At 57.2% G+C, this 115,343-nt stretch carries 105 protein-coding genes, 5 tRNA genes, 1 other RNA gene, 2 pseudogenes and 1 other annotated feature (2 of these 114 running past the window's edge); of the genes and pseudogenes, 58 read left to right on the forward strand and 55 right to left on the reverse strand.

Translation table 11 applies throughout. The annotated features are described in order from the left end of the window. A protein-coding gene (gene hycI / locus PI91_RS04890) for a hydrogenase maturation peptidase HycI (RefSeq protein WP_039265550.1) crosses the window boundary here: on the forward strand, positions 1-337 show its 3' portion. Its footprint begins 119 nt before the window's first position; only the last 337 of its 456 coding nucleotides appear in the window; its start codon lies beyond the left edge, outside the window; the stop codon is at positions 335-337. Between the two features lie 81 nt (positions 338-418). Here the strand turns inward: hycI and PI91_RS04895 are convergent, their stop codons facing one another. Together PI91_RS04895 and ascF are read right to left on the reverse strand one after the other, a co-directional pair. Next, a complete protein-coding gene (locus tag PI91_RS04895) occupies positions 419-1,843 on the reverse strand; it encodes a 6-phospho-beta-glucosidase (protein WP_023325962.1) in 1,425 nt (474 codons plus the stop codon). An 18-nt stretch (positions 1,844-1,861) separates the two neighbouring features. Further along, positions 1,862-3,313 (reverse strand): PTS cellobiose/arbutin/salicin transporter subunit IIBC, encoded by a 1,452-nt coding sequence (gene ascF / locus PI91_RS04900; protein ID WP_008499568.1) that lies wholly within the window; start codon positions 3,311-3,313, stop codon positions 1,862-1,864. A 213-nt stretch (positions 3,314-3,526) separates the two neighbouring features. Between ascF and PI91_RS04905 the strand changes: the two genes are divergently transcribed. The 4 genes from PI91_RS04905 to PI91_RS04920 all read left to right on the forward strand — a co-directional run bounded on the left by PI91_RS04905 (position 3,527) and on the right by PI91_RS04920 (position 8,466). Next, entirely contained in the window at positions 3,527-4,540 is a 1,014-nt protein-coding gene (locus PI91_RS04905) for a LacI family DNA-binding transcriptional regulator (RefSeq protein ID WP_032638031.1), read from the forward strand. 134 nt (positions 4,541-4,674) lie between these two features. Next, complete coding sequence (gene hydN / locus PI91_RS04910) at positions 4,675-5,220, forward strand: electron transport protein HydN (RefSeq protein ID WP_008499565.1); 546 nt, start codon at positions 4,675-4,677, stop codon at positions 5,218-5,220. A gap of 5 nt (positions 5,221-5,225) precedes the next feature. Then, the gene (hypF, locus tag PI91_RS04915) at positions 5,226-7,442 is read left to right on the forward strand and encodes a carbamoyltransferase HypF (RefSeq protein ID WP_023344791.1); all 2,217 of its coding nucleotides are present in this window, start codon (positions 5,226-5,228) and stop codon (positions 7,440-7,442) included. Between the two features lies 1 nt (position 7,443). Continuing rightward, positions 7,444-8,466, forward strand: coding sequence for a HoxN/HupN/NixA family nickel/cobalt transporter (locus PI91_RS04920; RefSeq protein WP_023325958.1), 1,023 nt, complete (start codon positions 7,444-7,446; stop codon positions 8,464-8,466). An 81-nt stretch (positions 8,467-8,547) separates the two neighbouring features. Here PI91_RS04920 and norW read toward each other — a convergent pair whose 3' ends face one another. Further along, positions 8,548-9,681, reverse strand: coding sequence for an NADH:flavorubredoxin reductase NorW (norW, locus tag PI91_RS04925; protein ID WP_039265551.1), 1,134 nt, complete (start codon positions 9,679-9,681; stop codon positions 8,548-8,550). Further along, positions 9,678-11,120 (reverse strand): anaerobic nitric oxide reductase flavorubredoxin, encoded by a 1,443-nt coding sequence (gene norV / locus PI91_RS04930; RefSeq protein ID WP_021241946.1) that lies wholly within the window; start codon positions 11,118-11,120, stop codon positions 9,678-9,680. The genes norW and norV overlap by 4 nt, the downstream gene beginning before the upstream one ends. A 188-nt stretch (positions 11,121-11,308) precedes the next feature. On the opposite strand from norV, the gene norR reads away from it, so the two are divergent. Next, entirely contained in the window at positions 11,309-12,820 is a 1,512-nt protein-coding gene (norR, locus tag PI91_RS04935; RefSeq protein WP_023344789.1) for a nitric oxide reductase transcriptional regulator NorR, read from the forward strand. Here the strand turns inward: norR and gutQ are convergent. The 7 genes from gutQ to srlA all read right to left on the reverse strand — a co-directional run bounded on the left by gutQ (position 12,817) and on the right by srlA (position 17,752). Beyond that, a complete protein-coding gene (gutQ, locus tag PI91_RS04940) occupies positions 12,817-13,782 on the reverse strand; it encodes an arabinose-5-phosphate isomerase GutQ (protein ID WP_021241948.1) in 966 nt (321 codons plus the stop codon). The two genes, norR and gutQ, sit on opposite strands and share 4 nt — an antisense overlap. Next, positions 13,775-14,548, reverse strand: a complete 774-nt coding sequence (locus tag PI91_RS04945) for a DNA-binding transcriptional repressor (protein WP_008499558.1) — start codon at positions 14,546-14,548, stop codon at positions 13,775-13,777. Before PI91_RS04945 ends, gutQ begins: the two co-directional genes overlap by 8 nt. Before the next feature lie 63 nt (positions 14,549-14,611). After that, on the reverse strand, positions 14,612-14,971 hold the full coding sequence (gene gutM / locus PI91_RS04950) for a transcriptional regulator GutM (protein ID WP_008499556.1): 360 nt from the start codon (positions 14,969-14,971) through the stop codon (positions 14,612-14,614). 92 nt (positions 14,972-15,063) lie between these two features. Continuing rightward, positions 15,064-15,843, reverse strand: a complete 780-nt coding sequence (srlD, locus tag PI91_RS04955; RefSeq protein WP_008499555.1) for a sorbitol-6-phosphate dehydrogenase — start codon at positions 15,841-15,843, stop codon at positions 15,064-15,066. Positions 15,844-15,857: 14 nt separating this feature from the next. Beyond that, positions 15,858-16,220 (reverse strand): PTS glucitol/sorbitol transporter subunit IIA, encoded by a 363-nt coding sequence (srlB, locus tag PI91_RS04960; protein ID WP_008499554.1) that lies wholly within the window; start codon positions 16,218-16,220, stop codon positions 15,858-15,860. Between the two features lie 12 nt (positions 16,221-16,232). Beyond that, on the reverse strand, positions 16,233-17,192 hold the full coding sequence (locus PI91_RS04965; protein ID WP_023344788.1) for a PTS glucitol/sorbitol transporter subunit IIB: 960 nt from the start codon (positions 17,190-17,192) through the stop codon (positions 16,233-16,235). Beyond that, complete coding sequence (srlA, locus tag PI91_RS04970; protein ID WP_003862164.1) at positions 17,189-17,752, reverse strand: PTS glucitol/sorbitol transporter subunit IIC; 564 nt, start codon at positions 17,750-17,752, stop codon at positions 17,189-17,191. Before srlA ends, PI91_RS04965 begins: the two co-directional genes overlap by 4 nt. Before the next feature lie 251 nt (positions 17,753-18,003). Between srlA and mltB the strand changes: the two genes are divergently transcribed. The 19 genes from mltB (at position 18,004) to PI91_RS05065 (ending at position 32,484) form a co-directional block, all read left to right on the forward strand. Then, positions 18,004-19,104 (forward strand): lytic murein transglycosylase B, encoded by a 1,101-nt coding sequence (gene mltB, locus PI91_RS04975; protein WP_008499552.1) that lies wholly within the window; start codon positions 18,004-18,006, stop codon positions 19,102-19,104. A 300-nt stretch (positions 19,105-19,404) separates the two neighbouring features. Further along, entirely contained in the window at positions 19,405-20,058 is a 654-nt protein-coding gene (locus PI91_RS04980) for a metal ABC transporter ATP-binding protein (protein ID WP_023344785.1), read from the forward strand. Continuing rightward, positions 20,055-20,915, forward strand: coding sequence for a metal ABC transporter permease (locus PI91_RS04985; protein ID WP_008499549.1), 861 nt, complete (start codon positions 20,055-20,057; stop codon positions 20,913-20,915). Before PI91_RS04980 ends, PI91_RS04985 begins: the two co-directional genes overlap by 4 nt. A 14-nt stretch (positions 20,916-20,929) precedes the next feature. Further along, positions 20,930-21,814 carry a metal ABC transporter substrate-binding protein gene (locus tag PI91_RS04990; RefSeq protein ID WP_032637844.1) on the forward strand — a complete coding sequence of 295 codons (885 nt, stop codon included), beginning with the start codon at positions 20,930-20,932 and terminating at the stop codon, positions 21,812-21,814. 130 nt (positions 21,815-21,944) lie between these two features. Beyond that, positions 21,945-22,442, forward strand: a complete 498-nt coding sequence (gene pncC, locus PI91_RS04995; protein WP_008499547.1) for a nicotinamide-nucleotide amidase — start codon at positions 21,945-21,947, stop codon at positions 22,440-22,442. An 89-nt stretch (positions 22,443-22,531) separates the two neighbouring features. Further along, entirely contained in the window at positions 22,532-23,590 is a 1,059-nt protein-coding gene (recA, locus tag PI91_RS05000; protein WP_008499546.1) for a recombinase RecA, read from the forward strand. Positions 23,591-23,658: 68 nt separating this feature from the next. Next, on the forward strand, positions 23,659-24,159 hold the full coding sequence (gene recX, locus PI91_RS05005; protein ID WP_008499544.1) for a recombination regulator RecX: 501 nt from the start codon (positions 23,659-23,661) through the stop codon (positions 24,157-24,159). A 131-nt stretch (positions 24,160-24,290) separates the two neighbouring features. Beyond that, positions 24,291-26,918 (forward strand): alanine--tRNA ligase, encoded by a 2,628-nt coding sequence (gene alaS / locus PI91_RS05010; RefSeq protein WP_025912372.1) that lies wholly within the window; start codon positions 24,291-24,293, stop codon positions 26,916-26,918. 241 nt (positions 26,919-27,159) lie between these two features. Further along, entirely contained in the window at positions 27,160-27,345 is a 186-nt protein-coding gene (gene csrA / locus PI91_RS05015; protein WP_000906486.1) for a carbon storage regulator CsrA, read from the forward strand. Positions 27,346-27,687: 342 nt separating this feature from the next. Then, positions 27,688-27,780, forward strand: a tRNA-Ser gene (locus tag PI91_RS05020). A gap of 4 nt (positions 27,781-27,784) precedes the next feature. Further along, a tRNA-Arg gene (locus tag PI91_RS05025) sits at positions 27,785-27,861 on the forward strand. A 64-nt stretch (positions 27,862-27,925) separates the two neighbouring features. Further along, positions 27,926-28,002, forward strand: a tRNA-Arg gene (locus tag PI91_RS05030). A 29-nt stretch (positions 28,003-28,031) separates the two neighbouring features. Continuing rightward, positions 28,032-28,108, forward strand: a tRNA-Arg gene (locus PI91_RS05035). A 64-nt stretch (positions 28,109-28,172) separates the two neighbouring features. Continuing rightward, positions 28,173-28,249, forward strand: a tRNA-Arg gene (locus PI91_RS05040). A 117-nt stretch (positions 28,250-28,366) separates the two neighbouring features. Beyond that, positions 28,367-28,933, forward strand: coding sequence for a fructose-1-phosphate/6-phosphogluconate phosphatase (gene yqaB, locus PI91_RS05045; RefSeq protein ID WP_008499542.1), 567 nt, complete (start codon positions 28,367-28,369; stop codon positions 28,931-28,933). After that, positions 28,930-29,358 (forward strand): YqaA family protein, encoded by a 429-nt coding sequence (locus tag PI91_RS05050; protein WP_021241956.1) that lies wholly within the window; start codon positions 28,930-28,932, stop codon positions 29,356-29,358. Before yqaB ends, PI91_RS05050 begins: the two co-directional genes overlap by 4 nt. An 83-nt stretch (positions 29,359-29,441) precedes the next feature. Then, on the forward strand, positions 29,442-30,986 hold the full coding sequence (gene gshA / locus PI91_RS05055; RefSeq protein WP_039265552.1) for a glutamate--cysteine ligase: 1,545 nt from the start codon (positions 29,442-29,444) through the stop codon (positions 30,984-30,986). A 153-nt stretch (positions 30,987-31,139) separates the two neighbouring features. Beyond that, complete coding sequence (gene luxS / locus PI91_RS05060) at positions 31,140-31,655, forward strand: S-ribosylhomocysteine lyase (RefSeq protein WP_014833019.1); 516 nt, start codon at positions 31,140-31,142, stop codon at positions 31,653-31,655. A 64-nt stretch (positions 31,656-31,719) separates the two neighbouring features. After that, complete coding sequence (locus tag PI91_RS05065) at positions 31,720-32,484, forward strand: helix-turn-helix domain-containing protein (RefSeq protein WP_039265553.1); 765 nt, start codon at positions 31,720-31,722, stop codon at positions 32,482-32,484. On the opposite strand, the gene leuA is transcribed toward PI91_RS05065, so the two are convergent. The 13 genes from leuA to PI91_RS05130 all read right to left on the reverse strand — a co-directional run bounded on the left by leuA (position 32,471) and on the right by PI91_RS05130 (position 47,294). Beyond that, positions 32,471-34,126, reverse strand: a complete 1,656-nt coding sequence (gene leuA, locus PI91_RS05070; RefSeq protein WP_039265555.1) for a 2-isopropylmalate synthase — start codon at positions 34,124-34,126, stop codon at positions 32,471-32,473. The two genes, PI91_RS05065 and leuA, sit on opposite strands and share 14 nt — an antisense overlap. 193 nt (positions 34,127-34,319) lie before the next feature. Continuing rightward, on the reverse strand, positions 34,320-35,867 hold the full coding sequence (emrB, locus tag PI91_RS05075) for a multidrug efflux MFS transporter permease subunit EmrB (protein ID WP_008502580.1): 1,548 nt from the start codon (positions 35,865-35,867) through the stop codon (positions 34,320-34,322). Positions 35,868-35,883: 16 nt separating this feature from the next. Next, positions 35,884-37,056 (reverse strand): multidrug efflux MFS transporter periplasmic adaptor subunit EmrA, encoded by a 1,173-nt coding sequence (gene emrA, locus PI91_RS05080; protein WP_039265556.1) that lies wholly within the window; start codon positions 37,054-37,056, stop codon positions 35,884-35,886. Between the two features lie 126 nt (positions 37,057-37,182). Further along, positions 37,183-37,713 (reverse strand): transcriptional repressor MprA, encoded by a 531-nt coding sequence (gene mprA / locus PI91_RS05085; protein WP_008502578.1) that lies wholly within the window; start codon positions 37,711-37,713, stop codon positions 37,183-37,185. Between the two features lie 314 nt (positions 37,714-38,027). Continuing rightward, positions 38,028-39,212, reverse strand: a complete 1,185-nt coding sequence (locus tag PI91_RS05090) for an MFS transporter (protein WP_008502577.1) — start codon at positions 39,210-39,212, stop codon at positions 38,028-38,030. A 184-nt stretch (positions 39,213-39,396) separates the two neighbouring features. Next, positions 39,397-40,392 (reverse strand): glycine betaine/L-proline ABC transporter substrate-binding protein ProX, encoded by a 996-nt coding sequence (proX, locus tag PI91_RS05095; protein ID WP_039265557.1) that lies wholly within the window; start codon positions 40,390-40,392, stop codon positions 39,397-39,399. Positions 40,393-40,401: 9 nt separating this feature from the next. Next, the gene (gene proW, locus PI91_RS05100; protein WP_008502575.1) at positions 40,402-41,466 is read right to left on the reverse strand and encodes a glycine betaine/L-proline ABC transporter permease ProW; all 1,065 of its coding nucleotides are present in this window, start codon (positions 41,464-41,466) and stop codon (positions 40,402-40,404) included. Next, positions 41,459-42,661 (reverse strand): glycine betaine/L-proline ABC transporter ATP-binding protein ProV, encoded by a 1,203-nt coding sequence (proV, locus tag PI91_RS05105; protein ID WP_039265558.1) that lies wholly within the window; start codon positions 42,659-42,661, stop codon positions 41,459-41,461. The genes proW and proV overlap by 8 nt, the downstream gene beginning before the upstream one ends. A 330-nt stretch (positions 42,662-42,991) precedes the next feature. After that, entirely contained in the window at positions 42,992-43,951 is a 960-nt protein-coding gene (gene nrdF / locus PI91_RS05110; RefSeq protein WP_039265560.1) for a class 1b ribonucleoside-diphosphate reductase subunit beta, read from the reverse strand. A gap of 9 nt (positions 43,952-43,960) precedes the next feature. Next, positions 43,961-46,105: a class 1b ribonucleoside-diphosphate reductase subunit alpha gene (nrdE, locus tag PI91_RS05115; RefSeq protein ID WP_039265561.1), complete on the reverse strand. Its 2,145-nt coding sequence runs from the start codon at positions 46,103-46,105 to the stop codon at positions 43,961-43,963. Continuing rightward, positions 46,078-46,488, reverse strand: a complete 411-nt coding sequence (nrdI, locus tag PI91_RS05120; RefSeq protein ID WP_023617657.1) for a class Ib ribonucleoside-diphosphate reductase assembly flavoprotein NrdI — start codon at positions 46,486-46,488, stop codon at positions 46,078-46,080. The genes nrdE and nrdI overlap by 28 nt, the downstream gene beginning before the upstream one ends. Continuing rightward, positions 46,485-46,724: a glutaredoxin-like protein NrdH gene (nrdH, locus tag PI91_RS05125; RefSeq protein WP_008502570.1), complete on the reverse strand. Its 240-nt coding sequence runs from the start codon at positions 46,722-46,724 to the stop codon at positions 46,485-46,487. The genes nrdI and nrdH overlap by 4 nt, the downstream gene beginning before the upstream one ends. A 243-nt stretch (positions 46,725-46,967) precedes the next feature. Beyond that, on the reverse strand, positions 46,968-47,294 hold the full coding sequence (locus PI91_RS05130) for a DUF883 domain-containing protein (protein ID WP_039265564.1): 327 nt from the start codon (positions 47,292-47,294) through the stop codon (positions 46,968-46,970). 160 nt (positions 47,295-47,454) lie between these two features. Here PI91_RS05130 and PI91_RS05135 point away from each other — a divergent pair, with 160 nt between their 5' ends. Beyond that, on the forward strand, positions 47,455-47,799 hold the full coding sequence (locus tag PI91_RS05135; protein WP_008502568.1) for a DUF2002 family protein: 345 nt from the start codon (positions 47,455-47,457) through the stop codon (positions 47,797-47,799). 32 nt (positions 47,800-47,831) lie between these two features. Here PI91_RS05135 and alaE read toward each other — a convergent pair whose 3' ends face one another. Continuing rightward, complete coding sequence (gene alaE, locus PI91_RS05140) at positions 47,832-48,281, reverse strand: L-alanine exporter AlaE (RefSeq protein WP_008502567.1); 450 nt, start codon at positions 48,279-48,281, stop codon at positions 47,832-47,834. Positions 48,282-48,774: 493 nt separating this feature from the next. On the opposite strand from alaE, the gene stpA reads away from it, so the two are divergent. Next, entirely contained in the window at positions 48,775-49,179 is a 405-nt protein-coding gene (gene stpA / locus PI91_RS05145; protein ID WP_008502566.1) for a DNA-binding protein StpA, read from the forward strand. Positions 49,180-49,217: 38 nt separating this feature from the next. On the opposite strand, the gene PI91_RS05150 is transcribed toward stpA, so the two are convergent. From PI91_RS05150 to PI91_RS05160, 3 genes are all read right to left on the reverse strand, one after another. Next, positions 49,218-49,397 (reverse strand): hypothetical protein, encoded by a 180-nt coding sequence (locus PI91_RS05150; RefSeq protein WP_008502565.1) that lies wholly within the window; start codon positions 49,395-49,397, stop codon positions 49,218-49,220. Positions 49,398-49,476: 79 nt separating this feature from the next. After that, positions 49,477-49,998 carry a rhodanese family protein gene (locus tag PI91_RS05155; RefSeq protein WP_023325942.1) on the reverse strand — a complete coding sequence of 174 codons (522 nt, stop codon included), beginning with the start codon at positions 49,996-49,998 and terminating at the stop codon, positions 49,477-49,479. Between the two features lie 9 nt (positions 49,999-50,007). Beyond that, positions 50,008-50,307 (reverse strand): helix-turn-helix transcriptional regulator, encoded by a 300-nt coding sequence (locus tag PI91_RS05160; RefSeq protein ID WP_039265565.1) that lies wholly within the window; start codon positions 50,305-50,307, stop codon positions 50,008-50,010. A 181-nt stretch (positions 50,308-50,488) separates the two neighbouring features. On the opposite strand from PI91_RS05160, the gene PI91_RS05165 reads away from it, so the two are divergent. After that, positions 50,489-50,647 carry a YqaE/Pmp3 family membrane protein gene (locus PI91_RS05165; protein ID WP_008502562.1) on the forward strand — a complete coding sequence of 53 codons (159 nt, stop codon included), beginning with the start codon at positions 50,489-50,491 and terminating at the stop codon, positions 50,645-50,647. Here PI91_RS05165 and PI91_RS05170 read toward each other — a convergent pair. Further along, complete coding sequence (locus PI91_RS05170; protein ID WP_008502561.1) at positions 50,644-51,573, reverse strand: LysR substrate-binding domain-containing protein; 930 nt, start codon at positions 51,571-51,573, stop codon at positions 50,644-50,646. The two genes, PI91_RS05165 and PI91_RS05170, sit on opposite strands and share 4 nt — an antisense overlap. A gap of 319 nt (positions 51,574-51,892) precedes the next feature. On the opposite strand from PI91_RS05170, the gene PI91_RS05175 reads away from it, so the two are divergent. The 7 genes from PI91_RS05175 to PI91_RS05205 all read left to right on the forward strand — a co-directional run bounded on the left by PI91_RS05175 (position 51,893) and on the right by PI91_RS05205 (position 60,323). Next, positions 51,893-52,498: an ankyrin repeat domain-containing protein gene (locus PI91_RS05175; RefSeq protein ID WP_008502560.1), complete on the forward strand. Its 606-nt coding sequence runs from the start codon at positions 51,893-51,895 to the stop codon at positions 52,496-52,498. A 108-nt stretch (positions 52,499-52,606) separates the two neighbouring features. Further along, entirely contained in the window at positions 52,607-54,148 is a 1,542-nt protein-coding gene (fdrA, locus tag PI91_RS05180; protein WP_039265566.1) for an acyl-CoA synthetase FdrA, read from the forward strand. Then, the gene (locus PI91_RS05185) at positions 54,148-55,563 is read left to right on the forward strand and encodes a DUF1116 domain-containing protein (RefSeq protein ID WP_039265567.1); all 1,416 of its coding nucleotides are present in this window, start codon (positions 54,148-54,150) and stop codon (positions 55,561-55,563) included. The genes fdrA and PI91_RS05185 overlap by 1 nt, the downstream gene beginning before the upstream one ends. 11 nt (positions 55,564-55,574) lie before the next feature. Continuing rightward, positions 55,575-57,128, forward strand: coding sequence for a hypothetical protein (locus tag PI91_RS05190; RefSeq protein ID WP_039265568.1), 1,554 nt, complete (start codon positions 55,575-55,577; stop codon positions 57,126-57,128). Beyond that, positions 57,125-58,081, forward strand: coding sequence for a carbamate kinase family protein (locus tag PI91_RS05195; RefSeq protein ID WP_039265569.1), 957 nt, complete (start codon positions 57,125-57,127; stop codon positions 58,079-58,081). The genes PI91_RS05190 and PI91_RS05195 overlap by 4 nt, the downstream gene beginning before the upstream one ends. A gap of 1 nt (position 58,082) precedes the next feature. Continuing rightward, positions 58,083-59,462 (forward strand): amidohydrolase family protein, encoded by a 1,380-nt coding sequence (locus PI91_RS05200; RefSeq protein ID WP_039265570.1) that lies wholly within the window; start codon positions 58,083-58,085, stop codon positions 59,460-59,462. Between the two features lie 126 nt (positions 59,463-59,588). Next, positions 59,589-60,323, forward strand: coding sequence for a bifunctional 2-polyprenyl-6-hydroxyphenol methylase/3-demethylubiquinol 3-O-methyltransferase UbiG (locus PI91_RS05205; RefSeq protein ID WP_039265571.1), 735 nt, complete (start codon positions 59,589-59,591; stop codon positions 60,321-60,323). Here the strand turns inward: PI91_RS05205 and PI91_RS05210 are convergent. Further along, a complete protein-coding gene (locus tag PI91_RS05210; protein WP_039265573.1) occupies positions 60,317-60,919 on the reverse strand; it encodes a short chain dehydrogenase in 603 nt (200 codons plus the stop codon). The two genes, PI91_RS05205 and PI91_RS05210, sit on opposite strands and share 7 nt — an antisense overlap. 97 nt (positions 60,920-61,016) lie before the next feature. Here PI91_RS05210 and PI91_RS05215 point away from each other — a divergent pair, with 97 nt between their 5' ends. The 3 genes from PI91_RS05215 (at position 61,017) to PI91_RS05225 (ending at position 63,701) form a co-directional block, all read left to right on the forward strand. Next, complete coding sequence (locus PI91_RS05215) at positions 61,017-61,904, forward strand: LysR family transcriptional regulator (protein ID WP_039265574.1); 888 nt, start codon at positions 61,017-61,019, stop codon at positions 61,902-61,904. 20 nt (positions 61,905-61,924) lie between these two features. Then, positions 61,925-63,106: a PLP-dependent aminotransferase family protein gene (locus tag PI91_RS05220; RefSeq protein ID WP_039265575.1), complete on the forward strand. Its 1,182-nt coding sequence runs from the start codon at positions 61,925-61,927 to the stop codon at positions 63,104-63,106. A gap of 85 nt (positions 63,107-63,191) precedes the next feature. Then, a complete protein-coding gene (locus PI91_RS05225; RefSeq protein ID WP_039265576.1) occupies positions 63,192-63,701 on the forward strand; it encodes a DUF6622 family protein in 510 nt (169 codons plus the stop codon). Between the two features lie 83 nt (positions 63,702-63,784). Here the strand turns inward: PI91_RS05225 and PI91_RS05230 are convergent, their stop codons facing one another. From PI91_RS05230 to PI91_RS05245, 4 genes and pseudogenes are all read right to left on the reverse strand, one after another. Then, positions 63,785-64,954, reverse strand: coding sequence for an HlyD family efflux transporter periplasmic adaptor subunit (locus PI91_RS05230; protein WP_086374946.1), 1,170 nt, complete (start codon positions 64,952-64,954; stop codon positions 63,785-63,787). A gap of 10 nt (positions 64,955-64,964) precedes the next feature. Beyond that, positions 64,965-67,163, reverse strand: coding sequence for a type I secretion system permease/ATPase (locus PI91_RS05235; protein WP_039265577.1), 2,199 nt, complete (start codon positions 67,161-67,163; stop codon positions 64,965-64,967). Further along, positions 67,160-68,563, reverse strand: a complete 1,404-nt coding sequence (locus tag PI91_RS05240; protein WP_039265578.1) for a TolC family outer membrane protein — start codon at positions 68,561-68,563, stop codon at positions 67,160-67,162. Before PI91_RS05240 ends, PI91_RS05235 begins: the two co-directional genes overlap by 4 nt. Before the next feature lie 80 nt (positions 68,564-68,643). Beyond that, positions 68,644-78,707 (reverse strand): annotated as a pseudogene (locus tag PI91_RS05245) (BapA/Bap/LapF family large adhesin). Between the two features lie 762 nt (positions 78,708-79,469). On the opposite strand from PI91_RS05245, the gene PI91_RS05250 reads away from it, so the two are divergent. Genes PI91_RS05250 through PI91_RS05260 form a run of 3 tightly spaced genes read left to right on the forward strand, consistent with a single transcriptional unit; the run spans position 79,470 to position 81,323 of the window. Further along, complete coding sequence (locus PI91_RS05250) at positions 79,470-79,997, forward strand: tetratricopeptide repeat protein (RefSeq protein ID WP_023294382.1); 528 nt, start codon at positions 79,470-79,472, stop codon at positions 79,995-79,997. Continuing rightward, on the forward strand, positions 79,978-80,535 hold the full coding sequence (locus PI91_RS05255) for an RNA polymerase sigma factor (protein WP_039265580.1): 558 nt from the start codon (positions 79,978-79,980) through the stop codon (positions 80,533-80,535). The genes PI91_RS05250 and PI91_RS05255 overlap by 20 nt, the downstream gene beginning before the upstream one ends. Beyond that, positions 80,532-81,323 carry an anti-sigma factor gene (locus tag PI91_RS05260; protein WP_039265581.1) on the forward strand — a complete coding sequence of 264 codons (792 nt, stop codon included), beginning with the start codon at positions 80,532-80,534 and terminating at the stop codon, positions 81,321-81,323. Before PI91_RS05255 ends, PI91_RS05260 begins: the two co-directional genes overlap by 4 nt. Here the strand turns inward: PI91_RS05260 and PI91_RS05265 are convergent. The 4 genes from PI91_RS05265 to PI91_RS05280 all read right to left on the reverse strand — a co-directional run bounded on the left by PI91_RS05265 (position 81,315) and on the right by PI91_RS05280 (position 84,032). Further along, positions 81,315-81,875: a YceI family protein gene (locus tag PI91_RS05265; protein ID WP_021241981.1), complete on the reverse strand. Its 561-nt coding sequence runs from the start codon at positions 81,873-81,875 to the stop codon at positions 81,315-81,317. The two genes, PI91_RS05260 and PI91_RS05265, sit on opposite strands and share 9 nt — an antisense overlap. A gap of 105 nt (positions 81,876-81,980) precedes the next feature. Continuing rightward, the gene (locus PI91_RS05270; protein WP_008502540.1) at positions 81,981-82,337 is read right to left on the reverse strand and encodes a hypothetical protein; all 357 of its coding nucleotides are present in this window, start codon (positions 82,335-82,337) and stop codon (positions 81,981-81,983) included. 502 nt (positions 82,338-82,839) lie between these two features. Continuing rightward, positions 82,840-83,307, reverse strand: a complete 468-nt coding sequence (locus tag PI91_RS05275) for a hypothetical protein (protein ID WP_039265582.1) — start codon at positions 83,305-83,307, stop codon at positions 82,840-82,842. 2 nt (positions 83,308-83,309) lie between these two features. After that, positions 83,310-84,032 carry a hypothetical protein gene (locus tag PI91_RS05280; protein ID WP_052232708.1) on the reverse strand — a complete coding sequence of 241 codons (723 nt, stop codon included), beginning with the start codon at positions 84,030-84,032 and terminating at the stop codon, positions 83,310-83,312. 537 nt (positions 84,033-84,569) lie between these two features. Here PI91_RS05280 and PI91_RS05290 point away from each other — a divergent pair. Next, positions 84,570-85,115 (forward strand): annotated as a pseudogene (locus PI91_RS05290) (phage polarity suppression protein); the annotation flags it as partial. Between the two features lie 232 nt (positions 85,116-85,347). Here the strand turns inward: PI91_RS05290 and PI91_RS05295 are convergent. From PI91_RS05295 to smpB, 4 genes are all read right to left on the reverse strand, one after another. Continuing rightward, positions 85,348-87,306 (reverse strand): NACHT domain-containing NTPase, encoded by a 1,959-nt coding sequence (locus PI91_RS05295; RefSeq protein ID WP_039265583.1) that lies wholly within the window; start codon positions 87,304-87,306, stop codon positions 85,348-85,350. Positions 87,307-87,316: 10 nt separating this feature from the next. After that, positions 87,317-88,519 (reverse strand): integrase domain-containing protein, encoded by a 1,203-nt coding sequence (locus PI91_RS05300; RefSeq protein WP_039265584.1) that lies wholly within the window; start codon positions 88,517-88,519, stop codon positions 87,317-87,319. Positions 88,520-88,703: 184 nt separating this feature from the next. Further along, positions 88,704-89,067: a transfer-messenger RNA gene (ssrA, locus tag PI91_RS24520) on the reverse strand. Positions 89,068-89,156: 89 nt separating this feature from the next. After that, positions 89,157-89,639 carry an SsrA-binding protein SmpB gene (gene smpB / locus PI91_RS05305; RefSeq protein ID WP_024908331.1) on the reverse strand — a complete coding sequence of 161 codons (483 nt, stop codon included), beginning with the start codon at positions 89,637-89,639 and terminating at the stop codon, positions 89,157-89,159. A gap of 156 nt (positions 89,640-89,795) precedes the next feature. On the opposite strand from smpB, the gene PI91_RS05310 reads away from it, so the two are divergent. Both PI91_RS05310 and PI91_RS05315 read left to right on the forward strand, forming a co-directional pair. Then, on the forward strand, positions 89,796-90,233 hold the full coding sequence (locus PI91_RS05310) for a type II toxin-antitoxin system RatA family toxin (protein ID WP_014832955.1): 438 nt from the start codon (positions 89,796-89,798) through the stop codon (positions 90,231-90,233). After that, positions 90,223-90,510 (forward strand): RnfH family protein, encoded by a 288-nt coding sequence (locus tag PI91_RS05315; protein ID WP_008502503.1) that lies wholly within the window; start codon positions 90,223-90,225, stop codon positions 90,508-90,510. The genes PI91_RS05310 and PI91_RS05315 overlap by 11 nt, the downstream gene beginning before the upstream one ends. Before the next feature lie 108 nt (positions 90,511-90,618). On the opposite strand, the gene bamE is transcribed toward PI91_RS05315, so the two are convergent. The 3 genes from bamE to nadK form a co-directional block, all read right to left on the reverse strand. Beyond that, positions 90,619-90,957: an outer membrane protein assembly factor BamE gene (gene bamE, locus PI91_RS05320; protein WP_008502502.1), complete on the reverse strand. Its 339-nt coding sequence runs from the start codon at positions 90,955-90,957 to the stop codon at positions 90,619-90,621. A gap of 138 nt (positions 90,958-91,095) precedes the next feature. Beyond that, positions 91,096-92,757: a DNA repair protein RecN gene (gene recN / locus PI91_RS05325; protein WP_039265585.1), complete on the reverse strand. Its 1,662-nt coding sequence runs from the start codon at positions 92,755-92,757 to the stop codon at positions 91,096-91,098. Positions 92,758-92,842: 85 nt separating this feature from the next. Continuing rightward, positions 92,843-93,721: an NAD(+) kinase gene (nadK, locus tag PI91_RS05330; RefSeq protein ID WP_008502500.1), complete on the reverse strand. Its 879-nt coding sequence runs from the start codon at positions 93,719-93,721 to the stop codon at positions 92,843-92,845. A gap of 122 nt (positions 93,722-93,843) precedes the next feature. Between nadK and grpE the strand changes: the two genes are divergently transcribed. After that, complete coding sequence (gene grpE, locus PI91_RS05340; RefSeq protein ID WP_008502499.1) at positions 93,844-94,437, forward strand: nucleotide exchange factor GrpE; 594 nt, start codon at positions 93,844-93,846, stop codon at positions 94,435-94,437. A 52-nt stretch (positions 94,438-94,489) separates the two neighbouring features. Here grpE and PI91_RS05345 read toward each other — a convergent pair whose 3' ends face one another. Together PI91_RS05345 and PI91_RS05350 are read right to left on the reverse strand one after the other, a co-directional pair. Continuing rightward, positions 94,490-95,776: an HlyC/CorC family transporter gene (locus tag PI91_RS05345; protein WP_039265586.1), complete on the reverse strand. Its 1,287-nt coding sequence runs from the start codon at positions 95,774-95,776 to the stop codon at positions 94,490-94,492. An 18-nt stretch (positions 95,777-95,794) separates the two neighbouring features. Beyond that, positions 95,795-96,586: an inner membrane protein YpjD gene (locus PI91_RS05350; protein WP_032623031.1), complete on the reverse strand. Its 792-nt coding sequence runs from the start codon at positions 96,584-96,586 to the stop codon at positions 95,795-95,797. Positions 96,587-96,752: 166 nt separating this feature from the next. On the opposite strand from PI91_RS05350, the gene ffh reads away from it, so the two are divergent. From ffh to PI91_RS05385, 7 genes are all read left to right on the forward strand, one after another. Then, positions 96,753-98,114 carry a signal recognition particle protein gene (gene ffh / locus PI91_RS05355; RefSeq protein WP_039265587.1) on the forward strand — a complete coding sequence of 454 codons (1,362 nt, stop codon included), beginning with the start codon at positions 96,753-96,755 and terminating at the stop codon, positions 98,112-98,114. Positions 98,115-98,230: 116 nt separating this feature from the next. After that, positions 98,231-98,479 (forward strand): 30S ribosomal protein S16, encoded by a 249-nt coding sequence (gene rpsP / locus PI91_RS05360; protein WP_022649067.1) that lies wholly within the window; start codon positions 98,231-98,233, stop codon positions 98,477-98,479. 15 nt (positions 98,480-98,494) lie between these two features. Next, positions 98,495-99,034, forward strand: coding sequence for a ribosome maturation factor RimM (gene rimM, locus PI91_RS05365; protein WP_003863136.1), 540 nt, complete (start codon positions 98,495-98,497; stop codon positions 99,032-99,034). A 31-nt stretch (positions 99,035-99,065) separates the two neighbouring features. Continuing rightward, positions 99,066-99,833 (forward strand): tRNA (guanosine(37)-N1)-methyltransferase TrmD, encoded by a 768-nt coding sequence (gene trmD / locus PI91_RS05370; RefSeq protein WP_008502493.1) that lies wholly within the window; start codon positions 99,066-99,068, stop codon positions 99,831-99,833. Between the two features lie 43 nt (positions 99,834-99,876). Continuing rightward, positions 99,877-100,224: a 50S ribosomal protein L19 gene (gene rplS / locus PI91_RS05375; RefSeq protein ID WP_002914145.1), complete on the forward strand. Its 348-nt coding sequence runs from the start codon at positions 99,877-99,879 to the stop codon at positions 100,222-100,224. A gap of 132 nt (positions 100,225-100,356) precedes the next feature. After that, a complete protein-coding gene (locus PI91_RS05380; RefSeq protein ID WP_039265588.1) occupies positions 100,357-100,761 on the forward strand; it encodes a DUF2946 domain-containing protein in 405 nt (134 codons plus the stop codon). Between the two features lie 36 nt (positions 100,762-100,797). Next, on the forward strand, positions 100,798-102,168 hold the full coding sequence (locus PI91_RS05385; protein WP_039265589.1) for a PepSY domain-containing protein: 1,371 nt from the start codon (positions 100,798-100,800) through the stop codon (positions 102,166-102,168). Between the two features lie 2 nt (positions 102,169-102,170). Here the strand turns inward: PI91_RS05385 and PI91_RS05390 are convergent, their stop codons facing one another. The 4 genes from PI91_RS05390 to PI91_RS05405 form a co-directional block, all read right to left on the reverse strand. Then, a complete protein-coding gene (locus PI91_RS05390) occupies positions 102,171-102,656 on the reverse strand; it encodes an OmpA family protein (protein ID WP_039265590.1) in 486 nt (161 codons plus the stop codon). Positions 102,657-102,668: 12 nt separating this feature from the next. Continuing rightward, the gene (gene dgcN, locus PI91_RS05395; protein WP_039265591.1) at positions 102,669-103,889 is read right to left on the reverse strand and encodes a diguanylate cyclase DgcN; all 1,221 of its coding nucleotides are present in this window, start codon (positions 103,887-103,889) and stop codon (positions 102,669-102,671) included. After that, a complete protein-coding gene (locus PI91_RS05400; protein ID WP_021241999.1) occupies positions 103,882-104,433 on the reverse strand; it encodes a YfiR family protein in 552 nt (183 codons plus the stop codon). The genes dgcN and PI91_RS05400 overlap by 8 nt, the downstream gene beginning before the upstream one ends. Positions 104,434-104,571: 138 nt before the next feature. Next, positions 104,572-104,946, reverse strand: a complete 375-nt coding sequence (locus tag PI91_RS05405; RefSeq protein ID WP_008502475.1) for a DUF2799 domain-containing protein — start codon at positions 104,944-104,946, stop codon at positions 104,572-104,574. Positions 104,947-105,160: 214 nt separating this feature from the next. Here PI91_RS05405 and aroF point away from each other — a divergent pair, with 214 nt between their 5' ends. The 3 genes from aroF to PI91_RS05420 are packed head-to-tail and all read left to right on the forward strand — an operon-like array spanning position 105,161 to position 108,296. Beyond that, positions 105,161-106,231, forward strand: coding sequence for a 3-deoxy-7-phosphoheptulonate synthase AroF (gene aroF / locus PI91_RS05410; protein WP_039265592.1), 1,071 nt, complete (start codon positions 105,161-105,163; stop codon positions 106,229-106,231). Positions 106,232-106,241: 10 nt separating this feature from the next. Beyond that, positions 106,242-107,363: a bifunctional chorismate mutase/prephenate dehydrogenase gene (gene tyrA / locus PI91_RS05415; protein WP_008502473.1), complete on the forward strand. Its 1,122-nt coding sequence runs from the start codon at positions 106,242-106,244 to the stop codon at positions 107,361-107,363. A gap of 60 nt (positions 107,364-107,423) precedes the next feature. Continuing rightward, the gene (locus PI91_RS05420; protein WP_039265593.1) at positions 107,424-108,296 is read left to right on the forward strand and encodes an SMP-30/gluconolactonase/LRE family protein; all 873 of its coding nucleotides are present in this window, start codon (positions 107,424-107,426) and stop codon (positions 108,294-108,296) included. Here PI91_RS05420 and pheA read toward each other — a convergent pair. The 4 genes from pheA to bamD form a co-directional block, all read right to left on the reverse strand. Next, positions 108,293-109,453: a bifunctional chorismate mutase/prephenate dehydratase gene (pheA, locus tag PI91_RS05425; RefSeq protein WP_021242003.1), complete on the reverse strand. Its 1,161-nt coding sequence runs from the start codon at positions 109,451-109,453 to the stop codon at positions 108,293-108,295. The two genes, PI91_RS05420 and pheA, sit on opposite strands and share 4 nt — an antisense overlap. Before the next feature lie 30 nt (positions 109,454-109,483). Continuing rightward, positions 109,484-109,609: a sequence feature (Phe leader region), on the reverse strand. After that, on the reverse strand, positions 109,561-109,608 hold the full coding sequence (gene pheL / locus PI91_RS25580) for a pheA operon leader peptide PheL (protein WP_100249759.1): 48 nt from the start codon (positions 109,606-109,608) through the stop codon (positions 109,561-109,563). (Overlaps the previous feature by 48 nt.) 110 nt (positions 109,610-109,719) lie before the next feature. Continuing rightward, the gene (raiA, locus tag PI91_RS05430) at positions 109,720-110,061 is read right to left on the reverse strand and encodes a ribosome-associated translation inhibitor RaiA (protein ID WP_008502470.1); all 342 of its coding nucleotides are present in this window, start codon (positions 110,059-110,061) and stop codon (positions 109,720-109,722) included. 268 nt (positions 110,062-110,329) lie between these two features. Beyond that, the gene (bamD, locus tag PI91_RS05435) at positions 110,330-111,067 is read right to left on the reverse strand and encodes an outer membrane protein assembly factor BamD (RefSeq protein WP_008502469.1); all 738 of its coding nucleotides are present in this window, start codon (positions 111,065-111,067) and stop codon (positions 110,330-110,332) included. A 131-nt stretch (positions 111,068-111,198) separates the two neighbouring features. On the opposite strand from bamD, the gene rluD reads away from it, so the two are divergent. From rluD to clpB, 3 genes are all read left to right on the forward strand, one after another. Further along, positions 111,199-112,179: a 23S rRNA pseudouridine(1911/1915/1917) synthase RluD gene (rluD, locus tag PI91_RS05440; protein WP_008502468.1), complete on the forward strand. Its 981-nt coding sequence runs from the start codon at positions 111,199-111,201 to the stop codon at positions 112,177-112,179. Continuing rightward, the gene (yfiH, locus tag PI91_RS05445) at positions 112,176-112,907 is read left to right on the forward strand and encodes a purine nucleoside phosphorylase YfiH (protein ID WP_039265594.1); all 732 of its coding nucleotides are present in this window, start codon (positions 112,176-112,178) and stop codon (positions 112,905-112,907) included. Before rluD ends, yfiH begins: the two co-directional genes overlap by 4 nt. A gap of 129 nt (positions 112,908-113,036) precedes the next feature. Next, positions 113,037-115,343, forward strand: partial view of an ATP-dependent chaperone ClpB gene (clpB, locus tag PI91_RS05450; RefSeq protein WP_008502466.1) — the 5' portion only. Its footprint extends 267 nt past the window's final position; the window shows 2,307 of its 2,574 coding nt (coding positions 1-2,307); its start codon is at positions 113,037-113,039; its stop codon lies off the right edge, out of view.

Here is a 115,343-nt window from a genome sequence, read left to right on the forward strand (position 1 = left end):
CAGTGCGCCGGAAAACGACGTGGTGGCCATCCGCGAGCTGCGCCCGGACAGGCTGTTAATCGTCGATGCCACCGATATGGGGCTCAACCCCGGCGAGATCCGCCTGATTGACCCGGACGATATCGCCGAGATGTTTATGATGACCACCCACAATATGCCGCTGAACTACCTCGTGGATCAGATCAAAGGTGACGTGGGCGAGGTGCTGTTTTTGGGCATTCAGCCGGACATTGTCGGGTTTTATTACCCGATGACGCCGCCGGTGAAAGAGGCGGTGGACGTGGTGTATTCACGGCTTGCCGGGTGGGTTGGGGATGGAGGTTTTTCTCAGCTCTGAGCAGCGCCCGGTGGCGCTACGCTTACCGGGCCTACGGTTTTGTAGGCCGGGTAAGGCGAAGCCGCCACCCGGCAAAACAGGCTACGCCAGATCCGCCCCGTTACTCGCAATCACCTTCTTATACCATCCGAACGATTTCTTGCGTTTCCGTTCCAGCGTGCCGTTCCCGGCGTCGTCGCGGTCGACGTACACAAACCCGTAGCGCTTGCTCATCTCCCCGGTTGAGGCCGAGACAAGGTCAATGCAGCCCCAGGTGGTGTAGCCCATCAGCGGCACGCCGTCCTCAATCGCGTCGCCCATTGCGCGGATATGCTCGCGCAGGTAGCTGATGCGGTAGTCGTCGTTAATCTCGCCGTTTTCATCAACGACGTCTTTCGCCCCCAGGCCGTTTTCCACCAGGAACAGCGGCTTCTGGTAGCGGTCGTACATCATGTTCATGGTGATGCGCAGCCCGAGCGGGTCGATGCCCCAGCCCCATTCGCTCACCTGAATGTGCGGGTTGCGCAGGGACTTCACGATGTTCGCCGCGCTGGTGTTGCCCGCGTTCATGTCCGCCGAGGCGCAGCGCGAGGCGTAGTAGCTAAACGACACAAAGTCGACGGTATTTTTCAGCAGTTCGTCATCGCCCGGGTCTTTAACAATCACCACGCCTTTCTCGCGGAACACGCGGGCAGAATAGGCCGGATAGCGGCCGCGCGCCTGCACGTCGATAAAGAACAGGTTCTCGCGGTCTTTCTCCAGCGCCATCCACACGTCTTCCGGCTTGCAGGAGTAGGGGTAGAAGTTACCGCCCGCCAGCATGCAGCCGACCTGGTTTTCCGGGTTTACCTCGTGGGCAATTTTGGTCGCCAGCGCGCTCGCCACCAGCTCGTGGTGCGCGGCCTGGTATTTCACCTGGTCTTCGTTTTCGCCTTCCTCAAACACCAGTCCCGCCCCAGAGAACGGGCTGTGCAGCATAATGTTGATTTCGTTGAAGGTCAGCCAGTATTTCACCAACCCGTTAAATTCTTCGAAGCAGGTGCGGGCGTAGCGGGCGAAGAAATCGACCATCTTGCGGTTGCGCCAGGAGCCGTACTCCGTCACCAGGTGCATCGGCACGTCAAAGTGGCAGAGGGTCACCAGCGGCTCGATGTTGTACTTTTTGCACTCCTCGAACACCGCGCGGTAGAAGGCAATGCCTTCTTTGTTCGGCAGCGGCTCGTCGCCGTTCGGATAGAGGCGGCTCCAGGCGATCGAGGTGCGGAACACCGTAAAGCCCATCTCCGCCATCAGGGCGATGTCCTCTTTATAGCGATGATAAAAATCAATCGCCTCGTGGCTCGGGTAGAACTCGTCGTCACGCAGCGAGAAACGCTTTTCCTTACCGAGCTTCACTGCCAGGCGATTCGCGCCGTGGGGGATCATATCGACCGTCGTCAGCCCTTTGCCGCCTTCACGGTAAGCCCCTTCGCTCTGGTTGGCGGCAAGCGCGCCGCCCCATAAAAATCCTTGTGGAAAAACAGACATTCTTACCTCGCTTTCAATTTATGCTTTTGCTGCGTTGTTCTGTACCGGTGCGGTCTGCAGGGCGCGCGCTTTTTCAGCCTCGTCTTCGACCGGAATATCCTCAAAGCCCAGTATCAGGGTCAGAATAAACGACAGCACCACTGCCAGACCCATCACGCCAAACACCCAGACGATGGTCATCGGGTTGGCCGGGTCGAAGAACTGCACGCTGGTAAACAGCCCCGGTGCCGCCATCGAGTGGCTGGCAAGACCCGCGATACCGGCCACCGCGCCGCAGATAAAGCCGCTGATCAGGCTGGCAATCAGCGGGCGTTTCAGACGGATCGCGACGCCGTACAGGGCTGGTTCAGAGATCCCCGCCATGATGGCGGAGGCCGCCGCCGCCAGCGCCGTCTGGCGCAGCTCCGGGTTTTTCGTTTTCCACGCCACCGCCAGCGACGAACCGCCGAGCGACAGGTTGGCGCCAATTTCCGACGGCATCACCATCCCTTCCTTGCCCGTTTCGGCAATGGTCTGAATGATGGTCGGCGTAAAGACGCGGTGCATCCCGGTCATCACCAGCAGCGGCCACAATGCGCCCATGATCGCCACGGAGAGCCAGCCCAGGTAGCCGTGAATGGTGTAGACCAGCGCGGAGATGGCGCTACCGATCCAGATCCCCAGCGGGCCAATCAGCACGATGGCGAGCGGGGCGGCAATCAGCACGATCAGCATCGGCTTGAGGAAGTTTTTCGTCACCGCCGGGGTAATGCGATCCACCCAGCGTTCGATGTACGACAGGCACCAGGTCATCACCAGCGCGGGGATGACGGTGTAGGTGTATTTCACCGCCGTCACCGGGATAAAGGCGAACTCAACGTGCTCGCCCTGCGCGGCTTTCGCCATCAGCTCGATAAAGCTCGGGTGCACCAGCACGCCCGCAATGGCTATCGCCAGCGACATGTTGGTTTTGAATTTTACCGCCGCCGAGGCCGCCACCATCAGCGGCAGGAAGAAGAACGCGCCGTCGCCGATGACGGTCAAAATGGTGAGCGTCGGTGCGCCTTTGGGCAGCACGCCGGTCATCTCGAGGATCATCGCCAGCAGCTTGACCATCGAGCCGCCGATGATCGCCGGGATCAGCGGGGACATGGTGCCGATCAGCGCGTCGAGGATCCCGGCGCCAATGCGGCGTAACGTCAGCTTTTGCGGGCCTTCCGGCACCGCGGGCTGCAGGTCAGCGGGCAGCAGGCTTACTACCTCGCGGTACGCCTGAGAGACGGTATTGCCAATAATCACCTGGCACTGGTTGTCGTTACGCACCACGCCGAGCACGCCGCTGATGCTTTTCAGGCGCGCGGCGTCGGTGAGGGTTTCGTCTTTCAGAACGAAACGCAGTCGCGTCATGCAGTGGGTGACGGCGACGATGTTCTCTTTGCCGCCCAGCGCGCTGATAACGTCGTTCGCCAGCGCAGCGTAATTTTTGGCCATCGGATGTGATCCTGTTATCGTTGTGTGAAATGTAGGAAACCGGTTCCACATAATCATCATGAGTTTTTATGAATGAAACAAGATCGCTTTTTGACCATTTTTTCGTTTCGTGATGAATGTCGCAATGAGGTGCCGAAAGCGTGATGTCGCCGCTGCGACAATTTTTCTGCAGTGCAGTACACTGCCCGCATGAGTTTCGGATGGAAAAAAAACATGACCACGATGCTGGAAGTGGCGAAGCGGGCAGGCGTTTCGAAAGCGACGGTGTCCCGGGTGCTGTCGGGTAATGGCTACGTCAGCCAGGAGACCAAAGACCGGGTGTTTCAGGCCATTGAAGAGAGCGGCTATCGGCCAAATTTGCTGGCGCGCAACCTGGCGACCAAACGCACCCAGACGCTGGGCCTGGTGGTGACGAACACCCTTTATCACGGCGTCTACTTTAGCGAACTGCTGTTTCACGCCGCGCGCATGACCGAAGAGAAAGGGCGACAGCTGATCCTCGCGGACGGCAAGCACAGCGCCGATGAGGAGCGCGAGGCGATCCAGTATCTGCTGGATATGCGCTGCGACGCGGTGATCATCTATCCGCGTTTTCTGAGCGTGGATGAGATGGATGCGATCGTCGAGAAGTGCGAGCAGCCCATTATGGTGCTCAACCGCCGCCTGCGGAAAAACAGCAGCCACAGCGTCTGGTCCGATCATAAAGCCTCCAGCCAGGACGCGGTGTCACAGCTGATTGCGAAAGGGCATCGGGAGATCGCCTTTATCACCGGCTCGATGGATTCCCCCACCGGGGTCGAGCGTCTCTCCGGCTACAAGGACGCGCTGGCGCAGCACGGTATACCGCTGCGCGAGGGGCTGATCGCGCAGGGGAAGTGGAACCCCGCCAGCGGCGCGGCGGCGGTGTCCGACCTGCTTGCTCGCGGCGAACGCTTTACGGCGCTGGTGGCGAGCAATGACGATATGGCCATCGGTGCCCTGAAGCAGCTGCGCGACAGCGGCGTGGCCACGCCGGACGCGGTGTCGGTGATCGGTTTCGACGATGTGGCCATCGCGCCCTACATCGTGCCGTCGCTCTCCAGCGTACGCATTCCGGTAACGGAGATGATTCAGGAGACCATCAGCCGCCTGATCTTCATGCTCGACGGCGGCGAGTTTAAATATCAGCAAACCTTCTCCGGCGAGCTTGTCCTGCGCGACTCGGTTATTGACGGCCCACACCGCTGATGTCGACAGCTGTCATCGTCATAAGTGACGATGACAGCGCCGCTGCGATTTTTAAAGTTCTATAAAATCAATGTGTTAATTGTTGGCACGGTTTATGAATATCTCCGCGCATAACTGTAATGCTGGAGAAGCAGATGAACCGTTTTATTATGGCCGATGCCAGTAAGTGTATTGGTTGCCGTACCTGTGAAGTGGCGTGCGTGGTTTCCCATCAGGCGGAGCAGGACTGCGCGTCGCTTACCCCTGACACCTTCCTGCCGCGCATCCACGTCATCAAAGGCGTGAATATCTCCACCGCCGCCATCTGTCGCCAGTGCGAAGACGCACCGTGCGCGAACGTCTGCCCGAACGGGGCGATTAAACGCGAGAAAGGCTTTGTGCACGTGATGCAGGAGCGCTGCATTGGCTGCAAAACCTGCGTGGTTGCCTGCCCGTATGGCGCGATGGAGGTGGTGGTCCGTCCGGTGGTGCGCAACAGCGGCATGGGGCTGAGCGTGCGGGCGGAGAAAGCCGAAGCCAACAAGTGCGACCTGTGCTACCACCGTGAGGCCGGCCCGGCCTGTATGGAAGCCTGCCCGACGCACGCGCTGGTCTGCGTGGATCGCGACAAGCTTGAGCAGATGAGCGCCGAAAAGCGCCGTCGCGCGGCGTTCGACACCTCGTCATCACTGCTGTTCTGAACCGTATGAGCAGCAACGGCGTTCAGCTGCGGGTGCGCGGCAAGGTGCAGGGCGTGGGATTTCGTCCCTTCGTCTGGCAGCTGGCGCAGGCGCTTCAGCTGACCGGTGACGTCTGCAATGACGGAGAGGGCGTGCTGGTGCGCCTCGCGGGTAATGGGGGGGCCTTTACCGCGAGGCTGCATCAGGACTGCCCGCCGCTGGCACGCATTGATCGCGTGGAAACGCAGCCGTTTACCTGGGCGCACGTGCCGGAGGACTTTACCATCCGCCACAGCGGGGCCGGGACGATGGACACCCAGATTGTCCCCGATGCCGCGACCTGCCCGGCGTGTCTGGCTGAGATGTGCGACCCACGCGAACGCCGCTATCGCTATCCGTTTATCAACTGCACCCACTGCGGGCCGCGGTTTACCATTATCCGCGCGATGCCCTATGACCGTCCGGCCACGGCAATGGCGCCGTTCCCGCTCTGCGAGCCGTGTGAAGCCGAGTACCGCAATCCTGCCGACCGCCGTTTTCACGCCCAGCCGGTCGCCTGCCCGGACTGCGGACCCGCGCTGGCGTGGCGTGCGGGCGACATGACCGCTGACAGCGAGGCTGCGCTGCGCGCGGCGGTAGCGATGCTGAAAAGCGGCGGTATTGTTGCGGTTAAAGGGCTGGGCAGCTTTCACCTCGTCTGCGATGCGCGTAACCCGCAGGCGGTCGCGACGCTTCGGTCACGCAAGCAGCGCCCGTCGAAGCCGCTGGCGGTAATGATCCCGCATGCGGATGACCTGCCGGAGACGGTTCAGGCACTGCTGCGCTCACCCGCCGCACCCATTGTGCTCACGCCAAAAGCCTGGCTGCCCGCGCTCCCGGAAGGTATCGCGCCCGGTCTGGATTCCGTGGGCATCATGCTTCCTGCGAACCCGCTGCAGCATCTTCTGATGATGGACTGTCAGCGCCCGCTGGTGATGACCTCCGGCAACCTCAGCGGCAGACCGCCTGCCGTCACCAACCGCCAGGCGCTGGATGAGCTCAGCGACATCGCGGACGGCTTCCTGCTGCATAACCGCGATATCCTGCAGCGGATGGACGATTCGGTGATGGATCGGGACGGTGCGATGCTGCGCCGCGCGCGCGGTTTTGTGCCGGATGCTGTCACGCTGCCTGCCGGGTTCGACAATATTCCCGCCATGCTGTGCACCGGGGCGGAGATGAAAAACACCTTCTGCCTGGTGCGTGGGAACCAGGCGGTGCTGAGCCAGCATTTTGGCGATCTCGGTGACGAGGGTGTGGAAGCGCAGTGGCGTTCCGCGCTGTCGGTGATGCAGGACATTTACGCCTTTCAGCCGACGCGCGTGGTGTGCGATGCCCATCCGGGGTATCGCGCTCGCCAGTGGGCGCAGGCGCAGGCGTTGCCCCTTGAAGAGGTACACCACCATCACGCTCACGCGGCGGCGTGCCTGGCCGAAAACGGCTGGCCGCGCGATGGCGGAGACGTTATCGCCCTGACGTTGGACGGGATCGGCATGGGGGAAAACGGCGCGCTGTGGGGTGGAGAGTGCCTGCGGGTCAGCTATCTCGACTATGCGCATCTGGGTGGCCTGCCTGCCGTTGCGCTGCCGGGTGGCGATCTGGCGGCGCGGCAGCCGTGGCGCAATCTGCTCGCCCACTGCCTGGCGTTTGTGCCCGACTGGCAGCAACATCCGGAAACCCATGCGGTTCAGCGCCAGAACTGGCCGCTGCTGGCGACGGCGATCCAGCGCGGCCTCAACGCGCCGCAGGCCTCGTCCTGCGGTCGCCTGTTTGATGCAGTCGCCTGCGCGCTGGGTATCGAAACCCAATCCTGGGAAGGTGAAGCCGCCTGCCGGCTGGAAGCCCTGGCATCGCAGTGCGCGGGTGTCGACCATCCGGTGACGCTGATAGTGGATAACCTCGCGCTTTTCTGGCAGCAGTGGCTGAGCTGGCAGGCGGAGCCCTGCGCGCGCGCCTGGGCGTTTCACGACGCGCTGGCAAAAGGGCTGGCGCAGCTCGCCGCGTTTCACGCCCGGCGCCTGTCGCTGTCGACAATCTGCCTCAGCGGCGGGGTATTGCACAACCGTCTGCTGTGCGCGCGTCTGCGTCATTATCTTTCTGACTTTACGCTTCTTTTTCCTTCGCGCCTGCCCGCAGGTGACGGAGCGATCTCCTTCGGGCAGGCGGTGGTCGCCGCAGCCCGGTCATGTTTACAAAGGACTTAAAATGTTACGACTGTTACGCAATGAACCTCGCGCCGCGCTCCTGCTGCTGGCTCTGGTAATGGCAAACCTGCTGGCCTGGGGATGGGCATGGCACACCTTTAGCGGCAGCACGGCGCTGATGGCGGCAAGCCTGCTGGCGTGGTGCTACGGACTGCGTCATGCGGTGGACGCTGACCACATTGCCGCCATTGATACCGTGACGCGTAAGATGATGCAGCAGGGCAAACGCCCGTCCGGCGTGGGGGCGTGGTTCTCGCTGGGCCACTCCACCATCGTGGTGCTGGCCTCCATTGCCATCGCCGCTACCGCCACGGCGTTTCAGAAGAACATGGCGTGGTTCCACGAAACCGGCAGCCTGATTGGTACCGCCGTTTCCGCGACCTTCCTGCTGGCGATGGCGCTGGTGAATATGGTGATCCTGCGCGGCGTCTGGCGCAATTTTCAGGCGCTAAAACGCGGCAGGCCCGTGCAGGACGACATCACGCTACCGGCTCAGGGCGGGGTGATGAACTGGCTGTTTGGCAAGACCTTCCGCCTCGTCAATAAAAGCTGGCAGATGTACCTGGTCGGTTTCCTGTTTGGTCTCGGCTTTGATACGGCCACCGAGATCGGCGTGCTGGGGATCTCTGCCGCCAGCGCGTCCAGCGGAATGTCGGTGTGGTCAATCATGATCTTCCCGGCACTCTTCGCCAGCGGCATGGCGCTGGTGGATACCCTCGACAACCTGCTGATGGTGGGTGCCTACGGCTGGGCGTTTAACAAACCGCAGCGCAAGCTTTACTACAACATGACCATCACCGGCACCTCCGTGGTGGTGGCGCTGTTTATCGGCGGGCTGGAAGCGCTGGGTCTGCTGATGGATAAATTTGCCCTCAGCGGCGGCCTCTGGGATCTGATTGGCGCGGTAAACGACAATCTGGGCAACGCCGGGTTTGTCGTCGTGGGTCTGTTTGTCGCCTGCTGGCTGATCTCCATGGCGAATTACCGCTGGCGCGGCTACGACGCGCTGGTGGTACGTTCCTGAACGACCCAGTCCGGTGGCGCTCCGCTTGCACGGGTCTGCATGTAGGCCGGGTAAGCGGAGCGCCACCCGGCAACAGGAGGGTTAAGCAGGGAGCGATTTCAGCAGGGCGAAGGCCTCCTTCATCCTGTCCTCACTGACGACAAAGGCGCGCATCTGACCGTCGGTATCGGTGCCGCGCGCCACCATGCCCTGCGGCGAAAGGGCAATCTGCCAGTCCAGATCCTGACGCTGCGTTTCACCTGCGAGATGCAGCGGCAATTCCGGCGTTTTCACTTTGACCAGCATGGCGGGTAATTTCACCGGGGCGTTGCCGCCGAGCAGGTTTTTCGCCAGGCACATGGCGCTTAACTGAATCGGTTGCAGGAACGGCAGCACCTGGCCGTTAATTTCCGCGCAGTCGCCCAGGGCATACATGTCCGGCTGGGTGGTTTGCAGATAGCAGTCTACCTTCACGCCGCGGTTGATTTCGGCGCCTGCGCGGTGCGCCAGCGCCGTTTCCGGGCGCAGCCCCGTCGCCGCAATCACCACATCCACCTCCACGCTGCGGCTGCGGTCGAGCGTCGCACGTATGCCGCTGCCGGTTTTGCTCAGGCTCTGCAGCTGCGATTTCAGCAGCAGATGCACGCCCATGTCGGTCAGACGATGCTGTAAGCGACTGCTCACTTCCGCGGGCATCAGCGCTGACAGAATGCTCGCCGCGTGGTCGACCAGGGTGACGGATTTACCCGCACGGCAGAAATCCATCGCCAGCTCGGTGCCGATCAGCCCGCCGCCGACAATCATCACCCGCGTGGCGTCGCGAAGCTCCGTTTCGCTGGCCTGATACGCCTGCTGGCCGTTGAGCGTGACCATCAGCTCGCGGCCCTCAACCGGCGGCACAAACGCGGAGGCACCCGTGGCCAGCACCAGCTTGTCGTACTGCCAGGTTTTATCTTTCGCTTTCACCAGATGGGCGTTGGCGTCGATATCGGTGACCCAGGTGTACGGAAACAGACGCAGGTTAAACTGTTCTGCGAACGCCCCCGCCGTCTGGCGGGTGAGATCGTCTGCGCGCTGGTTCTGGCTAATGACGTGGCTTAAATCAGGCTTGTTGTACTCGTCCATGCTGTCGGCGGCGATCAGCGTCAGCGGCACGTTAGCGTCCTGCTTGCGGATATTTTTCACCAGCTGGCGGGCGGCAAAGCCCGAGCCGATAATGACGATGCCGTGGCTCATTTTGCCTCCGTTGCCAGTTCATCAAAGACGTCTTTCCCGAGGGAACATTCCGGGCAGAGGAAGGTGTCCGGCACCTCGCTCCACGGCGTGCCCGGCGCGACATCCTGCAGCGGCTCGCCCCGTTCCGGGTCGTAAATCCACTGGCACACGCTGCACTGCATGCAAGGACCGAGGTCGGCAGCGGCGGCTTCAGCTACGGCTTCCGGCGCAACCGCCGCGGCGGGGGCGGTTTCCGGCAGCGGTGCGAGCGCCCACTGACGGGCGATGTCGCGGCCGTGCTGGCGGCAGATTTCCAGGGCGTCGATATCCGGCCGCCATTTCGCTTTCAGGCTCATCGACATCTCAAACCCTGCATCCTGTAAACGGGTGGAAAGGCGGTCGACCGCACCGCCGCTCCAGCCGTGGGAGCCAAAGGCGCTGGCGCGCTTGTTGCGAAAACGCAGGCCGGTCATCTCTTCGACCAGACCGGCAATCTTCGGCATCATCACGTTGTTCATGGTGGACGTACCCACCAGCACCCCTTTTGAGCGGAAAACGTTGGTGAGGATCTCGTTTTTATCGCTGCGCGCCACGTTGAAGATTTTCACCGCCACGTTCGGGTCCACTTCGTTGATGCCCTGGGCAATGGCGTCCGCCATCATGCGGGTGTTGTTGGACATGGTGTCGTAGAAGATCGTGATGCGATCTTCCTGATAATCCGCCGCCCACTTCAGGTACAGCTCCACGATCTGGGTGGGGTTTTCACGCCACACCACGCCGTGGGAGGTGGCAATCATCTCCACCGGCAGGTTAAAGCCGAGGATCTCGGTGATTTTAGGCGTCACCAGACGGCTGAACGGAGTCAGGATATTTGCGTAGTACCGCTGGCACTGTTCGAACAGCTCGGTCTGATCCACCTCGTCATTGAACAGGCGTTCGTCGCAGTAGTGCTGGCCGAAGGCGTCGTTGCTGAACAGCACCGCGTCGCCGGTCATGTAGGTCATCATGCTGTCCGGCCAGTGCAGCATGGGCGTTTCCACGAAGATCAGCTGCTTGCCGTTGCCGATATCCAGCGCGTCGCCCGTTTTCACGGTGTGGAAGTTCCACTCCGGATGGTGGTGGTGACCGTTGATCGAGTCGATGGCGTTGGTGGTACAGTAAATCGGGGTGTCCGGAATATACGACATCAGCTCGGTCAGGGCCCCGGCGTGATCCTCCTCCGCGTGGTTGACGATGATGTAGTCGATGGCGTTCAGATCGATTTCGCTGCGCAGGTTCTGCACGAACTCGCGGCTGAACTTGTGATCGACGGTATCGATCAGCACATTTTTACCTTCACGAATGAGATAGCTGTTGTAGCTGCTGCCGCGCAGCGTTTTATATTCCGTCCCGTGGAAATCGCGCACTTCCCAGTCACGTTGACCCACCCAATGAATGTTATTTTTAACCAGAATAGACATAGCAAACCTCAGCGTAATATCGCGTTTTTCAAATAGGATGGTTTGCTTATATCAAGCCGCGTGCCAACTTTTAATATATTGATTTTTATAGGTTAATACTTTGATAATCCGAAGTGGGTAGTCATTATGACTATTAAAAACAGTGTCACTATGACAACATGCATTGTCAAAATGACAGTGAGGCAGAGATGAGCTTTTCCGTAGACGTGCTGGCGAAAATCGCCATTGAACTGCAAACCGGTATTGGTCATCAGGACCGCTTCCAGCGGCTGATCTCCACGCTGCGCCACGTGCTGGCGTGCGACGCCTCGGCGCTGCTGCGCTACGAGGGGCGGCAGTTTATTCCCCTGGCCATCGACGGCCTGGCGAAGGACGTGCTCGGGCGGCGCTTTACCCTTGAAGGCCATCCGCGTCTGGAGACCATCGCCCGCGCGGGTGACGTGGTGCGTTTCCCGGCGGACAGCGATCTGCCCGACCCGTACGACGGGCTGATTCCAGGCCAGGAGAGCCTGAAGGTGCACGCCTGTATTGGCTTGCCGCTGTTTGCCGGGCAGAATCTGATTGGCGCGTTAACCCTCGACGGCTTGTCGCCGGACCAGTTCGATACCTTCAGCGATGAGGAGCTTCGCCTGATTGCCGCCCTGGCCGCCGGGGCGCTGAACAATGCGCTGCTGATTGAACAGCTGGAGAGTCAGAATATTTCTCCCGGCAGCCCGGCGGCGTTTGAGCAGGTGACGCACACGGAGATGATTGGCCTCTCTCCGGGCATGGCGCAGCTCAAAAAAGAGATTGAGATTGTTGCCGCCTCCGATTTGAACGTGCTGATCTTCGGGGAGACCGGCACCGGTAAGGAGCTGGTGGCGAAGTCGATTCACGAAGCGTCGCCGCGCGCGGTCAATCCGCTGGTGTACCTCAACTGCGCCGCGCTGCCGGAAAGCGTGGCGGAAAGCGAATTGTTTGGCCACGTCAAAGGGGCGTTTACCGGCGCCATCAGCAACCGCAGCGGCAAGTTCGAAATGGCCGATAACGGCACGCTGTTTCTGGATGAAATTGGCGAGCTCTCTCTGTCGCTCCAGGCCAAACTTCTGCGCGTATTGCAGTACGGCGATATCCAGCGCGTGGGGGATGACCGCAGCTTGAGAGTGGATGTGCGCGTGCTGGCGGCGACCAACCGCGACCTGCGTGAAGCGGTGCTTGCCGGAAACTTCCGCGCTGACCTGTTCCACCGCCTGAGCGTGTTTCCGCTTACCGTGCCGCCGCTGCGCGAGCGCGGGGACGACGTGGTGCTGCTGGCGGGCTATTTCTGCGAGCAGTGCCGTCTCAGGATGGGGCTTTCCCGCGTGGTGTTAAGCCCGGGGGCGAGGGCGCATCTGCTGAGCTACGGCTGGCCGGGCAACGTGCGCGAGCTGGAACACGCGATTCACCGCGCGGTGGTGCTGGCGCGAGCGACGCGTTCGGGTGATGAAGTGGTTATACATGCCCGGCATTTTGCGCAGCATGATGAAATTGCGTCTATTGCGCAGGCTGTACCAGAGAGAGCGCATGAAAATCTGCGTGACGCGACAGAGGCGTTTCAGCGTCAGATGATTACCCGCGCGCTGGAGCAGAACAACCGCAACTGGGCGGCGTGCGCCCGGGCGCTGGAGATGGACGTCGCCAACCTGCACCGGCTGGCGAAGCGTCTCGGGCTGAAGGGTTAGATAATCCCGGCCTGATAGAAATCCTGCAGGTTGATGGCACCGCACAGCCTGCCGGTGTCATCCACCACCGGTGCGGCGGTGATTTTGCGCTTCATCAGCACCTCTTTGGCTTCAATGGCGCGGCTCTCGGCGTTCAGCGTCAGCCCGCCCTGGGTCATGGCGTCCGACACGTCTGTTTCCAGCTTACCGCCGCCCACCAGCCAGCGGCGCAGGTCGCCGTCGGTGAACACGCCTTTGACGTATCCGTCGTCATCGCACACCGCCACCAGCCCCAGACCGGTACGGCTCAGCTCCAGCATCGCGTCCATGACGCTGGTATTGAGTTTGACCTGTGGAATCGCATCTTCTGTGCGCATCAGGTGGTGGACCTTGTTGAGCAGGCGCGCCCCGAGCGCACCCGCCGGATGCGAGCGGGCGAAATCTTCTTCGTTAAACCCGCGCGCCTGCATTACCGCCATCGCCAGCGCGTCGCCCATCATCAGGGTATTCACGGTGCTGGAAGTGGGGGCGAGGTGCATCGGACAGGCTTCACGCTCAACGGAAATATCCAGCGTTGCCTTGGCGGCCAGCGCCAGGGGCGAGCGGGATTTCCCGGTCATCGCCAGCAGGGCGACCGATTTTTCCTGCAGGCGTGGAATAATGAGATCCAGCTCTTTCGCCGAACCGGAGTAGGAGATAAACAGCATCACGTCGCGGCTTTCAATCATTCCCAGATCGCCGTGCAGCGCTTCGGCAGGGTGCACGAAGAAGGCCGGGGTGCCGGTGCTGGCCAGCGTCGCGGCAATCTTTTTGCCGATATGGCCGGATTTACCGATGCCCGCCACGATCACTTTGCCTTCGCAGTGGATAATGGTGTTGGCCGCGCGGACAAAATCCTCGCCCAGACGTTCCGGCAGGCGGCTGGCTTCCTGCAGCTCCAGCATCAGCGTCTGGCGGCCCGTTTCTAACAGAAAATCACTCATCTCTCTCTCCGGTTACGATCACGTCGATGCCTTTCTCTTCCAGCGCTTTTTTGAACGCCGGGTCGATACCCGCGTCGGTAATCAGCTTATCAACGCTTTCAAGGCTACAGACAATGTTGGGGCTTTTGCGGCCAAACTTCGACGAGTCCGCCATCAGAATCACTTCCCGCGCGGCGTTGCACATGGCTTTACTGACGCTGAACACCTCGTTAAACGTCGTGACGCCCGCGTTCAGGTCGATGCCGTCGGTACCCATAAACAGTTTATCGAAGCTGAAGTGGTCGAAGGCGTTCTCCGCCAGCTGCCCGTGGAACGACGCGGATTTTTTACGGAAGGTGCCGCCGGGCATCAGGATGGTCTGCTCGCAGTCGTTCTCCGACAGGGCGTTGACGATGTGCAGGCTGTTGGTCATCACCGTGATGTTGTTAAAGCGGCTGAGCAGGGGGATCATCTGCAGGACGGTACTGCCTGCATCCAGAATGATCGAGTCGCCATCGTGGATAAATTTTACGGCGGCTTCGGCAATCAGCGCTTTCTGGTGGGTATTGATCAGCGTTTTGTGGTCGATAGGCGGGTCCGCTTCGTCTTTATTGAGCACCACGCCGCCGTAGGTTCGAATGACGGCGCCAGAGTTTTCGAGCAATACGAGGTCCTTGCGTATCGTCGTGCCGGTGGTGTCAAAGTAGTGGGCCAGATCCTCTACCGAGCATTTTCCCTGCTTTTGCAGATGCTCGAGAATGGCCGCCTGCCGCTGACGAGGTTTCATAGGCGCTTCGTTCCTTAGGTTGCGAAATGATAATTTCGCAAGTCTATATCTTTCACAACGAAATTATCCATGTTTCAGATTAAGCGCTAATGATAGTGCATTCTGACAAAGTGGATCATGGGGAAAGATCACATCGGGCTGCAATTCCTGCAGCGAAATGCCGTTGATTGCCTGGATTTTCACCGGACGGGCAAAGACGGTCATGCCGCGCATGATGAGGGAATCGCAGACCTTATTGTTTTCATCCAGCGCAACAGCGACGACGACCCGCGGCTTGAAACGTCCACCGGAACGCCCGACGCCCACGCGGCCTTTCTGGCACAGGGCGTCAAACGCGCGGTTAAACCGATGGATTTGCCAGCCGCCAAACGCCATCTGGCAGAGCCAGGCGAGGGCGGCGACGGTGATGAGTGCGGTGACCATATCGGCTCCTTTAATTGCCGGGTGGCGGCTGCGCCTTACCCGGCCTACGGGGATTGTAGCCCCGGTAAGCGCAGCGCCACCGGGGAATGAACTCAGAACATCACCTGCCCACCGGTGACGTTAATCGACTGTCCGGTGCAGTACGAGGCTTTCGGGCTGGCGTAAAACAGCAGCATGTTCAGCACGTCCTGATAGTCGCACCCGCGCTTGAGCGGCACTTTATCGATGTAGTACTGCTCCACTTCTTCCGCTTTAATACCGAGCTTGGTGGCGTACTGCGGCAGCAGGGACTGGAACATCGGCGATTTCAGCAGATTGCCCAGCATCAGCGAGTGGACGGTAATGCCGTATTCGGCCAGATCCAGCGCCAGAGACTGCGTCAGCCCCACGCCGCCAAACTTCGCCGCGCTGTAGCCGGAGTTGTGCTTGCTGCCCACTTTCCCCGATTTTGAGTTGATCTGAATGATGCGCCCCTGAATGCCGTCGCGGATCATCAGACGGGAAAACTCGCGGGCGCAGAGGAAATAGCCCACCAGATTGACCTGCAGCGAGCGGTCAAAATCCCCCAGCTCGAAGTCGCTGATAAAGGCCGCTTTCGCAATGCCGGCGCTGTAAACCAGCAGGTCGGTACGCCCAAAAATGTCGTCCACGCCGCGGGCGAGCGCCATCACGCTCTGCTCGCTGGTGGCGTCGGCGCCAAACCCGTACGCCATTCCTTCGCCAAACTCGGTGTTGATGGTGTCCGCCACGCGGGCGGCCTTTTCACTCTGAATATCCACTACCGCCACGCGGTAACCCTCAGCGGCAAGCCCACGGCAGAGGAACTCGCCTAAGGTTTGTCCCCCACCAATGACAACGGCAACCTGACTCATGTCTATCTCCTTAATTACGCAACAAATTTTAACGTGCAGCCTGGGGTGACAGCCTGCGGAACCGGGCCCGCTACGTGAACCGTGCCGGGATATTCCGCCTGCGGCTGGCCGTCGAAACGCAGGGTGATGTGGCCCAGCTCGCGCAGGTTTTGTTCAGCGACGTCGCCGACGGCGGTCACGGCATAGCGCGCCTCGCCCAGCTCCAGCTGGCTCCCGGCCTTTAGCTCACCGTTCAGCTCGCCGTGGCAGTGGATGAAGCAAAACTCTTCGATATCCGCAGGCGCCCCTTCGCGAAAGGTGATCAGCATCTGGTCGCTCAGCGCATCCGCCGCGCTCTGGCCGATGCGGGTAATGGTGGTCTGGTAAATCACGGTCATGGCAGGAACCTCTTATTGATAAATAAAGCCGGAGACAAACCAGGCAATCAGCACCGTCGGCGCGCCCGTCAGGAAGCGGCTGACCAGCACGGACGGCACGCCCACGCGCACGGTGTCCTGGCGTGCTTCCGCCAGCGACAGCCCCACGGGAATAAAGTCGCACGCTGCCTGGGCGTTAATGGCAAACAGGGCGGGCAGGGCGAGGTGCGGGGGAATGTTCCCCAGACCAATCTGCACGCCAATCAGCACGCCGATGACCTGAGCAATCACCGCGCCCGGGCCGAGGAACGGCGACAGCAGCGGGAAGGAGCAGATCAGCGCCAGCGTCACCAGCCCAAGCGGGTGGCTGGCGAGCGGGGCGAGGCCATGGGCAATCCAGTCGCCCAGGCCGGAGGCCATGATGATGCCGATCAGCGCCGAGACGAACGCCATAAACGGCAGGATGGTCTTCAGCACCGTGTCGATGGTGTCGCGCCCGGACTGGAACAGCACCGCCACGGCGGAACCCATTCCCATCCCGACCTTTGCCAGCAGGCCGTCGCTCTGCTCGGTAATTTTCTTGCTGGTGTCGTACTCGCGCGGGGCCGCTTTTTGCGGCGCAGACGTCCCCTTCACCAGGGAGATGTTGTCTTCCTTCACGCCTGAGACATAAATGTCTTCGAGGATGTACTGCGCCAGCGGGCCGGATTTCCCGGTGGAGTGAATATTTACCGTCGGAATGCGGCGCTTCGGATAGATGCCGCAGCGCAGCGTGCCGCCGCAGTCGATCACCGCCACGCCAATTTCCGCTTCTGGCGGTTCGCCTTCCTTGAAGCCATCGACCGCTTCCCAGCCCGTCAGCTCGCGCAGCCTGTCGACGATCGCCGGGCGGGTACCCGCGGTGATGTAAACAATCTTTTTGCCTTCGGTGGCGTCGAACTCCAGCGGGCCGCCCCAGCCGCCCGTGCCTTTCTCAATGCGGATCCGGTTCATGCTGTGGCTCCTGAAAGATGGACTTTCTGTTCAAGCTGGATGCCCATTTTTTTCTCGAAAATAGCGGTGGTGAGGTCGGTCACCCAGCCGCGGAAGAAGTTGGTCACCAGACCTACCAGCAGGTAGCTCACCGCCAGCGGGCCGAGCGGCAGGCCAAGCGTGGTAAGGCCGCTGGCGATCCCGAGATAAACGAACAGCTCGCCGGGGTTGATGTGCGGGAACAGGCCGTTCATGGAATGGCAGCTGTAGGAGGCGGCGGCGTAATAGCTCGGCTTGTACTTCTCTGGCATAAAGCGGCCGAGGCTTAAGGTCATCGGGTTGCAGAACACGAAGGTGCCGATAAAGGGCAGTATCAGGTAGCGGGACAGCGGGTTTCCGGCGCAGCGCTGGGCGAAGCGCTCAATGCGCTGCTGGCCGATAAAGTTAATCAGCGCGTTCATGATCACCAGCAGGCTGATCAGCAGGGGCAGGATCCCGGTCACCATGCCGGTGAACACTTCTCCGCCTTTCTGAAACAGCCCGATGAACCACTCGGCGCCGTGGGTGATGGTTTCTATCATTCTTCTCTCCTGTAGGGCGTTTGTTTTTGTCTATCTGTGGCTAATAATAATCACTTTGAAAGGTTTTAAAGTGTTAGTTAGATCTCACAATGAAAGAAAAATGGATTATTTTGAAAGATAATTGACGTGGTGAATGATTTTCGGGGGAAAAAAGCATGGATTTGCGTTGGGGAGGTGCGTACCGCTTCCTTGAGGTGTTGCGGATGCTTTACCATACTGGGTTCTTATCGAACCCGTTAAATGGATGTCTCATGTTCAAGCGTCGTTATGCAGCGCTGTTGCCTGCGCTTATTCTGCTGTCTGCCTGTAGTAGCAAACCTAAGACCGAAGCCGTTCAGCAAACGGCGGGCGCGCCTTCCGGAGGATTCCTGCTGGAGCCGCAGCACAATATGATGCAGATGGGCGGCGACTTCGCGAATAACCCGGCGGCCGAGCAGTTCATCGATAAAATGGTGAGCAAGCACGGCTTTGACAGACAGCAGCTGCACGAAATTTTGTCTCAGGCCAAGCGTCTGGACTACGTGCTGCGCCTGATGGACAGACAGGCGCCGACGGCCCAGGTGCCGAGCGGGCCAAACGGGGCGTGGCTGCGCTATCGCAAACAGTTCATTACCCCGGACAACGTGCAAAACGGCGTGGCGTTCTGGAATCAGTATGAAGATGCGCTTAACCGAGCGTGGCAGGTGTACGGCGTGCCGCCTGAAATTATCGTCGGAATTATCGGCGTGGAAACCCGCTGGGGCCGCGTGATGGGCAAAACCCGCATTCTGGATGCGCTGGCGACGCTCTCCTTTAACTATCCGCGCCGCGCGGAGTATTTCTCTTCCGAGCTGGAAACCTTCCTGCTGATGGCGCGCAACGAACAGGACGATCCGCTCGATCTGAAAGGGTCGTTTGCCGGCGCGATGGGCTACGGCCAGTTTATGCCGTCCTCCTATAAACAGTATGCCGTCGACTTTAACGGCGATGGCCATATCAACCTGTGGGATCCGGTGGATGCCATCGGCAGCGTGGCGAACTACTTCAAAGCGCACGGCTGGGTGCCGGGTGGCCAGGTGGCGGTGCAGGCGAACGGTCAGGCGCCGGGGCTGGAAAACGGCTTCAAAACCAACTACAGCATTTCGCAGCTGTCCGCGGCAGGCCTAACGCCAACGCAGCCGCTGGGCAATGCACAGCAGGCGAGTCTGCTGCGTCTCGATGTCGGAACGGGCTATCAGTACTGGTACGGGCTGCCGAACTTCTACACCATCACCCGCTATAACCACAGCACCCACTATGCGATGGCCGTATGGCAGCTGGGGCTGGCGGTATCGCAGGCCCGCGTGCCGGCGGCGTCACCGTTTAGTCAGTAAGTTACCCCGACGGGTAGGCCGGGTAAGGCAACGCCGCCACCCGGCATGGCTGCGCGCACGGTGCGGCCTGTTGCCCTCTCCCACGGGAGAGGGCGTTTTGCAGAAACATTTCGCCACACTCCCTTTTCAACCCTGCCATTTACATCCTAACCACCTTTCATTATTGTTATGTTATAACATTTAAATTGGTGCCGAGATGTCAACGTCCCTTTTCTCTCTTTCTGCGCCGGTTCGGCTTTTGCTGGCGCTGGTGCTTATCGTCTTTCTCGGCCTGGCCGTGCGCTGGGCGGTGGCATTGCCATGATCGTGATGAATGAACTGGTTGCGGGTTACGACCACCAGCCCGTCACGCGCGCGCTTTCGGGCGTCATTGAACGCGGCAGCATGACCGCCATTGTTGGGGCCAACGGCTGCGGCAAATCCACACTGCTGAAAACGCTCGCCGGTTTTATCCCACCCGTAAGCGGCGGTTTTCGCTGGCAGGGGAAGCGACCGGTGATTGGCTGGCTGGCACAGCGTCACGCGCTGGAGGCGCAGTTTCCGCTGACCGTGCGCGATGTCGTCAGCATGGGCTGCTGGCCGGGCATTTCGCTGCTTTCCGGGTTTCGTCGCGAAACGCGGTTGCGTATTGCCAGCGCGCTTGAGCGGGTCGGGCTGGCATCCATGGCGTTATCCACCATCGATGAGCTCTCCGGCGGCCAGTTCCAGCGCATGCTGTTTGCCCGCGTCCTGGTACAGCAGGCGCCGCTGGTGATGCTGGACGAGCCCTTTACCGGCATCGATGAAGCCACCTGTAACGTGCTGATGGATGTGATGCTGGAGATGTATATGCAGGGGCAAACGCTGCTCGCGGTACTGCACGACAGCGAGCGCGTGTCGCGCCACTTCCCGCAGACGTTGCGGCTGGATGCTGATGTGCCTCAGTGGAAAACCGAGCGGGTGAGGGTGGCATGATCTGGCACACATTCTTCCAGCCGTTCATCGAGTACGGCTTTATGCGCCGCGCGCTGGTGGTTTGCCTGGCGCTTTCTATCAGCACCACCGCGCTCGGCGTATTCCTCCAGCTGCGCCGGATGAGCCTGATGGGCGATGCCCTTTCTCACGCTATTTTGCCGGGCGTCGCCGTGGGATACCTGCTCAGCGGCCTGTCGCTGCTGGCAATGAGTATCGGCGGTTTTGTCGCGGGCATTACCGTGGCGCTGCTGGCCGGTCTGGTCAGCCGACGCACGCCGCTTAAGGAAGATGCCAGCTTTGCCGGGTTTTATCTTGGCTCACTGGCGCTGGGGGTCACGCTGGTATCGCTTCGTGGGTCGAATGTCGATCTGCTGCATCTGCTGTTTGGCTCCATCCTCGCCGTGGACAACGACGCCGCGCTGTTTGTCACGGGCGTGTGCATGTTCACTCTTATCGTGCTGGCAATGTTTTATCGCGGCCTGGTTACCGAAGCGTTTGACACCGCCTGGCTACAGGTGAACGCCCGCTGGCTGCCCGGCCTGCTGCACGGACTGTTTCTGGCGCTGCTGGTTCTTAACCTGGTGGCCGGTTTTCAGGTGCTCGGCACGCTGATGGCCGTCGGTCTGATGATGCTGCCAGCCGTGGCGGCACGCTGCTGGGTACGCACGCTACCGGCGTTACTCCTGATGGCGGGCATCAGCGGTATTGTCTGCGCATGGCTGGGGTTGAGCCTCTCCTGGGCGATGAGTCTCCCGGCTGGGCCATCCATTGTGCTCACCGCCAGCGCGCAGTTCTTTATTTCCATTTTATTGGGTACGCGAAGCAGGCTCGCTGGCAGTCTGCGGGCGTATTTTTAACGCAAGGGGAAACGATGAAACGTACAGGACTAGTAGTGGCAGTGGCGCTCGCGCTGGGGATGATGTCGCAGGGCGTGATGGCGAAAACGCTGAATGTGGTCACCAGCTTCTCGATACTGGGGGATATCACCCAGGAGGTGGGCGGCGATCATGTGAAGGTGACGACGCTGGTGGGGCCGGACGGCGATCCGCATACCTTCGAACCGTCGCCGAAGGACAGCGCGGCGCTGAGCAAGGCCGATGTGGTGGTGGTGAACGGTCTGGGGCTGGAGGGCTGGCTTGACCGCCTGGTGAAAGCCTCCGGGTTCAAAGGGCAACTGGTCATCGCCTCAACAGGCGTGAAAACGCACACGCTTGAGGAAGATGGAAAGACCGTGACCGATCCGCACGCGTGGAACAGCGCGGCGAACGGGGCGTTATATGCACAAAATATTCTGAACGGGCTGGTGAAAGCCGATCCGCAGGACAAAGCCGCGCTGGAAGCCTCCGGTAAACCCTATATCACGCAGCTCAACCAGCTGGATAGCTGGGCCAAAATGCGCTTTAGCCAGATCCCGCAGGCGAAGCGCAAGGTGCTGACCAGCCATGACGCCTTCGGCTATTTCAGCCGCGCTTATGGCGTAACCTTCATGGCACCTCAAGGACTCTCTTCAGAGAGCGAGGCCAGCGCGGCGCAGGTTGCTGAGATCATCAATCAGATCAAAGCCGACGGCGTAAAAACCTGGTTTATGGAAAACCAGCTCGATCCGCGTCTGGTGAAGCAGATTGCCTCGGCGACGGGCGCGCAGCCAGGGGGAGAACTTTACCCGGAGGCCTTGTCGGCAAAAGGCGGCGTGGCAGACACCTACGTCAAGGCGTTCCGCCACAATGTGAATACCCTCGCCGACAGCATGAAATAACCTCTTCCACGGCCGGTGCGTTTGCACCGGCTTTTTTCTGAAGCCCCCTCGTAAAACCTGAAGCGCATCCCCACATCTGACGAGAAAGTGCTATCTTGTGCAGCACGTTTTTCTGATGCCTGGAGCGAGAATGACTGACCATGAATTGATGCAGCTTAGCGAGATCGTTGGCCTGGCGCTTAAGCAGCGTGGGGCGACAATGACCACCGCGGAATCCTGCACCGGCGGCTGGGTGGCGAAAGTGATTACCGATATTGCCGGCAGTTCCGCCTGGTTTGAACGCGGTTTTGTGACCTACAGTAACGAAGCTAAGGCACAAATGATTGGCGTACGTGAAGCCACGCTGGAACAGCATGGCGCGGTCAGTGAACCGGTGGTCATTGAAATGGCCATTGGCGCGCTCAAGGCGGCGCGGGCAGATTACGCGATTTCCATTAGCGGCATCGCGGGGCCGGACGGCGGCAGCGACGTGAAGCCTGTTGGCACCGTCTGGTTTGGGTTTGCCACGTCTAAAGGGGAAGGGATCACCCGCCGGGAGTGCTTCAGCGGCGATCGCGAAAGCGTGCGCCGTCAGGCAACGGAATATGCGTTAAAAACGCTCTGGCAACAATTTCTACAAAACACTTGATACTGTATGACCATACAGTATAATTGCACCAACAGAACAGAAATCCACGGTGAAGCACAGTCGCTTCTCCCGGCATGACAGGAGTAATAATGGCTATCGACGAAAACAAACAGAAAGCGTTGGCGGCAGCACTGGGCCAGATCGAAAAGCAATTCGGTAAAGGCTCCATCATGCGCCTGGGTGAAGACCGTACCATGGATGTGGAAACGATCTCCACCGGTTCGCTTTCTCTGGATATCGCGCTGGGCGCGGGCGGCCTGCCAATGGGCCGTATCGTAGAGATCTACGGGCCAGAATCCTCCGGTAAAACTACCCTGACGCTGCAGGTGATTGCTGCGGCACAGCGCGAAGGTAAAACCTGTGCGTTCATCGATGCCGAGCACGCGCTGGATCCTGTTTATGCGCGTAAGCTGGGCGTGGACATCGACAACCTGCTGTGTTCTCAGCCGGACACCGGTGAGCAGGCCCTGGAAATTTGTGACGCGCTGGCGCGCTCCGGTGCGGTTGACGTTATCGTTGTTGACTCCGTTGCCGCACTGACGCCAAAAGCGGAAATCGAAGGTGAAATCGGCGACTCTCACATGGGCCTCGCGGCACGTATGATGAGCCAGGCGATGCGTAAGCTGGCCGGTAACCTGAAGCAGTCCAACACGCTGCTGATCTTCATCAACCAGATCCGTATGAAAATTGGTGTGATGTTCGGTAACCCGGAAACCACAACCGGTGGTAACGCCCTGAAATTCTACGCGTCTGTCCGTCTGGATATCCGCCGTATCGGTGCGGTGAAAGAGGGTGAAAACGTCGTCGGTAGCGAAACCCGCGTGAAGGTGGTGAAGAACAAAATCGCTGCACCGTTCAAACAGGCTGAGTTCCAGATCCTCTACGGTGAAGGGATCAACTTCTACGGTGAACTGGTTGACCTGGGCGTGAAAGAGAAGCTGATTGAAAAAGCGGGCGCCTGGTACAGCTACAACGGTGACAAGATTGGTCAGGGTAAAGCGAATGCTATCTCCTGGCTGAAAGAGAACCCGGCTGCGGCGAAAGAGATTGAGAAGAAGGTGCGCGAGCTTCTGCTGAACAACCAGGACTCCAAACCTGATTTCGTAGTCGATGCTGCGGATGCTGAAGAAACCAACGAAGACTTTTAAGTCTCTCGTGTAAAGATGAAGGGCTGCTGATGCGGCCCTTTTTGCATTTCTGATTCTACAGGTTTTTTATGAGTGAACCGACATCACGCCGACCCGCCTACGCGCGCTTGCTGGATCGTGCGGTGCGCATCCTGGCCGTGCGTGACCACAGTGAGCAGGAGCTGCGGCGGAAGCTGTCGGCTCCGGTGATGAGTAAAAACGGGCCGGAAGAGATTGATGCCACGGCGGAAGACTACGACCGCGTGGTGGCCTGGTGCTATGAGCATCATTACCTGGACGACGATCGCTTTGCTTCCCGCTTTCTCGCCAGCCGCGGCCGCAAGGGCTACGGCCCTGCGCGCATCCGGCAGGAGCTGAACCAGAAAGGGGTGGCCCGGGAGTCCATCGAAAAAGCGATGCGCGAGTGCGACATTGACTGGTGCGAGCTGGCAAAAGAGCAGGCCATTCGTAAGTACGGCGAACCGCTGCCGCGTGAATTTTCAGAAAAAGTCAAAATCCAGCGCTTTTTGCTCTACCGCGGCTTTCTGATGGAAGATATTCAGGATATCTGGCGTAATTTTGCCGATTGAACGCATGCGGGATTTTACTTCCCACTAAAGAAAACTTATCTTATTCCCACTTTTTCCAGTAGCTGGTCTGTCCAACGGTTTACCGATACAGGCTGGCTACGACATTTCGTTAGCTTGATTTCAGGATAATTATGAGCAAGAGCACCGCTGAGATCCGTCAGGCGTTTCTCGATTTTTTCCATAGTAAGGGACACCAGGTTGTTGCCAGCAGCTCCCTGGTACCGAACAACGATCCGACTCTGCTGTTTACCAACGCCGGGATGAACCAGTTCAAGGATGTGTTCCTTGGTCTCGACAAGCGTAATTATTCCCGCGCCACAACCTCACAGCGTTGCGTGCGTGCGGGCGGTAAACACAACGACCTGGAAAACGTCGGTTACACCGCGCGTCACCACACCTTCTTCGAAATGCTGGGTAACTTCAGCTTCGGCGACTACTTCAAACACGATGCCATCCAGTATGCGTGGGAACTGCTGACCGGTGAAAACTGGTTCAACCTGCCGAAAGAGCGTCTGTGGGTTACCGTCTATGAAACCGATGACGAAGCCTACGAAATCTGGGAAAAAGAGGTCGGTATCCCGCGCGAGCGTATTATTCGCATCGGTGATAACAAAGGCGCGCCATACGCGTCTGACAACTTCTGGCAGATGGGTGACACCGGTCCTTGCGGTCCGTGCACCGAGATCTTCTACGATCACGGCGACCACATCTGGGGTGGCCCTCCAGGCAGCCCGGAAGAAGACGGCGATCGCTATATTGAGATCTGGAACATCGTCTTCATGCAGTTCAACCGTCAGGCCGACGGTACCATGGAGCCGCTGCCGAAGCCTTCCGTTGATACCGGTATGGGTCTGGAGCGTATTGCCGCGGTACTGCAGCACGTTAACTCCAACTATGAGATTGACCTGTTCAGCACTCTGATCAAAGCCGTTGCGGAAGTCACCGGCGCGACCGACCTGAACAACAAATCGCTGCGCGTTATCGCAGACCACATTCGTTCCTGCGCGTTCCTGATTGCCGACGGCGTTATCCCGTCGAATGAAAACCGTGGCTACGTGCTGCGTCGTATCATTCGTCGTGCTATCCGTCACGGCAACATGCTGGGCGCGAAGGACACCTTCTTCTATAAACTCGTTGGGCCACTGATTGGCGTGATGGGGTCAGCCGGTGACGAGCTGAAACGCCAGCAGGCGCAGGTTGAGCAGGTTCTGAAAACCGAAGAAGAGCAGTTTGCCCGTACGCTGGAGCGCGGTCTGGCGCTGCTGGACGAAGAGCTGGCGAAGCTTAAGGGCGACACCCTGGACGGCGAAACTGCTTTCCGCCTGTACGACACCTACGGCTTCCCGGTTGACCTGACGGCGGACGTTTGCCGCGAGCGTAACATCAAAGTTGACGAAGCGGGCTTCGAAGCCGCGATGGAAGAGCAGCGCCGTCGTGCGCGCGAGTCCAGCGGTTTCGGTGCAGACTACAACGCGATGATCCGCGTTGACAGCGCGTCTGAATTCAAAGGCTATGAGGCGCTGGAACTGACCGGCAAAGTGACCGCTCTGTTTGTTGACGGTAAAGCCGTGGACAGCATCAGCGCAGGTCAGGAAGCCGTAGTCATTCTGGACAAAACGCCGTTCTACGCCGAATCCGGCGGCCAGGTTGGCGATAAAGGCGAGCTGAAAGGCAATGGCTTTAGCTTCAGCGTGACCGACACCCAGAAATACGGTCAGGCGATTGGCCACCAGGGCAAACTGGTTTCCGGTTCTCTGAAAGTGGGCGAGGGCGTCCAGGCTAACGTTGATGAAGCTCGCCGCGCGCGCATTCGTCTGAACCACTCGGCAACCCACCTGATGCACGCTGCCCTGCGCGACGTGCTCGGTACCCACGTTGCACAGAAAGGTTCTCTGGTTAACGATAAAGTGCTGCGCTTCGACTTCTCGCATTTTGAAGCGATGAAGCCGTCTGAAATCCGCGCGGTGGAAGATCTGGTGAACGCGCAGATCCGTCGTAACCTGCCAATCGAGACCCACATCATGGATCTCGAAGACGCGAAGAAAAAAGGTGCGATGGCGCTGTTTGGCGAGAAATACGACGAACGTGTTCGCGTGCTGAGCATGGGCGACTTCTCTACCGAACTGTGCGGCGGTACACACGCCTCGCGCACCGGTGACATCGGCCTGTTCCGCATCGTTTCCGAGTCGGGAACGGCGGCAGGCGTGCGTCGTATTGAAGCGGTGACCGGTGAAGGCGCGATTGCCAGCCTGCATGCGCAGAGCGATCAGCTGCACGACATCGCGCAGCTTCTGAAAGGCGATAGCCAGAACCTGGGCGAGAAAGTGCGCGTTGCGCTGGAACGCACGCGTCAGCTGGAAAAAGAGCTGCAGCAGCTGAAAGAGCAGGCTGCGGCGCAGGAGAGTGCAAACCTCTCCAGCAAGGCTGTAGACATTAAGGGCGTCAAACTGCTGGTCAGCGATCTGGCGGGCGTTGAGCCTAAGATGCTGCGTACTATGGTCGACGATCTCAAGAACCAGCTTGGTTCTACCGTTATCGTGCTGGCGACAGTGGCAGAAGGTAAGGTTTCTCTGATTGCGGGCGTCTCTAAGGATGTGACTGACCGCGTAAAAGCAGGGGAACTGATTGGTATGGTCGCTCAGCAGGTGGGCGGCAAGGGGGGCGGTCGTCCGGACATGGCGCAAGCCGGTGGTACGGATGCGGCGGCACTTCCTGCGGCATTAGCCAGCGTTGAAAGCTGGGTAAGCGCGAAACTGTAATAACTACAAAGCACAAGCAGACGCCATAGCGGTAACGTTATGGCGTCTTGTTCACTGTGCTATCGATAACGATAAAGTCAGGTTGAGTTTGTGTATATCGGCTAAACTTACGTTTAACAGAATGTGATGCCGTGACTGCTTACACTTTACGTGTTTGTCATCGCTTACTTTTTGGCGTTATATGATGGATAATGCCGGGATACAAGAGACCCGACTCTTTTAATCTTTCAAGGAGCAAAGAATGCTGATTCTGACTCGTCGAGTTGGTGAGACCCTCATGATTGGGGATGAGGTCACCGTGACAGTTTTAGGGGTAAAGGGTAACCAGGTACGTATTGGTGTTAACGCTCCTAAAGAAGTATCTGTCCACCGTGAAGAGATCTACCAGCGTATCCAGGCTGAAAAATCCCAGCAGTCCAGTTACTGATATTGTCGCGTCTCGCTGTCGGGCGAGACGCAACCCTCCCGCTATTTTTCCTGCTCAAAGTTACCGTTTAATTTCAATCGCTCTCTTTTTGACCACTCCGCTACCCTTATCTCGTCCCAACACTGTTCTTTCCGCATCAGTTTTCTGCGAAGATGCCTGCAAAATCCGCTTATAAAACACCCTCTTTGCGGCTTTTACATGCGAATTGCGTGTGATTTGTGCAAACGATAAAAGCTTTTGGAAAATTGTTTGACTTATAAGTCCCAGAAAGTAATATATGCGCCACGCAGCGACGAGAAGCTCTTAACGAGTTACTCGAAGCACTCGAAAGAGGCGTTGTGTGGTGAGGTGGCCGAGAGGCTGAAGGCGCTCCCCTGCTAAGGGAGTATGCGGTCAAAAGCTGCATCCGGGGTTCGAATCCCCGCCTCACCGCCATTTTGCATCCGTAGCTCAGCTGGATAGAGTACTCGGCTACGAACCGAGCGGTCGGAGGTTCGAATCCTCCCGGATGCACCATCTATTACTTCATATTGCTTTAGAAGTGATATGAATATCGAGCAGTACAGTAGTAAATCCCGATGCATCCGTAGCTCAGCTGGATAGAGTACTCGGCTACGAACCGAGCGGTCGGAGGTTCGAATCCTCCCGGATGCACCATTTACTATTTCTGAAAGCAGTACCCTGATGCATCCGTAGCTCAGCTGGATAGAGTACTCGGCTACGAACCGAGCGGTCGGAGGTTCGAATCCTCCCGGATGCACCATCTATTAATTCATATTGCTTTAGAAGTGATATGAATATCGAGCAGTACAGTAGTAAATCCCGATGCATCCGTAGCTCAGCTGGATAGAGTACTCGGCTACGAACCGAGCGGTCGGAGGTTCGAATCCTCCCGGATGCACCATCTTCTCCTTCTTTGTTTATTCCTTCGACGTTCCGTCAGCAATCACTCTCTCTGTCAGCGACAAAAACCACCATTTACGATAAAGTAATGCTTTGTTAATCGGTTAGCGAGAGCACGATGTACGCACAGTATGACGGTTTGATCTTCGATATGGATGGTACCCTCCTGGACACCGAACCCACGCATCGTCAAGCCTGGACCGACGTCCTGGGCCGCTACGGCATGCGTTTCGACCTTCAGGCGATGATCGCCCTCAACGGCTCCCCCACCTGGCGTATTGCGCAGGCCGTGATTGAACTGAATCAGGCCGATCTCGACCCGCACCTGCTCGCGCGCGAAAAAACCGATGCGGTAAAAGCCATGCTTTTAGATACCGTACGTCCTCTGCCGCTGATTGATGTGGTAAAAGAGTGGCACGGGCGTCGCCCGATGTCGGTGGGGACGGGCAGCGAAAGCGCGATTGCAGAAGCCTTGCTCAATCATCTTGGCCTGCGCCACTATTTTTCTGCCGTGGTCGCCGCCGATCATGTTAAACGTCACAAGCCCGCACCGGACACCTTCCTGCTTTGCGCAGAATTAATGGGTGTCCCGGCGGCAAAGTGCGTCGTGTTTGAAGATGCCGATTTTGGGATCCAGGCCGCGCGTGATGCCGGAATGGATGCGGTGGATGTACGCTTACTGTGAGTGACGCGCTGTCACTTGCCTCATTATTCGCCAGCAGTTTTCTCAGCGCCACGCTGTTACCGGGCAATTCGGAAGTGGTGCTGGTGGCGATGCTGTTGTCCGGCGTGAGTCAGCCCTGGCTGCTTGTAGTAATAGCAACAATGGGTAATAGCCTTGGAGGGCTGACTAACGTTATTCTTGGGCGTTTCTTTCCGCTGCGTGAAAAATCGCGCTGGCAGGAAAAGGCAGTCGGCTGGCTAAAACGCTATGGCGCTGCCACGCTGTTATTAAGCTGGATGCCTGTAATAGGCGATTTACTGTGTCTGCTGGCGGGATGGATGCGCATCTCCTGGGGACCGGTGCTCTTTTTTTTGTGCCTTGGCAAGGCGTTGCGCTATGTTCTCGTGGCGTGGGCAACACTACAGGGTATGACGTGGTGGCACTAATTGGTGGAATGAATACGCGACCTTCAATCGTCAACCATTACAATTATGCTGAGTAACATTACTTTGACAGGCGGGAGGTCAATTTGATCCCGGACGTATCTCAGGCGCTGGCCTGGCTGGAAAACCACCCTCAGGCATTGAAGGGTATTCAGCGTGGTCTTGAGCGTGAAACGCTGCGCGTTAACGCGGACGGCAGTTTAGCGACGACGGGTCACCCGAAGGCGTTAGGCTCGGCGCTGACACATAAATGGATCACAACCGATTTCGCTGAAGCGCTGCTGGAGTTCATCACCCCAGTAGAGGGTGATATTGATCATATGCTGACGATTATGCGCGATATCCATCGCTACACCGCGCGCAATCTCGGCGATGAGCGTATGTGGCCGCTCAGCATGCCGTGCTATATCGAGCAGGGCCAGGAGATTGAGCTGGCACAGTACGGCACGTCAAATATCGGCAGGCTGAAAACGCTCTACCGTGAGGGGCTGAAGAACCGCTACGGCGCGTTGATGCAGACCATCTCTGGCGTGCACTACAACTTCTCGCTGCCAATGGCGTTCTGGCAGGCGAAATGCGGTGAAACGGATAAAGACGCGATCTCTGAAGGCTACTTCCGCCTGATCCGCAACTACTACCGTTTCGGCTGGGTGATCCCGTATCTGTTTGGTGCCTCCCCGGCGATCTGTTCTTCGTTCCTGCAGGGGAAACCGACCACGCTGCCGTTCGAGAAGACCGACTGCGGAATGTACTATCTCCCGTACGCCACCTCTCTGCGTCTGAGCGATCTCGGCTATACCAATAAATCGCAAAGCAATCTCGGTATTACGTTTAACGAATTGCACGAATATGTGGCAGGATTGAAGCGGGCGATCAAAACCCCGTCGGAAGAGTACGAAAAAATCGGCCTCGAAAAAGACGGTAAGCGTCTGCAGATCAACAGCAATGTCCTGCAGATTGAAAACGAGCTGTATGCGCCAATTCGTCCTAAGCGCGTGACGCGCAGCGGCGAAACCCCGTCGGATGCGCTGCAGCGCGGCGGGATCGAATACATTGAAGTGCGCTCGCTGGATATCAACCCGTTCTCACCGATTGGCGTTGATGAACAGCAGATTCGCTTCCTGGATCTGTTTATGGTCTGGTGCGTGCTGGCGGATGCGCCGGAAATGAGTTCAGACGAATTGCTCTGCACCCGTACAAACTGGAACCGCGTGATTCTGGAAGGGCGTAAACCGGGCCTGACGCTGGGTATCGGCTGCGAAACGGCACAGTTCCCGCTGACGAAAGTCGGCAAAGATCTGTTCCGTGACCTGAAGCGTGTTGCCCGGACGATGGACAGCATTGACGGCGGCGACGCGTATCAACAGATTTGCGACCAGCTGGTGGCGTGCTTTGATAACCCGGAACTGACGTTCTCAGCGCGCATTCTGCGTTCTATGATTGATCAGGGCATTGGTGGTACGGGGCGTTCACTCTCGGCGGAGTACCGTGAAATGCTGATCCAGGAGCCGTTAGAAATCCTGAGCGAATCAGATTTTGTCGCGGAACGCGAAGCGTCCGTTGTGCGTCAGAAAGAGGTTGAAGCGGCGGATACCGAGTCGTTTGAGGCGTTTCTGGCGAAGCAGGCTTAAGCAGAAAAGAAAAAGGCCACATCGCTGTGGCCAAAATATACATCTCTGAATTCAGGGATGATGATAACAAATGCGCGTCTTTCATATACTCAGACGCGCATTCTGTAGAAGAGTTCAGTTTATTTTAAAAAAAATCACTATCGGAGGTGACGTATGCCGTTATTAGATAGCTTTACTGTCGACCATACCCGTATGGAAGCACCTGCAGTCCGCGTGGCGAAGACCATGCACACCCCGCACGGCGACACGATCACCGTCTTCGATCTGCGTTTCTGCGTGCCAAACAAAGAAGTGATGCCGGAGAAAGGCATTCATACGCTGGAACACCTGTTCGCTGGCTTCATGCGTGACCACCTGAACGGCAACGGCGTTGAGATCATCGATATCTCTCCGATGGGCTGCCGTACCGGTTTCTACATGAGCCTGATTGGTCAGCCTGAAGAGAAACGTGTGGCAGATGCCTGGAAAGCGGCCATGCAGGACGTGCTGAAGGTGAAAGAGCAGAACCAGATCCCTGAGCTGAACGTTTACCAGTGCGGCACCTATCAGATGCACTCTCTGGAAGAAGCGCAGGAGATCGCGCGCCACATCATCGAACGCGACGTTCGCGTGAACAGCAACGAAGAGCTGGCCCTGCCGAAAGAAAAACTGCAGGAACTGCACATCTAGTATTGTGCCTGTGGATGCCCGGTGGCGCTTCGCTTGCCGGGCCTACATTGTGCTGGTGCCTCCTTTGACCACAACCTTAACCTTCTCTTTTACCCACCGTCCTCTCGTTCCGTTTGCCCATGATTACGTTCATGGTGACAGCGAACCCTGGCACAAGCACGACTGCGCGCAGCTGCTGCATACCCTGAGCGGCGTGGTACGGGTGGATACCGCATCGGGCTGTTGGGTTGTGCCTCCCGGTCGCGGCGTCTGGCTGCCTGCGGGCACGCAGCATTCCCTGCGCATTACCGGCAACGTGGCGGCGCGAACGCTGTTTATCGATCCGCTGGCGCGGGCCGATCTTCCCGCCACCTGCCAGATCGTCCAGATCGCGCCGCTGCTGCGCGAGCTGATCCTCGTCTCCCTTGCGTTGCCTGAATCGTACTCACCCGGAAGCCGGGATGAGCGCGTCTATGAACTGATTCTCGATGAAATCCGCACTATGCCGGTGCTGCCGTTTCACCTGCCGGAGCCGGAAAGCGAGGCGTTACGTCGCCTGTGCCTGCAAATCCGGCAAAACCCGGGGGAAAGCTGGAGCAGCGCGCAGGCTGCGAGCCTGATGAACATGAGCGAGCGCACCCTGAACCGCCATTTTCAGCAGCAGACGGGTTTAAGCTACAGCGAGTGGTTGAGAAGGGCGCGTCTGCTGGAAGCCTTAGTGCGGCTGGCGCAGGGCCAGCCGATATTACGCGTGGCGCTGGATCTGGGATACGGGAGCCACAGCGCCTTTACGGCAATGTTCCGTCGGGTGATGGGCGTCTCCCCCAGCGATTACTTTAAGAACGACTGACGGCGTTAAAGAGCGCCTGAAGCGACGCGCGCGCCACGTCGCTATCAATGCCCACGCCCCAGCGGCTGCTGCCGTCCTGGAACAGGCAGCGGATGTAGGCCACCGAGCGGCTGTCGCTGCGTTCGCCTAACGTATGCTCGTGATAATCCTTGATCACGAACGGGGCGTTGACCCAGCGGCTCAGGCCGTGAGCGGCGGCGGAGAGCAGACCGTTGCCGTGACCTTCCAGCTGGCGCGTACCCCCCTGTGTGGCGACGCTGGCCGTCAAACGCAGCTGGCCGTCCTGCTGGCTGTCGCTGCGGTAGGATTGCAGCGCATACTGCGGCGTGGCCACCAGCCCGTAGCGGGTGCGAAACAGCTGCCACAGCGCATTTTGCGTCATCTCTTTTCCGTGACGGTCGGTTTCCTGCTGCACGTGCTGGCTGAAATCCTGCTGCAGGGCGCGGGGCAGTTTCAGACCATGATTCTGTTCGATCAGCCACGCGCTGCCGCTTTTCCCTGACTGGCTGTTCACGCGGATCACCGCTTCGTAGGTGCAGCCGATATCCTGGGGATCGACGGGCAGGTAAGGCATCTCCCAGCGATCGCCAGGCCTGCGGGCATCAAAGCCTTTTTTGATTGCGTCCTGGTGCGAGCCGGAGAAGGCGGTATAGGCCAGCCGTCCTGCCCACGGATGGCGCGGGTGCACCGGCAGCTGATTGCAGGTTTCCACCACTTCCACCACCCGGTTCATATCGCTAAAGTCCAGAGTCGGGCTGATACCCTGGCTGTAGAGGTTCATCGCCAGCGTCACCAGGCAGACGTTGCCCGTGCGCTCGCCGTTACCAAACAGACAGCCCTCCACGCGGTCAGCCCCCGCCATTACGGCCAGCTCCGCGCAGGCGACGCCGGTACCGCGGTCGTTATGCGGATGCACGCTGATGCAGACATCGCGGCGGCGGCTGAAGTGGCGACAGAAGTACTCGATCTGGTCGGCATAGACGTTCGGCGTGCTCACTTCGACGGTGGCGGGTAAGTTGATCACCATCGGGCGTTCGTCGCAAGGCTGCCAGATCTCCGCCACGGCTTCACAAATCTCCAGCGCAAATTCCGGCTCGGTAAAGCAGAAGGTTTCCGGAGAGTATTCGTACTGCCAGCGGGTGTCGGGGTTTTCTTCACACAGCTGACGAATAAGCCGCGTGGCACGCGTCGCCAGCTCAACGATTTGTGCTTTCTCCATGCCGAATACCAGGCGGCGGAACAGCGGAGCGGTGGCGTTATACAGATGCACGGTCGCCTGCTTCGCGCCGCGCAGGGATTCAAAAGTACGATGGATGAGATCTTCCCGTGCCTGAGTGAGCACCTGAATCGTCACGTCATCCGGGATGCGGTTCTCTTCAATCAGCTGGCGAACAAAGTTGAAATCCGTCTGCGAGGCGGAAGGAAAGGCAACTTCAATCTCTTTAAACCCGCAGCTTAACAGCAGATCCCAGAACTGCAGCTTGCGCGTGCTGTCCATCGGTTCGGCCAGAGCCTGGTTGCCGTCGCGCAGGTCGGTCGAGAGCCAGCGCGGCGCGCGGGTGATGCGTTGTTCCGGCCAGCGGCGGTCGGGAAGGGAAAGGGTGGGAAAGGGTTGGTACTTGTCGGCGGGTGTGTTCAGCATGATGCGCTCCTGTTGTCTTTTCACTATCGTGAATCGATTTCAGGCGCGCTGCTTTATCGGCACTGACAATGGCTGTCGCGTTCTGGACACGGTGGCAATGGTTGCCCGGTGGCGCTGCGCTTACCGGGCCTACGGAAGTGTCACTTATCGTAGGTCGGGTAAGCGCAGCGCCACCCGGCAACCTGCGCACAAACTAGTGCGCGCCACCGCCGCCGCCACCGGCACCAAACGGCGGTCTGGCAAACCACACCAGCCCCAGCAGGACGATAAAGATCCCTGCCGATATCCAGAAAATCTCGTTGGCCGAGATAATCAGCCCCTGGTTGGTGATCTGCTGGGCAATCCAGCCGGACGCCTGCTGCTCCGTCATCCCCATTCCCTGCAGCTGGCTGTACATCTGCTGTGCGTTAGGGTTGAACGGGTTCACCGCTTCGGTCAGCTGCGCGTGGTGCATTGATTCGCGGTTTGTCCACAGGGTGGTGGTGATCGACGTCCCGATAGAGCCCGCCAGCGTACGGGTGAAGTTCGACAGGCTCGACGCGGCCGCCAGACGCTCGGGCGGCAGGCCAGAGAGCGTGATGGTGGTCAGCGGCATAAAGAAGCACGCCACCGCAAAGCCCTGAATGAACTGCGGCCACGCCGAGGCGCCAAAGTCCATTCCCGGCTCAAAGGTATACGCACGCCAGTAGAAGCACACCGCGTACATGATGAAGCTGAACGTCACCAGCCGACGCATGTCGAGCTTATGGGCGAAGCGGCCAATAATCGGCGACAGCAGGACCGGGATCACCCCGACAGGTGCCGACGCCAGACCCGCCCAGGTGGCGGTATAGCCATACACCTCCTGCAACAGCTGCGGCAGCAGAACAATCGCGCCGAAGTAGAGCATATAGGCGAGGCTGATACACAGGCAGCCGATGGTGAAGTTTCGCGACTTAAAGAGCGAGAGATCGACGATCGGGTTGTCGTCCGTCAGCTCCCAGACAATCAGGAAGCTTATCGACACCACCGCGACAATGGTCAGGATGATGATCTCCTGCGAGTTGAACCAGTCGAGCTCTTTACCGCGGTCGAGCATGATCTGCAGACTGCCGATACCCAGGATCAGCAGCGCCAGCCCGATGCTGTCGATACGGCGCTGTTCGGTGCGCGTCTCTCGTCCCCGCAGCGACTGCAGCGTCATCAATACCACGACGGCGCCAATCGGTACGTTGATGAAGAAGATCCAGCCCCAGTGGTAGTTATCGCTGATGTACCCGCCCAGAATCGGTCCGCAGATAGGCGCGACGATAACGGTCATCGACCAGAGCGCCAGCGCGACGGAACGTTTTGCGGGAGGGTAGTTGCTCAGCAGCAAACTCTGGGAGAGCGGGATCAGCGGCCCCGCGACAATCCCCTGAATGACGCGGAAGAAAATCAGCATCGTCAGGCTGCTGGACATGCCGCACGCCCACGAGGCCAGAACAAACGCCACCGTGGACCAGAGGAACAGCTTCACCTCACCGACGCGCTTTGCCAGCCAGCCGGTGATCGGAATGGAGATGGCGTTTGCCACCCCAAACGAGGTAATGACCCAGGTCCCCTGGCTCAGCGACGAGCCAAGGTTACCGGCGATGGTCGGGATCGCCACGTTTGCGATGGTGGAGTCCAGCACCTGCATGAATGTCGCCAGCGACAGCGCGATGGTCATAATGACCAGCTGCGCGCCTTCCAGCGGTTTTTGCGGCTTTTGCTGTTGCATAACGCTCACCTTCGGATTAACCGGCGTTTGCCTTCACGATGTCATCGATCAGCTTGTTGACCGGATCGAGGCTAATTTCACGGGCGTTACTTTCATAAACCGGGCTGCTACGCACCTGGCTTGCCAGGATCTGACCGTCGCGGTTGGCGGTGTCAACCGTCACCAGCGTGGAGAGGCCGATACGCAGCGGGTGATCCGCCAGCTGTTTGGCATCCAGTTCGATACGCACGGGCAGACGCTGTACGACTTTGATCCAGTTACCGGTGGCGTTCTGCGCAGGCAGCAGGGAGAAGGCGCTGCCGGTCCCCATATCCAGACCCACCACTTTGCCGGTGTACTTCACGTCATCGCCATAGATGTCGCTGACAACCGTTGCGGTCTGGCCGATACGCATATGCGCAAGCTGCGTCTCTTTAAAGTTGGCATCGACCCACAGGTTGTCCGCCGGCACAACCGCCATCAGCGGCGTGGTTGGGCTGATCTGCGCCCCTGGCTGGACGGAACGACGGGAGACATAGCCGGTCATTGGGCTGACGATTTTAGTACGCTGCAGGGCAAGCCACGCGTTGCGGACTTCGGTCGCCGCCTGCTGAACGGCAGGCTGGTTTTCCAGGCTGGTGCCCAGCACCATCGCCTGGTTGGCGTTGTACTGCTGAATGGCTACGTCCAGCTGTGCCTGAGCGCTGGCGACGGCGTCGCGGGCGTGCTGCAGCTCTTCACGGCCAATCAGATTGGCGGTGCCGAGCGGCACGCGGCGGTTCAGATCGCTCTGCGCCTGCGCGAGTGAGGTTTTCTGCACGTCGATGTTGGCCTGCAGCTGCTTGCTGTTGATCATCAGCTGGCGGGTCTGACGAACGCTGGAGGCCAGCGCGGTCTGCGCTTTTTCAAACGCCTGCTGGGCGTCGGTTGGATCGAGCGTCACCAGCACATCGCCTTTTTGCACAAAGTCGGTATTGTCAGCCCAGACTTTCGTCACGCTGCCCGACACCTGCGCCATAATTTGTACCTGGTTCCCTGCCACGTACGCGTCGTCAGTCTCTTCAGCATGACGCAGTACTAAAAACCAATAGATCCCATATGCCACGGCAATAATGATAAAGAGCAAGGTCAACAGAAGAAGGGCGCTCTTACGTTTGCCTTTCTTGTTGGCCGGTTGCTGCGGGGTAGTGCTCTCCGCATTTGCGCTCATTGTTGTTCTCCACGATCTTCTTATTTTCACATCGGCTGAGCCGACCTGTTGTCAGAAAGGCCAGCAGTGTGACGTGCTGGCCTGTCGGTTTTCTTATAAATCTGGATTGTTGAGCGTGTCGTCGCGTTAGCGCAGCGCCTCAAGAACGGCGCCTTCTTCATCCATCTGGTCAAGACGGGTGAGCAGCTTGCGAGTGATGTGCTCAAGCTGGTCGCGCTCGGCGGTGCTGAGAGCGGACCAGAGTTTGTGCAGGCAATTGTGCTGAGGTGGCAGCACTTCGCGCAGGAATTCGTGACCTTTATCGGTCAGTTGCAGATGCAGGCAGCGGCGATCGTTATCGCTTTCACGGCGCTCAATCCAGCCGCGCTTTTCCAGCTCATCGGCAATTCGGGTGGCGTTGGTGCGGGAGGAGCCCAGCGCGCAGCTCAGCTCAGAAGGCTGAATGCTGTGGTTTTCCTGAGACTCCAGCGTGATCAACGCCATAAACAATGTCTCGTTAATCCCTTGAGCTTTCAGCATTTTATTGCGGTTTTCCAGTAGCTTACCCTGCATGTGCATGCACAGGCGAGTCAGCAGGATTTCCTGATACGGGAAGTCCTCATGGCGACTGGCGCGGAATTTAAGCATTTGTTCAATGGGCGTAAACGAACTATCCATTTGGGCATAACCTCATTAATTACAGCCGATATAGTAACGATAGTGACAAATAATGTAAATGAATTATTTGTGCGGTTATATCCGCCAAATTAATGTCACCATCAGAAAGCGCCGGGTAAGTCCGTGACCCGGTGAGCACAGAAAGCGTAGGGGATGAACCCGCTGAAGAGAGGATGTGAGGACGGGGGTCTGAACTATTCATGCCGATTGTAAATATGTCACCCACATTAAAATTTCTGGGATAAATGATTACGTTTACATTAACAGAGTGAGGGGCCCCTTTACACCCTAAGAGGCCCAAAGCAATGTAAAACTTAGTGAATTGCCTCCTGGCGATGGTAGCCGCGCCACCATACAAGCAGGTTAATCGTGGCGACGATGGCGCCAATTGCACATACCCCTGACCAGCCAGCATGCTGCCACGCCGAGGCGGAAATGAGCGAGCCCGCCGCGCCGCCAATAAAGTAGCTGGTCATGTACCCGGCCGTCAGGCGGTTACGCGCCTCTGGCTTCACGCGATAGATGACGGTCTGATTGGTAATGTGAACGCCCTGCACGGTGAGATCGAGTACCAGGATACCGACGATCAGCGCCAGCACCGAGACGTGCCCATACCAGATTGCCGCCCAGGAGAGCAGAAGTAACACCAGCCCCGCGGAGGTGGTCAGGTGGGATTTGCCCTTGTCGGCCAGCCCGCCTGCGGGACGCGCGCCCAGTGCGCCTGCGGCACCGGCCAGGCCGAACAGGCCAATCACCCCTTCGGAATAATTAAACGGCGGCGCGGCCAGCAGAAACGCCATCGACGTCCAGAGAATACTGAAGTTGGCGAAGGTGAAGCAGCCCAGCAGGGCGCGGGTGCGCAGAAGTTTATCCTGGGTGAACAGGCTGAAAACGGAGGCCAGCAGCTGCGGGTAATTCAGGTGATTTTCCTGCTTCACTTTTGGCAGCCCGCGCCACAGCGCCAGCGCCATGACGACCATCAATACGCTCGCCACCCAGTATACGGTGCGCCAGCCGCCGAGGCTTGCCAGCAGCCCGGCGACGGTACGCGCCAGCAAAATCCCCAGCAGCAGGCCGCTCATGATGGTGCCCACCACCTTGCCACGTTTTTCCGGTGAGGCGAGGGTCGCGGCGAGCGGCACCAGGATTTGCGCCACCACGGAGAACAGCCCCGTCAGCGCGGTACCGATAATCATCATCGTCAGCGACTGGCTGCTGGCGGTGATCAGCATCCCGCCGGCGGCCAGAAGCGTCATGGAGACGATCAGCATCCGGCGTTCAAACATATCGCCGAGCGGCACCAGGAACAGCAGCCCGGCGGCATAGCCGAGCTGGGCGGCGGTAACGATAAAGCCTGCGGAGCTGGCGGAGAGATTGAACGCGCGGGCGATGGTGTCGAGAAGAGGCTGCGCGTAATAGTTGCTGGCGACGGCCAGACCCGTTGCCACGGACATTAAAAGGATGAGTGCGGGGCTAAGCCCTTGAGTGGTTTTTGTCATTAGTTTCAGGAATCGTTAGTGAAGTGATTATTTTTCCGGAAACCATAATAGCCAATGATTGTGAATGTGGGGGGATTGTTACGTGCTGGATTGTGCGGTTTAGGTTGGGTGCGGTCTGATCCCCTCACCCCGGTCCTCTCCCAGTGTACGGTCCGGGGAGAGGGTTAGGGTGAGGGAAAAGGTTTTACTTCTGCTCCGCCAGCGCCGCTTTCACCCAGCCGTCAAACTGCTGCTGGTGGGCCTTGATCCAGCCGTCGACGTGGCCTTTAACATCCGCCTCAGACGATTTGCCCGCGTGCATCATCGCGTTCTGGGCGTTGATGTCCGCCAGCGGCAGCTTCATCACCGAGAACAGCTTCGCTGCGGCCGGGTTTTTCTCCGCCCAGGCTTTGTTCGCCACGATATGCATGGTGTTCACCGGGAAGCCGTAGTTCATGCCGTTCGGCAGTTTGGTGTCGATATCTTTCTGCTCGCCCGGCAGGGAGGAGAACGGCACCTGCAGCCACACCACGTCTTTACCCGGCTTCAGCACGTCGCTCACCCAGTACGGCGTCCAGGTGTAGTAGATCACCGGTTTACCCTCTTTGAAGCGGGCAATGGTGTCGGCCATCATCGCTGAATAGTTGCCGTGGCTCACGTCGACCGTTTTCGCCAGATCGAACGCCTTGTTCTGGTGGTTAATCACCGCTTCGCAGCCCCAGCCCGGCGAGCAGCCCATCATGTCGGCCTTGCCGTCACCGTTGGTGTCAAACAGTCTGGCGATCTTCGGATCCTTCAGCTGTTCGATGTTGGTGATGTGGTACTGGTCGGCGGTTTTCTTGTCGATCAGATACCCCTGCGCCGCGCCGGTGACAAAGGTGCCTTCACGGTAGAATTTCTTATCGCCACCGGCGGCGGCATACATGTCGTCATGCAGCGGCTGCCAGTTTACGGCGGTAAAGGTGGCGTCACCGGAGGCAATCGAGGTGTAGCCCACGTTGTAATCCACTTCGCTCGGCGTGTTGACCGTATAGCCCAGTTTTTCCAGCGCGCGGCTGACGATCAGGGTCTGGAAGCTCTCTTCCGAAATGGTGCTCTGCACCGGCTGCACGGTAATGCCTTTGCCCGGCAGGTCAGCGGCAAACGTGCTGGTGGAGACAAGGGTGGCAAACGCTGTGGCAAAAAGTACGTTATGTCGCATCGTTGTTCCTTATTTTCTAAAGGGGCGGGTGAGTAACCCAACAGGGCCGGTGGAATACCAGCGACGGTTGCCGCGACTGCGTGAATCGCGACCGACGGCCTGGGTCAGGCGGTCAAGAATAATGGCGAGGATCACAATCCCGACGCCGCCGACGGTAGCCAGCCCCATGTCGAGACGGCCAATGCCGCGCAGCACCATCTGACCGAGACCGCCAACGGCGATCATCGAGGCAATCACCACCATCGACAGGGCCAGCATCAGCGTCTGGTTCACGCCCGCCATGATGGTCGGCATCGCCAGCGGGAGCTGAACCTTAAACAGCATCTGGCGCGGGCTGGCGCCGAACGAGCGTGACGCTTCGATCAGGTCCGCAGGCACCTGATTGATCCCGAGAATGGTCAGACGAATAATCGGCGGCAGGGCAAAGATAATGGTGACCACCACGCCCGGCACGTTGCCGATGCCGAACAGCATCACAATCGGCACCAGATAGACGAACGCCGGAGTGGTCTGCATTGCATCCAGCAGCGGACGAATTATCTTCGCGGCCCGCGGGCTGCGCGCCAGCCAGATCCCCATCGGCAGGCCGATGACGATGCAGAAGAGCAGGGCGGTCAGCACCAGCGCCAGGGTGATCATCGCCTGCGACCAGGCCCCAATCGCGCCGATGGCAATCAGCGAAATCAGCGTGGCGACACCCATCCCGGCGCTGCCAAACTGCCAGGCGATCAGGGAGAACAGGATAATCGCCACCGGTGCCGGCATGCCCAGCATCAGCTGCTGGAAGCCGTTCAGGATGTAATCCACCGGGATGCGGATCCCCTGGAAAACCGGGCGGAAGTGCGTGACCACCCAGTCGATCCCCTCCGTGACCCAGCTGTCCAGCGGGATCAGCGTTTTGTGGAACGGATCCATAATATTGAAGTGCTCTGGCGCAGGCGCGGGTGCGCTGTTCAGCCAGTCCGCCGCACCGCCACCGTCGGCGGGTGCTGGCGTGGAACCCCACGCGTCGGCGGATTGCGCAGCGTTGTCCGCCGCTTCAGTGGTGCCCCACGGGTTAGTTTGATCAGCCATTATTTGCCCCCTCGCGATCTAAAGCCTGCAGCAGCATCCGTTTTGAGATGATGCCGACGTACTGTTGTTCCTCACCCACCACCGGCACGGCGCACGGCGCCTGCCCCACGTGAGAGAGCAACTCGCTGAGCGGCGTTTCGGCGTCCACGGCAAGCGGAGCGTCAATCAACGCCGCATCGATCCCCTGGTTTTCGCTGAGCGCGGTTTTCAGAGAGTCGATGGAGACAACGCCGACAAATTTATTGCCGCGTTCAACCAGATAACCGTATTCACGGTCTTCGTCCTGCAGCAGCTTCAGCGCCGAGCGCGGGCCGAAGCCTGGGGTTTTACGAATAATGCCGTTTGGCGTTCGACGGGCAATATCTTTGGCGCTAAAGACCTGGCTAATATCCACGCCGCGGAAGAAGGTGCGCACATAATCATTCGCCGGATTATTGAGTATTTCATCCGGCGTGCCGACCTGCACCACTTCACCGTTTTGCATAATGGCAATACGGTCGCCAATACGCATGGCTTCATCCAAATCGTGGGAAATAAAGACAATGGTCCGCTGATGTTTCGCCTGTAATTTTACCAGCTCATCCTGCATCTCGGTGCGAATTAACGGATCGAGGGCAGAGAAGGCTTCGTCCATTAATAAAATGTCTGGATTAATGGCTAATGCGCGGGCTAATCCCACGCGCTGACGCATGCCGCCGGAAAGTTCATCCGGGTACGCATGCGCATAATTTTCCAGCCCAACCTGACGCAGGGCATCAAGGGCTTTTTCCTGACGTTCCTGCGCGGGTGTGCCGGCTAATTCCATGCCGAAAGCGGTATTATCCAGCACCGTCATATGTGGCATCAGTGCGAATGACTGGAATACCATCGCAATCTTCTTTCTGCGCACCTCGCGAAGCTCGGCGTCTGATATTCTGGCGATATCCACGCCGTCAATCAGCACCTCTCCGCGGGTGGGTTCAATCAGGCGATTGAGAAGGCGAACCATAGTGGATTTACCCGAACCGGATAATCCCATGATGACAAAAATCTCGCCTTCTTCAATGGCCAGACTGGCGTCTTTAACGCCAAGCGATAGCCCGGTTTTTTCCAGAATTTGCTCTTTCGAAAGGCCTTTCTCAATATATTTGAATGCGCGCTGAGGATGCTCGCCAAATACTTTATAAAGATTTTTCACTTCTAATTTAATTGCCATGCAATAGAGAGTGTCCTGTTATTTGTTTATGTCGATATGATTACCATGGTAAATTGTTAACGGGCATAACCCTAACATACTGAGAATCTGAGACAACCCTGGGTTTGCTTATGACGTAAATTTTCAGGGAGGCGAAACGGCTGAATTTCCCATGAGTAAAGGGCTGAGCGGGATTTGAATTTTTCTCAATTTTTTGCTGCGGCATCGGGGAATTTCACCTGAATCGGGTGGTTCAGGCGAATAGGGCGCGGAAATGACAGTGTAGTTGCTTTGTAAATATTGGAGAGGAAATTGTTGGGTTTATATTAAATTAACGAACGTTAACGTTCATTAAAAATCCCAGTCCTCATCCTCGGTTTCCACCGCTTTGCCCATCACGTACGACGAACCCGATCCGGAGAAGAAATCGTGATTTTCGTCGGCGTTGGGCGACAGCGCGGAGAGAATCGCCGGGTTAACCTCCGCCATTTCCGGCGGGAACAGCGCCTCGTAACCCAGGTTCATCAGCGCCTTGTTGGCGTTGTAGCAAAGGAAAGCGTTGACGTCTTCCTCCCAGCCGGTGCCGGCGTAGAGTTCCTCGGTATAGCTCAGCTCGTTGTCGTACAGATCCATCAGCAAATCGAGCGCAAACCCTTTAAGCTCCTCGCGCTCCGCGTCGCTGACCTTTTCCAGCCCTTTCTGATACTTATAGCCGATGTAATACCCGTGCACCGCTTCATCCCGAATGATGAGGCGAATCAAATCGGCGGTGTTGGTGAGCTTGCCGCGGCTCGACCAGTACATGGGCAGCCAGAAGCCAGAATAGAAGAGGAATGATTCCAGAAACACGCTGGCGATCTTCTTCTTCAGCGGCTCGTCGGCCCGATAATACGCCAGTACCAGCTCCGCCTTTCTTTGTAACGACTCGCTCGCTTCGCTCCAGGCGTAGGCCGCGTCCACGTCTTTGGTCTGGCACAGCGTGGAGAAAATCGAGCTGTAGGAGCGGGCGTGCACCGCCTCCATAAAGCTGATGTTCGACATCACCGCCTCTTCGTGCGGCGTCAGCGCGTCACCCATCAGAGCCGGTGCGCCAACGGTATTCTGAATGGTGTCCAGCAGCGTCAGGCCGGTAAAGACGCGGATCGTCAGCTGCTGCTCGGCGTGGCTCAGGGTTTGCCAGGCCGGAATATCGTTGGAGAGCGGGACCTTTTCCGGCAGCCAGAAGTTGCTGGTCAGGCGGTTCCATACCTCCAGGTCTTTATCGTCCTGGATTTTGTTCCAGTTAACGGCACTCACGCGTGACAGTTTCATCCTTTCTCCTTACAGCGCGCAGGACACGCAGCCTTCAATTTCGGTGCCTTGCAGCGCAAGCTGGCGCAGGCGAATGTAGTAGAGCGTCTTGATTCCTTTCTTCCAGGCGTAGATCTGCGCTTTGTTGATGTCCCGCGTGGTGGCGGTATCCGGGAAGAACAGCGTCAGCGACAGTCCCTGATCCACGTGTTTCGTCGCCTCGGCGTAGGTATCGATGATTTTTTCCGGGCCGATCTCATACGCGTCCTGGTACAAAGCCAGGTTTTCATTGGTCATAAACGGGGCAGGGTAGTAAACGCGTCCGGTTTTGCCTTCTTTGCGAATTTCAATTTTCGACACGATCGGGTGAATGCTCGACGTGGCGTGATTGATGTAGGAGATCGAACCGGTTGGCGGTACGGCCTGCAGGTTCTGGTTGTAGATGCCGTAGCGCATCACATCATCACGCAACTGCTGCCACATCGCGCGCGTCGGCAACACAATTCCGGCGCGAGCAAACAGTTCGCGTACTTTTTCGGTTTTCGGCTGCCAGTCGTCTTCAAGATACGGGCTAAAATACGCCCCGCTGGCGTAGCGGGACTGCTCAAAGCCCGCGAAACGCTGGTTGCGCTCGCGCGCCAGCATCATCGAGGTATGCAGCGCGTGCCAGGTGACGGTGTAAAAATAGAGGTTGGTGAAGTCCAGCCCTTCCGGACTGCCGTAGGCGATGCCCTCCCGCGCCAGATAGCCGTGGAGGTTCATCTGCCCCAGCCCGATAGCGTGCGACGCAGCGTTGCCCGCCTCGATGGACGGCACGCTGCGGATGTGGCTCATGTCCGACACCGCCGTCAGCCCGCGAATGGCGGTTTCTATCGTGCGGCCAAAGTCGGGTGAATCCATGGTGTGGGCGATATTCAGCGACCCGAGGTTGCAGGAGATGTCTTTGCCGATCTCCGCATAGTCCAGATTCTCGTCATAGCCGGACGCGCTGTTGACCTGCAAAATCTCCGAGCACAGGTTGCTCATGTTGATGCGCCCGGCAATCGGGTTCGCGCGGTTTACCGTATCTTCGTACATGATGTACGGATAGCCGGACTCAAACTGAATTTCGGCAAGCGTCTGGAAGAAATCGCGGGCGTTGATATATTTTTTGCGAATGCGCTCGTCGGCTACCAGCACGTCATAAAGTTCGCTGATGGCCACGTCGCCAAAGGCTTTGCCATAGATTCGTTCAACGTCATACGGCGAGAAGAGCGCCATCTCGGCATTCTCTTTGGCCAGTTTAAAGGTGATATCCGGGATCACCACGCCAAGCGACAGGGTTTTGATACGGATTTTTTCGTCGGCGTTTTCGCGCTTGGTATCGAGAAAACGCAGAATGTCCGGATGGTGCGCGTGCAGGTAGACCGCTCCCGCGCCCTGGCGCGCGCCAAGCTGGTTAGCATAGGAGAACGCATCCTCCAGCATCTTCATCACCGGGATCACGCCGGAGGACTGGTTTTCGATGCGCTTGATCGGCGCGCCCGCTTCGCGCAGGTTAGAGAGCAAAAATGCCACGCCGCCGCCGCGTTTGGAAAGCTGCAGCGCCGAGTTCACCGCGCGACCAATCGACTCCATATTATCTTCGATACGTAGCAGGAAGCAGGAGACCAGCTCACCGCGCTGGGCTTTGCCGCAGTTGAGAAAGGTCGGCGTGGCGGGCTGGAAGCGGCCGGAGAGGATCTCGTCGGTGAGCTGTTGCGCCAGCGCTTCATCGCCCTGCGCCAGGGTCAGCGCGACCATCACCACGCGATCTTCAAAGCTTTCTAAGTAGCGCTTACCGTCGAAGGTCTTCAGGGTGTAGCTGGTGTAGAACTTCCACGCGCCAAGGAACGTCTGGAAACGAAAGCCGCTGGCGTGGGCACGTTCAAACAGCTTCACGACGAAGGCGCGTGCGTAGCGGGTGAGGACGCGGGCGTCGTAGTAACCTTCGTTAACCAGGTGGTCGAGACGTTCATCCTGGCTCGCGAAGGTCACGCTGTTGGGCCGCACGTGGGCGGCAAAAAAGGCGTCCACCGCCTCACGGTCTTTATCAAACTGAATGCGTCCCTCCCGGTCATAGAGGTTAAGCATCGCGTTTAATGCGTGGTAATCCGGCGTCGCCTGTATTACCCGTTCTGCGGTTGTCGTTGCCAAAATTCGTTCACTCCTTTACGCACGTTTTCGACGTCCTGCTGCGTCCCCATCAGCTCAAAGCGATAGAGATACGGCACGCCGCATTTTTGAGAGATGACATCTCCGGCGCGGCCAAAGGCATCGCCGAAATTGCGATTGCCCGCCGCGATCACGCCTCGGATTAGCCCGCGGTTATGCGGATCGTTCAGAAAGCGGATCACCTGGCGAGGCACTGCGCCCGCCGTACCGCCGCCGCCGTAGCTGGGCACCACCAGAATGTACGGTTCTTCTACCCGGATGCGCTCCCGCTCGTTAAGGGGAATGCGCACCGCAGGCAGCCCGACGCGCTCCATAAAACGGAGCGTGTTTTCCGAGCTGCTGGAGAAGAAGACCAGCCCACTCATGCCCGTGCGGCCTGCGCGGCGATGCGGTTGATCATGTCCGGGCGGAAGCCAGACCAGCTGGTCTCCCCGGCCACCACCACCGGAAGCTGACGGAAACCCTGCGCGCGAAGGGTATCGGCGGCCTCGGGCTGCTGGTCAATATTCACCATCTCAAACGCCACGCCGCGGCTTTCCATCGCCCGTTTGGTCGCGTGGCACTGAACACAATCGTTACGAGTGTAAATAATAATGCTCATGATTCGTATTTCCATTTAAAATGAGAGAGCGGCGCGAATCATCGCGTCAGGTTGTGTGTATCTTGCTAAAAGGAATACTAGATGTAGTTGTCTTAAGTTTCAACCATACAAGATATGGGAAATTTAGATTGATGATGCCCTGATGATGAGCACAGCGGGGCAGGGGGTGTTGTACGGGTTTTTCAGGCTTGCGGGCATTAAAAAGCCCCGGTGCCAGCGGCGACCGGGGCTGATGGCTCGCGCTTACTTACGCAGGCTAAGCAGAGCGCCGACGAAGATCCCGACTGCCGCTACCGTGCCGAGCGTGCAGAGCGGTTTTTCGCGCACGAAGGTCGTTGCGCAGCTGACCGCATCGCAGGCAGCCTGTGTGGTACGCTTGCGGCCATTTAGGCGTGCGCGGGTTTCACGGAGCAGAGACTGAGCCTTACGTTTTGCGGCATCCGCTTCGTCCTTCGCGTCACTTCCCCAGGATTTCAGCACCTCTTCCAGCGTGTCTGCTAATTGGCTGACATCATTACGAATATCCTGAGCGTCGTCGTTAATATCGTTTCGGTTCGGTCTGTTAAACATACGATCCTCCGTAATTTTGTGTTCCCGTTCAGTTTAGTTCAGAAATTTAATATCTGAAGCGCATCACGCGATATCCGCCAGTTTATGGACTATTCTGAAAGCCCTGCTAATGCTGAATACTGTAAGGTTGCCGGGCAGGAAAAGATAACGAGGAAAAGATATGTATTTACGACCTGACGAGGTGGCACGCGTTCTTGAAAAAGAGGGATTCACCATGGATGAGGTGACGCCAAAAGCGTATGGATATCGCCGTGGCGAGAATTATGTTTACGTTAATCGTGAAGCAAGAATGGGACGTACCGCTCTCATTATTCACCCGACGCTGAAAGACAGAAGTCTGTCATTTGCTGAGCCTGCCTCGGATATTAAAACCTGCGATCATTATCAGCAATTTCCGCTCTATTTAGGCGGAGAGACGCATGAGCATTATGGTATTCCGCATGGCTTCAGCTCGCGTATGGCGCTGGAGCGGTTTTTGAAGGGACTGTTTGGCGACGTACAGTAAATTTGCGACTGGCCTGCGCCAGTCGCTTCACATCACGCTTTAGCCTGGCTGTACTGGCTGACCTTAAACAGGCGGCGACAGTAGTCGAGGAAATAGCCATACACCGCCCCCATCAGCATTGAAATCACAATATTCGAACTGACCGCCGCCGCGATCTGGTGCCAGTCCGCGCCCACCGTCAGCAGAATGGCCACGTAAACCGGCGACTGGAACGTCACATAGGCCAGAACGTCTGCCAGGTTTTTCACCCAGCCTGCGGGGCTGATACGCCGCGCGAAGCGCATGACGGCATCGCGGTATAAACCGTAAGGCCAGGCAATAATAATATTGACCGGAATCGCCACCAGACGAGAAGAAAGTGACTGCTCGAAGGACATTCCGGAGAGGAATATTTCGATCAACATGTTCACAACGGAACAGTAGACAACCATCGCGAAAGTATCCGCCACAGCATGGCGAAGGCGTGATTGCGGTGAGAACATGTCTGAACTCCTTGAGAAGAACACAAAAGAAACGATTTTCCCGAAGCGGTTAGTGCTTTAGGTTGGTTTGTTTGACTTGTATAGCGTATATCTCTACGTTTGAACTAACAACTAGTGATTAATTTTTATTTAATCGCGTTTTGTCCACAAAATTCTCTAAAATTGATGGTTTTTTGTTCGCTTCGTTATAATCTGTCTCGTGCGATGGTTTTTGGTTTTAAATCATGAGCTTAACTATCTTGATGTTGAAAGGTGAGTCAGTGCTTTTGTGGGTAGCGCAGAATGCTGAAATTTTGATTAAGGTTGACCCTTTATATTGCAGTGATGATTGAATCCCTGCGTATCGCTCAGACGTTATAAGATAATATTAACGGCGACAGTTAAACATATTTACGCTATTGGCAGGGCAGCCCGCGGGTAGATATTTCAGCGGAAATGAATTATTCTGTCGGTGATTTATCTATTTACCCTAAACAAAAGGTTTTCAAATAATATGTCTTTGACGTTACAGAATCTTAATAATATCCGAACTCTGCGCGCCATGGCACGCGAATTATCCCTGGACGTTCTTGAGGAAATGCTGGAAAAAGTCAGGGTCGTTGCCGAAGAGAAACGTAGTGAGCTGGCGGAATTAGAGCAGCAGAGAGCCGAGCAGCAGGAGAAAATTAATGCTCTGCTGGAGCGGATGAAAGCCGATGGTATTTCACCGACCGATCTGCTGGGCTCTGAACTGGCGCAGACGGGTAAATCCACGAAAAAGCGTAAGCCGCGTGAAGCGAAATACCGCTTTATTGACCAGAACGGTGAAGAGAAAACATGGACCGGCCAGGGCCGTACGCCGAAGCCTATTGCCAGCGCGCTGGCAGAGGGGAAATCACTGGATGATTTTCTGATCTAATGCGTGAACCGGGCGGAACATACCGCCCGGCACTCTTTTCAGCAGACGCCGAAATCACCGTCTTCGGTATACGGCGCCAGCTCGGCGGCTTTCAGGGTATATTTCTCGCCTTGTTCATTGCTGGCCTGTACCGCCACCACGCTTTCACCGTTCACTTCGAGCACTTTCAGCTTCGGGCCGCCTTTACGCGGTTGTACATAATCACCGACAGAAAACATATTACCTCCTCATCGTTTTAGCGATCTTCACCTTAGCCCACGTAAGACATAGGGTACAGCGTATTTCACCGATTACTGCTTATGAGGTACGCCTGTTCCAGGGCATCACCTTCAGCAGCCGCGCCATGCCGCAAAAACCGGTCACACCGGCGAACAGCAGCCCGGCCCCCACGAAGCCGCTGAGCAGGAAAAAGCCGTCTGAGACGCTATAGCCCAGCACTACGCCGCAGAGAATGAGCAGCCCGGCAGCGATTTGCACCTGACGCATCAGCGGCAGCGGCTGGGTTTTGTCTTCGACTGTCTGCAGACCCGCCTGCTTCCAGCCCTGAATGCCTCCTTCGACCACAAATGCCTGAGCAGGGGCGGCAGCCTGCGCAAGGCGATCGGCATTGCCTGAGGTGCGGGCGCCAGACTGGCAGTGAAAAATCACCGTTTCGCCCGCCTGCGTTTTAAGTCCGCCGGGTAAGGTATCCAGCGGCACGGACCGCGCGGCGGGAATATGCTCGCGGGCGTACTCGTCGGCATCACGAATATCAATCAGTTTTGCGCCATCGGCGATGCGGGCATTGGCCTCGCGCGGCGAAAGAAGGGGAAGTGACATGGCGGCTCCTTACGGGCAATAAAGGGTTTTCAGGGTGCTGATAAGCTGATGCACCGCGTCGTTTTTAATGAAATAGAGAATGCGCTGCGCCTCGCGGGTGCTGGCGATCAGGCCTTCCTGACGCATGCGCGCCAGATGCTGCGACGTGGCGGAAGGACTCAGGCCCGTCGCGCGGGCCAGCTCCCCCGCGCTGGTGCCGGGGGCGCCGCACAGCGTGCAGAGGATCAGAAGCCGACGCGGGTTGCTCATCGCTTTTAAAAGCGTTGCGGCCTGCTCTGCGCTGGCCTGAAGCTGTTCGAGTTCAGTCATAGTACTTTAGAATTTACTTAATTAAGGTGATGCTAAAGTAATTGTGCGCATTCCGCCAGCGTCAAAAGCGTAAAAGAGGGTAAACGCGGAGCAGGGAACTGGCGCAGACAGGTAAACTGGCTATGCTTAGAACTGGTTCTCTCTATTATTTTCAATGGATTAGCTTGCACGGAGTGTTAATATGGGTTTTTGGCGTATTGTTTTTACCATCCTGCTGCCGCCGCTGGGCGTGCTGTTGGGCAAAGGGCTTGGCTGGGCGTTTATCATCAACATTCTTCTGACGCTGCTGGGCTACTTCCCCGGCCTCATTCACGCATTTTGGGTACAGAGCAAAAGCTAAGCGCGCCACAGTAAATCGCTATAGATATCGGTCAGTACCCCCGCTGGACCAAACTGCTGTTTGATCCAGCGCGTGACCTGGCCTGTCGCGGCATGCTGCGTGGCGAGCAGCATGCGCGAGTCCTGACGCGGGTTATTGATACGCCGCGTCACCAGCAGCCCGTCTTCCACCGCGTCCCGCGCCATATACTCTGGTAAAAAACCTATCCCTTCGCCCAGGATCTGACACTGGCATTTGGTATTAAAGTCCGGCACCAGAATCGCCTCCTGACCGTGCAGCAGCCAGCCCACCTTCTTGTTAATGGTGTGTGCGGTATCTTCCACCATGATGTTGGGATACAGGCGCAGCTGGCTCTCCGCTATCGGTTCCGGAACGAACGCCAGCGGATGCGCCGGCGCAATGGCAAACACCCAGCGGATGGCGCCGATCTCGGTGTAGTCAATCCCACCGCCGTCGAGCAGCGTGTCCGGCGCGCCAATGGCGATATTGGCCTGATTATTAATGATGGAATCCCAGACGCCGTTATACACCTCGGTCGTCACCGTGATCTGGCAGGTCGGAAACTGTTTTTTCAGCACCTGGAGCAGCCGCGCCGTATGGCGTGGGGTATACAAAAGCTGGTTGATACAGATGCGCACCCGCGCCTCGATGCCCTGTGAAATGGTATCAATCCCGCGCTTGATGGCGTGGAAGTCGTTAAGCAGGTCGGTGGCTTTGCGGTAAAAGTAGAACCCGGACTCGGTCAGCTCAATGCTGCGCGTGTTACGCACAAACAGCACCACGTCCAGCCCGGTTTCCATCCGCTTGATGGTGTAACTGATGGCCGAGGTGGTGACCCCCAGCTCGGCAGCCGCCTTGCTGAAGCTGCCGAAGCGTGCGGCGGTGGTGAAGGCCAGCAGGTTCTCTTCGGTAAAGATGGAATTCATATCACAGCTTCCTCAGTCATCAGTTTTGAACATATTTTAACAACGCCTTTACAACACATTTGAAGCCGATCACAGTTCTGACTCTTTACGCAGAGCCCCGTCATGCAAGGCTTTTTCAACCATACGAATAATGCAGCCTGAGGCGCTAAAAAGCGGTTAAACATAAGAAAAAGGTTGCACGGACGCACGTTTTATCCCGACCGTTGAATTTATCTCAACAATGAATTCACTGTCGATGAATCATTTTTAAGCGGATTCTTTTATGACCAGGCTGTTGCTATTCTCGGGTCAAGAGCAATAAAACATCGGGAGTCTGAATATGTCTGCAACTGAACTGGTTACGGAATTTCTGCTGGCGGCAGAAGAGGGAAATAGCGATGCGCTAAAAGCCTGTCTGGAAAAAGGCGTGGATATTAACGCCACTAACCGCCAGAAAAGAACCGCCGTTACGATTGCCAGCCTGAAAAAACACTATTCCTGCGTGGCGTTATTAATTGCCGCCGGGGCAGATATTGATAAACAGGACCAGACCTGTTTTAACCCCTTCCTGATCAGCTGCCTGACGAACGATTTAACCCTCCTGCGGCTGGTATTACCCGCGAATCCGGATCTCGACCGCCTTACCCGCTTCGGCGGCGTGGGCATTACCCCTGCCAGTGAAAAAGGGCACGTGGAGATCGTGCGCGAGCTGCTGGAAAAAACCGACATTAACGTTAACCACACCAACTTTGTCGGCTGGACGCCGCTGCTGGAAGCCATTGTGTTAAACGACGGCGGTGCGAAACAGCAAGAGATTGTGAAGCTGCTGCTGGATCACGGCGCGAACCCGCACATGACCGACAAATACGGCAAAACCCCGCTCGAACTGGCGCGGGAGAAAGGCTTCACTGAGATTGCCGACCTGCTGCTGGCGGCGGGCGCGTAAGACGACCGGTCAGCCCGTTCCGGCTGGCCGCTAATTTAAAAAAGCATTTTTACCGACGTGCATTTTGCACGACGGCGGCCCCCTTTTATCCGTATTCAGGAGAAAACAATGCCAACCAAAATCGTCATAAAAAAGAACACGTATTTCGATTCGGTTTCCTTAATGTCGGTTTCCACCAAAGCCAATAAATTGCCGGGCGTCGAACAGGCGTTTGTGGCAATGGCGACGGAAATGAATAAAGGCGTTCTGAAAAATCTCGGGCTGCTCACGCCGGAATTAGCGGAAGCCAAAAATGGCGACCTGATGATCTTGATTAAAGGCGACGCGGCGAACGATGAAACGCTGGCGGAAATAGAAGCTTTATTTACCCATAAAGCGAGCAGCGGCACCCATGAAGCACGCTACGCGACGATTGCCAGCGCCAAAAAACATCGCCCGGAGAGCAACCTCGCGGTGATTTCCGTCAACGGCACCTTCGCTGCCCGCGAAGCGCGCCAGGCGCTGGAACACGATCTCAACGTGATGCTCTTCTCCGATAACGTGTCGCTCGACGACGAGCTGGCGCTGAAGCAGCTGGCGCATAAGAAAGGGCTGCTGATGATGGGGCCGGACTGCGGCACCGCCATTATCAACGGCGCGGGATTGTGCTTCGCCAACGCGGTGCGTCGCGGGCCGATTGGCATCGTCGGCGCGTCCGGCACCGGCAGCCAGGAGCTGAGCGTGCGCATCCATGAATTCGGCGGTGGCGTGTCGCAGCTGATTGGCACCGGCGGGCGCGATCTTAGCGAGAAGATCGGCGGCCTGATGATGCTCGACGCCATCGACATGCTGGAAGCCGACGAGGGCACAGAGGTGATTGCGCTGATCTCCAAGCCGCCTGCGCCAGCCGTGGCAGAGAAGGTGCTGGCTCGCGCCAAAGCCTGCCGCAAGCCGGTGGTTGTTTGCTTCCTCGGGCGCAATGAACCGCCCGCCGATGAGGACGGACTGCAGTTTGCGCGCGGCACCAAAGAGGCGGCGCTGAAGGCCGTTCTGCTTACCGGCATCAAAAAAGAGTCCCTCGATCTGCACCCGCTCAACTGGCCATTGATTGAAGAAGTGCGCGCCCGCCTGACCCCGCAGCAGAAGTACATTCGCGGCCTGTTCTGCGGCGGCACCCTGTGCGACGAGGCGATGTTTGCGGCGCTTGCGAAATTCGACGACGTCTACAGCAACATCCAGCCGGATCCGGCTAAGCGCCTGAGCGACATAAGCGTCAGTAAAGCCCATACCTTCCTCGACTTTGGCGACGATGAGTTCACCAACGGCAAGCCGCACCCGATGATCGACCCGACCAACCGCATCAGCCGCCTGCTGCAGGAGGCGCGCGATCCGGAAGTGGGCGTCATCGTGATGGACTTCGTGCTGGGGTTCGGCGCGCACGAGGATCCGGTGGGGGTGATGATCGAGGCGATCAAAGAGGCGCAGGCCATCGCGAAGGCCGATAACCGTCCGCTTGAGATCCTCGGCTACGTGCTCGGCACCGATCAGGATCCGCAGTCGCTGGCGCAGCAGTGCCAGATGCTGACCGACGCAGGCGTCATCTGGGCCAGCAGCAGCACCAATACCGGATTACTGGCACGCGAATTTGTCTGCAAAGGGGAGAACGCATAATGACCACCTTATTCAACCAGCCGCTGAACGTCATTAACGTGGGTCTCGCGATGTTCAGCGACGATCTTAAAAAGCAGCACGTACCCGTGACCCCGCTCGACTGGACGCCGCCGGGGCAGGGCAATATGCAGGTGGTGGAAGCGCTCGACCAGCTGGCGAAAAAACCGCTGGCGGAGAAGATTGCCGCCGCTAACCAAATCGCCCTTGAGCGCATTATCCAGTCCCATCCGGTGCTGGTGGGCTATGACCAGGCGATTAACGTTGTGCCGGGGATGACCCGCACCACCATTCTGCACGCTGGTCCGCCAGTCTCCTGGGAAAACATGTGCGGCGCGATGAAGGGCGCGGTCACCGGTGCGCTGGTGTTTGAAGGTCTGGCGAAAGATCTGGACGACGCGGCACGGCTTGCCGCCTCAGGGGAGATCGCCTTCTCGCCGTGCCACGAGCACGACTGCGTGGGCTCGATGGCGGGCGTCACCTCTGCGTCGATGTTTATGCATATTGTTGAGAACAAAACCTACGGCAACCGCGCGTTCACCAACCTCAGCGAGCAGATGGCGAAGATCCTGCGCATGGGCGCCAACGACCAGAGCGTCATCGACCGCCTGAACTGGATGCGCGACGTGCTCGGCCCGATGCTGCGCGACGCCATGAAGATTATCGGCGAAATCGACCTGCGCCTGATGCTGGCCCAGGCGCTGCACATGGGCGACGAGTGCCACAACCGCAACAACGCGGGCACCACGCTGCTGATCCAGGCGCTGACCCCGGGGCTGATCCAGGCGGGCTATCCGGTTGAGCAGCAGCGCGAGGTGTTCGAGTTTGTCGCCAGCAGCGACTACTTCTCCGGCCCGACGTGGATGGCGATGTGTAAAGCCGCGCTGGACGCTGCCCACGGCATTGAATACAGCACCGTGGTTACCACCATGGCGCGCAACGGCTACGAGTTCGGCCTGCGCGTCTCCGGCCTGCCGGGGCAGTGGTTCACCGGCCCGGCGCAGCAGGTGATTGGCCCGATGTTCGCGGGCTATAAGCCGGAGGATTCCGGGCTGGACATCGGCGACAGCGCGATCACCGAAACCTACGGCATCGGCGGCTTTGCGATGGCGACGGCACCGGCAATCGTGGCGCTGGTGGGCGGCACGGTGGAGGAAGCCATCGACTTCTCCCGTCAGATGCGCGAAATCACCCTTGGCGAAAACCCGAACGTCACCATTCCGCTGCTCTCCTTTATGGGGATCCCGACCGCCATCGACATCACGAAGGTCGCGGGCAGCGGCATTCTGCCGGTCATCAATACCGCCATTGCCCACAAAGACGCGGGCATCGGCATGATAGGGGCGGGCATCGTTCACCCGCCGTTTAGCTGTTTTGAAAAGGCGCTGTTGACCTTCCGCGATCGCTACTTTTTATAAGGCATGCATCCATGAAAAACATGAAACTGGAGTGGAAAAGAGGTGACTGGGCGGCGTATTTCGGGTTGATGACCAACAACCTGACCAATCTGCTGACCATGATGGGGTTGCTCATTTTTGTCGTCGGCATCCCGAAGGAGATTGTTTATGGACGCATTGCGCCAGCCTTCGGGCTGGCGGTATTGGCCGCGAGTATTTGCTATGCGTGGTTCGGCATGCAGATGGCGCGCCAGACCGGGCGCACGGACGTCACCGCGCTGCCGTCCGGCCCCAGCGCGCCGTCAATTTTTACCGTGACCTTCCTGGTGCTGATGCCGGTCTATCAGCAAACGGGCGATGCGGAGTTCGCGATTCAGATTGGCCTGGTGTGGTGCTTCGTGGAGGCGATGATCCTGGCGGGCGGTTCGTTCCTCGGTGAAACCATCCGCAAGATGATCCCGCGCACCGTGCTGCTGTCGTGCCTCTCCGGCCTGGGCCTGCTGCTGCTGGCGATGAACCCGATGCTGCAGGCGTTCGAAGCGCCCACCGTGTCGTTTATCGTGCTGCTGCTGATCTTCATCAACTGGTTCGGTAAAAAGCCGATTTTCGCCAAAATCCCGACCGGTCTGCTGTTGCTGATTGCCGGTACGGCCCTGGCGTGGATCTCCGGCCTGCAGAGCCCGCAAGCGATCAAAGCCTCCATGTCATCGTTCGGCTTTAACCCGCCGCAGGTGCATGTGGAGGGCTTCCTGCAGGGCTTGCCGCACGCGCTGCCGTATCTGGCCTCTGCCGTGCCGCTGGGGCTGGCGAACTACATCTTTGACCTGGAGAACATCGAAAGCGCCCACGCGGCGGGGGATGAATACCCGACGCGCAAGGTGATGCTGGCGAACGGTCTGGCGTCGATGCTCGGCTGCCTGATGGGCAACCCGTTCCCGGTGACGGTCTACGTCGGCCACCCGGGCTGGAAAGCGATGGGCGCCAGCATCGGCTACACCCTGGCTTCCGGCGTGACCATGTTCATCGTGCCGCTGTTCGGGCTGGGAGCCTTTATGCTCGCCATCATCCCGATGACCGCCATCGTGCCGATTCTGGTGTTTATCGGCGTGGTCACCGCCAACCAGGTGGTGAGGGAGACGCCGAAGGTGGAAGTGCCGGTGATCTTCATCTGCCTGTTCCCGTGGATCGCCAACTGGGCGTTGACCATGATGAACAGCGTGATGGGGGCGGGGGGCACCAATGCCGCCAAAATCGGCACCGACGTGCTGCACAGCAAAGGGATCTACTACGAAGGACTCGTCCATCTGGGGAACGGGGCACCGCTCGCCAGTATGCTCTGGGGCTGTATCGCCATTTTCGCCATCATCAATAAACCGCTGCGTGGTGCCGTGGCTGCCGCGGGCGGGGCACTGCTGGCGCTGTTTGGGGTGATCCACGCGCCGGTGGTGGGCTTTGCCGAAGGCAGTTCGCTGATGTTCGTCACCGCGTATCTGATGATGGGCGGCATGTTTGTGGTGAAGCATTTTCTCGACAGCCGGGAAGTGACGAGCGCTGCGTCGGGTACTGTTGCGAAGGAGCACGTATGAAAGAGCTTATGGTCGTTGCCATCGGCGGCAACAGCATTATCAAAGACAACGCCAGCCAGTCGATTGAACATCAGGCGCAGGCGGTTAAAGCGGTGGCAGAGTCGGTGCTCGAAATGCTGGCCTCCGACTATGACATCGTGCTCACCCACGGCAACGGTCCGCAGGTGGGGCTGGATCTGCGCCGCGCCGAAATCGCCCACGAGCGGGAAGGGCTCCCGCTGACCCCGCTGGCAAACTGCGTGGCGGACACCCAGGGCGGCATCGGCTACCTCATCCAGCAGGCGCTGAACAACCGCCTGGCCGCACGCGGGGAGCAAAAAGCGGTCACGGTCGTCACGCAGGTGGAGGTGGATAAAAACGATCCGGGTTTCACGCACCCCACGAAGCCGATCGGCGCGTTCTTTAGCGAGGCGCAGCGCGACGAACTGCAGCGCGCGCACCCGGACTGGCACTTTGTTGAGGATTCTGGCCGGGGCTATCGTCGCGTGGTGGCCTCCCCACAGCCGCTGCGCATTGTCGAGGCCGATGCGATCAAGGCATTGACGCAAAAAGGCTTTGTGGTGATTGGCGCGGGCGGCGGCGGTATTCCGGTGGTGCGCACTGAGCAGGGCGATTACCAGAGCGTCGACGCGGTGATTGATAAAGATCTCTCCACCGCGCTGCTGGCGCGCGAGATCCGCGCCGACGTGCTGGTGATCACCACCGGCGTGGAGAAGGTGTGCATCAACTTCGGCAAGCCAAACCAGCAGGCGCTGGACACGGTGAGCGTGGCGCAGATGACGCGTTACAAAGACGAGGGCCATTTCCCGGCGGGCAGCATGCTGCCCAAAATCGTCGCCTCGCTGGCGTTTTTACACCACGGCGGCAAGCGCGTGATTATCACCTCGCCGGACTGCCTGCCCGCCGCGCTGCGCGGGGAAACCGGTACCCATATTATTAATGAAGGAAGATAAGATGAGTGAAAATAAAAGCCGCCGTGAATTCATCAGCCAGAGCGGCAAAATGGTGACCGCCTGCGCGCTGTTTGGCGCGACCGGTTCCGTCGCGTATGCTGCCGACTCCGCAAAACCAACCTGCGAGACGGGGAAACCGATGACCATCACCGCGAAACATTACTATCTGGACAACGTGCTGCTCGAAGCCGGGTTTAATTTTGACGGCAACGTGGCGACGAGCACCCGCACCGAGCTGAAAACGCTGGAGATTCAAGACGGGAAGATCGTTGCCCTGCGCAATAACAAGCGCCACGACGACGCCACGCTGCCGCACTACGACGCGGGCAACACGCTGATGCTCCCGGCAATGCGCGACATGCACATCCACCTGGATAAAACCTTTTACGGCGGCCCGTGGCGTTCCCTCAACCGCCCGGCGGGCACCACGATTCAGGATATGATTCGTCTGGAACAGAAGCTGCTGCCTGAGCTGCAGCCCTACACCCAGGAGCGTGCGGAAAAGCTGATCGACCTGATCCAGTCAAAAGGCTCCACCCTCGCCCGCAGCCATTGCAATATTGAGCCGACCTCCGGCCTGAAGAATCTCGAAAACCTGCAGGCGGTGCTGGCGCGCCGCAAGCCCGGATTTGACTGCGAGATCGTGGCGTTTCCACAGCACGGGCTGCTGCTGTCGAATTCCGAAAAGCTGATGCGCGAGGCGATGCAGGCCGGGGCGCACTACGTGGGCGGGCTGGACCCGACCAACGTCGACGGGGCGATGGAGAAATCCCTCGAACTGATGTTCCAGATTGCGCTGGACTACGACAAAGGGGTGGACATTCACCTGCACGAAACCAGCCCAGCGGGCGTGGCGGCGGTGAACTACATGGTCGAAACGGTGGAGAAAACGCCGGCGCTGAAGGGCAAGCTGACCATCAGCCACGCCTTCGCGCTGGCGACGCTCAACGAACAGCAGGTGGATGAGATTGCTACCCGCATGGCGGCGCAGCAGGTGACCATCGCCTCCACCGTGCCGATTGGCACCCTGCATATGCCGCTGAAGCAGCTGCGCGATAAAGGCGTGTTTGTGATGACCGGCACCGACAGCGTAATCGACCACTGGTCACCGTACGGTTTAGGGGACATGCTGGAAAAAGCGAATCTCTACGCCCAGCTCTATATCCGCCCGAACGAGCAGACGCTCTCCCGCGCATTAGGTATCGCGACCGGCGACGTGCTGCCGCTGAACGACAAAGGCGAACGCGTGTGGCCGAAAGCGCAGGACGACGCCAGCTTTGTGCTGGTGGACGCCTCCTGTTCCGCCGAAGCCGTGGCGCGCATCTCCCCGCGCACCGCGACGTTTCATAAGGGCAATCTGGTCTGGGGTACGGTGGGCTAAAAGCGAGCCGGGTGGCGGCTTCGCCTTACCCGGCCTACTGAAACCCTCAAATCGTAGGCCGGGTAAGCGCAGCGCCACCCGGCAATGTTTTATACTGGGCGTCACATTATTAAAGAGGGATCTGCCATGGCACAAAACATCTACGACAACCCGGCGTTTTTCGAAGGCTACGCCCAGCTTCCGCGCTCGGTGCAGGGGCTGGACGGTGCGCCGGAGTGGCCCGCGCTTAAGGCAATGCTGCCCGATTTAACCGGCAAATCGGTTGTCGATCTCGGCTGCGGCTACGGCTGGTTCTGCCGCGCCGCGCGCGAACTGGGCGCCTCTAAGGTCACGGGCGTTGATATCTCCGAAAAGATGCTCGCCCGCGCAGCGGAGCTTACGGTGGACCCACAGATTCACTATCAGCGGAGCGATCTGGACGCTCTCAAGCTCGACGAAAGCAGCCTCGACCTCGTCTACAGCTCGCTGGCGCTGCACTACCTTCCGGAACTGGACACGTTATTTGCCAGGGTTCAGCGCGCGCTCAAGCCCGGCGGCAGCCTGGTCTTTTCCATGGAGCACCCGATTTACACCTGCGCCTCGCGTCAGGGCTGGCTGACCGACGATAACGGCGAGCGGTTCTGGGGCGTGAATCATTATCAGGACGAAGGCCAGCGCGTCAGCAACTGGCTGGCGGACGGGGTGATCAAATACCATCGTACGCTGGGCACCACGCTTAACGCGCTGATTAAAGCCGGATTAACGATAAGCAACGTCAACGAATGGGGGCCAACGCAGGCGCAGATTGACGCCTGGCCCGCGCTGGCCGAAGAGGCGGAGCGCCCGATGCTGGTGCTGATCGCCGCCCGCAAGGCTCAGTAGCCGACCTTGTACACCCGCCCGGTCTGCACGCCTTCCACGCTGCGACGATAGGCTTGCGCCACCGTGGCGGCAGGCACGCTTTCGAAGCCCGGGAAGAAGCCATCGTACGTGTCGACCGATTCGGTGAGCACCGTTGGGCTAATCAGGTTGATGCGGATCCCGCGCGGCAGTTCGCAGGCTGCGGCGCGAACAAACCCTTCCAGCGCGGCATTCACCGTGGTGGCATTTACCCCCTGCGCAATCGGCTCGTGCGCCACGATCCCGCTTATCAACGTAATCGAGCCGCCTTCGTTCAGGTAGTGCTGGCCGGTCAGCGCCAGGCGCACCTGCCCGAGCAGCTTATCCTGCAGCCCCTGGTTAAAGTCGCTGTCCTTCATGGTCGCGAGCGGGCCGAAGTAGAGGCCGCCGCTGGCGGACACAATGGCATCCACCGGGCCGATTTTCTCAAACAGCGCCTGAACGCTCGCCTGCGAGGTGATATCCACCTGCTCGTCGCCCTGCGTGCGGCCCACGCGGATGACCTCGTGGCGACGACTCAGCTCATCCGTTACCGAACGACCGACCGTACCGCTGGCACCAATAATGACGATTTTCATAGCCGACTCCTTATGTTGTGAGCCTTCATTCTTTAATAAATTAAAAGTCGGATAAACTGGGCTAAAGTTAGAAGATTGCTAACCAGAGGTTTGGAATATGGATAAGCTTCGCAGCATGGAGACGTTTATTGCCGTGGTGGAAAGCGGCAGCTTCACCGGCGCGGCGGCGCGGCTGGAGATGTCGGCGGTGATGGTGGGCAAATACGTTGCGCTGCTGGAAGCACAGCTGGGCACCCGCCTGCTGGAGCGTAACACGCGCCGCCAGAGCCTGACGGATGCCGGACGCGTCTATTTTGAAGAGGCCCGACGGGTTCTGGAGCAGGTGTCGATTGCCGAAAGCGCGGTTGAACGGCTGCGTGCCACCCCCGCAGGAACCCTGCGCGTCACGGCGCCTACGTCGTTTGGCGGCTGCGCGATCGCCCCGCTGACGGCAACCTTTTTGCAGCGCTACCCGGAGGTACGCATCGAGCTGGATCTGACTAACCGGATGGTCGATCTGGTGGAAGAGGGCGTCGATCTGGCCATTCGCATTGGCGACATTCACAACGACGATCTGGTGGCGAAATACCTGTGCCCCTACAACATGGTGATCTGTGCCGCGCCGGACTATTTAGCGCAACACGGCACGCCGCAAACGCCAGACGATCTGGTGGATCACCTCTGTCTTTCGCACACGGTGTGGACCGCGCGCAACGAGTGGCGGCTGCTGGGCGTGGATGGGGAGGTGCGCTGGAAACGCGATGCCGTTTTACGATGCAATGACGGCTATGGCTTACGCATGGCGGCGCGCGCGGGGGCGGGGCTGTTGCTGCAGCCGGAGGTGCTGGTGGCGGAAGAACTGGCAAGCGGCAGGCTGGTTCGGGTAATGGAACCGTTCACGCCCGCGCCGAGGCCGGTGCATTTATTGTGGCGTCAGGATTTGCGGCCGCTGCCTAAGCTGACGGAATTTATTGCCCATATTCTGCTAAGATTGGGCACAATATAAAAAAAGAAGGTAATCAAAGAATGTCTGCAAACAAACTCGCCCGCAGCGCGCAGGGCCTGCAATCCTCTGCCATCCGTGAATTATTAAAACATAGCAAAATGGCGGGCGTGATTTCGCTGGGTGGGGGTATCCCAAACCCGGACCTGTTCGATCGCGAAGGGCTGAAAATTGCCTCTGATGCCGTCTTATCGCAGCATTTTGGGGAAGCATTCCAGTATGGCCTGACGGAAGGCGTGCCGGGGCTGCGCGAGGAAATTAAACGCATCTGCGAGGGGCGCGGCATCACCTGTAAGGCCGATGATGTCGTCATTACCTCCGGCTCTCAACAATCTCTGGACGTGCTGGCGCGCGCATTAATTAATCCGGGCGATACGGTTGTCGTTGAGCGTCCAACCTATCTTGCTGCGCTGCAGGTCTTTGGCCTGGCGCAGGCCAACTTTGAATCCGTCGGCACCGACGGTGACGGCATGAAGGTCGATGAACTTGAGGCGTTGGTGGCAAAGAAAACCATCAAAGCGGTCTATATCGTTCCAACCTTTGGTAACCCAGGTGGCGTTACGCTGTCTGAGGCGCGCCGTAAACAGCTGGTGGCACTCTCGAAGCGCTATGACTTCGTGATTATCGAAGACGATCCGTACAGCGAAATTAACTATACCGATGACGTCTTCCGCCCGTTAATTGCCCATGCCAAAGATATCGGCAACGAAGAGAACGTGGTGTATACCTCCACCTTCTCTAAAATCCTCGCGCCGGGTACCCGCGTGGGCTGGGTGGTGGTACCGGAGTGGCTGAAGCGCGCGGTGGTGAACCTTAAGCAAACCACCGATCTGCACACCAGCACGCTGTCGCAGCTGATGACGTACGAGTACCTGAAGACCGGCCGTCTGGCCGATCAGATTAAAACGATCCGCGAGGCCTATCGCCAGAAATACCGGACGTTCGCCACGGAGCTGGAAGCCGAGCTGGGCGACGTGATGTCGTTCCACAAGCCGAAGGGGGGCATGTTCCTGTGGGCGAAAATGAACAACGGCATGAACACTACCCGCTGGCTGGAAAAAACCTTAAGTAACGGCGTAGTCTTTGTACCGGGCGAATTTTTCTACTGCAACGAGCCGGACCAGACAACGCTGCGCATGTCATTCGTCACCCCAACGGATGAGCAGCTGATAGAAGCGGTTCGACGCCTGAAAAAATCGCTGTAAAAGACCTGCGCATAACGGTGGTTTTGCCGTTATGCGCAATACGCGTTCAGGGCGGCACGGGCCGCAATCGTCCATGGAGATCTCCATGTTTGAATTTCTGATCGGTGTTGTGACGCACACGCCCGTCTGGGTGTGGGTGCTGTTTATCTTCCTTATCTCCCGCGGCCTTAAAGCCCGACGGCCCGCCACCGTGACGCTGGAGCGGCTTGCCATTATTCCGGGCATCTTTCTTATCTGGGATATTTACGATCTGATAGTCTATCGCACGCTGACTCCCGGGACTGTTGCATTGTGGACGGCGGGGATCCTTGCCGGTGCCGCGCTGGGGTATGTCCTGATTAAGCAGGCTGTGATTACCCGCGCAGAGGCGCCGCGCAGCCTTTACCGCCAGGCCGACTACACCGCGCTGCCGTTTATGATGCTGGCGTTCGGGGTGAAGTATGTGCTGGGCGTGATGAGCGCAGTCTCTCCCCAGACGTTGCAGCAGCCCGCCATGAGCGCGCTGGCGATCGTCTCAGGCGGCCTGTTTGCCGGCGTCTTTATCGGGAAATTTGCGCGCTATGTTGGAGTGTATGTCGCCAGGGTTCCGGTCTGATGCCCTCACCCCAACCCTCTCCCACAGGGAGAGGGAGAAAACCATGTAGGCCGGGTAAGGCGCAGCCGCCACCCGGCGATTGACTACCGCTCCCTCAGCGCCTCTTTCGCCCGGTTGAACGGCTTAATCAGATAATCCAGCACCGTTTTCTCGCCGGTCTTAATGTCTACCGTGGCAATCATCCCCGGCACAATCGAGAAATGCCTGCCCGCCTTATTGACCAGGTAATCCTGGCTGGTGCGGATAAACACCCGGTAGTAAAACACCTCCGGCTTGGCCTCATCCTGAATGGTGTCCGGGGAAATGGTCTCGACCACGCCGTGCAGCCCGCCGTAAATGGCGTAGTCGTAGGCGGTGATTTTGACCAGCGCCTCCTGGTTCGGGTGGATAAAAGCGATATCACGCGGCGAGAGGCGGGTTTCGATCAGCAGGTGATCGTCCACCGGCACAATCTCCATCAGCTCGCCGTTGGGCGGGATCACCCCGCCGATGGTGGTGACCTTGATGTTTTTGACGATCCCGCGCACCGGAGATTTAACCGTCAGGCGGGTGACGGAATCCTGGCGGCCCTTGAGGATCGCCGAAACCATATCCACTTCCGCATTGGCTTTGGAGAGCGCCTCGCGGGCCTGGACGTAATACTGCGAACGCACGTCGGTGAGCTTCAGCTCCAGATCGCTTTTCTGCCGCTGCAGGCGCAGCACCTCCACGTGGCTGGCGGCCCCGGTCTTTACCAGCCGCTGGGTAATGGCCAGCTCTTTGTTAGCCAGATCTAACGCGGCGCGAAGCTCCCGCTGGGTATCCTCCAGCTGCGCGCGGCGCGAGTTGTACAGCCGGGTTTCGTCGGCAATCAGATCCGGCCATTTCGCCAGCGAAGGCGGGAATTTCAGCGGCAGATCGTTTACCTCGGCGTACAGGCGGGCGCTGGAGGCCAGCGAGGCGCGGTAGCGCGCCGCGCTTTCGCCGACGTTTGACTCGGAACGGGTCGGATCAAGCCGCGCCAGCACCTGCCCGGCCTGCACCTGATCGCCCTCGTGGACGTTCAGCTCGGTGAGGATCCCCCCGTCCAGCGACTGTAAAACCTGCTCGCGCGAGCTGGGGATCACTTTCCCCGATCCGGTTGACACCTCATCCAGCACGCCAAACCACGCCCAGACGCCCAGCACCACAAACATCAGCAGCGAGAAGATCACAATCCGACGCGCGCCGGTGTAGCCGCTTTCGGAGTCGAGGGCGTTATCCAGATCGTCCATTGCCGCCACGTCACGCTGACTGATTTTCATTTTTCCACTCCCGTCCGGTTGCTGCCTGTTGCTGTTGCTGCTGCATGCGGCTGTTGCTCAGCGCCTGGGCTTTTGGCGCGTCCATCACCAGCATCCCATCTTTCAACACGACCACGCGCTCCACCAGCTCCAGCACCGGTACGCGATGGGTGGCGACGATCAGGGTGCGGTGCCCGAGCCAGTCGCCCAGCCGCTGGATAAATTCCCGCTCGGTGTGCTCGTCCAGCGAGGCGGTGGGTTCATCCATCAGCACGATATTCGGATCGCGCAGCAGCATCCGCGCCAGCAGAATCGACTGGCGCTGCCCGCCGGAGAGTCCCACGCCGTTTTCCATGATCGGGTAGTCCAGCCCCTTGGGCAGCTTCTGCACGAAGCCCGCCGCGCCGGTCAGCTCCAGCGCCTCGAAGATCTCTTCGTCGGTGGCGCGCGGCATGCCGAGGGTGATGTTCTCGCGCAGGGTGCCGTAAAACAGCCGCGCGTTCTGGGTCATAAAGCCGACGTTGCGCCGCACGTCCGCCACGTCGAGATGCGGCAGGCTGAAGCCGTCGAGCCGCAGCTCGCCCGCCGCCAGGTCCATCCCGCCCGCCATCGCCTGCAGCAGGGTCGATTTGCCCGCGCCGTTGCGCCCGAGGATCGCCACTTTCTCACCCGGCTCGATCTCCAGGCGGTTAATGCGCAGCGCCATGCGCGGATCGTCCGGCTGATAGCGGAACTGCGCCTGCTCGAAGAGGTAGTGGCCGCGCAGCACGTCCTGGCGGATCGGCGTCTCCTCGCGCTGGTTTTCGGTGGGAAGCTGCATGATGCTGTCCAGCCCCTCTTTTGCCGCTTTGACCTGCTGCCAGCGGGCCAGCACGCCGCACAGCGTCGCCATCGGGGCGATCATGCGGGAGGCCAGCATCGACGCGGCGACCACCGAGCCGGTGGTCAGGGTACCGTCGATCACCATCGGCGCGCCGACCACAATCACGGCGGCGTAAACCAGGCTCTGAATGGTCATCCCCCAGCTGATCAGGTTCTGCGTCAGCTCGCGGGTGCGCAGGCCGGATTCGGCGGTGATCTGGATATAGCTGTTCCACTGCTGCAAAAAGCGGTTTTCCGCCTGCATCAGCTTGATGTCCTCCAGCCCCTGCACGCTCTCCACCAGCACCGCATTGCGCAGGGTTGATTCATGGGCCGACTGCTTTGCCAGCTCCGCCAGCTTCTTCTGCAGCAGCAGACCGGGCAGGACCATGATCACCGCCGCGACCGGAGCGATCCACGCCAGCTGCGGGGCGATGATCGCCAGCACCACCACGAACAGTAAAAAGAAGGGCAGGTCGACAATCGTCGAGATGGTGGACGAGGTGACCATCTCGCGGATCTGCTCCAGCTCGCGCAGCTGTGAGATAAAGCTCCCGGTTGAGCGGGGAATCGCGCTGTTGCGCAGCCGCAGCGCGTGGCCGAAGACGCGATCCGAAACGCGCATATCCGAGCGCTTGCCGAGCAGATCCATAATGTGGCCGCGCGCCACGCGCAGCACGAAACCAAACAGGGTGGCGATCAGCACCCCGATGGTCAGGACGTACAGCGTCGGGTAGGACTGGGCGGGGATCACCCGGTCATAGACCTGCATGGAAAAGACGATCCCGGAAAGCGACAGCACGTTGATAAACAGCGCGGCGAGCATCACCCAGCTGTAGGGGCGGAGATCGCGCATCACCAGCCGGTAGAGCCAGTCCGGGCGATATTTTGAGATATAGGCATCCACGCGGCTGTCCTTCAGCGCGGCAAGGGGACGCAGGGCAATGACGTGGCGGATAGCGGGCAGCATGGCCGTCATCGACAGCCGGTTGGTGTAGGTCTCATCGTCGAAGAAGCTGACTTCCAGCGTGTCGTCGCCGTCGAAGTGCTCGATCGCCCCGACCCGGCCGTCATTCAGCGCCACTACAACCGGCAGACGCCAGCTGTTGATTGACTGCTGGTCAGCGGTGAGCAGCTGAAACGACAGCCCCGCCTCACGCGCCAGCTGGGTGAGGGCGGGCACCATCGGTTTGCCTTTCAGCCACGGTGCGCCTGCGATCAGCGCGCCGGGCGAGCAGGCGACGCGGTAGCGGGTGGCGATAAAGCCAAAGGCCTGCGCCCACTGGGCCAGGGCCGCATCCGTCATGTTTTCACCTTGAGGGATATCACGCTGCTTCATGGCTGGATCTCCACAGTCTGGATGGTGCGGTTATCAAGGTCGAACGCATGACGCAATTGCCCGGTGTTATACAGGCAGTTGAGCTGTAGCTGGTGCAGCTGACCAACGGTCTGCTGCTGGGTGAAGCGCGCCTGATAAACCTCCTGTTCGGCGTTGAGCACGTCGAGCAGGGGGCGCGAGCCGAGGTCCAGATACTGCTGCTGGTACAGTTCGCGGGTGCGGGCGCTGAGCGCCTCCTGGCGACCCTGAATTTGCAGCGTGCTTTGCAGGCTCATCACCTGGCTGCGGGCTTCCAGCAGTTTCTGGCGAACGTCAAGGCGCGTGCGCTGAATGGTGGACTGTGCCGCCTCCACCGCATGTCCGGCGGCGTTACGCCGGGCGGTGAGGCCGCCGCCCTGATAGAGCGGCATCTGCACTTTCACCCAGGCGGAATACTGGGTGCGATCCCGCGTGTCGCTGCCCGCGTAGCGATCGTTCATGTAGTGGCGCACCTCCGGCTCCAGCGAGACGGTGGGCGTCATCTGCGCGTCGGCGTAGTCGAGGTTAGCCTGGGCGACGTTAGCCTGCGCCCAGGCGGCGAGCACCGCAGGAACCAGGCGGTCATCCGGCTCGGCGACATCGCAGCTGCGGGCCAGCTTTTGCGGAAAGTCGTTGCTGATCGCGTTCAGGCTGTTCCAGCCGAGAAAGCTCATCAGCGTCGCGCGGGCGCTCTCCAGGCTGGCCTGGTACTGCATCAGCTGGGCGCGCGCACCTTCGATACGGGCATCGGTCTGTACCACGTCAGAGAGCGACGTAGCCCCCTCGTCGTTACGCTGGCGGGTCAGCGTGCCAATGGAGGAGAGGGCGTCAAGCTGCTCTTTGGCGGTGTCGACCATCTGCTGCCAGGTTTGCACCTGTACCATGGCGACGGCGGTATCGTGGGCGATGGTGTCGATACTCACCAGCACGTTAGCCTGCTGCTGGGCCACGCCGGCGCTTTCGGCGCGTACCTGGCTGGCCACCTTGCCGAAGTCGTAGAGCATTTGTGAGAGGGAAAGCACCAGCGACGGCGTAAAGCCGTTCTGGTCGCCGTCGTGGGAATACCCGTTGTCCACGCCGGCATTAATCTGCGGATAGTATTTTGACTTCGCGACGTCCACCTCTTCGCTCTGCTGGTAGAGTTTGCCCACGGCTTCGCTGATGGCCGGATGCCAGGTGACGGCACGGTTGACGGCCTCGCCAAGCTGTAATGAGCCGGGCGCGGCGTTGCCAGCCACCGGGGCCACGCGACCGTTGAGCGAGGGGAGTTCCTGCGTTTCGCGAAGCTGTCCGGTATTGATGGTTGCCGCCGGATTTGCGCAGAAAGCGGGCACAGATATCAGGCAGCACGAGAGCCACCAGTAAGGCATCTTCATTCCCATGTCATGTCCCTAATAAAAAAGTACAGCTTTATTATTAATGCCCGGGCGCTGTGCGCCCGGGTCATCTGTTGCAGGTGCTATCAGGTAATGATGTGTTGCTGGTTAACAAGCTCGTCGTACGTGGTCTGAACGTTATCAAGCGTAACGAGTGCAGTATTAGTGTAGGTGGACCCTGCACCATCACGGTCGATGGAGATCACAGTGTTGCTACCGCTTTGTGTGACATGGATATAATTCCCCAACGAGGCGGTATTACCGTCCCAGCCCACCAGCAGATCGCCAATGTCGATCTTGTCTCCCTGCGCCAGCGAGAACCCGGTCCAGTGATCGCCTCCGGCGCTGCTGACGTTACCCGCCGTGGCATTCCCCACCGTACTGTTCAGCACCTGGTAAATCAGCGTATCGCCGTAGGCCGTACCGGTGATGGCGTCGTTATGTTCCGAGCTGATGAACTGCGGCGCCATATTGATGGTCAGCGTAGCGGTATCCGTTCTTCCGGCAGAGTCGGTCAGGGTGTAGTTGAAGGTCTCCTTCGACGTCATGGTTGAGAGCGATACCCCGCTGTTCAGGGTGTAGGTGTAATGGCCGTCAGCGCCGATCGCCAGCGTGCCGTAGTGGCCGACAATGTTCACCGTTGCGCTGCCGGTATACGGATCCAGCGTGGTGGTCACGCCGTTGTAGCCGGTCACGCTCAGACGGGTATCCACCGAGTGGAGCTGATCCAGCACGCCGCCAGAGTCGGTGCCGTCAAAGATATTGCCGTTGACGGTGTGGCTGCCGGTGACGTCGAAATTACTCAGCGAGTAGGTGGTGCCGTTTACGCTTGGCGTGATGGTGATGGTCCCGACGCTGAGCCCCGGTACGCTACCGGTAAAGCTCAGCGTATAGGTCCCGGCGTTGAGATCCAGCCCGGTCAGCGGGACGTCGATACTGCCGCCCAGCAGCGAGCCGCCGCTGAAGGAGCCGCTGCGGATCACGCCGTTGGCATCGCTAATCGTCCAGTTCACCGTCAGCCCGCCCAGCGCCAGCAGCGAGGCCACGCTAAAGTGCAGCGACGCGTTGTGCAGCGCGGTGTTCGGGTCGACCACGAAGGTTCCGCTGCCGCTGCCCTGGGTTGACGAGAGCAGGGCCGTGGTCCAGCTGGCGATGCCCACGGTGGTATCCGAGTAGACCGACGTGTGGTGCACCGAGGTAAGGTCCATCGTGGCGCTGACATCGTTGACCGCATTCATTGCCTGCGCGGTTGGGGTGATGTTGAGCGATGCCGTATCCTTCGAGCCGTCAGGCGCGGTAACGGTGTAGACGAACGTATCCGGCGTGCTGATATGGTCCGCGCCTACGCCGCTCCTCAGGGTATAGGTGTACTGACCGGACGCATTGATGGTCAGCGTGCCGTATTCCCCCTGAATGGTGGTGGTGCCGCTGCTGTTGACCGTCACGCCATTCACTTCGGTAACCAGCGTACCCGCTGGAACCGGGTCATTCGCCAGCACGTCGCCGGTGGTCGTTTCGCTGATACTCGCCACGCTGTAGACATGGTCCTGCAGGACGCTCAGCGTGTAGGCCGTCAGGGCGGTGATCCCGGACGCGGTATTCAGCAGGAACAGGTACTCCCCGGCAGGCAGGTTCAGCGTCAGCTGCGGTGACGTGCCCCCCAGCAGCGGCGCGCGCAGCCAGCCCGACTCGACGCGAACCTGCTCGAAGGTCTGGGTCGCATTGTTGAACTTATAGACGTACAGATCGAACACCGATGCCAGCGCCACGCCGCCCACGGAGGCCTGGATGGTCATGGTGCGGGTCGTCCCTTCCTCCACGTTGTAAATAATCGGGTTGGTCAGGTCGTCCAGCAGGTTAAGCCCCAGCGTGCTGCCGAGATTAATGCCCACCAGGGTAAAACCGTTCTGAGACGAGGCGCCGTTATTCACCTCACTCACGGTGGTGTCAAAGGTCAGCGAGGCCGTGTCGTCCACTGCCACAATGCCGTTGATGACCGTACCGGCACCCAGAGACAGCACCAGGTTTGCCGACGCGCTGACGCCGTTATGGGTGATGGTGTAGGTGAAGCTCTCCGTCCGGCCAACGACCGCGGCGCTGGTATCAGTCAGGTTGTAGGTATAGCTGCCGTCGCGGTTGATGGTCAGCGTACCGTATTTGCCCTGGATCACCGTGCCGTCGGCGTTCACGCTGGTGGTCACGCCCTGCGCGTTAGTGACCGTGGAGATAGTGGTGCCGGCCGGCGCGTTGTCGCTGCCGGCGGTCGGGTCCGTATCGAGGATCACGTTGCCGTTGAGGCTGGTATCGCCCGTGACCGTACCCGGACCGGTCTCTTTCACCGCCACGTCGAGGCTGGTGTAGGAACCTGTCGCCAGCAGGTTGGTGTTGTAGCTCAGCACGCGGTAGTTGCCGTCGGCCAGCCCGGTCAGGTTCAGCGAGACGCCGGTGGCGCCGAGGGTCAGGAGATCGGCAAACTGCGGCTGGCCGGTATCCACCACGGTTGTCCAGACACCGTTGACGTAGTGCTGCACCACCAGCTCAAGGGTATTGAGCAGAGAGAGCACCGCCCCCGTGGCGTTGGCGTTTACCACGATGTCCGCGCTGCCGCCGTTGCCCACCGTGAAGTTCACCTGCGCGGTGTCATTACCGATCAGCGTCAGGACATTGCCCACGGCGCCGACCAGCAGGAAGCCGTAGTCGCTGTACTGGCTGTTGGTGACGGGCGCCGTGGTGCTGAGGTTCAGCTCTTCAACGTTATTGCTGGCGGAGAGCGGCACCACCGGCGCAAGGGCAGAGCCCGGCAGGGAGGTGTTGCCTGCGACGTCGGTCGCGGTGATCTGCAGCGTCTGACCTTCGATCTGTTTGTTAATGAAGGTGTAGCTGTAGGTGCCGTTACTGCCCGCAATGGCGGTCACCGTTGAACCGTCCGCAAGGCGGATAGTGACGGTGCTGCCCGCCTCCGCGCTCCCGGTCAGGATGCTACCGTCGGCGTTGAAGGTGCCGGTCGGCGCCGTTGGCGCGGTCGTATCGACGATAATCGTCGTCACGGCTGACGCCACGCTGGTGTTGCCCGCCGCATCGGTGGCCGTAGCGGTAAAGTTATGCGTGCCCTGCGTCAACGTGGTGGTGGTTTGTGGCAGGGTCCAGTTGCCGCTGCCATCGGCGGTGACCGTGCCCACCAGCGTGATGCCGTCGTAGATCCGGACCGTGGCATTCGCTTCGGCAGTCCCGTTCAGCGTTGGACGGGTGTCGTTAGTCGGGTTCGTACCGGTCACGGGCCCGGTGACGCTGCCGACATCATCAATGACCGAACTGATGACCGGCGCGGCTGGCGGGAGGGTATCGACGTTAATGACATATCCGGCGGTGGGGGCGCTGGCGTTGCCCACCGCATCGGTGGCGGTGAAGGTCAACGTGTGCGCGCCGTTGCTCAGCGCCGGAGATGGCGTAAAGCTCCACGCGCCGCCGGTCGCCGTCACGCTGCCGATTTGTACGCCGTTATCAAAGATTTTCACCGTCGACCCGGCTTCCGCCGTGCCGCTGAGGGTTGGTTGCGCGTCGTTGGTGACCCCGCCGTTGGCAACCGGCGTCGCCGCGTTGCCCACGTCATCCAGAATGCTGGTCAGCACCGGCAGCGCAGGCGGCGTGGTGTCGACGGTGAGGCTGAAGCTGGTGGACGACACGCTGGTATTGCCTGCCGCATCCGTGGCCTGCGCGGTAAAGCTGTGCGGACCACTCGCCAGCGTGGTGGTGAGCAAGATACTCCAGCTGCCGCTGCCGTCCGCGGTGCCCGTGCCGACCAGGGTGGTGCCCTCATAGATCTTCACGGTGGCAAACGGTTCGCTGGTTCCAACAAGCCGAGGTACGGTGTCGTCGGTTGTCTGCCCGGACGTGAGCGGGCCGGTGATGCTGCCCACGTCGTCGATTGCCTGGCTGATAACCGGCGCGTTCGGTGCCGCGGTATCAACAATCAGGGTAAAGCCCGGCGAGGTCGGGCTGACGTTGCCCGCTGCATCGATGACCGTGGCGGTCCAGGTATGGCTGCCGTTGCCCAGCGGCGCTGATGGCGTAAAGCTCCATGCGCCGGTGCCGTCCGCCTGCACGGTGCCGACCGGCTGTCCGTTCTCATAAACAGTGACCGTGGCGTTGGCGGTCGCGGTGCCGTTCAGCGTCGGCGTGGTGTCGTCGGTGCTCTGCCCGGAAGAGAGCGGGGTTTGAATACTGCCCACGTTGTCACCCGCGGTCGAGATGACCGGCGCTAACGGCACGCCCGTATCGACCGTCAGGTTAAACGGTGCCGTTGTGGCGCCGGTGTTGCCTGCCGCATCGGTCCCGTTAAAGGTGATGGCGTGTGGACCTTCGGCCAGATCGCTGCCCGGGGTGAAGCTCCAGTTGCCCTGGGCATTGACCACCGCCGTGCCAATTTCGTTGCCATCAACGAGCACGTGCACGGTAGAACCCACTTCGCCCGTGCCGCTGAAGGTCGGACGCGCGTCGTTGGTGCTGTTGCCCGACGTGAGCGTTCCGGTGACCGGACCGATATCATCAACCACGCTGGTCACCACCGGCACGCCGGGGGCTGCGGTATCAATGGTAAAAGCGAAGACCGATGAGTTCGCCGAGGCGTTGCCTGCAGTATCCGTTGCATACGCGCGCAGGGCGTAGCTGCCGTCGCCCAGCGGCGCGGTCGGCGTAAAGGACCAGTTCCCGCTTCCGTCAACGGTCGTTGTACCAATCTGCGTGCCGTTATTCATGATGTGAATAGTGCTGCCCGCCAGCCCGGTGCCGCTGATGGTTGGGGTGCTGTCGTTGGTCACCTGGCCGCTGGTGAGGTTACCCTGGACGCCGCCAGAGACGTCGTCGTTCACATTATCCAGCGTTGGAACCGTCGGTGCAGTCAGGTCAATCTCCACGCTCCAGGGGGCGGAGACCGCGCTGAGGTTGCCCTGCGGATCGGTCGCCCGGACGGTAAAGCTGTGCGAGCCTTCGCCGAGGGCGGTATCAGGAGTAAACGTCCAGGTACCCGTGTTGTCAGCCGTGACCACGGCAATCTGGGTGCCGCCGTCGAAAATGGTCACCACGCTGTTTGCATCCGCTGTCCCCGAAAGGGTTGGCGTGGCGTCGTTGCTGAGACCACCGCTGACCACCGTGGTGGCGGCATTGCCTACATTATCCGTGACGTTGGTGATGACCGGCGTGGCGGAAACGGAATCCACCACGACGGTGAAGCCCGCCGAAGGACCGCTCTGGTTCCCCGCCGGATCGGTCTCGCGGATGGTCAGGACGTGATTGCCCTCTGCCAGGACAGGCGTGGTGTAGCTCCAGGTGCCGGTATTGCCGATTACCACACTGTCCAGCAGCACGCCGTTGTTGTAGATCGAGATGGTATCGCCCACCGCGCCGGTGCCGGTGAGCGTCGGCTGGTTGTCGTTGGTGGTCTGGCCGCTGGTCAGCGGGCCGGTGCCCGGGCCGACGTCATCAATCACCGCGCCGATAGTTGGCGTGCCCGGTGCGGTGAGGTCAACGGTGACGCTGGCCGCCGGAGAGCGGCCGCTGGTCTGGCCGTTGAGGGTCGCGGTCACCTCAAAGGTGTGCAGCCCCTCGCCAAGCGCGGCTGGGGTATAGCTCCAGTTGCCGCTGCCGTCGGCAGTGACCGTCGAGACGGGCGTCACGCCACCGTCCAGGTAGATAGCGATCTGGCTTCCCGCCTGAGCCGTACCGGTGAGGGTTGGGGTGGTGTCGTTGGTCGTTTTGCCTTTCACGTCGCCAATGATTGGGTCGACGTCATCGTTGATGGCCACGATCACGGGTACGTCAGGAAGATTCGGAAGCGTACCGGTGACGTTATAAGTTGCATCAACGCTGGTACGTCCGGAAGCATCGGTCGCGGTCACGGTCAGGGTCGCGCCATCCTGCGGGGCCGGGCTGACCGCAATGGAGAAACTGCCGCCGGTCGCCACCCCGGTACCAATGACGTTACCGCCACTATCCTTAACGGTGATGAGTGCGCCTGCTTCGGCGGTACCGGTCAGCGGTGTACCTTCTGGAGCAAGGCTAAGATTGCCCGGTGCGGTTGGGTCCTGGGTATCCACCGTCACGCTCAGTGACGCTGAACCGTTTGACGGATTGCCTGCCTGATCGACTGACGAGACAGTAAAGGTATGCGAACCATCCAGGAGCGTTGTGCCTGCGGTCCAGCTCCAGCTGCCGTCCGGCTGGATCGTGATCGGCACACCTGACGCGGTACCGTCGACGGAGACGATAACGTTAGTGCCGGGCTCGCCGGTCTCGGTTAGGGTCGGCGTACCGTCGCGGGTGTAGAGCACGTTGTTGGTGAGCTGGCTGTCTGAGACCGCATTAATTTGCGGTATCCCGGGCGCAACGGTGTCGAGCGTGACGGTAAAGACCGAACTCGGCGCGCTGAGGTTGCCCGCTGCGTCCACGCCCGCCACGGTAATGTTCAGCGGGCCGTCCGTTTGCGCTGGAAGCGTCAGGCTCCATTCTCCGTTCACCACCACGACACGGCCCAATTCGACGCCGTTGTTGTAGACGATCACCGTCTCACCGTTAACCCCGGTTCCGCCCACTGTCGGCGTGGTATCTGTGATAAAGCCACCATCAGGCGCGCCGCCCACTGCACTAATCACCGGTGTATCCGGCGCCTGGGTATCCACGATGATCGTAATCGCTGACGACGGGTCAGAGACGTTGCCCGCTTCATCCGTGGCGGTGGCGGTATAGGCGTGGCTGCCCTCGGCAATGTCGCTGCCAGGACGCCAGCTCCAGTTGCCGTTGCTGTCTACCGTGACGGTGCCCACAACGGTCGGTGTACCGTTAACGGTGTCAGTGATGTTGATAACGTCGTTCGGCGTACCGGTGCCGCTCAGCACCGGGCGCGGATCGTTGGTGGTGCCGCCATTGGGGACGGGCCGGTGATCTGGGTGACGCTGTCGGTGACGATCGGTGCCGCAGGCGTAGCCGGCGCCTCGGTATCAATGGTGATAGTGACCGGCTGAGAGGGGGCGCTTTCGTTGCCCGTGCCGTCCATGTTGGTGACGGTCAGAGTGATGTCATAGGTTCCGTTAGGTAGCGGGGTGGCTGGTGTCCATGTCCAGTTGCCGTTATTGTCCACGAGCACATCATCAAGTTTGACGCCGCCGTTGTAGATCGTCACGGTATCACCCGGATTGCCGGTACCGCTCAGGGTCGGCGTGGTGTCGCGGGTGGTTTCGCCCGGATTCAGCGGCGTTGCTGTGCCGTCAGGATTGACGGTAATGGCCGGGATATCCGGCGTGGCAGGCGCAACGGTATCCACCGTCAGTTCAAATGGCGTTGAGATGGTGGTATTGCCCGCGGCGTCCGTGGCGTGCACCGTCAGGGAATGCGGACCGTCGGTGAGCGGGGTCACGGGCGTGAAGCTCCAGCCGCCGCTGCCGTTGAGGATGGCGGTGCCAAGCAGAGTCGTGCCGTCATAGACGGTGATCACCGTGTCTGCAGGGGCAGTGCCCTGCAGCAGGGGGCGAGTGTCATCCGTGGTATCGCCGCTGTTGAGCGAACCCTGTACGCCGCCGACGTCGTCGATCACGGTGGCGATGGTGGCCGCCGCTGGCGCAGTGATATCGACGTTCAGGGTGAAGTCGTCTGACGGCTGGCTGGTGTTACCCGCCGCGTCGGTGGCGACGACGCTAAAGGTATGAGGACCTTCGTCAAGCGGCGTGGGAAGGGTATAGGTCCAGGTGCCGCTGCCGTCGATCGGGATCGTAATAAGATTGGCACCATCCAGGCGAATGGTAACGGTTGAGCCCGGTTCAGCCGTGCCGCTGAGCGTTGGCGTGGTGTCGTTGGTGCTGTCGCCAGAATTGAGCGCGCCGAGGCGCTCCGGCACATCATCCAGCACCTGGGTAATGACCGGCGCCGCAGGCGCGACGCTGTCAACCGTCAGAGTCCAGGTGTTGGAGACGGGGCCGGGGTTGCCTGCCGCATCGGTCGCGACGGCGGTCAGAGCGTGGGGGCCTTCACCGATTGGGGAGGAAGGGGTAAAGCTCCATACGCCGAGGCCATTGGCAACGGTTGTACCAATTTCAACACCGTCCACGCGCAGGCTGATCGTCGCGTTTGCTTCAGCGGTACCGCTGAGCGTCGGGGTGGCGTCGTTGGTGGTCCCGTTCACGTCGATCGCGCCGGTCTGCCCTGGTATATCGTTTACAACCTGTAAAATCACCGGGGCGCCAGGTGCCGTCCCGTCAACGTTAATTGTCCACGTGTTTGATATCCCGCTCGGGTTACCGGCGGGATCCGTCGCCTTCGCGGTCAGCACCCAGGTGCCGTCGGTCAGCGGTGTGGGCGGCGTAAAGCTCCACTGGCCGGAGGAGGGAACAACCACCGTACCGAGGGCATCGCTGCCGTTATAAATCGTGATGGTCGAACCTGCCTCGCCCGTGCCGTTCACGGTCGGTGCCCGGTCGTTGGTCAGCCCATTCTGGGCCACGGGGCCGGTGGTGGCCTGCACGTCATCGATCACCGACAGGATGACCGGGGTCTGCGGCGGGGTAATGTCCGGTGCCGCCGCGGAGGTGGTCGGACTGGTGTTACCCGCCGTGTCGGTGGCGTCAGCGGTCAGGATTTCGCCGTTGATCCTCGGCGGGCTCAGCGTCAGGCTGAAGTTCCCCTGGCTATCAACAACCACTGTGCCAAGGGTGAAATCGCCTTCACGGATGGTCACCGTGCTGCCTGCTTCTCCGATGCCGCTGATGGTACCGCCATCATTCGACACCACGAGGTTTCCTGGGGCTGACGGCGGCGTGGTGTCCACGGTAAAGATGATAGGCTCAGAGGCCGTACTCTGGTTTCCGGCGGCATCGGTTTCAGTGACGGTGATCGAGTGCGTTCCGTCCGGGAGCGGGCCCCCTGGGGTAACGCTCCAGGTACCGTTAGGCAGCACCGTCGTTGTACCAATCGCCACGCCGTTATCGTAAATGGTGATGGTTCCACCGGGTTCGCCCGTTCCCGCCAGGATCGGCTGCGAGGCATCGGTAGGCACGCCCGACGTGATTGTTCCTCGGATAAGGCCCGTATCGTCGAGCAGCACAATCGCGGTGGGCGCTGTCGGAGGGGTGAGATCGACGGTGAGGGTGAATACCGGTGAGGCTGGTCCGGTGTTGCCGGCGGCGTCGGTTGCCCGTACGGTAATCTGGTGGGTGCTTTCATTCAGGTCGACGGACGGGGTGAATGTCCATGTGCCATTGCTGGCGACGACCGCGGTGCCAATGGCTATTCCGCCGTCATAAATCGTCACGGTGGAGCCCGCTTCGGCAGTGCCGGAGAGCTGCGGCCGCCGATCGTTGGTGCTGCCGCCGTTGATCACCGTCCCCGTCTGAGGGGCGATATCGTCGATTACGCTGCCAATCGTTGGTGCATCGGGTGCGGTGAGATCCGGTGCGGTGACGCTTGAACCCTGGCTGATATTCCCGGCGTTATCCGTTGCGGTGGCGGTTACCTGCTCGCCGTTGGTCAACGGTGTCCCGAGGGAGACGCTAAAGTTGCCGTCGCTGCCCGTTTTTCCTGTACCAATGACGTTGCCGTTCGCGTCTTTCAGCGTGATGGTACTGCCGGGTTCGGCGGAACCGGTGACGGTTTTACCGTCTGAGGAGAACTTAAGGCCGGAAGGTGCATTTGGTGCAGTCGTATCCGGATCGGCCGAATTGTTACTGCTGCCACCACCGCCGCCACCGCCGCCGCTACTTGCCGCGGCCGCGATGCCCCCTGCAGCGGCAATACCACCCAGGGCCCATGGCCAGATGGCGGCGCCACCAGCGTCACTTCCTGACGCCGCAAGCAGCACGTCCGTGGACGCGATAGATTCGTACGTGGCGGCCCCGGTCGGATCTTCAATCCACCATAATGCGCCGTTGCTGTCCTGCAGAACCAGCTGGCTCACGCCCTGCGCGTCCGCCACATAGAAGTTTTTAAGGGTGATCACCTCGCCGGAGTGCAATGTCACCAGCAGGTCGTTACCGCTTCGCGCGAAGTGGGAGACGCTCGCTCGCTCGACGTGAAGCTCAACGACAGAGGAATGGTTCAGCGTAACCTGTGTGCCTTCCAGGGTCGTTTCTACGCCAGTAAGTTTTGAAATAACAGAGATTTGGCTCATTTTGTTATTACTCCAGCAGAAGTGTCATGAACGGCGAGCAAGACGAGCCATCTCTGCTGAAGGTAAAGGGCGCCCCCGGCGTAGTTGCTGTTATAAAGCAGCTCTCACCGTAGAATTCAGCGCGCACGATGCCCGCCATGCGTCAGAGTGGCAACATCAGAGCGAATCTAATGACTTAAGAAAAAACGTTTTAATGGGTGTTTTGTATTTTATAAAACCCTGTAATTAATAGAGGAATTGGTTTCTGGAATATAAAAATGATATAGACAGAAAATGCGTGTTGTGCAAATTAAGCTTTCGTAAATAAAAGCGCAAACAATGAAGGGGGCATTAATCTATTGATGTATTTTATAATTACCTTTTTCTATCTTTTTGTTTTTACATATTTTTTATTTATTGTGATGGCGCTGTTGTTTAACGTTTACGACCCGGTATGATAATTGGTAGGGATCATTTTAAATAACATGTTAAGCGTTATTGTTTAAGCGGGCTTAACGTGTGTTTAAGTTAGGGTAACGTTTTTGATGTAAGATATATTATGTCATCGAGGTAATGAAATATATTCTTGTACAGGGTTAAAACTCTGCTATCACGCGTAAGCAATAATAACGGGCAAGCAAAGAGAAAATAAGCTGATTTATTTTCTTTGGGACTGAGGCGCGGGCAGGACTTCAGGACAGTAAAAAAATTCACCGAAGAATGAATAAAAATCGTCAGCCGGACGTTTACTGACGTCACTCCCCACTTACCCTGGAGTTTTGTATGAACACGACCTCGTTTCGTTTGATCCCGGTGCTGATTTTTTCCCTGCTGTCTCCACTGGCGCTGGCCATGGGCAATAATAGTACCGAGAGCAAAACGCCTGATTGTCCTTCCGGACAGGTGTATGACAGCGCCACGCAGAAATGCGTGCCGGACAAGAGCAGCAGCCTCAGCGACCAGGACAAAACCAACTACGCATACCATCTCGCGAAGAAAGGGGAGTACCAGGCGGCGCTGAATCTGCTTGATTCGCTGAAAAATGGCAACACGGCTGAAGCGTGGAACTATCGCGGGTTCGCCACGCGCAAACTGGGTCGCACGGACGAAGGGATTGGTTACTACCAGCGAGCGCTGGCTATCGCCCCGGATTACGCCAAAGCCCGGGAGTATCTCGGTGAAGCGTGGATGGTGAAAGGACGCCCGGATCTCGCTAAAGAACAGCTGAAGGTGATTGCCGGAATCTGTGGCCAGTCCTGCGAGGAGTACCGTGACCTGCAGGCCGCCATTAATGGACACCCGGAATCCTGATCTTCTCGTGGAGGGAAAACCCATCGCAACCCGTGAGGTTCGTCAACAGCTTGCCGCACACCTGCCGCGCCTCTGGCGCTATGGGCTGGTGCTGTCGCGAAACAGGGATATCGCCGAAGAGCTGGTTCAGTCCACCTGCGTGCGTGCGCTTGAAAGAAGCAGCCAGTATATGCCTGGCACGCGCATCGACAGATGGCTGTTCGCGATCCTGCACTCCATCTGGATCTCTGAGCTTCGGGCACGACACGTTCGCCAGGGGCAGGGATTTGCCCCCAGCGACGAGCTGCTGGCGCCCGACACCCGCGAACAGGATGAGACGCGCCTGCATTACCTGAAGGTGATGCAGCGCGTTAATGCGCTGCCCGAAGCCCAGCGCAACGCGGTATTTTTGGTTTATGTCGAAGGCTTTACCTACCAGGAGGCGGCGGAGACCCTGGCGGTGCCGATCGGTACCGTGATGAGCCGACTGGCGACGGCGCGGGCTCGGCTTGCCAAATCCGCTGACGCACTGCCTCCGGTAAAGGAGAAACGCTCTTGAACGCGCACCGTTTTGCACCGCCCTATAACGACGACGCCATCGTGGCCTGGATAGATGGCGAGATGTGCCGCGCCGACGCGCAGTTATTTGAAGAACAGTTAAAATGTGACGAACGCCTCGCCGGGCGAACCGACGAACTGATGAAAAGCAGCCAGGATTACGCCGGGGCGTTTGCCTCCCTGCTGGATGATGCGCCTCTTGAGAGGATGCAGGCGCGTCTCGCGGCACTTCCCGACCCGCAGGTCTCGACGGCGGCTGGCGTCAGCCGACGGGCGCTGATCGCCGCCTCGGCCAGCTTTTTGCTGGTGGGTTCCGGGCTGGGGTATCTGCTGCGTCCCTCAGCTGCGCCTGCGGATGAGAACGCCCATATCCGCGACCTCGAAGCGCAATATATGTCCCTGTACAGCGTCGAGACGCTGCTGGATATGGACAGCGCAACGCCGGTTCTGCAGCGCGGGCTGGAACGGGCCGCGCAGGACATCGGCATGACGCTAAACCTGTCGCAGCTTACCCTGCAGGGGGCAGAGCTTAAAATGGTGCGCATGCTGCGCTATGAAACGACGTCTATCGCGCAGATAGCCTGGATCAACGCCGACTACGGCCCGATGGCCCTCTGTATTTCGCCTGTTGATGAGAAGACGACGGTCTCGCTCCAACAGGAGCAGCGGCACAGCATGAACCTGGCGTGGTGGCAGGAGGCGGGCTATCAGTTTGTCCTGATTGGCCGCAACCCGCCGTCTCACCTGCGGGGAAACGCTGAGCGGCTGCAGCGCGTGTTCTCAGGATGACGGCACCTTGTTAGTCTGTATCGCAATGGCGATGGCAATACGATCGTCCACGACCAGGGCAAACTTATCCATCCCGTAGGACGCGCGTGATATCGCGGTGGTGGCATCCAGGGTGAGGGCCTGCGCATGCGGGTCTTTCACCGCGGCCTCCAGGATCACCGGCCGGGCAATGTTTCGCACGGTCAGCGTGCCGAACACCCTGAACCGTCCGGCGCCCTGGTCGACCACGCGAGAGCTGATGAACTCGATGGTCGGGTAGTGCTCCGCATCAAAAAACATGTCGCTTTTTAATTGCCAGGTGAGCAGCGTGTTTGAGGCCACCAGGGTGGCCACGGGAATGGTGACGTGGATGTGGTCGTCAACGTCGTTATCCGGATTGAGCGTTACGGCACCCGTCACGCCGCTGAACGTCGCCCAGGAGAGGATGCCGCCGAAGGCATGCCACGAGAGCCGAATGGCGGTGTTTTCGGTGTCGATAAGGTAGCTTTTTGGGGCAGCATGCAGGGAAGGGCATAACAGCAGAACGGTCAGAAAGGCCAAAAGGCGATACATAGTGGTTTCTCCGATAAGTGCGCACTGCGTAAACGCCTGAGGTGCTAATTATATTCGAAGAAATAAAAAAGGCCGCAAGCGCGACCTTTTCGTGAGTATAACGACTTACTCAGTGACTTTCTTTTCCAGCTCGCTGGCACCTTCTTTGGTTTTGTTCCAGCCTTTCTCCGCGCCTTCTTTGGTGGCATCCCACCCTTTCTCGGTGCCTTCTTTGGTTTTATGCCAGGCTTTCTGGGAATCTTCGCTGACCTTGCTGCCAAAGCTTTCGCTTTTACCTTCCGCAGCATGCTTCTGTTTCAGCTTCAGCTCTTCACCTTTGTTCTGCTCTTCGTGCAGTTTTTGCTTCGCCTCGTTGGCGTTTGCGTTCGCCGCCGCGACGGTATCGTCAGTTGCATGTGTGGTCGCAGCAAATACTGGGGAAGCCAGCAGAACGGCAGATAATGCGATAATTGTTTTTTTCATAATATCCTCATTTAACGTTATCGGTTATGAGCGTGGTTCAGCATGGCACAGGCGAAACGGGATGGCTTTAGGAAAAAACTGTAATGAGATCAACATGCCCTGATGAGAGGTATTTAGCCTGAGGATTATCCAAAGGATAAAACGCCTATTTCCGCGAGGGCGGCGAGCGTCAGGAGAATGAATATTATGACGGTTATGGGTCTGTACATGATGGGGTTCCTTCCGGGTTAAGCGGCTATTCCGTAGCGCTGGGTGGGGGTGTTTTTTTATTCTCCATAGGGGGAGGGGCGGTGTCGTTGATGTTGGTCAAAGGGAGAGGGAAACGGTGGGGGGATGGTACTGAAAAGCCCACAGGGGTTGTACCGTGTGGGCTTTCTGGATTTCATCAGATAAATAGGGTTATTACTGATGGAGATTCTGGTTGGCTATCTGAGTCTGCATAATTCTCAAGTGCATTTATCCCGCTCAGCAGAAAGCCTTTTCATTCTGTTAAATAATGACTTCAGCTTACGTTTTCCGACGCCGGTGTGGCAGAGATCGTTATGTATTTTTTCAGACCAGACTCCCGTTTAACACCTTTTGGATCGGAAACAAAAGGAAGCCGCAGGCGAGGTGAATCGGATACTTTCAGTGTCCAGATATAACCCCCAATAAACCTGAAGTCCACGCTATCGTCAGTGACCTGGAGATCCGCAAAAGTTCCTGTCGAGTACTCATTGCCCAAGCGAACAATTTCTTTAAGCCCGTCATGAACGTCAATAAGGACAAGTGTCAGGGATTCTTCAAAAATAATGTCATCCGTCAGAAACAGGATGTAACGCTGCTCATTAACCTGGACCGCTGCTTCAAGCACTTGTCCCGGAACAATAATGCCGGTGCTTTTACCATTGAGCACAACGTCAGATTGAGCCTGGGATACATCGGTAGCTTCACTAACCTTAACTAATATTATTGAATTAACCTGTTGCATAATCAATTCCACAAACGTCCCATTTCCCATGCGGCAAGCGCGCCGCCGACGAAGCCACCGATAAGCACGCAAACAGGTGCGCCTGGCCCACACATTAATCCCGCCATTGCACCACCTGCGGCAGCACCGGCAATACCTGCACCATTAATAGCTATCTGTCTGCCTGATTCAGAAACCTTATCATCAGCGGCATAAATTTCGTAAACAGAAATCGCAATCGAAAGAACAATTAACCCCCTTCCAATGCGCGAGAGCTGCATCATTTTCATGTTTACTTGTGGGTTAGACTTGCCTGCGGATTCAACAATACCTGCATATATCTGATTTTTTTGTACTTCAGAAAGACTGTTAAAATTTGCCTGCGGGCCAAATAAAGCTTTCGCTTTTTTTGCTACCAACTCATTAAGCGTCTTACCCTCGCTTTTTATTCGTTCGGCCATTGCCCGTCCGAGTGGAGTGCTGCGAGAACGCACCATCTCCATGATCAAATTTCTCGTTTCCTGAGCCTCTCGTGCCGCTTTGTCCCAGGAGATCACACCAGCATTGGCCTTTGCGCGTAAGTCTGAGGACATTTCTTTGATTCTTTTTGAGTATTCAAGGCGTAAGCGTGGATCAACTGACAACCTCGCGGCCGCAGCGGAAACATCGCCTTGTAAGGCATTCATCGCGCTTTCGAATTTGTCGCGTCCATCGGTATCTAATGCGCTCAGCAACGTCGTATCCATATTCTCATTGTTCCTGTCATTGGCTCTGAGATGCGTTGAACAAATTTCTAGCACATTATCGTCAAAAGTTCTTTTTAAAATTTATTAACTTTGCTTTTAATTTTATGTTTTTTCATTATATTTCAATGTAATATTGGTGAGGCTAGTGACTTTTCGCTATGAACGATTTGCAGTTTCAAAAGAATGGAGATTGTTTTTAGTAGGGATTACTTTGCTGGTTCAGCGCTCTTTGGTGGTCAGTGGGTTTTATGTTCTTCTCAAAAAACTGATTCAAGATGGCTTTCCTAAGATGAGATATAGGCCTCGTTCTGCAAAACAAGTGCGCATTCCCACACAGGCCTTATCACTTTGAAAACGTCGACAGCACTATCACCTATGTATGAACATCGAGTAGCTCGGCTACGTTATGCGCACTTGATTCCGTTGATGGGATTATCCGTTCGCCGATGACAGAGCCGGTGATCACGCTACCCGCACCGGCGGCCACCGTTAACCGCGCCGGTGCGTGAGCATGGCCAGTCATCAGGAGAAACATACATGACCAGACTGACGCTACAGAAAGCCTTTGAGGCCTGTCAGGCAAACAAATCCGCCTGGCTGCAACGCAGGGATGAACTGACGCAGGCCGAACAGGCATACCGCGAACAGCATGCCGGAAGAGGCCACAGCGGCCGGAGCCTGCAAACACTGCGCGAGATTATCGACGTGAAAAAATGGGAAATTAATCAGGTTGCCGGTCACTACATCCGCTCGCATGAGGAGGTGCAGCGCATCAGCATCCGCGACAGATTAAATGATTTTATGCAGGCGCACGGCGCGGAGCTGGCCGCCGCCCTCGCCCCGGAGCTGATGAATTATCCCGGGCAGCATTCCGCCGTTCAGCGCTGCGCCATGCAGCACTCACTCGACTGTCTGCGTGAGGCGCTACAGGTCTGGCTGGCCGCCGGTGAAAAAATTAATTATTCGGCGCAGGACAATGACATTTTAACGGCTATCGGATTCAGGCCTGACGCGGCTTCGCGCGATGATAGTCGTGAAAAATTCACACCCGCACAGAACCTGAATTACACACGCCGCCGTGCAGTAGTCCGCTTAAAAATCCCCGAAAATCCCGCCATTTTTTCCCATAAAAGCCATGCATGCATAGGTGCATGGTTTTGCATGCGTTTTACCGACACTGAATTCCCCGCCAGCGCCAGCACTGGCGCGCCCTGAGGCCGATCATGCACCTGCATTAAAAGCGCCCCTTTAAGCGGGCAGGCGTGGCGGGGAGAGCATTGCGCGTGCAGTTTAAGAACTAACTTTTTATTGATTTTTAAAAACCATCCAGTAATTGATTTATGCCGTTACTTTCATCATGGTTGATTTGTTTTAATTCAAGTATAGCGCTTTCAAATTTTATTTGAGGCGTATTTTCAAATGACAATAAAGATTCAAATAGTTTTATCTTACTTGCATTGTGTATTTTTGCTAGTGACTCATTTGTCAAATAAAACTTAACCTCGACTTGTTCTCCAATTTCCATTTTGACATGAAAAGATAGTTGTGTGTCGTGATTTGAGTGTCGATCTGTCTTATGGAAATAATCAGGGTTTCTTGTGTTTAAAATTTTAAGTATTTCAGATTTTATTGTGCTTTCTCGAGCTATCACAAGCCAATGGTTAGCAACCCCTGTAACGGTTGTAATGATATGTGAACCATTTACAGTTAGCTCGCTAAAAGCTTTTAGATCGCCCTTAAATAAGTTATTTAATATGTCATTTTCTTTATCTTTATCGAAAAGATAAATTATCGAATCACCGGCTAACAACATTTCGGCTTTGGTCTTGGAATAATCTGTTTTAATCTCGGTTTGCCGATTGTTTAATTTCTCATGGGTTTTCATTAGATCCAGAAGCAAACACTTTATTATGCTTGAGCGGAAGGATGAGTAATCTATATCTGCGCAAAGCGAAAATAAGTTTTTATGACTAATGGAATCAGGGCTGTAATATAATTTTGTTAATATCTCTTTTTGGCGCTCTTTTGTATCGCGGCAGATAAACATAGCTGCAAAATATTCCATTAAGGATTTGTGCGACCAGCGAATAATAGCGCCTTCTTTTACAAATAATGGGACGGTTTCGATTAAGTCCTGAATAAATAGAGATGGTGAAGCTGATATCCCGGGAATTTTTGAGATTATATTGTGCAATGTTATTTGCAAATCGTCCTTTGTAAACTCAATTTTACCTCCATCTTTCAAGCACCAAAAACCTAATCTTCTTAGAATTTGATGAAAGTCTGTAGAGTCTAGCTTGGAAAATTTTTCTCTTACATAACCAAGTTCTTTAGTAAGGTCGTGAGATTCATACAAAGCATCGAACACTTGACTGTAAAATAACTCTTTCTTTCTAGGAATAATTGGTTTGAATTTATAGGCGCAAAATAATAGTGAAACATAAAGAGGTGTGGCTAGGAATTCATTTAAATTACGACCATTCTCTAGTCGTAGTCCCTTGATTAATTGAGATGAAATCGGCCCACGACCATCATAACGACGTAAAAGATCATATGCTTGATTAGTTTCTAGCGGTTTGATCTTAAACCTTGAGAAACCATGTAATTCAGATAAAAAATTATCATGGCGTGAGGTGATTATTATTTTGCTATCTGGGAAGTCATTAGCAAAAATGCTAAGTAAGTTTACAGTTTTAGATTTAATTTCTTGAGGAATTTCATCTATGCCGTCGAAAAGATAAATGAAAGGAAGTTTCTTAAGGCAACTATCTGAAACATCCTCACCTAAACCGAGTTGATGTTTCACTTGTAGCGAGAAATCATAATCTTTAGCACGGCGTAATTCAATATATATTGGGATATATTCTTTATTGGAAATGCAGTCTAAGGCAATTCTTTTTATAATGGTAGATTTGCCCATTCCTGCTGAGTCAGTAATTAGTATGTGGTTAAACTGGTCAACTAAATCTGCATTACTTTTTATTAGGCATGTATATGGTTTTTTTTCATTGTCATGGTAAATACTCATTGGTTCATAAATATCCAAGAGTTCTACAGGAGTGTTTTGAAAAGCTAAGGTATTAACTAGAGAACATTGGCCTTTTACATTTGACAGGAAGCGTTCTAGACTTTGATTCAGGAAACGCGATGCACGTGTATCCCTGACATAATCACGAACACTACTTTCAATGATAGGTAATATTTTGTTTTTAATAACATCTTTTGCCCATGGAATAGATGCTGAGACTAATAAATCAAGAGATACTGGTTGCATAACATTTTCCTTAAATGGAATGGTTTGAATTTTGGACGTTAAGTCCCCACCAATTCATTAAATCCACTCTAGCATGTAAATATGTTGAACGGTTATAAGCTTTCCTAACTTCGTTTTTATCAGAGTGAGCTAAAGCTGCTTCAATTACATCTGGGTTAAAACCTTCTTCATTCATAGCTGTACTCGCTATTGAACGTAGACCATGTGCAACTAACTTCCCGCCATAACCAATTCGTTTTAAAGCAGCATTTGCTGTCTGGCTATTCATTGGTAGTTTCGGATCGTTCCTACTAGGGAATACATGTTCGCGATGAAAACTTATAGGTTTCATTACCTCTAATATTTCTAATGCCTGTGGTGATAAAGGTACTATATGCTCACGTTTAGCCTTCATCCGTGCTGCTGGAATTTTCCATAGTTTGGCATCAAGATCAATTTCGTCCCATCGAGTGCCGGAGGCCTCAGTCGGGCGCACAAGCGTCAGGAGTTGCCACTCGATTAGGCAACGAGTCGAAACAGAAAGGTTAGACATCACTAGCGAGCGCGTCAGCTTTGGCAGTTCTTCAGGTCGCAACGTCGGCATGTTTTGCTTTTTGGGCTTCTCAAAGGCCATCCCAACACCGGATGCTGGATTGGCATCAATCAAACCAGTGTTTACGGCATAAATCATGATCTCGTTAACGCGCTGCACCAGTCGACGTACTGTCTCAAGCGCCCCACGTGCTTTTATTGGCTCAAGGGCTTCAACCAAAGTTCGGGCTTTGATTTGCTGAACGGGGATCTCACCGATGGCAGGGAATACATCTTTCTCAAGTGAACGCCAAATGTCTTTTGCGTAATCAGGGGTAACGCTTTTGCTTTTTAGCTGGAACCAGTTAGCGGCGACGGTTGAAAAAATACTGTCCAGGGCGATTTGCTGCTGTTCCTCTGCAACTTCGGCCTGAATTTGTGGATCAATCCCGTTGGCTAACAAGGCAAGGTAATCCGCTCTTAACCCTCGTGCGTCAGCAAGTGAAAGGGCGGGGAAAGCACCTAGCCCCATCATTGTCCGCTGTTTTGTCGCCGGACGTTGATAACGGAAACGCCAGAGCTTTTTCCCGCTAGTTTTCACTATCAGGAAAAGACCATCGCCGTCATGCAGCGTTATATCCTTCTCTAACGCTTTAGCGCGCAGAACTTCGGTGTTGGTCAGGGAGCGTGTAGTCCGTGCCACTGTGGCCGCTCCTTCATGAATTGGTATACGCTTTAAGGTATACATCCTACCGTATACCTAAACGTATACCAATAATCACCGGATTTAGCCGGATGTTCTCGGACAATGACAGATAAAAAAAAGCCCGCAGGGCTTGTGCCGTGCGGGCTTTCTGTACTTCACCGGACTTATCCGGATCATTATTTGGTGGAGCTGGCGGGAGTTGAACCCGCGTCCGAAATTTCTACATCCTCGGTACTACATGCTTAGTTTGTCTTTACATTCGCACGCCAGCTGCGGACAGACACGCCACTAACGAACTAGCCTGATTAGTTTTAACGCTTCAACCCCAGGCAGGGCTTCCACGCGATCTCTTTTGGGTTTGACCTCTCTTTGATCCCCGTCTTAAGAGCGGAAGCTAGGGAGAGAGGGCTCAGAGCAGGTTATTAAGCTGCTAAAGCGTAGTTTTCGTCGTTTGCGACTATTTTTTTGCGGCTTTTAACGAGGCAAACCGCCCCTCGGCATGCACCTTGGGTTTCGCAAATCCCGTCGAATCCAGAATCAGCCCCAATAGTGTTGAACTGAGTATACCAGATTTCCCTTCCTGGATACCAGCCCGGAACGCTAACTTATTGAATAGTACAATAAGTGTGCAGAATCAACGTCCTGCGTTTTTCATAATGCGCGCTTTGTCCAGCTGCCACTCGCGCTCTTTCAGGTCAGTACGTTTGTCGTGCTGTTTTTTACCCTTCGCGACGCCAATTTTCACTTTGCACCAGGCGTTTTTCCAGTACAGCGACAGGGCGACCACGGTGAAACCTTCGCGGTTGATGCGTCCGTAGAGGGATTCCAGCTCACGCTTGTTCAGCAGCAATTTGCGCGTGCGCGTTGGGTCACACACATAGTGTGAAGAGGCGACGGTCAGCGGCGTAAAGTTCGCGCCGAACAGGAAGGCTTCGCCATCTTTCAGGATGACGTAGCTATCGCCGATGTTGGCTTTCCCGGCGCGCAGCGATTTTACTTCCCAGCCCTGCAACGCAAGGCCAGCTTCGAATTCTTCTTCAATGAAATACTCGTGGCGAGCACGCTTGTTGAGCGCAATGGTCGCCGAGCCTGGTTTATGTGCTTTTTTCTTCGTCATAAGTGTCGTAAAGCCGTCGGTAATCTGATTTCAAAAAGTCACCTCATTGCGTCCTGTGAGGTCTAACGCGCTATCTTAGCACGAGATGAGGCTTAGCGTTTTTTTAACAGGTGATAAATGTTATTATTTGTCCGTTGTGTGACCATGGGAAATGCTATGCCTCAGATTAGCCGTACTGCGCTTGTGCCTTACAGCGCGGAACAAATGTATCAGTTAGTGAACGATGTTCAGTCTTATCCAGAATTTATTCCGGGATGCACCGGGAGCCGCGTTCTGGAATCCGGCCCGACGCAGATGACCGCGGCGGTGGATGTCTCCAAAGCGGGGATCAGCAAGACGTTCACCACCCGCAATACGCTGACGAGCAATCAGAGCATTTTGATGCATCTGGTGGATGGTCCTTTTAAGACCCTGATGGGAGGCTGGAAGTTTACGCCGCTGAGCGCTGACGCCTGCCGCATTGAGTTCCATCTGGACTTCGAGTTTACCAATAAGCTGATTGAGCTGGCGTTTGGCCGCATCTTTAAAGAGCTGGCATCGAATATGGTTCAGGCGTTCACCACCCGCGCCAAAGAGGTTTACAGTGTCGCATAAGATTGCTGTAGAAGTGGTGTACGCTCTGCCGGAGAAACAGTATCTGCAGCGCGTGACGCTGGAAGAGGGGGCGACCGTTGAGGCGGCCATCCGTGCTTCCGGCATCCTTGAGCTTCGCAGCGATATCGACCTGGCGAAGAACAAGGTCGGGATTTATAGCCGTCCGGTGAAGCTGGGCGATGTGCTGAAAGAGGGCGACCGGGTGGAGATTTATCGTCCGCTGATTGCCGACCCGAAAGAGCTGCGTCGTCAGCGCGCGGAGAAGGCCAGCAAGTAGCGCTTTCTTCTCCGGTGGCGCAGCGCTTAGCGGGGCTACGATTCTTCGTAAGAACTCAGATACAAAAAAGGTGCTCAATGAGCACCTTTTTGCATTTCTGACACCGGATTATTTAGTCAGGGCAGGCTTGTTGTCGATGTTGGTCAACACACCGGCGCTGCTGAAGGTCAGCGTCAGGGTCTGCTGGGTCGCATCTTCATGGCCCGGCTTCTGGCGGAATACATAGAACCAGGTGTTAGTGCCGAACGGATCGGACATCATCGGGGTTCCCAGTGCATAAGCGACCTGCTGTTGTGTCATCCCCACGCGGATTTTGGACACATCGTTAGGGGTAAGGTAGTTCCCCTGGTTGATGTCAGGACGGTAAACCACTTTCTCCAGAGTGGAACAGCCTGCGGTCAACATCAGAAGAACCGCTGCGGCAGCGGTCAGCATTTTACAACGCATAGTGATTTGATTCCTTTTCGGGCCCGAGCAGAACGCGGCTCATATGTAATATGCCGATGATAATAGACCTTGCCCCACTTTGAAACCGGTCTGGCGGCGTTTTTGTTGTTCTGTATGACCCTGAGATCCCGAAAAAGTTTATGCCGCCAGCAGTTCTTTCGCGTTCGCGAGTGTGTTACGCGTGACTTCGCTGCCGCCGAGCAGGCGTGCCAGCTCCTGCAGACGCGCACGTTTATCCAGCGGCTTCATGTGCGTTTCGGTCATTTCACCGTCGGTTTCTTTGCTGACGATAAAGTGATGATGGCCACAGCCCGCAACCTGCGGCAGGTGGGTGACACACATCACCTGCGTGGATTCGCCGAGCTGGCGCAGCAGTTTACCCACCACCGCCGCCGTCGGGCCGCTGATGCCGACATCCACTTCATCGAAAATTAGCGCCGGGGTGTCCATTTTGCGCGCGGTGATCACCTGAATCGCCAGCGCAATACGCGACAGTTCACCGCCTGAGGCCACTTTGGAGATCGCCTGCAGCGGCTGCCCCGGGTTGGTGGTAACGCGGAATTCGATGCGATCCGCACCTTCCGCCGTCAGGTGGTTCTCTTCAAAGCGAACGTCAATGGTGAAGACGCCGTGCGGCATCGCCAGCGTGTGCATGCTGTCGGTAATGTGCTGGCTTAACTCCTGAGCATAGTGCTGACGAATATTATGCAGCTTTTGCGCTGTCGCCAGCGCCTGTTCATGGTGCAGGCTCACCGCCAGAGAGAGGGTCTCCTGCGAGTCAGCCTGATCGTCAAGCTGCTGCTGCTCGTCCAGCAGAGACTGATAGTAGCCCGGCAGCTCTTCCGGCGTAACGTGGTGCTTGCGCGCCAGCGAGATCTGACGGGAGATACGCTGCTCCAGCTCAAACAGACGGTTCGGGTCGAGATCCAGACGCTCACAGTAGTGGCGCAGTTCGTCACCGGCTTCAGAGATCTGAATGGCCGCCTCTTCCAGCATATCCAGGACGCCAGACAGTTTGCTGTCCATGCCGACCAGTTCGGTAAGCAGCTGACGGACGTTATACAGCTGGCTCTGCAGGTTCACGTCTTCGCCATCCGCCAGCAGGTTGAGCGCATTCTGGCTGGTTGAGAGCAAGTGACCGCTGTTCGCCAGGCGCTTGTACTCTTCGTCGATTTGCTCAAACTCACCCGCCTGCGGGTTAAATTCGTTCAGCTCTTTGAGCTGGTATTCCAGCAGCTCCGCACGGGCTGCGCGCTCCTGGCTTTGCTGCTGGTGCTGAGCGAGCTCGCGGCAGCTCTGATGCCACTGGCGATAGTGCTCCGCCATAAGCTGAGTAAGCGCGTACTCACCCGCATAACCATCCAGCAGCGCTTTCTGCTGTTCGGGTTTAATGAGTTGCTGATGCGCGTGCTGACCGTGGATCTGGATAAGCAGCTGGCCGAGTTCACGAAGCTGGGAGAGCGGGACCGCCGTGCCGTTGATAAAGCCGCGTGAGCGACCGTCACTGCTGATCACACGGCGAAGTAAACACTCACGTCCATCTTCAAGCTGATTCTGCTCCAGCCAGCGCTGGGCAGCAGGGGTGTCTTTCAGGGAGAAACGGGCGCACAGGTCGGCACGGTTTGCGCCCATGCGCACCATGTCGCCCTCGGCGCGGCCGCCAAGGCACAAGCCGAGGGCATCAATGGCAATGGATTTACCCGCACCGGTTTCCCCGGTGATCGCCGTCATGCCGCTGTGGAAATCGATCTCAAGCTCACGAACAATGGCAAAGTTGCTGATGGTCAGTTGTGCCAGCATAATTGTTTTCCTGTATGAAAAACCATGACTGTGTTTTCATACAGTATAAACTGGTTTTTTATACAGTAAAGTACTGGATGCAAAATCAGAACAATTTTTTTGACCAGCCAAGCTTCGAGCTTAATGTGTTGAAATAGCTGTAATCTTTTGGATGTATCAAATTCAGGTGGTAATCACACCGGCGAATAAGCACATCTTCACCTTCCTGGATAGGCAGCGCTATCTGGCTGTCGCAGCTGATCTCCAGGTCGTTACGGCGGTGCGAGAAGCGCAGACGGATCGTGCTGTCGCCGTTGATCACCAGCGGGCGGGCGGAGAGCGTGTGCGGGAACATCGGCACCAGGGTAATGGCATCCAGCGAGGGCGTCAGGATCGGGCCGCCGGCAGAAAGCGAGTAGGCGGTTGAGCCGGTGGGAGTAGAGATAATCAGCCCGTCAGAACGCTGGGAGAAGGCAAAGATCTCGTCGATATAAACTTCGAACTCGATCATGTGCGCCACTTTGCCAGGGTGAAGGACAACCTCGTTAATGGCGGTGCTGATGCGTTTCTGGCAGTCCTGCTGGCACACCTGCGCTTCCAGTAAAAAGCGTTTTTCACTGATATAGTGGCCTTCCAGCACGTCGGCCAGCTGCTGCTGCGCATTGTCCGGGTCGAGGTCGGTTAAAAAACCGAGATTGCCACGGTTGATACCGATGACCTTGATGTCATAACGCGCCAGCGTGCGGGCCGCGCCGAGCATGTTGCCGTCGCCGCCCACCACCACGGCGAGATCGGCCTGTTGGCCAATTTCCGCCAGCGTGCCGGTTTTGACGCTCTTCAGCTGCAGTTCCTGGGCAATCTGCTGCTCGACCATCACTTCATAGCCTTTGCTACACAACCAGCGATACAACATTTCATGTGTCGTTAGTGCGGTAGGATGACGCGGATGCCCGACGATCCCAATACACCTGAAATGATTATTCATTTTCTGGAGGTCCTTGTGCCTGATGAATGATGACAATCTGTCTTGTTCCCTTGAATCCCGGAAACTGATCCCCATAATAAGCGAAGTTAGCGAGATGAATGCAGAAAAACGCGGAGAAATTCATGAGTAGTAAAGAACAGAAAACGCCTGAGGGGCAAGCCCCTGAAGAAATTATCACGGAACAGCACGATGAAGTTGAGGCTGTAGAGCCAGACGCATCTGCTGAGCAGGTGGACCCGCGCGATGAAAAAATTGCGAATCTGGAAGCCCAGCTGGTAGAAGCACAGAATCGCGAACGCGACAGTGTTCTGCGCATCAAGGCGGAAATGGAAAACCTGCGTCGTCGTACCGAGCAGGACGTTGAGAAGGCGCATAAATTTGCGCTGGAGAAATTCGTCAACGAACTGCTGCCGGTGATCGATAGCCTCGATCGTGCGCTGGAAGTGGCTGACAAAGCGAATCCGGACAACGCCGCAATGATCGAAGGTATCGAACTGACGCTGAAATCCATGCTCGACGTGGTGCGTAAATTTGGCGTGGAAGTGATTGCCGATACCGACGTTCCGCTGGATCCAAACGTTCACCAGGCGATTGCGATGGTTGAATCTGAAGAGATTGAAGCCGGTAAAGTGCTGGGCGTGATGCAGAAAGGCTATACCCTGAACGGCCGTACCATCCGCGCTGCGATGGTGACCGTGGCGAAAGCGAAAGCGTAATTCGCTATCCGTAGTGCCGGGTAGCGACGTTCGCCTTACCCGGCCTACAACCTTACTCCGCGATACTTTCGCGCAGGGGTTTAACGGGCAGGACTTTCACCTGCTTGATCATATTGTCCTGCACGTCCAGGATATCAATATCGTACTGCTCAATGCGCACCCGCGTGCCCGCCGCCGGGATCTCTTCCAGCGCTTCCAGAATCATCCCGTTAATGGTGCGAGCCTCATCTTCCGGCAAATGCCAGTTAAAGGCTTTGTTGAGTTCACGAATGTTCGCGCTTCCGTCAATCAGCACCGAGCCGTCGTTTTGCGGGGTGACCTCTTCCGCGAGGGAAGGCGACATTGAGGTGGTAAAGTCCCCGACAATCTCTTCCAGAATATCTTCGACCGTCACCAGCCCCTGGATATCGCCGTACTCGTTGACCACCAGGCCGACCTTCTTCTTGTTGCGCTGGAATTTCACCAGCTGCGTGCTGAGCGGTGTTCCTTCCGGCACGTAATAAATTTCGTCGGCGGCGCGCAGCATCACCTCTTTGGTGAACTCTTTTTTCTCGGTCATTAGACGGTAGGCTTCGCGCACGCGCAGCATGCTGATGGCGTCATCCAGCGAGTCGCGGTACAGCACAATGCGCCCGTGCGGGGAGTGCGTTAGCTGGCGAACGATGGCTTTCCAGTCGTCATTGATGTCGATACCGACGATGTCGTTACGCGGCACCATGATGTCGTTCACGCTCACCTTTTCCAGATCTAGCACCGACAGGAGCATGTCCTGATTGCGCCGGGAGATCTGCGAGCGGGATTCATTCACGATAGTGCGCAGCTCCTCTTTGCTGAGCGCGCTGCTGATGGTGACGTCGGCTTTGATTCCCACCATCCGCATCAGGACGCGCGTCACCATGTTCAGCAGCCAGACCAGCGGCATCATCAGGATCTGCAGCGGTGCCAGCAGGAAGCTGCTCGGATAGGCGACCTTTTCAGGGTAAAGCGCGGCGATGGTTTTTGGCAGCACTTCGGCAAACACCAGCACCACGAACGTCAGCACGCCGGTGGCAATCGCCACCCCGGCGTTACCGTACAGGCGCATCCCGACGATGGTGCCGAGGGCAGAGGCCAGAATGTTGACGAGGTTGTTGCCGATGAGCACCAGGCTAATCAGGCGATCCGGCTTGCGGAGCAGTTTTTCAACGCGGCGAGCGGCGCGGTTACCCTGTTTAGCACGATGACGTAACCGGTAGCGGTTCAGGGTCATCATGCCGGTTTCCGAGCCGGAGAAATAGGCGGAGATGACCACCATGACGATCAGGATAACGATCAGCGTGGTGGTTGAGATGTGTTCCAGGGGGAACTCCTTTGTTTCTTAGCCAGCAAATTGCTGTATGAAGCGGCTGCCAAAATAGGCAAGGGTGAGAATGCCCGCACCCGCGACGTTGAACCAGACCACGCGACGACCGCGCCAGCCTTCATGATAATGGCCCCATAACAGGACAATATAGACAAACCACGCGATGATGGAGAGCACCGCTTTATCGATATTCTCCACGCTGAACAGGTTCTTCATGTAAAACAGCCCGGTGCAGAGCGTGAGCGTCAGCAGCACCACGCCCACCTGGGTGATGTGGAACATCTTACGCTCAATGACCATCAGCGGCGGCATTTCATGGTTAAACGCCAGCTTTTTGTTTTTCAGCTGGTAGTCAATCCAGGCGAGCTGCATGGCATAAAGCGCGGCGATGATCAGCGTCGCGTAGGCAAAGAGCGACAGGCCGATATGCACCAGCATCCCCGGTGTCGCCTCCAGATGCGTAATGAACTCATTAGGCATAAAGGTGGCGAGGGCCAGATTGATCAGCGCGAAGGTGTAGACAATCGGCAGCAGCAGCCAGCCGCGATTTTTAGACGCGACGATGGTCATTACCGTACAGATCATCAGGCTGACCAGCGAGCCGACGTTCAGCACGCTCAGGTTTTGCACGCTGCCGTCGCCGGGGATAATGCGTGATTCCAGCGCAAAGGCGTGGCTAATCAGTGCGATCACCGCCGAAAGAATAGCCATGCGCCGCCAGCCGCTGTTTTTTTGCAGCAGTCCGGGAATAATCAGCGCGAGGCTGACAGAGTAGGCAACAAGGGCGATCAGTGCGAAAACAGGCATATAGGCATCGACAGTTGTCTTAATAAGAAAGAGAAGCAGTATAACGTTACGTGACGCCTGCTCCAACCGTTGCATAACAACAAAGGCGCCTTCATGTTATACTCCGGCAAAATTCTGTGTATGTGTCGCTCATGGCGGCCCAACGTTTCTACTCAGGCGAGAGACAATGTTTGATAATTTAACCGATCGTTTGTCGCGCACGCTGCGCAACATCAGCGGCCGCGGACGCCTTACTGAAGACAACATCAAGGAAACGCTGCGCGAAGTGCGCATGGCGCTGTTGGAAGCAGACGTCGCGTTGCCGGTTGTTCGTGATTTTATCAACCGCGTGAAAGAGAAGGCGGTTGGTCATGAAGTTAACAAGAGCCTGACCCCGGGTCAGGAGTTCGTCAAAATCGTTCGTAATGAACTGGTTTCGGCGATGGGCGAAGAGAACCAGGTGCTTAACCTGGCCGCTCAGCCACCGGCCGTGGTGCTGATGGCGGGCCTGCAGGGTGCGGGTAAAACCACCAGCGTCGGTAAGCTGGGTAAGTTCCTGCGCGAAAAGCACAAGAAGAAAGTGCTGGTGGTCTCTGCGGACGTCTATCGCCCGGCGGCGATCAAGCAGCTGGAAACCCTGGCAGAGCAGGTCGGCGTGGATTTCTTCCCGTCCGACGTGGCGCAGAAGCCTGTCGACATCGTTAACGCCGCGCTGAAAGAGGCGAAGCTGAAATTCTACGACGTGCTGCTGGTGGATACCGCCGGTCGTCTGCACGTTGACGAAGCGATGATGGACGAGATCAAGCAGGTGCATGCCTCTATCAACCCGGTAGAGACCCTGTTTGTCGTCGACGCCATGACCGGTCAGGATGCGGCGAATACCGCGAAAGCGTTTAACGAAGCGCTGCCGTTAACCGGCGTGGTGCTGACTAAAGTGGACGGTGACGCCCGCGGCGGTGCGGCGCTTTCTATTCGTCATATCACCGGTAAGCCGATCAAATTCCTCGGCGTGGGCGAAAAAACCGAAGCGCTGGAGCCGTTCCACCCGGATCGTATTGCCTCCCGTATTCTCGGCATGGGCGACGTGCTGTCGCTGATCGAAGATATCGAAAGCAAGGTTGACCGCGCGCAGGCCGAGAAGCTGGCCAGCAAGCTGAAAAAAGGGGACGGTTTCGATCTGACTGACTTCCTTGAGCAGCTGCGTCAGATGAAAAACATGGGCGGCATGGCCAGCCTGATGGGCAAACTGCCGGGCATGGGCCAGATCCCTGACAACGTGAAAGCGCAGATGGATGACAAGGTGCTGGTGCGTATGGAGGCGATCATTAACTCCATGACGCTGAAAGAACGAGCCAAGCCAGAAATCATCAAAGGTTCCCGTAAGCGCCGTATCGCTGCCGGTTGCGGCATGCAGGTGCAGGACGTTAACCGCCTTTTGAAACAGTTCGACGACATGCAGCGCATGATGAAGAAAATGAAGAAAGGCGGCATGGCGAAGATGATGCGCGGCATGAAAGGCATGATGCCTCCCGGTTTTCCAGGGCGTTAATCGCTTTTGAGATTGCTTTTTGCCCGAAAATGAGTAAAATTTTCGGGCTTTTAATATGACACTCGGGCTCCGTTCCTCGATGGGGCCCGGTTGTTTTATTCACACAAGAGGATGTTATGGTAACTATTCGTTTAGCACGTCACGGCGCTAAAAAGCGTCCGTTCTACCAGGTTGTTGTGACTGACAGCCGTAATGCACGCAACGGTCGCTTCATCGAGCGCGTTGGTTTCTTCAACCCACTGGCCTCTGGCGCAGAAGAAGAAACCCGTCTGGATCTGGATCGTATCGCTCACTGGGTTGGCCAGGGCGCTACTGTTTCCGATCGCGTTGCTACGCTGATCAAAGCAGCAAACAAAGCAGCTTAATCTGTCACGGTGGTCATGATGAGCAATAAAGCACCTGTTGAACCGATCGTATTGGGAAAAATGGGTTCTTGCTACGGTATCCGTGGTTGGCTCAGAGTGTTTTCCTCCACTGAAGACGCTGATAGCATTTTTGATTACCAGCCCTGGTTCATCCAGAAAGCCGGTAAGTGGGAAGAGGTCGAGCTGGAAAGCTGGCGTCACCACAATCAGGACATCATCATCAAGCTGAAAGGCATTGACGATCGTGATGCCGCGAATGCGCTGACTAATTGTGAAATTGTCGTGGATTCGTCGCAGTTGCCACAGCTGGAAGAGGGCGACTATTACTGGAAAGACCTTATGGGCTGCCAGGTAGTCACCACTGAAGGTTACAGCCTGGGGAAAGTCATCGATATGATGGAAACCGGGTCAAATGACGTTCTCGTCATTAAGGCAAACCTGAAAGATGCATTTGGCATCAAGGAGCGGCTGGTCCCGTTCCTCGATGGACAGGTTATCAAGAAAGTCGATCTCACTACTCAAACCATTGAAGTAGATTGGGATCCTGGTTTTTAAATTCTCCGGATAAACGGTAAAAGACGGCGCTATGTGGATTGGCATAATTAGCCTGTTTCCTGAAATGTTCCGCGCGATTACCGATTACGGGGTAACTGGCCGGGCAGTAAAGAATGGCCTGCTGAGCATCCAGAGCTGGAGTCCTCGTGACTTTACTCATGACCGGCACCGTACCGTGGACGATCGTCCTTACGGCGGCGGACCGGGGATGTTAATGATGGTGCAACCCTTACGGGACGCCATTCACACAGCAAAAGCCGCGGCAGGTGAAGGCGCAAAGGTGATTTATCTGTCACCTCAGGGACGCAAGCTTGATCAAGCGGGCGTGAGCGAACTGGCGACGAATCAAAAGCTGATTCTGGTCTGTGGGCGCTACGAAGGGATAGATGAGCGCGTAATTCAAACCGAGATTGACGAAGAATGGTCTATCGGCGATTACGTTCTCAGCGGTGGTGAGTTACCGGCAATGACGCTGATTGATTCCGTCGCCCGGTTTATTCCGGGGGTTCTGGGCCATGAAGCTTCGGCAACGGAAGATTCCTTTGCCGATGGGTTGCTGGACTGTCCACACTATACCCGTCCTGAAGTGTTAGAAGGAATGGAAGTACCGGCAGTGTTACTGTCTGGAAACCATGCCGAGATACGTCGCTGGCGTTTGAAGCAGTCGCTGGGCCGAACCTGGCTTAGAAGACCTGAACTTCTGGAAAACCTGGCTCTGACTGAAGAGCAAGCAAAGTTGCTGGCCGAGTTCAAAACTGAACACGCGCAACAGCAGCATGAACATGATGGGAATGCGTAATACGCTCCCGAATATCAGTTTACCCAGGATAAGAGATTAAATTATGAGCAACATTATTAAGCAACTTGAACAAGAGCAGATGAAGCAGGACGTACCTTCCTTCCGTCCAGGTGACACCGTGGAAGTGAAAGTATGGGTTGTTGAAGGTTCCAAAAAACGTCTGCAGGCATTCGAGGGCGTGGTTATCGCTATTCGTAACCGCGGTCTGCACTCTGCATTCACTGTTCGTAAAATTTCCAACGGCGAAGGCGTTGAGCGTGTCTTCCAGACTCACTCTCCGGTAGTTGACAGCATTGCTGTTAAACGTCGTGGTGCTGTACGTAAAGCTAAACTGTACTACCTGCGTGAGCGTACTGGTAAGTCTGCTCGTATTAAAGAGCGTCTGAACTAAGATTCGCTTAAGCGACATCCTGTTAGAAAGGGCTGGCCGAAAGGCTGGCCCTTTTTTTATCCCATCGCACCTCTCGCGTTAACCCTTTCGTCATAAATCATTTACAATGCTTGCCTCTTGAATGGAGGGGAAGTGGATAACGTATTGCATCAGCCTGACCGGAAACGCGCAGCGGCATTGACCGCGCTGTTTGCGATCCTGCTGATCGTGGTAGCACCCCTTATCTCCGTCTCATTGCAGAAAGATCCCATGAGCGCCATGCCGGGCATGCATCATGACATGAGCATGATGTCGATGGACGAGCATCACGGCGATATGCCACACACGATGCCCGTCGACCATGCGGAAGCGTGCGGCTACTGCGTGCTGTTAGTGCATGTCCCTGGCGTGATGCTGGCGCTCATCGTCCTGCTCAGCGTGGTGCTGCAGAGGCTTCGCGTTAAGCCGCCTCGTCAGGCGGTCAAGCACTGGCACTTCTTCCCCTGGCTTTACCCTGATACCCGCGCGCCGCCGCGGCAGTCTGCTTTTTCCCTTTAAAAATATCGATAACTTTTTGCCTTAAAAAGGAAAAGTATGACTACCTGCACCTCGCGCGCGGCATGGGGAAACCTGCTGCGTCGCCTTCATTTCTACGTTGGGCTGTTTGTCGGCCCGTTTATCTTCTTCGCCGCGCTGACCGGGACGCTGTACGTGGCGACCCCACAGCTGGAAAACGCACTCTACCGGCACGCGCTCCACACGGATTCTATAGGCGAGCCACTGCCTCTGGCGGAACAAATCGCCGTGGCGGAAAAAACCGCTGGATCAGATTTACGTTTGCACGCCGTTCGTCCGGGGCTGGTTGAGGGCGAAACCACCCGCGTGATGTTCGCTGACCCGAAACTTGGGCCATCGGAGAACCGGGCTATCTTCGTTGATCCGGTAAGCCTGGCGGTGCTGGGAGATTTGACGGTATACGGCACCAGCGGGATTTTACCCCTGCGCCAGACCATTGATTACCTGCATACGTCCCTGATGCTGGGCGACATTGGGCGCCTTTACAGCGAGCTTGCGGCCTCGTGGATGTGGGTCGCCGCGCTGGGCGGTATTGCCCTGTGGTGTTATACCCGGCCCAAACGGCGGATCAACAATCGCTTCCAGAACCGGCGTCGGGTGCACGTGACGCTGGGCTGGAGCCTGCTGGGTGGAATGCTGCTGTTCTCCGCAACCGGCCTGACCTGGTCCCAGTGGGCTGGCGGGAACGTGGATAAGCTGCGGGCAGAGATGAACTGGCTCACCCCGCAGGTGAACACGACGCTATCCGGCCAACATGAGGTCGTGGATGAACATGCCGAACACCGCGGTCATCACGGTGGAATGGTGATGCCCGATATGGCGATGGATTTGACGCAGTTTGACGGCGTGTTAAGCGCGGCGCGTAACGCGGGTATTGATGCCAGCAAGCTGGAGATCCGCCCGGCGAAAACGATGGATCGCGCCTGGACCGTGACGGAAATCGATCGCAGCTGGCCAACTCAGGTGGACGCCGTGGCGGTTGATCCTCATACGATGCAGGTACTGGACAGGACCCGATTCGAGGATTTTCCGCTAATGGCAAAACTGACCCGCTGGGGCGTGGATTTCCATATGGGGATCTTATTCGGCCTCGCAAATCAGCTGCTGCTGGTTGCGTTCGGCCTCGCCCTTTGCGTGCTCATTATCTGGGGATACCGGATGTGGTGGATGCGTCGTCCGGCGCAATCGGCTGTGAGTCCGGTACAGACGCTTTGCCAGAGCTGGCTTGCCTTGTCAGTGTGGGGAAGAGGCGTTACGGTGTTAATCAGCGTACTGTTGGGGCTGGCCCTGCCGGTCATGGGCGTGAGTCTGGCGCTGTTTGTTCTGGTGGACTGGCTGCGCTGGCGAGCGGCAACCAGGGTGACGCTCGCCGAATCCTCCGCTAAATAGCCTTATGGCGTGCTGATTACCACTGCGACGCGGCGGTTTTCAGCGCGCCCTTGTGAGGTACTGTTGCTCGCAACCGGGTATTTTTGACCTAATCCCCGCGTGGTGAGATTGCTGCGCGGTATATTTGCCCCCTTCGCCCAGGCCTCGGCCACGGCGTTGGCGCGTTTTAACGAGAGCGCTTCGTTGTAGCTCTCTTCCCCGTAGTTATCCGTGTGACCGTCCATTCGCGCGTGGGTCAGGCCGGTTTCCGCCAGGCGAGAGGCCATGGACTGGATCTGCGTTTCACTCTCCGGTCGCAGCCTGGCGTCATTTTTATCAAACAGGATGGTGTCCGACATCCCAAGCGACCAGTCACCGTTCAGTTCGTTAAAACCGTAAGACTTCATCGCCGCAATTTGCTCAGGAGTGAATTTGCCTTCCGGCGGCGACTGGCAGCCTGCCAGAACCAGTGAGGCCAGTACCAGGGGCGCGAAGTAACGTTTTAACATAGTGTATCCTTTCTAACTTATTGTTTTCGTACGCTGGTTTTTAACCTGGTACATGTTGCGGTCAGCCCTCTCCAGTAATGCTTCCACGGAAGTATTTTCCCACGCCAGAGCAAAGCCAATGCTGAGTGACATCGATGCTTTTTGTCCGTTATGAAGATCAAACGGACGAATAAACTGCTGCGAAAGCGCAGCACAAATATGTTGAACCTCAAGCTCAGAGTGCACGCCGTACAGCACCATGGCAAATTCGTCACCGCCAAGACGGTAGGACTGATGACGTTTGTCGCCAAACTCCATCATCCTGCTGGCGACTTCGATCAGCACGCAGTCTCCTGCCGCGTGTCCCCAGGTGTCGTTAATAAACTTAAAATTATCACCGTCGAGGAAGAGCAGGGCCGAGTTTGTTCTGGCTGAAGGGTCATTCATTAATGCCGCAATGCTGTTACGAAACGCCGCGCGGTTGGCAAGACCGGTAAGCGGGTCGTGCATGGCGGTCCGCAACAGCTGGGCATTTTTCGCCTGAAGCTTCAGCTGCCACTCTTCCATTTCATCCAGAAGACTATTGAAGTCTTCGCCAAACTGGTGAAATTCTTCGATACGGCCGTCTTTCACCCGGCGGGAGAAATTTCGGTTCGTGCGCACGTCATGCACGACGTCGGTAATGTTCTGCAGCGCCGTGACCATTCCACGATGCAAAGACTGGGTAATGACGAGCGCGACCACGGCGGCAAAGAGAATGCAGCCGGTCAGTACGGCAAACGACGTCCAGATGAAATGGCTGATCAAACTGTCGCGTGCGGTAAGGCGGATTTCGCCGATCGTTAAGCCGTTATGCATGATGGGCTGCGCAACCGGTACGGGGAAAAGCCAGCGGCTGACCAGCGCGCCCAGCGTGTCGTTGCTATCCTCCGGGTTCCAGGACCAGTAGGCGAACCGCTTTTTATGCGCATTAATCACCTCCGCTGCGGCAAACTGCCCCTGTTTGCCCAGGGCGGCAAGCGTTTCGTTGGCCGCCAGCGAGTCGTTGAAAACCAGCGAGGCTTCCAGGCTGTGGCTCATCGTGGCCCCGGTTAATTCAAGGTTCTTTTGCGCGTATTGTTTTAACGTCACAACGGAAGCAAAACAGAGCAACAGCCATATTAACGTCATCGTGATAATGACGCTTATCATGCTGTTTCGCCTCAACGTTCTTTTAAACGTCGGTCGTGGCGTTGAAGTGAAATCTTTATCCATGCTGCTTATTCCGTGCAAGCATTAATACATCCGGATTGACTCTTACGCCACTGCGCGTCAATGCATCCAGGTTGACGGAGAACCGGACCTGGCCACGATCGATCATCAGGCAAAAGGCACTGCCAATTACACATTCCGGATTTTGCTCTGAGATTAATAGCAATGCTCTGCCCTGATATTGGCTTATTAATTCAAGTTGTTTTGCCGGTGATTCAGACCCGAAATAAATCGCATCGCACGTCGCGGCCAGGGCTTCCCGATCGTTATGTACAATAGCGGGAGTATAGGGTAACTCGTTGTGCCCTTCGTCGCCGCTAAGCGCGTGCGTATAGTGAGAAGTGGCATAGATGCAGAGTTTAGGTTGCCCGGATAGTGACGGCCATCGCGTATAGCTCACAATGCCTGAGACTATCGAGCGTACCGATTTATCCGTTTCCGTGAGCGTGCCTGCCGTCGCTGGGCCCACCATAATGAACAGCATTAACACCAGAGTGAGTCGGAAAAAAGAGATCAAGAATAAATTTCTCACCAGAATCCGCCACATCGCTCCGGAAATAGATGTCCTTAAGAGTTGCGGGCAGAATACCATTGTTTATCAGAGCCGTCATTATGTCAGAAATAGCCTCAGGTCAACCTAAGCTAAATCCTACTGTTGTTTATTTTCCGGTGATTAAAAACAGACTTAATTGAGTCTGCTGGAGCGCATACTTTCATCCATCCCTTTTTGCCATGACGCACGCAGTTTTGCCGCGTTTTCAGCAGTATCGCAACTGGCAGGGAAAGATTTGCCCGCTAATCCCCAGGCGTGAATAAACCCTTCTTCGCAGACTCTCTTCTGACCATCGGCATAGCCGCGAAGATATTCACTACGATCAACGTGGGTGTCGTTAAAACTATCGGCCAGGGTCTGGTTATCTTTAACCGGCAGGCCATTCATGGCGTCTTCTTTACCGGCATCAAACCAGGATGGACTGGTCCAGTCGGGCTGGAAGGTATAAGGATTGATCTGGCAGCCCGTTAAAAACAGCGACAACAGCGTGAGAGCAATTGAACGCATAGCCATTCTCCTTTTTACTTCAGCATAGCCTGGCTTAAGAAAGTATGTCTGTAATTTAAACTTTACGTTTTTGACGGCTGATTTTTGCAGTAAATTGGCTACTGTAAAGTAATGTGTACGCATTTTGGATTGAAATGTTTACTTTTTATGGTATCGTGGTTTCACCTCATTGAGGAAAACAACTATCGCAAACGAGCTTTACAGGATCGCCATCATGCAAAAAGACGCGCTGAACAACGTACATATCACTGACGAACAGGTTTTAATTACTCCGGATCAGCTGAAAGCAGAATTTCCGCTGAGCGTCGCGCAGGAGGCTCAGATTGAGCACTCGCGCCAGACCATTTCTGACATCATCGCCGGCCGCGATCCGCGCCTGCTGGTGGTGTGTGGTCCTTGCTCTATTCACGATCCTGAAACCGCCATTGAGTACGCTCGTCGATTTAAAGCATTAGCGGAGGAGGTCAGCGATAGCCTCTACCTGGTGATGCGCGTCTATTTTGAGAAGCCACGTACTACCGTTGGCTGGAAAGGGTTGATTAACGATCCGCACATGGATGGCTCGTTTGATGTGGAAGCAGGCTTGAAGATTGCGCGTCGCCTGCTGGTGGAGCTGGTCAGCATGGGCCTGCCGCTGGCAACCGAAGCGCTGGATCCGAACAGCCCGCAATACCTTGGCGATCTGTTCAGCTGGTCCGCGATTGGCGCGCGTACCACGGAATCGCAAACCCACCGCGAGATGGCGTCTGGCCTGTCGATGCCGGTTGGTTTTAAAAACGGTACCGATGGCAGCCTGGCGACGGCGATCAACGCCATGCGCGCGGCTGCCATGCCGCACCGTTTCGTCGGTATCAACCAGGCGGGCCAGGTCTGCCTCCTGCAAACGCAGGGTAACCCGGACGGGCACGTGATCCTGCGCGGCGGGAAAGCCCCGAACTACAGTCCGGCGGACGTGGCGCAGTGTGAAAAAGAGATGGAGCAGGCGGGACTGCGCCCGGCACTGATGGTAGATTGCAGTCATGGTAATTCGAATAAAGATTACCGTCGTCAGCCTGCGGTTGCGGAATCCGTGGTCGCCCAGATCAAAGATGGCAACCGTTCGATTATCGGTCTGATGATTGAGAGCAATATTCATGAAGGCAATCAATCATCTGAACAACCGCGCAGTGCCATGAAGCACGGCGTCTCCGTGACGGATGCCTGCATCAGCTGGGAAACCACCGATGCGCTGCTGCGTGAGATCCATAAAGATTTAAGCGGCCAGCTGGCGACGCGTCTGGTTTAAGAGGGTAGTTATGGTTGCTGAATTGACCGCACTGCGCGATCAAATTGATGAAGTGGATAAGGCGCTGCTGGATCTGCTGGCGCGCCGCATGGCGCTGGTTGCCGAAGTCGGTGAGGTGAAAAGCAAATACGGCCTGCCGATTTACGTCCCGGAGCGCGAAGCCTCAATGCTGGCCTCTCGTCGCAAAGAGGCGCAGGCGCTGGGCGTTTCGCCGGATTTGATTGAGGATGTTCTGCGTCGCGTGATGCGAGAGTCCTATTCCAGCGAAAACGACAAGGGGTTCAAAACCCTTTGCCCGACCCTGCGGCCGGTGGTGATTGTCGGCGGGGCAGGACAGATGGGGCGTCTGTTTGAAAAAATGCTGACGCTTTCTGGCTATCAGGTGCGCATTCTGGAAAAAGAGGACTGGGCGCAGGCGCCGGAGCTCATGAAAGATGCCGGGATGGTTATCGTCAGCGTGCCGATCCACGTGACGGAGCAGATCGTCGGGAAGCTTCCTCCTTTACCGAAAGACTGTATCCTGGTGGATCTGGCCTCCGTCAAAAATGGTCCGCTGCAGGCAATGCTGGCTGCGCATACCGGGCCGGTGCTGGGTCTGCACCCGATGTTTGGTCCGGACAGCGGCAGCCTGGCTAAGCAGGTGGTGGTTTACTGCGACGGTCGTCAGCCGGAAGCCTATCAGTGGTTCCTGGAACAAATTCAGGTATGGGGCGCGCGACTGCACCGCATCAGCGCGGTTGAGCACGACCAGAACATGGCGTTCATTCAGGCGCTGCGCCACTTTGCGACGTTTGCCTACGGCCTGCATCTGGCGGAAGAGAACGTGCAGCTTGAACAGCTGCTGGCGCTCTCTTCACCTATCTATCGTCTGGAGCTGGCGATGGTTGGGCGTCTGTTCGCGCAGGATCCGCAGCTGTACGCGGACATTATTATGTCCTCCGAAAACAACCTGGCACTGATCAAGCGCTACTATCAGCGCTTTGGAGAAGCCATTACGCTGCTTGAGCACGGAGACAAGCAGGCGTTTATCGACAGCTTCCGCAAGGTCGAGCACTGGTTTGGCGATTATGCGCAGCGTTTCCAGAATGAGAGCCGGACGTTGTTGCGCCAGGCAAATGACAGTCGCCAGTAATGCGATGATGTATATACTTAAAGCCAGCAATGCTGGCTTTTTTCATTTTGGGGAACTGTCATGGCTGAACCGCAGCTGCTGTTGAATTACACCGGGCATTTGCCTGAATGCCCGACGTGGAGCGCCGAAGAGCAGGCGCTCTACTGGGCCGATATTCTGGAAGGCGAGATCCACCGCTACCATCTGCCGACGGCGGAACACACCGTACTCTCTTTCCACGAGGAAGTGGGGTGTTTCGCGCTGCGTGAGCAGGGTGGTTTTATCGTTGCGATGCGAACGGGTATCTGGCTGACCGATAAACACGGCCTGCTGCGCCGCAAGGTGTGTGATAACCCCTCTAACCCGCAGCTGGCGCGTTTTAACGATGGAGGCACCGATCACCTGGGTCGCTTCTATGCGGGCACGTTCTGGGGGCCGGGAGATTACAACGGCGCCCTGCTGATGCGCATCGACAACGACCTGACGCCGAAGGTGATCCAGTGTGATATCCACGGGCATAACGGCCTGGCGTTTAGCCCGGACAAGCAGTGGATGTTTACCTCAGATACGCCAAACGGTGTGATCTACCGTACCCCGCTTGATGAGCAGGGCGAACCGGGTAAGCGAGAGGTGTTTCGTCAGTTTAAAGAGGGCGAGGGGATACCGGACGGCGCGGCGATGGATGTGGAAGGCTGCTACTGGAGCGCGCTGTTTGACGGCTGGCGCATCGCGCGTTTTTCACCGCAAGGGGAGCAGCTGGAAGAGTACCGTATGCCGGTGCGTTGCCCGACGATGGTTTGCTTTGGCGGCGATGATATGAAAACGCTGTTTATTACCACCACGCGGGAGAATATGGAGGCGGAGGAGGTGGCGAAATATCCGCTCTCCGGGGCCATCTTCACCCTGCCGGTGAGCGTGGCAGGGATGAAGAAAAGCTGTTTTATCGAACGTTAGATTGGATCGACCGGGACGACGTTTTCGCTCGGATAGCAGCCCAGCACTTTCATAGAGCGGGTGATTTCGCCCAGCTCGCGCAGGGCTTTCTGCATGGAAGCAGACTCCAGGTTGGCCTGGATATCGAGGTAGAACATCTCTTCCCACGGGTTACCGTGGATTGGGCGTGATTCCAGCCGGGTCATGATCAGATTGTGATTACGCAGCACCAGAAGGGCTTCAACCAGCGCACCGGCCTGTTGGCCGGTGGCCATCAGCAGCGTAGTCTTGGCCGGTACCTGGTCAGACACATTGATTGCCTTGCGGGCCAGCACCACGAAGCGGGTAATATTTTGCGTCTGGTTCGCCAGGTTGCGTTCCAGCACCTGTAAACCATACAGCGCGCCGCCCGCTTCGCTGCCGAGCGCCGCGACGGTGGGAGAGTTCGCCTGGGCCACTTTTTCCATCGCCGCCGAGGTGCTTTCGGTGTACTCAATTTTCCAGTTTGGATAGCGGTTCAGGAACTGGCTGCACTGCTGGAACGGCTGCGGGTGGCTGTAGACCGTTTCGATCGTGTTCAGGTCCGTTGAACCGGAGACCAGCACGCAGTGATCGATAGGGATCGTCAGCTCGCCGACCAGCGACAGGCTGGTGTGCTGCAGCAAATCGTAGACGTCGTTGATGGCGCCGGAGCTGGTGTTTTCAATCGGCACCACGGCGTAATCCGCCTGGCCGGTCTCGACCTGGTTAAAAATGTCGGCAAACTTCGCGCAGCCGCTTTCAATAAATTCTTCGAAATGGCGAGCGGCATACTGACGCGCGGCCAGGTGAGAATAGGAGCCCTTTGGCCCGAGGAAAGCGATACGCGCAGAGTGCGGATTGGTTTTATTGAGATGCTGCTGGAGTAGCGCTTGCTGGGTCAGGACGGAGTCTTCGATGATGAGCTGGAACAGCCGGGTGATGTAGTGGGCATCGAGATGATGCGCTTTGCCGAGCTGAATGAGACGTTCCAGCAGATCCCGCTCGCGGTCGATATCACGGACCGGACGATGGGAGTCCAGCTTGGCTTTGCCCACTTCAACGGCGAGGGCGCGGCGTTCGGCCAGCAGCGCCAGCAGTTTCTCATCCAGCGCGCTGATTTTTACGCGCAGATCCAGTAACGGGTTTTCCGGTGTCATAGTGTTGCCTGTCTCATCTTATCGTTATCAATAAAAAAGGCCCCCCGGTGTGGGAGGCCTTGTTGTTCGTCTTCGCATTCTTTATCACACGACGAAACGCCTCCCGTTCAGGGGAAGGTAAAAAAGAATGCGAAGAAGAACGGCGTAAGTTTCATAAAGTCATCCTGTGAGTGATACCGTTAAAGTACCCGTACTGTTTTCACCCTGTCAATAAAAAACAAAAAACGCGCCCGAAGGCGCGTTGGCGGTACACTCAATTTAAAGGATTACTCTTCTTCAACTTCTTCCGCGAAGCTGGCGTCTTTCACCGACGTTGTGGCGCGACGGGCTTCACCTTTGTGTTGCACTTTATTGAGCTGCCGTTCCAGCTTGTTGATCAAATCGTTAATTGCTGTGTACATATCCTCATGTTTTGCGCTGGCGACCAGATGGCCGTTTGGAGTATTGATAGTTGCGTCAGCGATGAAACCCTGCGGCTCCTTGGACAGGATGATATGTGGATTAATCAAATGTGTTTGCCATTTATCCAGTTTGGCGAGACGGTCTGCGACGTGCTGGCGAATTGCCGGAGTAATTTCCATTTGTTTACTGGTAATGTTCATTGTCATAAATTTTACCTCTTGTCTTTCCGTCTTGGTGATTCCAGCATACCCGACCTAATGTCAAAATGTGTGATTTAGATCACGTTATTTTGTCGGTTTTTGTCAGGGAATCTTTTTTGTGAGGCAGGGCAGGAAGAGGTGAGATTTACCTTGTAGAAGGCAAAAATTGAGGCCATAGTTGACTGGATGTGTTGAGGCTAACGCGCTTCAGCGACGCTCAGAAACGAATAAAAAAACGGCAGCCTTCGGGCTGCCGTTTTGCATTGAGGCAAAATCAGGTGTTGCTGCTGTTCGCGGCGATGATTTTCGCCACTTTTTCAGCCTGAGCGGTCATCTGCATCTGACGGTAAGCATTTTCCATCAGCTTCAGGCCGTCGCGCGTTGCCTGAGTATCCGGGTAATCACGCAGCATACCTTCTACGCGGTTAACCACGGCAACCCATGCGCCACGGCGGGTATAGTAGTCCGCCACGGAGTATTCATATTTCGCCAGACGATCTTTCAGGAACACCAGACGCTTGGTGGCGTCGGTCACGTACTGGCTGTTCGGATAGCCGCGCACCAGTTTAGAGAAGTCATTGAAGGCATCACGCGCATGCTGCGGGTCACGGTCGGAACGATCCACGCCGAAGAAGCCCTGCAGCGCACTGTCGTCCAGCGCCATGTTGGTGAGCCCGCGCATGTACATCACGTAGTCGATGTTAGGATGAGTCGGGTTCAGACGCATGAAACGATCGATGGTTGCCTGAGCCAGCGGCAGATCGGCATTTTTATAGTATGCGTAGATGAGATCTAACTGTACCTGCTGCGAATACGGACCAAATGGATAGCGATTATCCAACGCTTCCAGTTGCGTTATCGCCTGTTTCCAGTTACCGTCCTGCAACTTTTGTTGTGCAGTCGCATAGATTTCATTCGGCGGATTGTCAGGGACCTGTTCATTTGAACCGGAGCAGCCCACCAAAGCCAGGCTCAACGTGGCCGCTGCCACCAGATATTTCATGCGCGTCATGACGTTTTGACTTTCCTCAAATGTTTGTCCGGGAGAAACTCTGTTCCTGCTCCCGATTAAGACCAGCTACAATAGCACACTATATTAAACGGCAAAGCCGTAAAACCCAACGTTAAACGAAGAAGCAGTTTATGGCACAACGAGTAGAACTCACCGCAACAGTCTCCGAAAATCAGCTCGGTCAACGCTTAGATCAGGCTTTGGCCGAATTGTTCCCTGATTATTCGCGTTCACGCATAAAAGAATGGATCCTTGACCAGCGCGTGATGGTAAACGGCAAGATCTGGGACAAACCAAAAGAGAAAGTGTTAGGTGGGGAAGCTGTCGCCATCAATGCTGAAATCGAAGAGGAAATCCGCTTCGAGCCGCAGGATATCCCACTGGACATCGTCTATGAAGATGATGACATTCTGGTGATCAACAAGCCGCGCGACCTGGTTGTTCATCCGGGCGCGGGAAACCCTGACGGTACGGTACTTAACGCACTTCTCCATTACTATCCGCCGATCGCGGATGTTCCGCGCGCGGGCATCGTGCACCGTCTGGATAAAGACACTACCGGTCTGATGGTGGTGGCGAAGACCGTTCCTGCTCAGACCCGTCTGGTGGAGTCGCTGCAGCTGCGCGAAATCACCCGTGAATATGAAGCGGTAGCCATTGGACATATGACTTCTGGCGGGACGGTGGAAGAGCCCATTAGCCGTCACCCGACCAAGCGAACCCATATGTCGGTGCATCCGATGGGTAAACCGGCGGTGACGCATTACCGCATTATGGAGCACTTCCGTATTCATACGCGCCTGCGTCTGCGTCTGGAGACCGGACGTACTCACCAGATCCGCGTGCATATGGCCCACATTACCCATCCGCTGGTGGGGGATCAGGTCTACGGTGGTCGTCCTCGCCCGCCTAAAGGCGCATCGGATGAGTTCATCAGCGTATTGCGTAAATTCGACCGTCAGGCGCTGCACGCGACCATGCTGCGTCTTTATCACCCTATCACCGGCATTCAGATGGAGTGGCATGCGCCTATCCCGCAGGATATGGTGGACCTTATTGACGCCATGCGTGCTGATTTCGAAGAACATAAGGATCAAGTGGACTGGTTATGACCAAACTGATTGTCCCGGAGTGGCCACTGCCTGTCGGCGTGGCTGCCTGCAGTTCAACCCGCACTGGCGGTGTGAGCCAGGGCGCGTGGGCGTCGTTGAACCTCGGTGCACACTGTGGCGATAACCTGGAACACGTGGAAGAGAACCGCAGGCGTCTGTTTGCAGCGGGAAACCTGCCGTCGAAACCGGTCTGGCTGGAACAGGTTCATGGCAAGACGGTGCTGAAGTTGACGGGAGAGCCCTATGCTTCCAAACGCGCTGATGCCTCTTACAGCAATACGCCGGGAACCGTTTGTGCCGTAATGACCGCCGATTGTCTGCCAGTGCTGTTCTGCAACCGTGCAGGCACCGAGGTGGCTGCAGCGCACGCGGGCTGGCGTGGACTGTGTGAAGGCGTGCTGGAAGAAACCGTCGCCTGCTTTAAGGATGAGCCCGCCAATATTATGGCCTGGCTTGGCCCGGCCATTGGCCCTCGTGCTTTTGAAGTGGGGCCGGAAGTTCGCGAAGCCTTTATGGAAAAAGATCCGCAAGCGGTGGACGCCTTCCTGCCTTCGGGGGATAAATATCTGGCCGATATTTACCAGCTCGCCCGCCAGCGCCTGAACCGCGTCGGCGTGACGCAGATCTTCGGCGGCGATCGCTGCACCTTCACCGAAAAGGGTAATTTTTTCTCTTATCGCCGCGACAAGACGACGGGCCGTATGGCAAGTTTCATTTGGCTGATATAACCTAAAGAATCAAGACGATCCGGCACGTGCCGTTTTCTTTTCACATAATTCAGGTCATTAACCTTGAATAATTGAGGGATGACCTCATTTAATCTCCAGTAGCAAATTTGACCTGTTATGGGAGGAGTTATGCGTCTGGATCGTCTTACTAATAAATTCCAGCTTGCTCTCGCCGATGCCCAGTCCCTCGCACTGGGGCACGACAACCAATTTATCGAACCTCTTCATCTAATGAGCGCCTTGCTGAATCAGGAAGGGGGATCGGTACGTCCTTTATTAACGTCCGCTGGCATTAATGCTGGCCAGTTACGCACCGCTATCGATCAGGCGCTGAGCCGTTTACCGCAGGTCGAAGGGACCGGCGGCGACGTTCAGCCGTCGCAGGATCTGGTGCGCGTCCTGAACCTTTGCGACAAGCTGGCGCAAAAACGTGGGGACAATTTTATTTCGTCAGAGCTGTTTGTTCTGGCGGCGCTTGAATCACGCGGTACCTTGACCGACCTGCTGAAATCTGCCGGTGCGACCACCGCCAATGTGACTCAGGCGATTGAGAACATGCGCGGAGGTGAAAGCGTGAACGATCAGGGAGCCGAAGACCAACGTCAGGCTTTGAAGAAATTTACGGTCGATCTGACCGAGCGTGCTGAACAGGGCAAACTTGACCCGGTGATCGGCCGTGATGAAGAAATTCGCCGTACGATTCAGGTACTGCAACGTCGTACCAAGAACAACCCGGTACTGATAGGTGAACCGGGTGTCGGTAAAACCGCGATTGTTGAAGGGCTGGCGCAGCGTATTGTGAACGGTGAAGTGCCGGAAGGTCTGAAGGGCCGCCGCGTACTGGCGCTGGACATGGGCGCGCTGGTGGCCGGTGCGAAATACCGCGGCGAGTTCGAAGAGCGTCTGAAAGGCGTGCTTAACGATCTCGCGAAGCAGGAAGGCAACGTTATCCTGTTTATCGATGAGCTGCATACGATGGTCGGTGCCGGTAAGGCAGACGGCGCGATGGATGCCGGGAACATGCTGAAACCTGCACTGGCGCGCGGTGAACTTCACTGCGTCGGTGCCACCACGCTGGATGAGTACCGTCAGTACATTGAGAAAGATGCTGCGCTGGAACGTCGTTTCCAGAAAGTGTTTGTTGCCGAGCCAAGCGTTGAAGATACCATCGCCATCCTGCGTGGTCTGAAAGAGCGCTATGAACTGCACCACCATGTGCAGATCACTGACCCGGCCATCGTTGCGGCGGCGACGCTTTCGCATCGTTATATTGCTGACCGTCAGCTGCCGGATAAAGCCATCGACCTGATTGATGAAGCGGCGTCGAGCATTCGTATGCAGATTGACTCGAAGCCGGAAGAGCTGGACCGACTCGACCGACGCATCATTCAGCTCAAGCTGGAACAGCAGGCGCTGAAGAAAGAGTCTGATGAAGCCAGTAAGAAACGTCTCGATATGCTCAATGAAGAACTGGACGATAAAGAGCGCCAGTATTCTGAGCTGGAAGAAGAGTGGAAAGCCGAGAAAGCCTCCCTTTCTGGTACGCAGACCATCAAAGCTGAACTCGAACAGGCAAAAATTGCCATTGAGCAGGCGCGACGCGTGGGCGACCTGGCGCGAATGTCAGAGCTGCAGTACGGCAAAATTCCTGAGCTGGAAAAACAGCTTGAGATAGCGACGCAGTCAGAAGGTAAAACGATGCGTCTGTTGCGTAATAAAGTGACGGATGCCGAGATTGCAGAAGTGCTTGCCCGCTGGACCGGTATTCCCGTGGCGCGCATGCTGGAAGGCGAGCGTGAAAAACTGCTGCGCATGGAGAACGATCTCCACAATCGTGTGATTGGTCAAAATGAAGCGGTTGAAGCGGTATCGAATGCTATTCGTCGTAGCCGTGCAGGGCTGTCCGATCCGAACCGCCCGATTGGTTCGTTCCTGTTCCTGGGGCCGACCGGTGTCGGTAAAACCGAGCTGTGCAAAGCGCTGGCTAACTTTATGTTCGACAGTGATGATGCGATGGTGCGTATCGACATGTCAGAGTTTATGGAGAAACACTCCGTCTCGCGTCTGGTCGGGGCGCCTCCAGGATATGTGGGTTATGAAGAAGGTGGGTACCTGACAGAAGCGGTGCGTCGTCGTCCTTATTCCGTCATCCTGCTGGATGAGGTGGAAAAAGCGCATCCGGATGTGTTCAACATCCTGCTTCAGGTGCTGGACGATGGTCGTCTGACCGACGGGCAGGGGAGAACGGTCGACTTCCGTAATACGGTTGTCATTATGACGTCGAACCTGGGTTCCGATTTGATTCAGGAACGTTTCGGTGAACTGGACTACAGCCACATGAAGGATCTGGTGCTGGGTGTGGTAAGCCATAACTTCCGTCCGGAGTTCATCAACCGTATTGATGAAGTGGTGGTATTCCATCCTCTGGGTGAGAAA

Source organism: Enterobacter sp. FB, from assembly GCF_000805795.1.
In the GTDB taxonomy this organism is placed as follows: domain Bacteria; phylum Pseudomonadota; class Gammaproteobacteria; order Enterobacterales; family Enterobacteriaceae; genus Enterobacter; species Enterobacter roggenkampii.

Coding starts and splice junctions, on each gene's coding strand:
- PI91_RS04895 (WP_023325962.1), bottom strand. CDS start 1,843: ATGTCTGTTTTTCCACAAGGATTTTTATGGGGCGGCGCGCTTGCCGCC.
- ascF (WP_008499568.1), bottom strand. CDS start 3,313: ATGGCCAAAAATTACGCTGCGCTGGCGAACGACGTTATCAGCGCGCTG.
- PI91_RS04905 (WP_032638031.1), top strand. CDS start 3,527: ATGACCACGATGCTGGAAGTGGCGAAGCGGGCAGGCGTTTCGAAAGCG.
- hydN (WP_008499565.1), top strand. CDS start 4,675: ATGAACCGTTTTATTATGGCCGATGCCAGTAAGTGTATTGGTTGCCGT.
- hypF (WP_023344791.1), top strand. CDS start 5,226: ATGAGCAGCAACGGCGTTCAGCTGCGGGTGCGCGGCAAGGTGCAGGGC.
- PI91_RS04920 (WP_023325958.1), top strand. CDS start 7,444: ATGTTACGACTGTTACGCAATGAACCTCGCGCCGCGCTCCTGCTGCTG.
- norW (WP_039265551.1), bottom strand. CDS start 9,681: ATGAGCCACGGCATCGTCATTATCGGCTCGGGCTTTGCCGCCCGCCAG.
- norV (WP_021241946.1), bottom strand. CDS start 11,120: ATGTCTATTCTGGTTAAAAATAACATTCATTGGGTGGGTCAACGTGAC.
- norR (WP_023344789.1), top strand. CDS start 11,309: ATGAGCTTTTCCGTAGACGTGCTGGCGAAAATCGCCATTGAACTGCAA.
- gutQ (WP_021241948.1), bottom strand. CDS start 13,782: ATGAGTGATTTTCTGTTAGAAACGGGCCGCCAGACGCTGATGCTGGAG.
- PI91_RS04945 (WP_008499558.1), bottom strand. CDS start 14,548: ATGAAACCTCGTCAGCGGCAGGCGGCCATTCTCGAGCATCTGCAAAAG.
- gutM (WP_008499556.1), bottom strand. CDS start 14,971: ATGGTCACCGCACTCATCACCGTCGCCGCCCTCGCCTGGCTCTGCCAG.
- srlD (WP_008499555.1), bottom strand. CDS start 15,843: ATGAGTCAGGTTGCCGTTGTCATTGGTGGGGGACAAACCTTAGGCGAG.
- srlB (WP_008499554.1), bottom strand. CDS start 16,220: ATGACCGTGATTTACCAGACCACCATTACCCGCATCGGCCAGAGCGCG.
- PI91_RS04965 (WP_023344788.1), bottom strand. CDS start 17,192: ATGAACCGGATCCGCATTGAGAAAGGCACGGGCGGCTGGGGCGGCCCG.
- srlA (WP_003862164.1), bottom strand. CDS start 17,752: ATGATAGAAACCATCACCCACGGCGCCGAGTGGTTCATCGGGCTGTTT.
- mltB (WP_008499552.1), top strand. CDS start 18,004: ATGTTCAAGCGTCGTTATGCAGCGCTGTTGCCTGCGCTTATTCTGCTG.
- PI91_RS04980 (WP_023344785.1), top strand. CDS start 19,405: ATGATCGTGATGAATGAACTGGTTGCGGGTTACGACCACCAGCCCGTC.
- PI91_RS04985 (WP_008499549.1), top strand. CDS start 20,055: ATGATCTGGCACACATTCTTCCAGCCGTTCATCGAGTACGGCTTTATG.
- PI91_RS04990 (WP_032637844.1), top strand. CDS start 20,930: ATGAAACGTACAGGACTAGTAGTGGCAGTGGCGCTCGCGCTGGGGATG.
- pncC (WP_008499547.1), top strand. CDS start 21,945: ATGACTGACCATGAATTGATGCAGCTTAGCGAGATCGTTGGCCTGGCG.
- recA (WP_008499546.1), top strand. CDS start 22,532: ATGGCTATCGACGAAAACAAACAGAAAGCGTTGGCGGCAGCACTGGGC.
- recX (WP_008499544.1), top strand. CDS start 23,659: ATGAGTGAACCGACATCACGCCGACCCGCCTACGCGCGCTTGCTGGAT.
- alaS (WP_025912372.1), top strand. CDS start 24,291: ATGAGCAAGAGCACCGCTGAGATCCGTCAGGCGTTTCTCGATTTTTTC.
- csrA (WP_000906486.1), top strand. CDS start 27,160: ATGCTGATTCTGACTCGTCGAGTTGGTGAGACCCTCATGATTGGGGAT.
- yqaB (WP_008499542.1), top strand. CDS start 28,367: ATGTACGCACAGTATGACGGTTTGATCTTCGATATGGATGGTACCCTC.
- luxS (WP_014833019.1), top strand. CDS start 31,140: ATGCCGTTATTAGATAGCTTTACTGTCGACCATACCCGTATGGAAGCA.
- leuA (WP_039265555.1), bottom strand. CDS start 34,126: ATGCTGAACACACCCGCCGACAAGTACCAACCCTTTCCCACCCTTTCC.
- emrB (WP_008502580.1), bottom strand. CDS start 35,867: ATGCAACAGCAAAAGCCGCAAAAACCGCTGGAAGGCGCGCAGCTGGTC.
- emrA (WP_039265556.1), bottom strand. CDS start 37,056: ATGAGCGCAAATGCGGAGAGCACTACCCCGCAGCAACCGGCCAACAAG.
- mprA (WP_008502578.1), bottom strand. CDS start 37,713: ATGGATAGTTCGTTTACGCCCATTGAACAAATGCTTAAATTCCGCGCC.
- PI91_RS05090 (WP_008502577.1), bottom strand. CDS start 39,212: ATGACAAAAACCACTCAAGGGCTTAGCCCCGCACTCATCCTTTTAATG.
- proX (WP_039265557.1), bottom strand. CDS start 40,392: ATGCGACATAACGTACTTTTTGCCACAGCGTTTGCCACCCTTGTCTCC.
- proW (WP_008502575.1), bottom strand. CDS start 41,466: ATGGCTGATCAAACTAACCCGTGGGGCACCACTGAAGCGGCGGACAAC.
- proV (WP_039265558.1), bottom strand. CDS start 42,661: ATGGCAATTAAATTAGAAGTGAAAAATCTTTATAAAGTATTTGGCGAG.
- nrdF (WP_039265560.1), bottom strand. CDS start 43,951: ATGAAACTGTCACGCGTGAGTGCCGTTAACTGGAACAAAATCCAGGAC.
- nrdI (WP_023617657.1), bottom strand. CDS start 46,488: ATGAGTGGGCTGGTCTTCTTCTCCAGCAGCTCGGAAAACACGCTCCGT.
- nrdH (WP_008502570.1), bottom strand. CDS start 46,724: ATGAGCATTATTATTTACACTCGTAACGATTGTGTTCAGTGCCACGCG.
- PI91_RS05130 (WP_039265564.1), bottom strand. CDS start 47,294: ATGTTTAACAGACCGAACCGAAACGATATTAACGACGACGCTCAGGAT.
- PI91_RS05135 (WP_008502568.1), top strand. CDS start 47,455: ATGTATTTACGACCTGACGAGGTGGCACGCGTTCTTGAAAAAGAGGGA.
- alaE (WP_008502567.1), bottom strand. CDS start 48,281: ATGTTCTCACCGCAATCACGCCTTCGCCATGCTGTGGCGGATACTTTC.
- stpA (WP_008502566.1), top strand. CDS start 48,775: ATGTCTTTGACGTTACAGAATCTTAATAATATCCGAACTCTGCGCGCC.
- PI91_RS05150 (WP_008502565.1), bottom strand. CDS start 49,397: ATGTTTTCTGTCGGTGATTATGTACAACCGCGTAAAGGCGGCCCGAAG.
- PI91_RS05155 (WP_023325942.1), bottom strand. CDS start 49,998: ATGTCACTTCCCCTTCTTTCGCCGCGCGAGGCCAATGCCCGCATCGCC.
- PI91_RS05160 (WP_039265565.1), bottom strand. CDS start 50,307: ATGACTGAACTCGAACAGCTTCAGGCCAGCGCAGAGCAGGCCGCAACG.
- PI91_RS05165 (WP_008502562.1), top strand. CDS start 50,489: ATGGGTTTTTGGCGTATTGTTTTTACCATCCTGCTGCCGCCGCTGGGC.
- PI91_RS05170 (WP_008502561.1), bottom strand. CDS start 51,573: ATGAATTCCATCTTTACCGAAGAGAACCTGCTGGCCTTCACCACCGCC.
- PI91_RS05175 (WP_008502560.1), top strand. CDS start 51,893: ATGTCTGCAACTGAACTGGTTACGGAATTTCTGCTGGCGGCAGAAGAG.
- fdrA (WP_039265566.1), top strand. CDS start 52,607: ATGCCAACCAAAATCGTCATAAAAAAGAACACGTATTTCGATTCGGTT.
- PI91_RS05185 (WP_039265567.1), top strand. CDS start 54,148: ATGACCACCTTATTCAACCAGCCGCTGAACGTCATTAACGTGGGTCTC.
- PI91_RS05190 (WP_039265568.1), top strand. CDS start 55,575: ATGAAAAACATGAAACTGGAGTGGAAAAGAGGTGACTGGGCGGCGTAT.
- PI91_RS05195 (WP_039265569.1), top strand. CDS start 57,125: ATGAAAGAGCTTATGGTCGTTGCCATCGGCGGCAACAGCATTATCAAA.
- PI91_RS05200 (WP_039265570.1), top strand. CDS start 58,083: ATGAGTGAAAATAAAAGCCGCCGTGAATTCATCAGCCAGAGCGGCAAA.
- PI91_RS05205 (WP_039265571.1), top strand. CDS start 59,589: ATGGCACAAAACATCTACGACAACCCGGCGTTTTTCGAAGGCTACGCC.
- PI91_RS05210 (WP_039265573.1), bottom strand. CDS start 60,919: ATGAAAATCGTCATTATTGGTGCCAGCGGTACGGTCGGTCGTTCGGTA.
- PI91_RS05215 (WP_039265574.1), top strand. CDS start 61,017: ATGGATAAGCTTCGCAGCATGGAGACGTTTATTGCCGTGGTGGAAAGC.
- PI91_RS05220 (WP_039265575.1), top strand. CDS start 61,925: ATGTCTGCAAACAAACTCGCCCGCAGCGCGCAGGGCCTGCAATCCTCT.
- PI91_RS05225 (WP_039265576.1), top strand. CDS start 63,192: ATGTTTGAATTTCTGATCGGTGTTGTGACGCACACGCCCGTCTGGGTG.
- PI91_RS05230 (WP_086374946.1), bottom strand. CDS start 64,954: ATGGACGATCTGGATAACGCCCTCGACTCCGAAAGCGGCTACACCGGC.
- PI91_RS05235 (WP_039265577.1), bottom strand. CDS start 67,163: ATGAAGCAGCGTGATATCCCTCAAGGTGAAAACATGACGGATGCGGCC.
- PI91_RS05240 (WP_039265578.1), bottom strand. CDS start 68,563: ATGGGAATGAAGATGCCTTACTGGTGGCTCTCGTGCTGCCTGATATCT.
- PI91_RS05250 (WP_023294382.1), top strand. CDS start 79,470: ATGAACACGACCTCGTTTCGTTTGATCCCGGTGCTGATTTTTTCCCTG.
- PI91_RS05255 (WP_039265580.1), top strand. CDS start 79,978: ATGGACACCCGGAATCCTGATCTTCTCGTGGAGGGAAAACCCATCGCA.
- PI91_RS05265 (WP_021241981.1), bottom strand. CDS start 81,875: ATGTATCGCCTTTTGGCCTTTCTGACCGTTCTGCTGTTATGCCCTTCC.
- PI91_RS05270 (WP_008502540.1), bottom strand. CDS start 82,337: ATGAAAAAAACAATTATCGCATTATCTGCCGTTCTGCTGGCTTCCCCA.
- PI91_RS05275 (WP_039265582.1), bottom strand. CDS start 83,307: ATGCAACAGGTTAATTCAATAATATTAGTTAAGGTTAGTGAAGCTACC.
- PI91_RS05280 (WP_052232708.1), bottom strand. CDS start 84,032: ATGGATACGACGTTGCTGAGCGCATTAGATACCGATGGACGCGACAAA.
- PI91_RS05295 (WP_039265583.1), bottom strand. CDS start 87,306: ATGCAACCAGTATCTCTTGATTTATTAGTCTCAGCATCTATTCCATGG.
- smpB (WP_024908331.1), bottom strand. CDS start 89,639: ATGACGAAGAAAAAAGCACATAAACCAGGCTCGGCGACCATTGCGCTC.
- PI91_RS05310 (WP_014832955.1), top strand. CDS start 89,796: ATGCCTCAGATTAGCCGTACTGCGCTTGTGCCTTACAGCGCGGAACAA.
- bamE (WP_008502502.1), bottom strand. CDS start 90,957: ATGCGTTGTAAAATGCTGACCGCTGCCGCAGCGGTTCTTCTGATGTTG.
- recN (WP_039265585.1), bottom strand. CDS start 92,757: ATGCTGGCACAACTGACCATCAGCAACTTTGCCATTGTTCGTGAGCTT.
- nadK (WP_008502500.1), bottom strand. CDS start 93,721: ATGAATAATCATTTCAGGTGTATTGGGATCGTCGGGCATCCGCGTCAT.
- grpE (WP_008502499.1), top strand. CDS start 93,844: ATGAGTAGTAAAGAACAGAAAACGCCTGAGGGGCAAGCCCCTGAAGAA.
- PI91_RS05350 (WP_032623031.1), bottom strand. CDS start 96,586: ATGCCTGTTTTCGCACTGATCGCCCTTGTTGCCTACTCTGTCAGCCTC.
- ffh (WP_039265587.1), top strand. CDS start 96,753: ATGTTTGATAATTTAACCGATCGTTTGTCGCGCACGCTGCGCAACATC.
- rpsP (WP_022649067.1), top strand. CDS start 98,231: ATGGTAACTATTCGTTTAGCACGTCACGGCGCTAAAAAGCGTCCGTTC.
- rimM (WP_003863136.1), top strand. CDS start 98,495: ATGATGAGCAATAAAGCACCTGTTGAACCGATCGTATTGGGAAAAATG.
- trmD (WP_008502493.1), top strand. CDS start 99,066: ATGTGGATTGGCATAATTAGCCTGTTTCCTGAAATGTTCCGCGCGATT.
- rplS (WP_002914145.1), top strand. CDS start 99,877: ATGAGCAACATTATTAAGCAACTTGAACAAGAGCAGATGAAGCAGGAC.
- PI91_RS05385 (WP_039265589.1), top strand. CDS start 100,798: ATGACTACCTGCACCTCGCGCGCGGCATGGGGAAACCTGCTGCGTCGC.
- PI91_RS05390 (WP_039265590.1), bottom strand. CDS start 102,656: ATGTTAAAACGTTACTTCGCGCCCCTGGTACTGGCCTCACTGGTTCTG.
- dgcN (WP_039265591.1), bottom strand. CDS start 103,889: ATGGATAAAGATTTCACTTCAACGCCACGACCGACGTTTAAAAGAACG.
- PI91_RS05400 (WP_021241999.1), bottom strand. CDS start 104,433: ATGTGGCGGATTCTGGTGAGAAATTTATTCTTGATCTCTTTTTTCCGA.
- PI91_RS05405 (WP_008502475.1), bottom strand. CDS start 104,946: ATGCGTTCAATTGCTCTCACGCTGTTGTCGCTGTTTTTAACGGGCTGC.
- aroF (WP_039265592.1), top strand. CDS start 105,161: ATGCAAAAAGACGCGCTGAACAACGTACATATCACTGACGAACAGGTT.
- tyrA (WP_008502473.1), top strand. CDS start 106,242: ATGGTTGCTGAATTGACCGCACTGCGCGATCAAATTGATGAAGTGGAT.
- PI91_RS05420 (WP_039265593.1), top strand. CDS start 107,424: ATGGCTGAACCGCAGCTGCTGTTGAATTACACCGGGCATTTGCCTGAA.
- pheA (WP_021242003.1), bottom strand. CDS start 109,453: ATGACACCGGAAAACCCGTTACTGGATCTGCGCGTAAAAATCAGCGCG.
- raiA (WP_008502470.1), bottom strand. CDS start 110,061: ATGACAATGAACATTACCAGTAAACAAATGGAAATTACTCCGGCAATT.
- bamD (WP_008502469.1), bottom strand. CDS start 111,067: ATGACGCGCATGAAATATCTGGTGGCAGCGGCCACGTTGAGCCTGGCT.
- rluD (WP_008502468.1), top strand. CDS start 111,199: ATGGCACAACGAGTAGAACTCACCGCAACAGTCTCCGAAAATCAGCTC.
- yfiH (WP_039265594.1), top strand. CDS start 112,176: ATGACCAAACTGATTGTCCCGGAGTGGCCACTGCCTGTCGGCGTGGCT.